Origin of the sequence: Fibrisoma montanum, assembly GCF_003583365.1 — a bacterium.
Taxonomy (GTDB): domain Bacteria; phylum Bacteroidota; class Bacteroidia; order Cytophagales; family Spirosomataceae; genus Fibrisoma; species Fibrisoma montanum.
In genome coordinates this window covers 461373-576715 of record NZ_QXED01000001.1, presented here as the reverse complement: position 1 = coordinate 576715, position 115343 = coordinate 461373, and the positions used below count along the sequence as shown (strand labels likewise).

88 protein-coding genes, 1 tRNA gene and 1 riboswitch (2 of these 90 cut by a window edge) are annotated in these 115343 nt (G+C 54.2%); of the genes, 38 read left to right on the top strand and 51 right to left on the bottom strand.

The genetic code is table 11. The features are described from left to right. From DYU11_RS02400 to DYU11_RS02360, 9 genes are all read right to left on the bottom strand, one after another. Positions 1 to 215: the 5' portion of a GH39 family glycosyl hydrolase gene (locus tag DYU11_RS02400; RefSeq protein WP_119666034.1), read on the bottom strand. 1282 nt of this gene lie to the left of the window's left edge; only the first 215 of its 1497 coding nucleotides appear in the window; its start codon is at positions 213 to 215; its stop codon lies beyond the left edge, outside the window. 29 nt (positions 216 to 244) lie between these two features. Then, positions 245 to 1759, bottom strand: a complete 1515-nt coding sequence (locus DYU11_RS02395; protein ID WP_119666685.1) for a GH39 family glycosyl hydrolase — start codon at positions 1757 to 1759, stop codon at positions 245 to 247. Between the two features lie 14 nt (positions 1760 to 1773). Next, on the bottom strand, positions 1774 to 3777 hold the full coding sequence (locus DYU11_RS02390) for a heparinase II/III domain-containing protein (RefSeq protein WP_119666033.1): 2004 nt from the start codon (positions 3775 to 3777) through the stop codon (positions 1774 to 1776). A 128-nt stretch (positions 3778 to 3905) separates the two neighbouring features. Beyond that, positions 3906 to 5399, bottom strand: a complete 1494-nt coding sequence (locus DYU11_RS02385) for a glycoside hydrolase family 88 protein (RefSeq protein WP_119666032.1) — start codon at positions 5397 to 5399, stop codon at positions 3906 to 3908. Positions 5400 to 5415: 16 nt separating this feature from the next. Continuing rightward, a complete protein-coding gene (locus DYU11_RS02380; RefSeq protein ID WP_119666031.1) occupies positions 5416 to 6807 on the bottom strand; it encodes a GH39 family glycosyl hydrolase in 1392 nt (463 codons plus the stop codon). Between the two features lie 44 nt (positions 6808 to 6851). Next, positions 6852 to 8006, bottom strand: a complete 1155-nt coding sequence (locus DYU11_RS02375; protein WP_119666030.1) for a hypothetical protein — start codon at positions 8004 to 8006, stop codon at positions 6852 to 6854. A gap of 31 nt (positions 8007 to 8037) precedes the next feature. Then, entirely contained in the window at positions 8038 to 9351 is a 1314-nt protein-coding gene (locus DYU11_RS02370) for a TolB-like translocation protein (RefSeq protein WP_119666029.1), read from the bottom strand. Positions 9352 to 9509: 158 nt separating this feature from the next. After that, positions 9510 to 10982 (bottom strand): RagB/SusD family nutrient uptake outer membrane protein, encoded by a 1473-nt coding sequence (locus DYU11_RS02365; protein ID WP_119666028.1) that lies wholly within the window; start codon positions 10980 to 10982, stop codon positions 9510 to 9512. A gap of 19 nt (positions 10983 to 11001) precedes the next feature. Beyond that, positions 11002 to 14103, bottom strand: coding sequence for a SusC/RagA family TonB-linked outer membrane protein (locus DYU11_RS02360; protein ID WP_119666027.1), 3102 nt, complete (start codon positions 14101 to 14103; stop codon positions 11002 to 11004). A gap of 281 nt (positions 14104 to 14384) precedes the next feature. Between DYU11_RS02360 and DYU11_RS02355 the strand changes: the two genes are divergently transcribed. The 13 genes from DYU11_RS02355 (at position 14385) to DYU11_RS02295 (ending at position 35309) form a co-directional block, all read left to right on the top strand. After that, positions 14385 to 15149: an SDR family oxidoreductase gene (locus DYU11_RS02355; protein ID WP_199736680.1), complete on the top strand. Its 765-nt coding sequence runs from the start codon at positions 14385 to 14387 to the stop codon at positions 15147 to 15149. Between the two features lie 127 nt (positions 15150 to 15276). Next, on the top strand, positions 15277 to 16017 hold the full coding sequence (locus DYU11_RS02350; protein ID WP_119666025.1) for an IclR family transcriptional regulator: 741 nt from the start codon (positions 15277 to 15279) through the stop codon (positions 16015 to 16017). A gap of 985 nt (positions 16018 to 17002) precedes the next feature. Beyond that, entirely contained in the window at positions 17003 to 17602 is a 600-nt protein-coding gene (locus DYU11_RS02345) for an RNA polymerase sigma-70 factor (RefSeq protein WP_229365669.1), read from the top strand. Between the two features lie 64 nt (positions 17603 to 17666). Continuing rightward, positions 17667 to 18677, top strand: a complete 1011-nt coding sequence (locus DYU11_RS02340; protein ID WP_119666023.1) for a FecR family protein — start codon at positions 17667 to 17669, stop codon at positions 18675 to 18677. Positions 18678 to 18697: 20 nt separating this feature from the next. After that, a complete protein-coding gene (locus DYU11_RS02335) occupies positions 18698 to 22204 on the top strand; it encodes a SusC/RagA family TonB-linked outer membrane protein (RefSeq protein WP_119666022.1) in 3507 nt (1168 codons plus the stop codon). Positions 22205 to 22211: 7 nt separating this feature from the next. Then, positions 22212 to 23948 (top strand): RagB/SusD family nutrient uptake outer membrane protein, encoded by a 1737-nt coding sequence (locus DYU11_RS02330; protein ID WP_119666021.1) that lies wholly within the window; start codon positions 22212 to 22214, stop codon positions 23946 to 23948. A 19-nt stretch (positions 23949 to 23967) separates the two neighbouring features. Beyond that, positions 23968 to 26784 (top strand): SusC/RagA family TonB-linked outer membrane protein, encoded by a 2817-nt coding sequence (locus DYU11_RS02325; protein ID WP_119666020.1) that lies wholly within the window; start codon positions 23968 to 23970, stop codon positions 26782 to 26784. 35 nt (positions 26785 to 26819) lie between these two features. Then, a complete protein-coding gene (locus tag DYU11_RS02320; RefSeq protein ID WP_229365668.1) occupies positions 26820 to 28559 on the top strand; it encodes a RagB/SusD family nutrient uptake outer membrane protein in 1740 nt (579 codons plus the stop codon). 25 nt (positions 28560 to 28584) lie between these two features. Then, entirely contained in the window at positions 28585 to 29379 is a 795-nt protein-coding gene (locus DYU11_RS02315; RefSeq protein WP_119666019.1) for a PKD domain-containing protein, read from the top strand. 2 nt (positions 29380 to 29381) lie between these two features. Next, complete coding sequence (locus DYU11_RS02310; protein ID WP_229365667.1) at positions 29382 to 30758, top strand: right-handed parallel beta-helix repeat-containing protein; 1377 nt, start codon at positions 29382 to 29384, stop codon at positions 30756 to 30758. 68 nt (positions 30759 to 30826) lie between these two features. Further along, positions 30827 to 32341 carry a GH39 family glycosyl hydrolase gene (locus DYU11_RS02305; RefSeq protein WP_119666018.1) on the top strand — a complete coding sequence of 505 codons (1515 nt, stop codon included), beginning with the start codon at positions 30827 to 30829 and terminating at the stop codon, positions 32339 to 32341. Positions 32342 to 32361: 20 nt separating this feature from the next. After that, positions 32362 to 33762: a right-handed parallel beta-helix repeat-containing protein gene (locus DYU11_RS02300; RefSeq protein WP_119666017.1), complete on the top strand. Its 1401-nt coding sequence runs from the start codon at positions 32362 to 32364 to the stop codon at positions 33760 to 33762. A gap of 74 nt (positions 33763 to 33836) precedes the next feature. Next, positions 33837 to 35309 (top strand): glycoside hydrolase 5 family protein, encoded by a 1473-nt coding sequence (locus tag DYU11_RS02295; RefSeq protein WP_229365666.1) that lies wholly within the window; start codon positions 33837 to 33839, stop codon positions 35307 to 35309. 128 nt (positions 35310 to 35437) lie between these two features. Here DYU11_RS02295 and DYU11_RS02290 read toward each other — a convergent pair whose 3' ends face one another. The 5 genes from DYU11_RS02290 to DYU11_RS02270 form a co-directional block, all read right to left on the bottom strand. Next, complete coding sequence (locus DYU11_RS02290) at positions 35438 to 36667, bottom strand: alpha/beta hydrolase family protein (RefSeq protein WP_119666016.1); 1230 nt, start codon at positions 36665 to 36667, stop codon at positions 35438 to 35440. Between the two features lie 205 nt (positions 36668 to 36872). After that, the gene (locus tag DYU11_RS02285; RefSeq protein WP_119666015.1) at positions 36873 to 42911 is read right to left on the bottom strand and encodes a cellulose binding domain-containing protein; all 6039 of its coding nucleotides are present in this window, start codon (positions 42909 to 42911) and stop codon (positions 36873 to 36875) included. Positions 42912 to 43187: 276 nt separating this feature from the next. Next, a complete protein-coding gene (gene fabG / locus DYU11_RS02280; RefSeq protein WP_119666014.1) occupies positions 43188 to 43928 on the bottom strand; it encodes a 3-oxoacyl-ACP reductase FabG in 741 nt (246 codons plus the stop codon). A 41-nt stretch (positions 43929 to 43969) separates the two neighbouring features. After that, the gene (locus tag DYU11_RS02275) at positions 43970 to 44944 is read right to left on the bottom strand and encodes an NADPH:quinone oxidoreductase family protein (protein WP_119666013.1); all 975 of its coding nucleotides are present in this window, start codon (positions 44942 to 44944) and stop codon (positions 43970 to 43972) included. A gap of 63 nt (positions 44945 to 45007) precedes the next feature. Next, entirely contained in the window at positions 45008 to 46732 is a 1725-nt protein-coding gene (locus DYU11_RS02270) for a GMC oxidoreductase (protein ID WP_119666012.1), read from the bottom strand. Between the two features lie 241 nt (positions 46733 to 46973). Here DYU11_RS02270 and DYU11_RS02265 point away from each other — a divergent pair, with 241 nt between their 5' ends. Next, a complete protein-coding gene (locus DYU11_RS02265; RefSeq protein WP_119666681.1) occupies positions 46974 to 47243 on the top strand; it encodes an ArsR/SmtB family transcription factor in 270 nt (89 codons plus the stop codon). Positions 47244 to 47322: 79 nt separating this feature from the next. Further along, positions 47323 to 48417, top strand: coding sequence for an alkene reductase (locus tag DYU11_RS02260; protein ID WP_119666011.1), 1095 nt, complete (start codon positions 47323 to 47325; stop codon positions 48415 to 48417). Between the two features lie 96 nt (positions 48418 to 48513). Here DYU11_RS02260 and purQ read toward each other — a convergent pair whose 3' ends face one another. From purQ to DYU11_RS02235, 5 genes are all read right to left on the bottom strand, one after another. Beyond that, the gene (gene purQ / locus DYU11_RS02255; RefSeq protein WP_119666010.1) at positions 48514 to 49200 is read right to left on the bottom strand and encodes a phosphoribosylformylglycinamidine synthase subunit PurQ; all 687 of its coding nucleotides are present in this window, start codon (positions 49198 to 49200) and stop codon (positions 48514 to 48516) included. Between the two features lie 76 nt (positions 49201 to 49276). Next, positions 49277 to 50191, bottom strand: a complete 915-nt coding sequence (locus DYU11_RS02250; protein ID WP_119666009.1) for a bifunctional metallophosphatase/5'-nucleotidase — start codon at positions 50189 to 50191, stop codon at positions 49277 to 49279. Continuing rightward, a complete protein-coding gene (locus DYU11_RS02245) occupies positions 50169 to 50918 on the bottom strand; it encodes a 5'-nucleotidase C-terminal domain-containing protein (protein WP_119666008.1) in 750 nt (249 codons plus the stop codon). Before DYU11_RS02245 ends, DYU11_RS02250 begins: the two co-directional genes overlap by 23 nt. A gap of 15 nt (positions 50919 to 50933) precedes the next feature. Beyond that, complete coding sequence (locus DYU11_RS02240; RefSeq protein ID WP_119666007.1) at positions 50934 to 52580, bottom strand: M1 family metallopeptidase; 1647 nt, start codon at positions 52578 to 52580, stop codon at positions 50934 to 50936. A gap of 328 nt (positions 52581 to 52908) precedes the next feature. Beyond that, the gene (locus DYU11_RS02235) at positions 52909 to 54060 is read right to left on the bottom strand and encodes a PspA/IM30 family protein (protein ID WP_229365665.1); all 1152 of its coding nucleotides are present in this window, start codon (positions 54058 to 54060) and stop codon (positions 52909 to 52911) included. Positions 54061 to 54322: 262 nt separating this feature from the next. Between DYU11_RS02235 and sigJ the strand changes: the two genes are divergently transcribed. Beyond that, complete coding sequence (gene sigJ / locus DYU11_RS02230) at positions 54323 to 55210, top strand: RNA polymerase sigma factor SigJ (protein ID WP_119666005.1); 888 nt, start codon at positions 54323 to 54325, stop codon at positions 55208 to 55210. Positions 55211 to 55260: 50 nt separating this feature from the next. Here sigJ and DYU11_RS02225 read toward each other — a convergent pair whose 3' ends face one another. Next, complete coding sequence (locus DYU11_RS02225; RefSeq protein WP_119666004.1) at positions 55261 to 56358, bottom strand: hypothetical protein; 1098 nt, start codon at positions 56356 to 56358, stop codon at positions 55261 to 55263. Positions 56359 to 56547: 189 nt separating this feature from the next. Here DYU11_RS02225 and DYU11_RS02220 point away from each other — a divergent pair, with 189 nt between their 5' ends. Next, positions 56548 to 56988 carry a carboxymuconolactone decarboxylase family protein gene (locus DYU11_RS02220; protein ID WP_119666003.1) on the top strand — a complete coding sequence of 147 codons (441 nt, stop codon included), beginning with the start codon at positions 56548 to 56550 and terminating at the stop codon, positions 56986 to 56988. Positions 56989 to 57288: 300 nt separating this feature from the next. On the opposite strand, the gene DYU11_RS02215 is transcribed toward DYU11_RS02220, so the two are convergent. From DYU11_RS02215 to ahcY, 3 genes are all read right to left on the bottom strand, one after another. After that, entirely contained in the window at positions 57289 to 58812 is a 1524-nt protein-coding gene (locus DYU11_RS02215) for a TlpA family protein disulfide reductase (RefSeq protein WP_119666002.1), read from the bottom strand. Between the two features lie 348 nt (positions 58813 to 59160). Continuing rightward, entirely contained in the window at positions 59161 to 59292 is a 132-nt protein-coding gene (locus DYU11_RS33930; protein WP_119666680.1) for a helix-turn-helix domain-containing protein, read from the bottom strand. A gap of 286 nt (positions 59293 to 59578) precedes the next feature. Continuing rightward, positions 59579 to 60889 (bottom strand): adenosylhomocysteinase, encoded by a 1311-nt coding sequence (gene ahcY, locus DYU11_RS02205; protein ID WP_119666001.1) that lies wholly within the window; start codon positions 60887 to 60889, stop codon positions 59579 to 59581. A 285-nt stretch (positions 60890 to 61174) separates the two neighbouring features. Between ahcY and DYU11_RS02200 the strand changes: the two genes are divergently transcribed. Together DYU11_RS02200 and DYU11_RS02195 are read left to right on the top strand one after the other, a co-directional pair. After that, positions 61175 to 61666, top strand: a complete 492-nt coding sequence (locus DYU11_RS02200) for a MarR family winged helix-turn-helix transcriptional regulator (RefSeq protein WP_119666000.1) — start codon at positions 61175 to 61177, stop codon at positions 61664 to 61666. Beyond that, positions 61659 to 62120 carry a GNAT family N-acetyltransferase gene (locus tag DYU11_RS02195; protein ID WP_119665999.1) on the top strand — a complete coding sequence of 154 codons (462 nt, stop codon included), beginning with the start codon at positions 61659 to 61661 and terminating at the stop codon, positions 62118 to 62120. Before DYU11_RS02200 ends, DYU11_RS02195 begins: the two co-directional genes overlap by 8 nt. 2 nt (positions 62121 to 62122) lie before the next feature. Here DYU11_RS02195 and DYU11_RS02190 read toward each other — a convergent pair whose 3' ends face one another. The 3 genes from DYU11_RS02190 to DYU11_RS02180 all read right to left on the bottom strand — a co-directional run bounded on the left by DYU11_RS02190 (position 62123) and on the right by DYU11_RS02180 (position 64744). Beyond that, the gene (locus DYU11_RS02190) at positions 62123 to 62770 is read right to left on the bottom strand and encodes an SGNH/GDSL hydrolase family protein (RefSeq protein WP_229365664.1); all 648 of its coding nucleotides are present in this window, start codon (positions 62768 to 62770) and stop codon (positions 62123 to 62125) included. Between the two features lie 16 nt (positions 62771 to 62786). After that, on the bottom strand, positions 62787 to 63362 hold the full coding sequence (locus DYU11_RS02185) for a hypothetical protein (protein WP_147367869.1): 576 nt from the start codon (positions 63360 to 63362) through the stop codon (positions 62787 to 62789). Positions 63363 to 63454: 92 nt separating this feature from the next. After that, the gene (locus DYU11_RS02180; protein WP_119665997.1) at positions 63455 to 64744 is read right to left on the bottom strand and encodes a UDP-N-acetylmuramoyl-tripeptide--D-alanyl-D-alanine ligase; all 1290 of its coding nucleotides are present in this window, start codon (positions 64742 to 64744) and stop codon (positions 63455 to 63457) included. A gap of 120 nt (positions 64745 to 64864) precedes the next feature. Between DYU11_RS02180 and DYU11_RS02175 the strand changes: the two genes are divergently transcribed. Beyond that, positions 64865 to 67093, top strand: coding sequence for a T9SS type A sorting domain-containing protein (locus DYU11_RS02175; protein WP_119665996.1), 2229 nt, complete (start codon positions 64865 to 64867; stop codon positions 67091 to 67093). 38 nt (positions 67094 to 67131) lie between these two features. Then, positions 67132 to 67509: a hypothetical protein gene (locus tag DYU11_RS02170; RefSeq protein ID WP_119665995.1), complete on the top strand. Its 378-nt coding sequence runs from the start codon at positions 67132 to 67134 to the stop codon at positions 67507 to 67509. Between the two features lie 69 nt (positions 67510 to 67578). Here the strand turns inward: DYU11_RS02170 and DYU11_RS02165 are convergent, their stop codons facing one another. Beyond that, entirely contained in the window at positions 67579 to 69159 is a 1581-nt protein-coding gene (locus DYU11_RS02165) for a sensor histidine kinase (RefSeq protein WP_119665994.1), read from the bottom strand. A 707-nt stretch (positions 69160 to 69866) separates the two neighbouring features. On the opposite strand from DYU11_RS02165, the gene DYU11_RS02160 reads away from it, so the two are divergent. The 5 genes from DYU11_RS02160 (at position 69867) to DYU11_RS02140 (ending at position 76174) form a co-directional block, all read left to right on the top strand. Beyond that, the gene (locus tag DYU11_RS02160; RefSeq protein ID WP_147367868.1) at positions 69867 to 72137 is read left to right on the top strand and encodes a hypothetical protein; all 2271 of its coding nucleotides are present in this window, start codon (positions 69867 to 69869) and stop codon (positions 72135 to 72137) included. A 582-nt stretch (positions 72138 to 72719) separates the two neighbouring features. After that, a complete protein-coding gene (locus tag DYU11_RS02155) occupies positions 72720 to 72947 on the top strand; it encodes a hypothetical protein (protein ID WP_119665992.1) in 228 nt (75 codons plus the stop codon). A 33-nt stretch (positions 72948 to 72980) separates the two neighbouring features. Further along, positions 72981 to 73370, top strand: a complete 390-nt coding sequence (locus DYU11_RS02150) for a LytTR family DNA-binding domain-containing protein (protein WP_119665991.1) — start codon at positions 72981 to 72983, stop codon at positions 73368 to 73370. 11 nt (positions 73371 to 73381) lie between these two features. Continuing rightward, the gene (locus tag DYU11_RS02145) at positions 73382 to 73870 is read left to right on the top strand and encodes a hypothetical protein (protein ID WP_147367867.1); all 489 of its coding nucleotides are present in this window, start codon (positions 73382 to 73384) and stop codon (positions 73868 to 73870) included. Between the two features lie 393 nt (positions 73871 to 74263). Further along, positions 74264 to 76174: a sensor histidine kinase gene (locus DYU11_RS02140; protein WP_119665989.1), complete on the top strand. Its 1911-nt coding sequence runs from the start codon at positions 74264 to 74266 to the stop codon at positions 76172 to 76174. A gap of 90 nt (positions 76175 to 76264) precedes the next feature. On the opposite strand, the gene DYU11_RS02135 is transcribed toward DYU11_RS02140, so the two are convergent. Then, complete coding sequence (locus DYU11_RS02135; RefSeq protein ID WP_119665988.1) at positions 76265 to 77110, bottom strand: DUF1206 domain-containing protein; 846 nt, start codon at positions 77108 to 77110, stop codon at positions 76265 to 76267. A gap of 254 nt (positions 77111 to 77364) precedes the next feature. Between DYU11_RS02135 and DYU11_RS02130 the strand changes: the two genes are divergently transcribed. Continuing rightward, positions 77365 to 77706: a hypothetical protein gene (locus tag DYU11_RS02130; protein ID WP_119665987.1), complete on the top strand. Its 342-nt coding sequence runs from the start codon at positions 77365 to 77367 to the stop codon at positions 77704 to 77706. A 55-nt stretch (positions 77707 to 77761) separates the two neighbouring features. Here the strand turns inward: DYU11_RS02130 and DYU11_RS02125 are convergent. After that, positions 77762 to 77834: transfer RNA gene (locus tag DYU11_RS02125), tRNA-Thr, on the bottom strand. Between the two features lie 82 nt (positions 77835 to 77916). On the opposite strand from DYU11_RS02125, the gene DYU11_RS02120 reads away from it, so the two are divergent. Further along, positions 77917 to 79881, top strand: a complete 1965-nt coding sequence (locus DYU11_RS02120) for an ABC-F family ATP-binding cassette domain-containing protein (RefSeq protein ID WP_119665986.1) — start codon at positions 77917 to 77919, stop codon at positions 79879 to 79881. 75 nt (positions 79882 to 79956) lie between these two features. On the opposite strand, the gene DYU11_RS02115 is transcribed toward DYU11_RS02120, so the two are convergent. Together DYU11_RS02115 and DYU11_RS02110 are read right to left on the bottom strand one after the other, a co-directional pair. Next, positions 79957 to 80757, bottom strand: a complete 801-nt coding sequence (locus tag DYU11_RS02115) for a DUF3667 domain-containing protein (RefSeq protein ID WP_119665985.1) — start codon at positions 80755 to 80757, stop codon at positions 79957 to 79959. A gap of 74 nt (positions 80758 to 80831) precedes the next feature. Continuing rightward, complete coding sequence (locus tag DYU11_RS02110; protein ID WP_119665984.1) at positions 80832 to 81746, bottom strand: bestrophin family protein; 915 nt, start codon at positions 81744 to 81746, stop codon at positions 80832 to 80834. Positions 81747 to 81845: 99 nt separating this feature from the next. Here DYU11_RS02110 and DYU11_RS02105 point away from each other — a divergent pair, with 99 nt between their 5' ends. Beyond that, a complete protein-coding gene (locus tag DYU11_RS02105; RefSeq protein WP_119665983.1) occupies positions 81846 to 83141 on the top strand; it encodes a type IX secretion system plug protein in 1296 nt (431 codons plus the stop codon). 13 nt (positions 83142 to 83154) lie between these two features. On the opposite strand, the gene ychF is transcribed toward DYU11_RS02105, so the two are convergent. Together ychF and DYU11_RS02095 are read right to left on the bottom strand one after the other, a co-directional pair. Beyond that, the gene (gene ychF, locus DYU11_RS02100; RefSeq protein ID WP_119665982.1) at positions 83155 to 84255 is read right to left on the bottom strand and encodes a redox-regulated ATPase YchF; all 1101 of its coding nucleotides are present in this window, start codon (positions 84253 to 84255) and stop codon (positions 83155 to 83157) included. A gap of 231 nt (positions 84256 to 84486) precedes the next feature. Continuing rightward, positions 84487 to 84813 (bottom strand): DUF3276 family protein, encoded by a 327-nt coding sequence (locus tag DYU11_RS02095; protein WP_119665981.1) that lies wholly within the window; start codon positions 84811 to 84813, stop codon positions 84487 to 84489. Positions 84814 to 85084: 271 nt separating this feature from the next. On the opposite strand from DYU11_RS02095, the gene DYU11_RS02090 reads away from it, so the two are divergent. Together DYU11_RS02090 and DYU11_RS02085 are read left to right on the top strand one after the other, a co-directional pair. Then, complete coding sequence (locus DYU11_RS02090; protein ID WP_119665980.1) at positions 85085 to 85531, top strand: septal ring lytic transglycosylase RlpA family protein; 447 nt, start codon at positions 85085 to 85087, stop codon at positions 85529 to 85531. A gap of 197 nt (positions 85532 to 85728) precedes the next feature. Beyond that, positions 85729 to 86640, top strand: a complete 912-nt coding sequence (locus tag DYU11_RS02085) for a DUF58 domain-containing protein (RefSeq protein ID WP_119665979.1) — start codon at positions 85729 to 85731, stop codon at positions 86638 to 86640. Positions 86641 to 86716: 76 nt separating this feature from the next. Here the strand turns inward: DYU11_RS02085 and DYU11_RS02080 are convergent, their stop codons facing one another. After that, on the bottom strand, positions 86717 to 88192 hold the full coding sequence (locus DYU11_RS02080; RefSeq protein WP_119665978.1) for a TlpA family protein disulfide reductase: 1476 nt from the start codon (positions 88190 to 88192) through the stop codon (positions 86717 to 86719). Positions 88193 to 88305: 113 nt separating this feature from the next. Here DYU11_RS02080 and DYU11_RS02075 point away from each other — a divergent pair, with 113 nt between their 5' ends. Beyond that, the gene (locus DYU11_RS02075; RefSeq protein WP_119665977.1) at positions 88306 to 89103 is read left to right on the top strand and encodes a YdcF family protein; all 798 of its coding nucleotides are present in this window, start codon (positions 88306 to 88308) and stop codon (positions 89101 to 89103) included. 78 nt (positions 89104 to 89181) lie between these two features. Here DYU11_RS02075 and pfkA read toward each other — a convergent pair whose 3' ends face one another. From pfkA to DYU11_RS01995, 16 genes are all read right to left on the bottom strand, one after another. After that, on the bottom strand, positions 89182 to 90156 hold the full coding sequence (gene pfkA, locus DYU11_RS02070) for a 6-phosphofructokinase (protein WP_009284432.1): 975 nt from the start codon (positions 90154 to 90156) through the stop codon (positions 89182 to 89184). 164 nt (positions 90157 to 90320) lie between these two features. After that, entirely contained in the window at positions 90321 to 91073 is a 753-nt protein-coding gene (locus DYU11_RS02065) for a glycosyltransferase family 2 protein (protein WP_119665976.1), read from the bottom strand. A 49-nt stretch (positions 91074 to 91122) separates the two neighbouring features. Further along, a complete protein-coding gene (locus DYU11_RS02060) occupies positions 91123 to 92415 on the bottom strand; it encodes a glycosyltransferase family 4 protein (protein WP_119665975.1) in 1293 nt (430 codons plus the stop codon). Continuing rightward, the gene (locus tag DYU11_RS02055) at positions 92412 to 93365 is read right to left on the bottom strand and encodes a hypothetical protein (protein ID WP_119665974.1); all 954 of its coding nucleotides are present in this window, start codon (positions 93363 to 93365) and stop codon (positions 92412 to 92414) included. The genes DYU11_RS02060 and DYU11_RS02055 overlap by 4 nt, the downstream gene beginning before the upstream one ends. 42 nt (positions 93366 to 93407) lie before the next feature. Then, positions 93408 to 94217, bottom strand: coding sequence for an FkbM family methyltransferase (locus tag DYU11_RS02050; protein ID WP_119666678.1), 810 nt, complete (start codon positions 94215 to 94217; stop codon positions 93408 to 93410). A gap of 45 nt (positions 94218 to 94262) precedes the next feature. Continuing rightward, the gene (locus tag DYU11_RS02045) at positions 94263 to 95768 is read right to left on the bottom strand and encodes a lipopolysaccharide biosynthesis protein (RefSeq protein WP_119665973.1); all 1506 of its coding nucleotides are present in this window, start codon (positions 95766 to 95768) and stop codon (positions 94263 to 94265) included. A gap of 129 nt (positions 95769 to 95897) precedes the next feature. Beyond that, entirely contained in the window at positions 95898 to 96995 is a 1098-nt protein-coding gene (pseI, locus tag DYU11_RS02040) for a pseudaminic acid synthase (protein ID WP_119665972.1), read from the bottom strand. Continuing rightward, positions 96992 to 97468, bottom strand: coding sequence for a GNAT family N-acetyltransferase (locus tag DYU11_RS02035; RefSeq protein ID WP_119665971.1), 477 nt, complete (start codon positions 97466 to 97468; stop codon positions 96992 to 96994). Before DYU11_RS02035 ends, pseI begins: the two co-directional genes overlap by 4 nt. After that, complete coding sequence (gene pseG / locus DYU11_RS02030) at positions 97450 to 98466, bottom strand: UDP-2,4-diacetamido-2,4,6-trideoxy-beta-L-altropyranose hydrolase (RefSeq protein WP_119665970.1); 1017 nt, start codon at positions 98464 to 98466, stop codon at positions 97450 to 97452. The genes DYU11_RS02035 and pseG overlap by 19 nt, the downstream gene beginning before the upstream one ends. A 217-nt stretch (positions 98467 to 98683) precedes the next feature. Next, complete coding sequence (pseF, locus tag DYU11_RS02025) at positions 98684 to 99385, bottom strand: pseudaminic acid cytidylyltransferase (protein ID WP_119665969.1); 702 nt, start codon at positions 99383 to 99385, stop codon at positions 98684 to 98686. 164 nt (positions 99386 to 99549) lie between these two features. Then, the gene (locus tag DYU11_RS02020; RefSeq protein ID WP_119665968.1) at positions 99550 to 101229 is read right to left on the bottom strand and encodes a hypothetical protein; all 1680 of its coding nucleotides are present in this window, start codon (positions 101227 to 101229) and stop codon (positions 99550 to 99552) included. 5 nt (positions 101230 to 101234) lie between these two features. Next, positions 101235 to 102401: a UDP-4-amino-4,6-dideoxy-N-acetyl-beta-L-altrosamine transaminase gene (gene pseC / locus DYU11_RS02015; protein ID WP_119665967.1), complete on the bottom strand. Its 1167-nt coding sequence runs from the start codon at positions 102399 to 102401 to the stop codon at positions 101235 to 101237. A gap of 60 nt (positions 102402 to 102461) precedes the next feature. After that, positions 102462 to 103478 (bottom strand): UDP-N-acetylglucosamine 4,6-dehydratase (inverting), encoded by a 1017-nt coding sequence (pseB, locus tag DYU11_RS02010; protein ID WP_119665966.1) that lies wholly within the window; start codon positions 103476 to 103478, stop codon positions 102462 to 102464. Between the two features lie 102 nt (positions 103479 to 103580). After that, a complete protein-coding gene (locus DYU11_RS02005) occupies positions 103581 to 104510 on the bottom strand; it encodes a motility associated factor glycosyltransferase family protein (protein WP_119665965.1) in 930 nt (309 codons plus the stop codon). Positions 104511 to 104592: 82 nt separating this feature from the next. Continuing rightward, positions 104593 to 105540: a GNAT family N-acetyltransferase gene (locus DYU11_RS02000; protein ID WP_119665964.1), complete on the bottom strand. Its 948-nt coding sequence runs from the start codon at positions 105538 to 105540 to the stop codon at positions 104593 to 104595. Between the two features lie 15 nt (positions 105541 to 105555). Beyond that, positions 105556 to 106446 (bottom strand): Ppx/GppA phosphatase family protein, encoded by an 891-nt coding sequence (locus DYU11_RS01995; RefSeq protein ID WP_119665963.1) that lies wholly within the window; start codon positions 106444 to 106446, stop codon positions 105556 to 105558. A 155-nt stretch (positions 106447 to 106601) separates the two neighbouring features. Continuing rightward, positions 106602 to 106712, top strand: a riboswitch (SAM riboswitch). Between the two features lie 109 nt (positions 106713 to 106821). Between DYU11_RS01995 and metH the strand changes: the two genes are divergently transcribed. The 5 genes from metH to DYU11_RS01970 all read left to right on the top strand — a co-directional run bounded on the left by metH (position 106822) and on the right by DYU11_RS01970 (position 113879). Beyond that, positions 106822 to 110664 (top strand): methionine synthase, encoded by a 3843-nt coding sequence (metH, locus tag DYU11_RS01990; protein WP_119666677.1) that lies wholly within the window; start codon positions 106822 to 106824, stop codon positions 110662 to 110664. A gap of 516 nt (positions 110665 to 111180) precedes the next feature. Further along, on the top strand, positions 111181 to 111621 hold the full coding sequence (locus DYU11_RS32920) for a hypothetical protein (RefSeq protein WP_147367866.1): 441 nt from the start codon (positions 111181 to 111183) through the stop codon (positions 111619 to 111621). A gap of 27 nt (positions 111622 to 111648) precedes the next feature. Beyond that, positions 111649 to 112305 (top strand): hypothetical protein, encoded by a 657-nt coding sequence (locus DYU11_RS01980; RefSeq protein WP_119665961.1) that lies wholly within the window; start codon positions 111649 to 111651, stop codon positions 112303 to 112305. 131 nt (positions 112306 to 112436) lie between these two features. Continuing rightward, complete coding sequence (locus DYU11_RS01975) at positions 112437 to 113132, top strand: sensor histidine kinase (RefSeq protein ID WP_229365663.1); 696 nt, start codon at positions 112437 to 112439, stop codon at positions 113130 to 113132. Positions 113133 to 113213: 81 nt separating this feature from the next. Beyond that, on the top strand, positions 113214 to 113879 hold the full coding sequence (locus DYU11_RS01970; protein WP_119665959.1) for a response regulator transcription factor: 666 nt from the start codon (positions 113214 to 113216) through the stop codon (positions 113877 to 113879). Between the two features lie 69 nt (positions 113880 to 113948). Here DYU11_RS01970 and DYU11_RS01965 read toward each other — a convergent pair whose 3' ends face one another. Further along, the gene (locus DYU11_RS01965) at positions 113949 to 114506 is read right to left on the bottom strand and encodes a fasciclin domain-containing protein (RefSeq protein WP_119665958.1); all 558 of its coding nucleotides are present in this window, start codon (positions 114504 to 114506) and stop codon (positions 113949 to 113951) included. Positions 114507 to 114693: 187 nt separating this feature from the next. Here DYU11_RS01965 and DYU11_RS01960 point away from each other — a divergent pair, with 187 nt between their 5' ends. Next, a protein-coding gene (locus DYU11_RS01960; RefSeq protein WP_119665957.1) for a dipeptide epimerase crosses the window boundary here: on the top strand, positions 114694 to 115343 show its 5' portion. Its footprint extends 370 nt past the window's final position; the window shows 650 of its 1020 coding nt (coding positions 1–650); the start codon lies at positions 114694 to 114696; its stop codon lies beyond the right edge, outside the window.

Here is a 115343-nt window from a genome sequence, read left to right as displayed (position 1 = left end):
TCGAGGGTCTCGCAGCCTACGGTGATGCGCGACGATTCAATGGCTGACGTTGAACGAGGTTTCAGCGTCCCGATCTGCTTCAGGCTGACCGACAACGGCGTTTTGACCCGGTCGTCGCTGGTGTCGATAAACTGGGCATGAACAGTTCCCGCTCCTGCCCAAAACCAGGCAAGGAGTACGGTCAGTTTGAATCGGTATGCTGCTTGTTTGTCCATGTATGATCTGGTCGGAATTCAACAGGTGATCAAAATTTCACCAGACTTTTGTCGGCAATCAGGATCGGTGCGTCGTAGACCGGGATGTTGGTAAAAGAATAGGTCGAACCCGTTTTTTTCCACTGACTGGCCGGAATTTCGTACACCCCTCCCGTAATGAGGTCGACGTACACCGGCTGGTCGAAGTTGCCGTTGATAAAGGTAAAATTCAGGTTCCGGGTCTTGTTCGACTCTGCCGGAATGTACTCGTCGGACCAGATGGTGTACACCTGCTTGCTGGTATTTTTATGCCGGTAGCCGTACACCGCCACACTGCGGTCGGTGCTGCGGCTGTAGATCACCTCCGATGGGTCGGCGGGTACGTAGGCGTTGTTGTACGATGGCTTCAGGTTCTTTAGCCGCTCCAGCGAGTTGTCAAAAATTGACGTGACGTGCTGAATGGCGTAGTAGGCCGTTTTGGGCCGGATGGCCCGCTTGGTCGAGTCGGACTTGATAATGCCCTTGTAGTTGAGCCGGTTGATGGGGCCGTTGGTATAGGCCATTTCAATAAGCCCGAAAATACTCGTTTCGATGTCGTGGCCCAGGTCGCCGAGCATCCGGCGGAGGTCCCACTTGGCCTGGGTCAGTTCGCTCCAGTCGTAATCCCAGAGAGCACCCCGGCCGCTGCCGCCACCCGACGGGCAGCCGTTTTCGCCCTGCCGCAGCGGAATGTTGGGGGCGTATTTGTCGAGCACCGCCCGCAGCTTCATCACCTTGCCGTAGTGCGAATCGGGGTTGTAGACGTAGTCGTGGTAGGTGAAGTTATCGAAGAGGTTTATCTTTTTGCGGTCGGCCAGCACCTTGAAAAACCGGTCGGCGTAGTCGAGGTCGATGTGGCCCATGGCCAGGCCCGACACCCGGGCTTCGGGCTGGATGCGCTTGATGATGTCGACGGTGCGGATGGTCAGGTTGGCGAACTTATCGGGCGTATTTTCCTGATTGTCGCCAAAATTGGGTTCGTTCCAGATCTCCCAGTCAACCACTTTGTTTTTGTAACGCTTCACCATCGCTTCCACCCAGCGGTCCCAGGCCGCCAGCGCTTCGGGCGAGGTCGGTACGCCCGCGCCGAGGTTAGCCCCGCCCCCGTTGGGGTAGTTGTGGTTGCCGTAGGAGGTCTGGAGCCAGGGCTGGAAGCCGCGCCGGTGGGCATCGTCAATGATGTGGTCGAGCCACGCCCAGTCGTACTGCCCTTTCACTTTTTCGGTCTTATCCCAGCCGGCCTGCATCCGCAGTCGCTTAATGCCGAGGGGGGCAATGTAGTCTTTGTACTGGTCGTAATCGGTGAAGTCGCGGTCCATTGTTTCGCAGCCGATCAACCAGTTGGAGGCCGTAATCTCGCTCGTCGAGCGGGGCTTCACCGTGCCGATGCGGGACATGGTAATAGCGAAATCGGTTTTCACCCGGTCGGGGCTGGTGTCGATAGCCTGGGCGAACGAGGCTTCGTTATTCCCAAAAAACAGGCTGGCTGTCAGGGTAAAAGCCGTAGTCAAAACGGTATGTTTCATAATCAGGGTCAAGGCTATTTCCGGTTGGCGGTAACGCGGCCCGGAAGCATGTGTACGTGTAAGGTGGTGGTTGTTTTGGCCGGAGACGTCAGTTGAATCACGATGCGGCTGACGCCCGGGTTCGGCGAATCCTGTATGTTCCGTGGGGCTGATACGTCCTCAATTGCAACGGTATACGGAGCCGAGGCCGACACGAGCAGTTCCAGTGATTTATTGTCCTGCTGCAACAGCAGCCCCCTGGGTGTTTGGGTGACGTTGGCCTTCGTCAGCCACTGCCACGAGGCCGTAACGGGCTTGTCGGCGGTGGTCCAGGCATCCTCCAGCCGTACCGACTTGTCGGGCTGCAGCTGGATAACCCGCCCGACGCTGGCTACCTGATGCCGGTACACCGGGGTTAAATCGACCCGGTTGCCCACGATCCCGTTGGCCTCCGGCAATATACTGATGTCGGCTTTTCCGTCGATCTCCTGCCGTTGCTGGTCGAAACGCAGAATGTTGTGGCCTTCCGGACCCACCCGGAACGTGGCCCAGCGGTTACTGGTCTGGGTGTAGCTCCAGAGGTCCAGTTTGGCCGCCCGCATCTTGTCGTAGCTCTCCGTGCCGAGGTCAATGGCCCAGCGCACCCCGTCGGCTTCGAGCACAAAACTACCGACGTCCATGTGGGCGTGAGAGTGGTTGGGTGTGCCGCCTTTGATGGCCACAAACGTAGCGAGCGAATCCTGCCGGGGCCAGGCCGACCGCATAACGGCCATAGGCAACCCCGGAAGGCCGGCCCCACCCTGCGAGGTCCAGTGCCGGGGCGGAAAGCTACCGGTTTTTGGGGCTAAGTCCGGGTTCCACCACAGCAGCTCAAGGGGAGTGTGCCGGTTAGTGTGTACCGGACTTTTAGTGCCCGCCCGGGCCGCGCGGCAGATGGTCAGCAGGTCGGTAATTTCCTGCGTGGCCAGCTCGGGCCGGCGGGTTTCGCGGGCAAACCAGAGCATGATGGGCTCGTTCTGCTGCTCCAGGTGGTAGTCCGAATAGTTAAAATCCAGTCCGCTCGTGCCCACCATCTGCAGGTTGTAATCGGCGGTCTTCAGAAAGCCGGGAAACTGTTCGAGGCCGTAGCTGCTGCCCAGCGCCGACCGCAGGACCTCCACCAGCAGCACGTGAAAGGTAGTGCCGTACGACCAGTAGCTTGGTCCTTCCGGGTAGGCACCGTCCGGGGCGTAGACGGCACCGGCGTTGGGCAGGTTTTTAATGGCGCGGTTGATAATCTGTTTCGCCAGTTCCGGCTCGCGTTCGGCAATGGCCAATGCACCCGTTGTTAACCCGGCGTGGCACACCTGCGTCCAGTTGAAATCGCCGGCCACCCAGCTGCCGTTTCCTTCGGTAACCTGTAGCGAGGGCAGCAGGGCGTTGTTGACGATGGCCTGCGCAATGGCATCGCGCTCGCCGGCAGGCAGGTCGTCATAGAGCCAGTCGAGACCGATACCGGCCGCCAGAGCCCCTTCGCCCACGTCCAGAAAGTGGTTCGGTGCCCAGTCGGGCAGGGCCGCCAGTTGCCGCAGTTCAGCGCGGGCCCGGTCTAGAAAGCGAGTGTCGCCGGTGAGCCGGTAGCCCATCGCCAGGGCAATAATGCGCCCCTGTACGTTGCGCATGGGTCCGAACTTAAAGCCGGTTTTGGGGTATACGATGGTATCGGCCGTCAGCAGGCGCTCGGCTTCATGCTGTATATAGGCTTTCAGTTGCAGCGAAACGGAATCGTTTTGCTGCTTCAGCGATTCAAACCGGTTGCTGCGGACCAAAAGACGAGGATGGTCTGGGAGCGTTTTCACAAACGATTCAGGCACACGACCTGTTCCGGTCTGCGCCCGGCACGCCATCTCTCCAACGCCCAGTAGAAGCAGGCAGAACAGCATAGCCAGTCCGCCCGTTAGTGGCCGGGAGAATTTCCAGACGAACCCGTTCTGAGTCGGGCCTTTCCGGGTAAAATCGAATTCTTTCTGCCCGTCTATTGGATTACAAGAGCGAATCATGCCTACTGGTGTCTTTTGGTGCGGTATATTGGTTTAGCCAATTCGTTCATAGTCAGTTGGGCTAAAATGAGGAAGCCCGATTTTTGAATTCGTTTAAAACAACTTTATCGGTACATGTCAGCAAGTGCTCAACCATACACGTGTGCTAAAAAGCCCAGGGTATAGGGGGCAATGACCCTGAAATTACCGGTCTGTAGGGCTAATCCGCCTTTGTTGGCCTGAACCGTTCCCGTCAGGAATCCATCGGGGGTAAAATAGGGCACCAGTCCTTTTCCAGCCTTTGCCGCAGCCACCCGGGCGCTCCGATCAAGCAGGCCGTGCCGATACCCGTACGACAGAGCGGCTGCTATGCCGGCCGAACCCGATGTTTCGAGGCCCGTTTGAGGCTGATCCATAAAACAGAACCACAATCCGTTCGGCTGCTGGTAGCCCAGAACCTGGTCGACGGCCCGCCGAAAGGTCTGACGCAGCGTTTCGGTTTCACTGTTGTTTGGTAAATGCACCAGCGATTTGGCCAGGCCGAGCAGATACCACGCCACCCCACGTCCCCAATTTCCAAAAGTCAGGTTGCCTCCCGACTCGCTGCCCCGCTGGTAGATCGCGTCGCTTTGGTGAAGAGTGCGGGTGCGGGCCATCAGGGTCTGAATGGCCCACGACACAAGCTCCGGCCGTTTCAACTGCTTCGCCATCACGGCCAGTGGATAGCTGACGGTGTAACACTCTTCCGTTTTTATGGTCCGGTTGGTGCCCTCGCCATCGGCAATGACGCCATTCGCATCGACGTGGTCTTTACAAAACGCCAATGCTCTGTCAATTCCCGGATGGCGGGGATTGACCTGGGCTAGCATAGCGAATGGCAGCAGCGATTCAACACCGTTGATGGTATTGACCAGTCGGGAGTTACTAAATCCGGCGTACTCCAGGCGATCGTTGCCGAAATACAGCGCCAGGTGTTGTTTCAGCAGTTCCTTCGCTTCGGGTGTGCTCTGGCTCAGTTCCTGCAGACCATCCAGCACGCAACCGTGCATCCAGCCGAACGTCTGCACAGATGCGACCGAAAGCAGCCGCTCTTTCCACGCATCTGCCGACGAACCCTGGTCACTTAGCAGGATGTGCGGCAATAAAGCGTCGGGAGCAGAAGTGGGCGAAGCTGTCCGGCTGAAGATCCAGAACGGCTTGTTGCCCGATTGCTGGGTTAGTATCACCCCCTCCTGAATAACCGTTGGCAGCAGAGCATTTGGAATTGCCAGCTCAAACGGCTGCATGTACGTGGCGTAGCGAACGTCGATGACGCCTACCTCCTGACCCGACGTAGCCGTTTTAACCAGTACGGTACATACTTCCCGCACGTCGGTGGCGCTGGAAATACGCAGCCGTGCTGGCTGGCTGATGGCTGACGAAGCCGGTTTCCAGACCAACGTCAACCCCGGGCCAGCGGATGGTACACGCGATGCACCCCACCCGAACGGTACGTAAAAATCAGCCGATGGCGTATTTTCCTCCGCTATCTTTTCTGCCAGCATATACTGGTAGGGTTTAGTACCGTTTCCCTTCACCCGCGCCGAAACCGTCAGCAGGGCTGAAGCCAAAAGCCATTGTCGGCGGGTTAGGTAGGGTGCCATAAACCTGGTTGTGTTTTTATAATGCGCTTCTGTCCGCAACTAGCACCGGATAATCCGGCACCGGAAGTTCAGTGAACGTAACCGTGTTTCCTTTTTTCGACCAGTTGGTTTTCGGAATTTCGTACATCGTCCCGCTGATCAGGTCCACAAAGACCGGCTGTTTGAACTGACCGTCCACGGTCAGGGTCGTGGGTTTGGGTGTGTATTCGTCGGCGGGCCGGGCTTCCTTGCTCCAAAGCGTAACCAGACTACCGCCGTTTTTTTTGTGGCGGTACGCAAACGCATTCACCGTTTCCTGATTGACCGTTGGCCTGACCTGCTGCAAGGTCTCAATGTTCTCATCGAACAGCGCGAACACGTGCTGAGCCGCCTGGTAGGCCAGTTTGGGCCGCTTAATGGTCTTGTCGGGGTTTGTTTGCAAGAGACCTTTGGTGTTGACGCCGACCATGTGGTCGCCGGCCGCGTAGTGAATATCGGAGATGGTAAACAGGTTGGTCGCAATGCCCCGGCCGTGGTCGCCGAGCATCCGGCGGAGGTCCCACTTGGCCTGGGTCAGCTCGCTCCAGTCATACTGCCGCAAGGCTCCGATGGTCTGGGCGCTCGGTGTGGAGGGAGCGCCATTCTCCCCCTGCATAAAGACGATTTTCGAGTTATACGACCAGACCAGCTTCCGCATCTCCTCAATCTTCGGGTACGAGTCATCCGGGTTCGGGCTGTAGCCGTGATACGTCAGGATATCGACCAGATCGAGCGCGTTCTCCTGCTTCAGCACCTCAAAAAAATCACGCAGCCAGTCCAGCTTTGTGACGCTGGCCATTCCGAGGGCGATGAGCCGGGCGTCTGGCTGGATGCTTTTCACAAGACGCGCCGTACGGATATAAAATACGCCCAGTTCCTTGCCGGTGTTGAGCGGATTGCCGTCGGGTTCGTTCCAGATTTCCCACTCCGGCACCTGCCCTTTGTAGCGCGTGACCATCGCCCGCACCCAGTTGTCCCAGGCGGTTAGCCCTTCGGCGGAGGTTGGGATACGGCCCATGAGTTTGGCTTCGCCCCCACCTTCGTAGATGGGATTGCCGTACGACAGTTCTACCCAGGGAGCCACCCCGCGCGAAGCCGCATCCGGAATGACGGCATCGAGCCAGGCAAAGTCGTACTGGCCCTTCACTTTCTCGCACTTAGCCCAACCACCCTGCAACCGGATGCGCTTGGCACCCAGCGGACCGAGGTACGTTTTGTACGACTGGTAATCGGTATAATCCCGGTCGAGGGTTTCGCCCCCGATGCTCCAGGTGCTGGACTTAATATCTTTGGCGTCGCGGGTTTTGAGCTTTCCCACCGCTTTCCAGTTGGGCGTAACCCCCGGATTCGAGATGAGTAAAACACCGATCAGAGTTAGTAAGTAGTTCATAATTCGTTAGGTCTGGGTCACTAATGAATAAGGGTTCAGGTTGTTTATTGATAGCTGGCCAGTGGCTCGTTGAATACGTTGCAAACGTGTAAGGTATCGCTGTTGAAGTGATACGGCCCTTCGTAACCGGTGTCGCCCAGTACGTGGCTCACCAGCGCAATGGAGAGCGGATAAAACCACGACCCAAGCATGATGTGCGTCCGGTCTGGATCTTCGTCACGCAGTTCAGCCGAAGCCGTTGTGTCGCCTACTTTCCAGATCCAGTGCGGCCGGGGTACCCAATCGGTCGGTTGGCTATCCCGGCGGTGCAACAACCAGCCCACTCTATCCGGGCTTTCGTGCTGAAGCGCATGGCTTAGATACCGCCGACAGGCCCGTTCGACATCCTCGCGCCGATACTCGGTCAGAGCCGTCAGGTTGGCTAACTGGTAAGCGCCGTCGAAGTCGGGGCAGTCGGAGCCGCCGGGCCAGAACGAACCGTCGGCCAGTTGGCAGGCCAGCGTTGAGTCAATGGCCCGTTCCAGATGCCGCAGTGGCCAGCCCATCGCAAAGTAGATCGGTACGACATGAATGGTCCCGAATAGTCCGTTTGGCAGGTCAGCGCCCAATTGCGTTCCCCAATACCCCGTCTGGCTGTCCTGCACCTCTTCGAGTGCCGGGAACAGGGCTTCTTCCATCAATTTATCTACTTCCGAAGCGCCAAACCAGTCGCGCAGGGCAAACAGGGCCGTAGCCGCTGCCAGCACCTGATTGCCGGCTGCCCACGCGTTGCGCCAGTTGTAGTGCTTCACCCAGCGGTACAGCGTGTCAGCGTTCAGCAGCGGCTCCAGAAAACGCATCTCCCGTTCGGGCCGACGATTAAGTACCCGTAACGCCCAGATGTTGCCGCGTGTGTAGTGCCAGACGGGCTCCAGTTCATCCAGCGTCCGGGTACGATTGGTATCAGCCGCGTTGCCGGAAAAATACCCCTGACTCGTTTGCCGACGCCGGAACTGCTCAGCCCAGATGTCGAGGTCGGCGGCTGGCTGGTGTTGCAGTTCACCAAACAGATCTAGAATATGAGCGGCATGGTACGAACCATAGAAGCTTTCGCCTTCGCCCCGTTCCTTGCGGTACACACCGGGCACGTCGCCTAATTTCATGGCGTTTACGAAGTTCAGCGACGTCGTCTTGATCCGTTGGTAGCCGGGCGTTTCCATTTCGTTTACCGGTTGAGTCGTTTACGCGGGTCTATTTTCCAGTTAGGGTATGTTTTACTGATTCGTCCAGTTGGCCTTTCAGGTCGGCCAGAAAAACGCTTCGGGTACCATCGACGAAGCCATTGAAAACCACGTAGCGCCCGGAACGGTCCCAGGCGGGATGCGCGTCAATCCGAAACTCTCCCTGCGCCTTCGACAGAAAAATCCTGGCAATAGCCTGCTCCGTGCCGGTCGACAGATTGAGCAGTCGGATGGGCACGGTGCCATCATTAGCCGTTACGCCTTCATCCGGGTAGGCATCCGTTACAATGTACGGTAGCTGGTTAGGGTGCAGGGAGGGATGGCCTGAACCGGGCGAAAAAACCGTCTTCATGTCAGCGCCGTCGTACCGGACGGTGATCAACTCCAGACCGGGTTTGCCGTCTACCTCCAGGTTCATCGACAGGTGTTCGCCGTCGGGTGTCCAGTTAACGTGGTGCCCACCCTTTGCCCACTGGTCGGGGGTGATGGCCGTGTGCAGGTCCGAACCATCGGGCCGCATCGTGATAACCGACCGACGGCGGGAGCCTCCGGTAACCGGTGTCCACTGGACCGTAGTCAACAGCCGGGTTCCCTGTGGGTTCCACTTCACCTGGAAGCAGTAATATTCGTACGCCTGCGGGTTCGGAATGGCGATGCTCGGCACCGATTTTTCGTAGATGTCACGAATGGTTATGATGCGCCTGGTTTTGCCGGTGCGGGTATCCGTAATGTTGATGCCGTCGGTAGCCACCGGGCCAATGTTCTTCGGCGTTAGCGAGTCAGGCACAACCACCCCGTAGCCGACCTGCGCCCGGCGCGAACTGATGAGGTTATACGACGCCAGTTTTTTCCCATCGGCCGACGCCATGAAAACGGTGCCGTCCATCCGGCGCGACTGACCCGTAAGCGGATTAAGCTGCACGGCAAAGGCGTTCCAGGTGGCCGGGTCTACGTCGTTGAAGTATAGTTCCTCATCCGAGCCGCCCCACTGCACATTGGCGCCCAACTGCATCTCCCAGCCCCGCGACTGAGCCACGACGCGTTCTTTCCCGGTTTGCAGATCGACCAGCACCACCTCGCCGACATCTCCCGGCTTGGGCCGTCGCGTTTCCTGCGGCAAGCGGAACAGGGCCACGTACCGCCCGGACGGACTAACCGGCGACGTATCGAAAAACCGATGGATGACCCGTCCCGAGCTGATCTTCACAACCGGCACCAGCGTTTGGGGCGTGTACGCGGGAAAAGCCGCCCTCGGAGCCTGTTGCGCCAACAAACTCGCAATACCCAGCCACCCAGCCAGCACCAAGGATACCGTGTTACTCATGACGACCAACTAATCAGGTTTTTAAGACTCTCTATTACGCTTTCTCCTGATAAAGGATTTGAAAAAGGCCGCCAGGAATCTCACCGTTCCGGCGTTCCGGCGTTCCGGCGCCCAGCGGCCTTTCTGTTACTAATACTAACCTATGAAGAAAAAACAATCTAATAGCCCTGGTTCTGCGTCAGGGTCCTGTTCAAATCAATCTCGCGTTGTGGTATGGGATAGAAGCGGTGAAATGCCTGTACTTTAAGCCCTTTTCCTGTCAGCACGGGCAGGTAACGATCCGTGCGGACGAGGTCAAACCAGCGGTGGTTTTCAAACGCCAGCTCAACCCGGCGCTCCTGCTCCAGGGCCAGTCGCATATCGGCCTGACTTAAGCCGATTTTGTCGGCCAGTCCGGCCCGCTTGCGAATCTGGTTCAGGAACGGCAGCGCTTCGGCGGTTCTTCCCTGCTCGTTGAGCGCTTCGGCGTACATCAGCAGCACATCGGCGTAACGAAGGATGGGAAAATCTACATCGGAATCGGCGTTCAACGCACCCTGCTGGCGGTATTTCACGACGTACGCATCGTTTACGTCGCGACCCTGCGCATTCTTATAGCTGGTCAGCAGCGACGCATCTTTGCGCACATCGCCTGCTTCGTAAGCCTTCACCAGGTCGGCGGTTGGCCGGTTAAAGCCACCACCGCCACCGCCACCGGTACCCAGCAGGGCCGAACCCGCGTTGAACGGCGCCCAGTTCGACCACATATCCGAACCCTGCCCTGCCTGCCCCGAGTACGTTGGCTGGCCAATCAAACCGGATACGTACTGCACGGCCAGAATCACTTCCCGGTTGGCGGCAAATGACGTCGTAGGGCTAAACACGGCCGCATAGCTCGGCATCAGATCGTATGCCCTGGAGTCAATAACTTCCTTCAGTTTAGTGGCCGCGTTGTCATACTGCTTCAGGGTCAGGTATACCTTGCCCAGCAGCGTTTTAGCCGCCCAGCGAGACGCCCGGCCAGCCTCCGCGTTGGCAATAGTCGTCGGCAATTTCTCTTCGGCCACTTTCAGGTCATTGACGATCAACTCGTACACCTGAGCAGCGGGGCTACGGGTCAGCGTATTGGCGCCGTACGGCGAACTGATTTCGGACGTAATCAGCTGCACATCACCAAAGAGCCGAACCAGATTGAAGTAGAACATGGCCCGCATGAACCGGGCTTCGCCTTCAATCCGGTCTTTGGTAGCCTGCTGAATATCCACCTGTGGCAGACGATCCAGGACGGCGTTGGCACGAGCAATGCCCTGATAATGACCAGTCCAGGCTGTATTGATAGTCGAATTAGTGATGGTTATCAGGTAATCATCAATCTCAAAGAGGGGCGATGAGATGGCTGTTCGTGTGACACCCAGATCAGTATTGTCGGAGATGATTTCCGACATGGCAAACAAGGCTCCACTGCCCGTGCCGTATAGGCCGGGATGTTTCAGGGTGGCGTAAACACCTACTACCGCATTGTTGAAATCGGCGGCCGTTTTGTAAAAATTGACTTCGCTACGTTCGGTAACGGGAACCTGCTCCAGAAACGAGTCCTCGCACGCAGTAGTGAGCAAGGCCAGCAGAATCAGAGGGATATACTTAATTTTCATGGTTTTCGGGGCCTAAGGGTTAAAAGCCTAAGTTGATACCGAACGTAATGGTGCGTGCCTGTGGGTACGTGCCGAAGTCAAGACCGGCGGCCCGCAGGTCATCGTTGGAAGCACTCACTTCCGGGTCATAGCCATTGTAGCTGGTGAACGTAAACAGGTTCGTGCCTGTAGCGTATACCCGTGCGGATCCTACTCCCAGGCGATTGATTAACGATGACGGTATGTTGTACGCCAGCGTTACGTTACGAATGCGCAGGAACGAACCGTCGAACAGGTAAGCATCGCTGAAGAGAGGGTTGTTGTTACGGCCACCGCGAATCGAGCGCCCGTACATGCCGTTGCCCGGTTGCGAAGGCGACACCCAGCGGTTGTCGAATACCTCCTGAATCTGGTTCTGAACCCCCGAGTTGTTCACCGAGAACGTAGCATTGTAAATCTTTTGTCCAACCATCCCATTGGTCAGGACGTCGAGTGTAAAGCCTTTGTAGGAGAAGTTGTTATTGAAACCGAAGAAGAATTTCGGATGCGGGCTGCCAATAACGGTACGGTCGTTGTCATCAATCCGGCCGTCGTTGTTGATGTCCTCCCATTTGAAGTCACCCGCTTTGGCAAAGGGCTGCTTGCCGTAAGTTGTGGCTTCTTCGTCGGTCTGAAACACGCCGATCACCCGCCGACCAAAGAAGCTACCGATAGGGTCACCTGCCTGGGTGACGGCGTAGGCCGTCCGTCCCAGAGCCGTACTGAAAATCCGCTCAGCATCGGCGCTCATGGACAACACCTTGTTTTGATTGAACGTAATGTTGGCGCTGGTTGTCCACTTGAACGCTTTCACGGTATTGCGGCTGCTGACGGCAAACTCGAATCCCCGGTTCTGGACCTCCCCCAGATTCACGACTGCACTGGTTAGGCCCGTTGCGGCCGGTGTCTGGATCGTGAACAGCATGTCCGTGTTGCGCTTATCGTAGTAATCGGCCGTAACGGAAACCCGGTTGTTGAGCATGCTGAAATCAACTCCGAGATCAAGTTGTTTCATCGATTCCCAGCCCAGCAGAGAATTGGTGAAGGTCGACCGTCCCAAACCGGGAGTCAGTGTGTTGCCGATGATGTAGTTGGCATCCTGCAGCAGTCCAATGGCGCGGTAGTCGCCGATGGCGTTGTTCCCGGTCAGGCCATAGCTGGCGCGGAACTTCAAATCTGACACGAACGTCACGCCTTTCATGAATTCTTCTTCCGATACGCGCCAGCCTACCGAAGCCGATGGGAACGTACCCCAGCGGTTATCGGCTCCAAAACGCGACGAGCCATCCCGGCGAACCGTAGCGGTGACGAGGTATTTGTCTTTAAATGAATAGTTGACACGGGCGAGGTACGATAGCAACGTCTGAATGGTTACGTTTTCGTAGCCCGCGTTAATGGTACCGCCGTTAACGCTCTCAATCAGGTTGTCCGGGAAGCGGGTAGCCTGCGCCTGAATTACGTTTGAGTAGGCCTTCTGAGCCGTGAAGCCGGCTACGGCGTCGACGGAGTGATCGCCAAAGCGCTTCTTGTAGCTAAAGGTATTTTCGTTCAGCCAGTTCGTGGCTTCCGTATTCGTGCCCGTTGCGTTCGTCAGAATACTGATCGGGTCAATCGTGTTAGGCTGGAACCGCCGGTTTTTGGCATAGTTCAGGTCAGTACCGATGGTTGTTCTGAATTTCAGCCCCTCGAGGATAGACACTTCTGCGTAGGCATTCCCGAAGAAGCGTAGCTGGGTCCCGTCAATCTTTAGCTCGTTGGCCAACTGAACCGGGTTCGGATAAGAAATGTCGCCTTCGGTGGGGCGGTACGTCACGAAATACGAGCCGTCCGGATTATACACCGGGAAATAGGGGGGTAACGACAGAGCCGCCTGCACCACCGCCCCTCCTGAGTGACCAATGGCCGACACATCATCCTGCTTCGTGAAGCTGGGAAGCATGGTTACCCCAACGTTGATGCGGTTGGATATTTTCCCGTCCAGATTCATCCGGAAGGAGTACCGCTCCAGACCCGAGCTAATGATAATCCCTTTCTGGCTGAAGTAGCCCCCCGAGATAGAGTACCGGATGTTCTCATTTCCGCCCGAGGCCGAAATCTGGTAATTCTGAATGGGGGCCGTCCGGAAGATGGCATCCTGCCAGTCGGTGTTCGGCAACTGGGAAATATCGCCCTGGATGAGTGCCGGAATCTGGAACGAGTTGGGCCGGAGGTTATTCGGGTCGGTGATTTTGCCGTTCGGGTTGTTATCGATGTAGCCGTTGTTCCGCCCATCTTTTATGAACTGCACGAAATCGGGCGTATTGAGCAGATCCAGTTTCCTGGCTACCTGCTGAAAACCCGTGTAGGCATCCACTTCAATCCGGGTCTTGCCGGCTTTGCCGCGCTTGGTCGTAATCATGATAACCCCGTTCGACCCCCGCGACCCGTAAATGGCCGTCGATGACGCATCTTTCAGGACGTCGATGCTCTCGATATCGTTGGGGTTGATGGTGTTGAGCGGGTTACCAATGCCGGAGTTCGTTACCGGATACCCATCGATAACGAACAGTGGCTCGTTGCCGCCAGAGATGGAGCCAATCCCGCGAATCAGAATGTTGGTATTTGCGCCCGGAGCGCCGTTGCTCTGCGAAATCTGCAAACCTGCTACCTGACCCTGCAAGGCCTGATCGACGCCAGAAACCGGCAGCTTCTGAATGTCTTTGGAACCCACTGAAGCAATGGCGCCGGTCAGGTCTTTCTTTTCCTGCGTACCGTAGCCCACAACGACCACTTCGCCAAGCTGCTTGGTATCGGGGGATAGGCTAACTGTAAGCGACGACTGATTATCAACCGCAAGCTCTCTGGACAGGTAACCAACAAATGAGAAAACTAACGTCGATTTACCTGATCTGACCCGCAACGAAAACGCTCCGTTGTTGTCCGTCGTTGTACCCGAATTGGTGCCTTTCTCGACCACCGTAACGCCGGGTAATGCCTGACCGGCATCGTCTGTAACCTTACCGGTCACCACTGAGCCCGATTGAGCAAAGAGCAATGTTGCCGCTGCCAGCCAGCATACAGCTGTCAGCCACGCTCTTTGCATCTTAGTGAGAAGTTGGTTCATATAGGGTTTATTATATCATTGTAAAATTAAATCTCAATCCATACAATACTATAGTCAAATTTGATGCAATGCAAATTGAATTGCACAATTTTTTTCGACAGTTAAATTTTTCTAATATTGTCTATCTAAAAAAAGTACCAGATTACCCTTGTAAGTTGCTCAGAAGAGAAATTTTTTATGGATAAAATACAATTGCTGGTCAAATTTTAAGATTCTGAATTAGATATTTATTATTAAAAGATTTAGTATTGCAACAACTATCACAATGTTAGACTATGTCGATTACTACGTTATTTTCACTTACTGGAAAAGTGGCTCTTGTTACGGGGTGCAAACGCGGAATTGGTAAGGCAATGGCGCTTGCACTGGCTGAAGCCGGAGCGGATATCATAGGTGTATCAGCATCGCTGGAGCGTTCAGGAAGCCAGGTTGAAGAAGAAGTACAGGCGCTCGGGAGGCAGTTCAGGGCTTATCAGTGCGATGTGAGCAACCGACAGGCGCTGATGGCCTTTATCGACCAGGTGCGTCAGGATGTGCCGGTTATTGATATTCTTGTTAATAATGCGGGTACCATTCTGCGCAAGCCGGCTGCCGAGCACCCTGATGAGTACTGGGATACGGTGCTGGAAACAAACTTATCGGCGCCGTTTATCCTTACCCGTGAGATCGGGCGTGACATGCTGACCCGGGGGTCCGGTAAGGTTATCTTTACGGCATCTCTGCTGACGTTTCAGGGCGGGATCAATGTGCCCGGCTATGCCGCCAGCAAAGGGGCTATAGGTAGTCTGGTGAAAGCATTTGCCAATGAATGGGCAGGATCAGGCGTGAACGTGAATGCCATCGCTCCGGGTTATATCGACACGGATAATACCGAAGCCCTGCGTAACGATCCGGTTCGCAGCCAGGCCATCCTGTCGCGCATACCGGCCGGCCGCTGGGGAACCCCCGACGATTTTAAAGGAGCGACCATCTATCTGGCGTCGGCCGCATCGGACTACGTTCACGGCACGATTCTGACCGTCGACGGGGGCTGGATGGGGCGATAAAATGTGTGATAGAAGTCAAATCATGTAGGACGCAGATTGTCAGGATTTTTATGATTTGTTAAGGTGGCCTATCATAATTAACCATACTAATCATGACAATCTGCGTGCTATATAAGCAGTTACCATCATGGTCCTAGTTATTGTCAAAGCGTTCAACATACTCGAATTCGTAGCCCGCGACCCGACTAAAGCCCATTCGCTGACCGAAATTGCTGAGGCTATGCAGCTCCATCAGGCTACGTGCGCCAACATCCTGAAAACGCTGGTTGAAATCAACTACCTGGAGCACCTGGGGCGTAAGAAAGGCTACCGGCTGGGGCCAATGGCCTATAACCTGACCAATAACTCGTCGAACGGCCCGACGCTGGTGCTGGCTGCGGCCGAGGTCATGGAAGAACTGACCCGCCGATTGAACGAAACCTCGATTCTCGGCGTAATTCGCAATTACAAGCGCTACATCATTCACCTGGTGAACAGTGACCAGGACTTACAGGTACGTAGCCGCAGCGAACGAAATGTGTACGAAACGGCGAGCGGGCGCATTTTGCTGGCATTTATGTCGGAAAAAGAACGGGCCGGTTTTGTGCAGGTAGTGGGGTTACCATCGGCGGGTATCTGGCCCGGTGCCGAAACGGCCGAAGGTCTGGAACAGGCGCTGGCCGAAATTCGAAAGAACGAACTGGTTGTTACCCACTCGTCTTCTCACATCGTGGGGTTTGCCGTGCCGATCCGGAAAGGCGATCAGGTGGTCGCCAGCCTGAGTATCTTTTTACCTGAAATCCGGTGTTCGACGGAGCGGAAACGGGAGCTGGTTATTGCCCTGCGGGACGCGTCGTCGGCGATTAACGACCGGTTGAAACAAGCGTAACGATGCGTATACCTGAGAAGCCGACTGGTGTTTGGGACATGGTCGGCCGGCGGACTCATCCCTGATTACAGCCTGAGGCTGGCGAAACACCTGCCCGTTTCCACGTAACGAATCGACAGAACGCATTAGGTTCTTGCCCACCTCCGGGTCAGAAAACTTGGTGCTCTCTCTTCCCGAACCTCCCGGAATGAGTGCTTGTAAATCGCGTTAATCCGCTCGTGTTCGGCTCCTGACAACTACGTACTCAACGACAGTAAGCCAGCTATTGACCCCCTCCTGATGAGCACAGCCGACAGCCGTATGATGCTTGTTCATCACACTCCCCCTTTATTCCAACGTATTGATCCGACACATACGAATAAGTGATGTAAAGACATCAGCCTGAGAGCCGCGTCGTTCATGGGTCAGGTAGCTGATTTATGTATAGTCATACTATAGTGCAATTTCTACGTAGCGATCTGGAAATAATAGTACTCTGTAAAAATATTGTTCAAAACTTTTGCATTCTATTCCCTTATAGTATAGTATTGTATCGTTGAACTAGTTATTTTATAATAATATAGTATTAAGAGCTCAACAGGTAGTATCAACTAGACTTTCAGCATGACCTAGAGGGCAGAAACCGGTTTTTTCTGACCTCGTACACCCGCTCCTGAAGCAGAAAAGGACAGCTGGATCTGATGCTTGTCCAGGGTGGAAAGTCATCCTCTTCGTATGATAAGCAGAGCGGAATTAACTAATTAATTCAACATAAAATACCTCTTATCTGCACGGAGACCCGGTTTTCTGCAAAAAGATGGTGAAAAATTGCAACCTCTGTAAGTGCTTTTGTGGATGAACTTGTCTTATCTGAAAAGGCACTGGTAATTCCTACTCATAACCATTGATGTGGCCTACTACCATGAATCCGGCGAAATCTATACCGTTCACTTCCGATGAAGATCAACTACGGATTGGGTATTCCAGCCCGTCAACTGATACGCGGATGACTATCCCGGAAGACGATGAACTGTTCATCCGAAAGACGATGGGCGAGAACCCGAAATTAGGTGTAGAGTTGCTGTTTCGCCGGTACTACCAGCCCATGTGCAGCCACGCCGTCAAGTTTGTCGGGTCGAAGAGCGTGGCCGAAGACCTGGTATCGGATATTTTCTACCAGTTCTATCAGCAGAACATTTTCGCCGACATCACCACGTCTTACCGATTCTACCTGCTCCGGACGGTCCGCAATCGCGCTTTCAACTATCTGAAACAACAACTCAACCGGCAGACGGTCGACGAAGACACTGACGAAGTTGGCAACATGACGGCGTCGAGCGGTGAGTCGCCGGACTCACTCATTCAGTTTGAAGAACTGTACCATGACGTCCAGAATGCCATCAATGACCTGCCCATCGACCGACGCCGGATTTATCTGCTGAATCGGTTTGAAGGCAAGAAGTACCAGGAGATTGCCGATGAACTACAACTGTCCATCAAGACCGTTGAAGTGCAGCTATACCGGGCTAACAAGCACATTCGCAGCCTGCTGAAACGAAAATGGTACCTGCTGTTGTGGGTACTTACCAGCCTCTTGTATCAATAACCACGGGCAGTTGTAAGTGGAACAGGGAACTCCGGTTGTCTTTCCATTAAAAGCATCGGACAGGATGACGATCACGAAAGAACTCATATTCGACTATTTGGCCGGGAAGGCGTCTGCCCTGCAAAAGCAGATGATCGAAACCTGGCTACGGGATCAGCGTAATGAAGAACTGTTTTACCAGTATCTGATTGAGTACGAAACGCTGCTGCCTACCTATACTGCCGACGTTGATCAGGCCATTGATAAGTATCATCAAATGCTGAAACACGTCGGCTCGGCCGAGGTACCCGAAATCAGCCATACTACGGTGGTGAGGACCCGGCCTATCTGGCTGCGCTGGTCGATTGCCGCGGCCGTTACCCTGCTGCTGATGACGTCGGTCTGGGTCCTGCGCAACCAGTGGCAGTACGAATCCTACCAAACCGCTTACGGACAGACACGGAACATTACGTTGCCCGACGGCAGTACGGTTGTACTGAATGCGAACTCCCGGCTTCGGGTGCCGCGCTTTGGCTTTACATCCGGCCCCCGTGAGGTGCTGCTGGAAGGAGAGGCTCTGTTTTCGGTGATGCATACCAAAACACACCAGCGATTCATAGTCCGGACGGATCAACAGTTTCAGGTTGAGGTACTCGGCACGGTGTTCAACGTCTTTGCGCGGCAGCGGGGTGGCAAGGTGGTGCTGAATCAGGGAAAAGTAAACGTACTGTTCACCGGGAAGGTGTCCAGAAATAAAGTGACGTTAAAGCCCGGTCAGCTGGTTACGATTGATCCGCAGCGCATCCGGGTCGGATCGACGCCCGAGCCGGAGAATCACGCGGCCTGGTGCGACAACCGCTACGTATTTGACAAAACCACAGTACAGGAAATCGGCTACCTCCTCCGCGAAAACTATGGCCTGACGATGACCTCAACCGATAAAGAGCTACTGGCCCTGACCATCTCCGGTTCTTATTCGGCCAATAACGCCGGCGAACTGCTGCAACTCCTTGAAGAAACGCTTGGTATTTCGACCAGCCGCCAGGGCGATACGGTCGTTATTGCCCGCCCCACCGTACCCCAACCGCTCCAATAAGCTTTGAAGCCCTTATCAATATGAATCGATACGTTTACAGGCAATTCCAGTTGATCGGCTTATCGGCGCTCCTGTGCACGAGCGACCTTGCCGTGATGGCGCAGACGAATAATCTGGCCAAGTACGAAAAGAATGCACCCGCTCCTGCCGTGAGCCTGAAGGATGCGTTGAACTCACTAAAAGAGCATTACAAAGTTGATATCGTTTTCGGCGATCAGGTCATTGAGCAGTATACCGTTTCGCCGGGGATCATCAATTATAGACAGTCCGTTGAAAAGAATCTGGAGGCCGTTCTGAGCACATCGGGGCTGAAATTCCGAAAACTCAAGAATGGTACCTATGCCATTGTCGGCCGTATGTCGGGTCGGCGGGGGGCTTCGCTTGGTGTATCGGAGGCAAAAACACCAATCGCGCTGACGAGCCTCAGCGAGCATCTGCCGATGCTGCCCCAGACCATTAGTACGGAAACGGGCCGTGAGCCGGAAAAAGTAGCCGACAATCCGGTCCGGGGGAAAGTAACCGACGAAAAAGGCGAAGGCCTGCCGGGGGTAAACGTGACCATCAAAGGAACTACCCGCGGCACAACCACCGACGCATCGGGAAACTTCAGCCTGCCCAACATCGAGAAGAACACAATACTGGTATTTAGTTTCATCGGCTATACGCCGAAAGAGATCATCGCTGATGGCAAACCCATTCTGAACGTCTCCCTCACCGAGGAGTCAAAATCCCTAAACGAAGTGGTGGTGGTTGGCTTTGGTACGCAGAAAAAAGCAACCGTAACCGGAGCCATTGCAAACGTCACGACGAAAGACCTAGTCCAGTCGCCGGTGGCTAACATCAGTAACTCGCTCGTGGGCCGAATGCCGGGTCTGTTTGCGGTGCAGGCCAGTGGTGAGCCCGGCAACGATGCTTCTACGCTCCGCATCCGGGGCGTCAGTACGTTCTCGGGGGCTGCCGACCCGCTTATTCTGGTCAACGGCATTGAGGTCAGTAACTACAACAACATCGACCCGAACGAGATTGAAAACCTGACCATTCTGAAAGATGCCAGCGCCACGGCTATCTACGGGATTCGGGGGGCCAACGGCGTAATCATCATCACCACCAAGCGGGGGAAGGTGGGTAAGCCGCAGCTCAGTTACACGGCTAACCTGGCGGTTACCAGCTTTACGAACCTCCGCAAGGGGATGGATAGCTACAATTACGCCCGGCTCTACAACGAAGCACTCCGCAACGATGCCTACGTAACAGGCGCGGTATATACCCCACGCTTTACGGAAGCGGATCTGGCCAAGTACCGCTCCGGCGAAGACCCGGTTTTTTATCCCAACACCGACTGGTATGCGCTGGTGCTGAAACCGCAGGCCCTGCAAACGCAGCATAACCTGAACCTCAACGGCGGCACCGAGAAAGTACGTTACTTTGTGTCGGCGGGCTTTTTCAGCCAGGGCGGGCAGTTCAACAATACGGACCTGATCAAGGAATTTGACGCCAACCGCAAATACAAACGCTACAACTTCCGGTCAAACTTCGACTTCGACGTTACCTCGAAACTGAAGGTGTCGCTGGATGTTGCTTCGCAGACCGAAAACCTGAGCGGTGCCAACTGGCCGACCGTCCGTGTTATCGAAGGCATTGGCAAAGCCAACCCCTTGACCTCACCGGGCTTCATTGGCGACAAACTGGTCAATCTGCCCGGTCTGGGAACGGTTGTTAACCCGCTGGCCGATATGTTCGGGCAGGGCTATAACCGGCAGTTCCGGAATTTCCTGCAAGGGTCGGTACGGGTCGACTACCTGCTGGATTTCCTGGTACCGGGTCTGAGCGCTACGGGGATTCTCAACTACCAGAACAACAACACCGAAACCCTCACCAACCTGCGGCCCCTGATTACGTACAATGCCGTTCGGCTGCCAGATGGTACGGTCAACCTGATTCCGCAGAACATTGAACAACCCTTTTCGTTCGGCCAGAACATCGGCAAAAACCGGCGGACCTACGCGCAGTTTGGCTTTGATTACAAGCGTAATTTTGGTGACCACAGCGTAACGAGCACGGTCAACTACAACCAGACCAAATACTTCGATCCGAACCTGGCGTTTCTGGTGCCCAATGGGTACCAGGGCGTTGTTGGCCGGGCTACGTATGGCTACAAAAACCGGTACCTGGCTGAGTTCACCTTTGGCTACAACGGAACCGAAAATTTTGCGCCGGGCAAACGGTTCGGATTCTTCCCGGCGTATTCGCTCGGGTGGGCCGTTTCGGAGGAGCCGTTCTTCCCGAAAAACGACGTGCTGACCTACATGAAAATCCGGGGTTCGTACGGCGAAGTGGGTAACGACCGGATTGGGGGCGACCGCTTCCTGTACCGGCCCTCGGCCTATACGCAGTCCAATAATCCGGCTGGGTACTTCTTCGGTGAGACGGGCAGCACCATAACCGCCTATACCCGCGCTATTGAAGGTCGTCTGGGCAACCCCGATGTTACGTGGGAGCGGGCCGTCAAGCAGAACCTGGGTCTGGAACTCTCGCTCTGGAAAAGTAAGATCAGCGTAACGGCCGATGTGTTCAGCGAAGACCGAAACAACATCCTGGCTAACCTCGGAACGGTGCCCGCTACGGTAGGCGCTACGTTGCCCGCCTACAACCTGGGTCGGATGCGCAACCGGGGCTTCGACGGCGACATAACCTATAACGACCGCATCGGCCAGTTCAACTTCACGGTGCGGGGTAACTTCACCTTCGCCCGCAATAAGGTGCTGTTTCAGGATGAAGTACAGCGGCCTTTTACTTACCAGTATCGGACGGGGCAGCGGTTTGGCCAGTACTTTGGTCTGATTGCCGATGGCCTTTACAATACGTGGGAAGAAGTCAACGATGCCAGCCGCCCCGTTTCGGCCTGGAATAACAACCGCCTGCAGCCCGGCGACATCCGCTACAAAGACGTCAACGGCGACGGTATCATCAACGAAGACGACGCCGTTCCCATTGGCTACTCCAACTTCCCCGAGAAAATCTTCGGCGTTTCCCTCAGCGGGGGTTACAAAGGTTTCGACTTCTCGGTGCTGTTTCAGGGTGCCAGTAACGTATCGCTGGCCTATGCCCGTCGGCAGGTGCGCGGCTGGTTTGAAAACTCCGGTGCAGTGGATTACCTCATCAATAGCTGGTCGGCCGAACGCTACGAGCAGGGACAGACCATCTGGTTTCCCCGCGTAACGACCGGCGCCGATGAGAACCACAACAACAAAATGTCAACGTACTGGGTGCGCGACGGCAGCTACGTCCGGCTTAAAAACGCCGAGATTGGCTACAACCTGCCCAAAGAAATGCTTTCGCGGCTGGGCCTTAGCTCGACGCGCATCTTTGTGAGTGCCAACAACCTGCTGACGTGGAGTTCGGTATTCCCCGGCGTCGACCCCGAACAGTCGGGAACCCCGCCCGGCAGCACCATCGGTGGTACGACCAACGAAGAACCGTATCCGCTGACCCGCACCATCAACTTTGGCCTAAACCTCCGTTTCTGAAGCAACCATGAAATCAGCACTAAAAACACTATTGGGTGGTGTGCTATGCCTGACCGTAACGGCCTGCGACAAACCCATCGACCAGTTCCTGGATAAAGCACCGGGCGTAGACGTTAACGAAAGCACTATTTTCTCGTCGCGCGTTCAGTTGGAAACCTACATTGCCGGAACTTACCGGCTTGGGATTCATTCGCCGTTTCATTACAACGATGCCAACCTGATTTCGACTTCGCGGCTGTTCACCATCGACGCGGCAATAACCGACGAAGCAGAAAGTGAGGTAACGTTCATGCATACCGAGTCGTGGAATGCCGCCGACATTACCCCCACCAGTGCGCCGGCAGGTCGGGAGGATGAGCGGTTCTTTATCCGCTGGACGGCCATCCGGAACGCCAACATCATTCTGGAACGGCTCAACGACGTACCGGGCCTTGAAGAAGCCTACAAGAACCAGGTAATCGGCGAGGTGAAATTCATCCGGGCGCTCAACTACAGCGAGATGCTGAAGCGCTACGGCGGGGTACCCATCATTGACAAGCGGTTTCAGTTGACCGACGACTTCAAGGTAGGCCGCAGTTCGGTTGAGGACGTAGTGAACTTTATCGTGGCTGACTGCGACGACGCGATTGCCAAACTGCCCGCTACGTATCCGTCGACGTTCCGGGGGCGGGCCACCAAAACGGCCGCTCATCTGCTCAAATCACGGACACTACTGTACGCGGCCAGCCCGCTGTTCAACGCGGCAACGCCCTACCTGAACATGCCTAACGCGGCCGATAATAAACTGCTGTGCTACGGCAATGAAAACAACAGCCGCTGGCAACTGGCGGCCGACGCGGCCAAAGCGGCCATCGATGCGGCTTCGGCGGGTGGCTTCTCGCTCGTTACGGATAAGGGCGTGGACAGGAACTACAAGTTTGTCTGGGAGCAGCCCGACAATGCCGAAATCGTTCTGGCTGAAAAGGTGTACAACACCCGAGCCCGTACCCAGTTTCCGTACTACGGCATGGCTCCCTCGTCGATTGCCAATGCCTGGGGGGGCGTATCGGTCATCCACAATTTTGTCCGCAAATACGAAAAGCGCGATGGAAAGCCACAGACCTGGCCGGGGGGGACTGACCTGCTGAAGAAATACGCTGAACTGGACCCCCGCTTTGCGCAGACGGTTGGCTACACGAGTTCGCGCTACAATGGCGACGTTCAACTGCTGGAAACCTTCCAGGGCGGGCGCCATGCCGCCGACTGTGAGGGTGGGGCCTGGCTGAAAAAGTTTATCCCCGACGCGGTTTCGGCCGGTACGCCCAATGCCACCTACAACGGAATTGTTTTCCGGCTGGCCGAAGCGTACCTGAACTATGCCGAAGCCCTGAACGAAGCGCAGGGGCCGATGCCGGCCGCTTTTGAGGCCGTAAATCTGGTTCGTCAACGGTCGGGGATGCCGCCACTACCGGCCAGCCTGACCAAAGAGCAGTTCCGTCAGCGGATTCGGAATGAGCGCGACATCGAGCTTGCCTTCGAGAATCACCGCCTGTGGGACATCCGGCGCTGGAAGGTTGCCGAGCAGGACGGTGTGATGCAGGGCGCCATGCAGGGACTTCGGATCACCCGCGTAACGGGCAGTACCGACTTTGCCTATCAGGTGTACACTTTCGAAAACCGGACTTTTTTGCCCCGGATGTACCTGCACCCGTTCCCGAATTCGGAAGTATTCAAAGGCTACCTCGTTCAGAACCCTGGCTACTAACTCCTTGCTGCTGAACCTTATGAACACCAAACAATACTATACCTTACCTTTACTGCTGTTGCTGGCCGGATTGAGTTCGTCCGTTCGGGCGCAGCAGAGCAGCCCGGATTCTCTGGCCGAAATCCAGGTAGAACGCACCGCCCTTCAGCCGATTGGCTACGGCCAGCAGCTTGCGTGGCGCGTGTCGAGTGCCATCTCGACCGTTGCCGGCCGGGATCTGGAGAAGAACTTCACGACCAATCTGGCCAATACGCTCTACGGTCGCCTGCCGGGCCTGACGGTCGGGCAGGTCGGCGGGGAACCCGGCAACGATTCGCCTTCGGTGCTGGCGCGGGGTGTCAATACCTTCGGGCCGGGCCGCGACATGCTGATCATGGTCGATGGGTTCGAGAGTACGTATGAGCAGCTGGTGCCCAGCGAAATCGAGAGTGTTACGTTGCTGAAGGATGCCTCCGCTACGGCTATTTACGGCCTGCGGGGAGCCAACGGCGTGTTGCTGGTCACCACCAAGCGGGGCGGTAACGGACCGCTGGTGATTAATGCGAGCACACAGCAGGGTTTTCACACGGCTACCCGACTGCCGCAGTTCCTGGGTTCCTACGACTACGCCCGGCTGTATAACGAAGGGTTGCAGAACGACGGGAGAGCGCCGTTATATACTGATGCCGCGCTGGACGCGTACCGCTCCGGTAGCGACCCGTATTTCTATCCCAACGTGAACTGGTACGACGAAGTACTGAAGAAAACGGCACCCATCTCCAACTACAACCTCAACTTCCGGGGCGGCAGCAATACAGTACGCTATTTTGTGCTGCTCAACGCCATCCGAAGCAATGGGCTGTACAAAAACGTGGGCGATATGAACGAAGAAAGCGTGAACTCACGGTACTCGCGCATCAACTTCCGGTCGAACGTCGACATCAACATTACCGACCGGCTGTCGGCATCGCTCACCCTGGGCGGAACCGTCGAAGACAAAACCAACCCGGCCGCCAATACAACCGGTGCGTTCTTTAACTCACTCGCTACGTTGCCGCCCAACTCGTTTCCGGTGTACAACGCCGACGGATCGTTTGGTGGTACCGGTGCGCTGAGCAACCCGCTCGCTAATCTGCTGCAAACCGGTTCGTACACCTCCAATGGCCGTACGCTTCAGTCGACGCTGCAGCTGACCGAGCAACTGGACGCCATTCTGCCGGGCCTGAGCATTACGGGCGCGGTATCGTTCAACAATTTCTTCCGGAGTTATTCCAATAAGTCCAAGACCTACGAACGCTTTGCCGCCACCAAAAATGCAGCCGGCGAAACGGTGTACACCCGCTTTGGGCAGAACACCTCGCTCGTGGGCAACGAAGCCAACTCCGACCAGTGGCGGAACATGATTCTGCAGGGCATGCTGAACTACGTCCGCACCTTTGGCAAACACGACATCTCGGCGATGCTGCTGTATAACACAAACAGCTATACCAACATCAATAACACGACAACGGCCATTGAGAGCCTGCCTTACAAGCACGTAGGCATGGGTGGACGCGTGACGTACACCAACGCGAACAAGTACATCGGCGAACTGTCGTTTGGCTACATGGGCTCCGAAGCGTTTCCGAAGAGTAACCGCTACGGATTTTTTCCGGCGGCCTCGGTGGGCTGGGTGGCCTCCAACGAAGCCTTCCTGAAAGACAATGCGCTGGTGAACTTCCTGAAGATACGGGCCTCCTACGGCCTGACCGGTAACGACCAGCTCGCCGGAACCCGCTTTATGTTCGATCAGCGGTATCCGTATACGGCCGCGTATTTCCTCGGAACGGCCAATACCCAGGCGCTAGGTCTGGCCGAAGGGCAGCTCGCAACACCCGATCTGCGCTGGGAAACGGAGCAGAAGCTTAACGTCGGCGTAGAACTGAGTCTGGCCCGGCGGCTGGACGTAACGCTGGATGTTTTCCGGCAGCGTCGGTACGATATTCTGGCTATGCCCAACCGCACGGTACCGCAGTACACAGGCGCGACACTGCCGATGCTCAACATCGGTAAAGTGAACAACAGCGGTTTTGAGGCTACGGTCCGGTACAGCAGCAAGTCGAATAGCCCACTCCAGTACTCGGTGGAAGCCGGTGCGTGGTACGCCCAGAACAAAATTATTGAAAACTCGGAGGCCATTCGACTCTACGACTACCAGTACACCACCGGCCGACCCGTTGGGCAGCCGTTCGGGCTGGAAGCCATCGGCCTCTTCCGCGATGCCGCCGACATTGCCGCCAGCCCCCGGCAGATTTTTGCACCCGTGCAGCCGGGAGATATCAAGTACAAAGATCAGAACGGCGACGGCCTGATTGATGGTAACGATACCCGGCCGATTGGCAGAACGTCGGTGCCGACGCTGACCGTCAGCCTGCACCCACGGCTGCAATACCGGAATTTTGATCTGGAACTGCTCTTGCAGGGCGTAACGGGCCGCACGGCTTACTTTGGCGGTTCGTACTTCCACGCCTTCCAGAACAACGGTCAGATCAGCGCCATTGCACTGGACCGCTGGACACCCGAAACGGCGGCCACCGCTACGTATCCGCGTCTGTCGGCCAGCAACAACCTTAATAACTTCCGGTACTCGTCGTTCTGGCAGCGCGACGGCAGTTTCGTGAAGCTGCGGAGCATCGAACTTGGCTATACGCTGCCGCTGAACCTGACGGAAAAGGTCCGGCTGACGAACGCCCGGGTGTTTCTCAACGGCACCAACCTGTTCTCGCTCGACCGGCTGGAGGGGTACATCGACCCCGAAGTAGCCAGCGGCTATCCGGCGCTGCGGACGCTCAGTGCCGGTCTGCGGGTGCAACTGTAAACGTCATTCCGGAGAAATAAACGACGCCAGTGGGAATGACACAACTGACAATCAAAGACTTGCCGATCGCCATGAAACGCCTTATACCTTTTTTCATACTAGCCGCCGTTATCGGGCTGAGTAGCTGCGAAGACCTGGAACGTGAACTCATCACGGATATCTCCGGGCAGCAGCTCATCCGGTCGTACGACTACACCCTGAACCGGCTCAACTCCATTTATACCGACGTGCCGGCCGGGTATCTGCAGATTGATGGGGCCATGACGGCTTCGGCAACGGACGAGGCCGAGCATACGCTCGAAACCTCCAACGTTCAGAAGTTCAACAACGGCTCCTGGAACGCCATCGACAACCCCGAAAACCTGTGGGGCAACCTGTACCGGGGTATCCGGAAGGCCAATCAGTTTCTGGTCGCTACGGACAGCATCAACCTCGACCAGTTCCGGCTCGACCCGGCTCCAACCGCGCAGACAACCTACCAGAATCGCCTGAACGACATCCGGCGCTGGAAGTATGAAGCGCGGTTCCTGCGGGCCTATTTCTATTTTGAACTGGTGAAACGGTACGGTGGGGTGCCGCTGTTTACAAAAACACTAACGCTCGATGAAAACTTCGCGGCCGTAAAGCGCAACACCCTGGCGGAGTGCATCAGCTTCATTACGACCGAATGCGACTCGGCCGCCCGTAACCTGCCCGTAACCTACCCGGCCACTGATTTGGGCCGGGCCACGCGCGGAGCCGCTCTCTCGCTGAAAAGCCGGGTGCTGCTCTATGCCGCCAGCGACCTGTTCAATACGTCGTCCTGGGCGGGTGGCTACAACAACCCCGAACTGATTACACTCCCCGCGGGCGACCGCGCAGCGCGCTGGAAGGCGGCTGCTGATGCGGCCAAAGCCGTGATTGATCTGGCGGGTACCGGCTATACGCTGCATAACAACTACCGGAATCTGTTCATCACCAACAGCTACACGCTTCCCGAAGTCATTTACGCCCGGCGTAACGGCGCTTCCAATGAATTCGAGCGGGCCAACTACCCAATCGGCTACGACCTCGGCAACAGCGGCACGACGCCTTCGCAGAATCTGGTCGATGCATACGAGATGAGCAACGGTACCCGGTTCGACTGGAACAACCCGGTTCATGCCGCCAACCCGTATGCCAACCGCGACCCGCGCCTGGGCCTGAACATCATTCTGAACAACAGCAGCTACAAAGGTCGGCCCGTTGAAGCCTGGATCGGTGGCCGCGACGGCCGGGGGGTGGTCAATGCAACGCGGACGGGGTATTACCTCAAGAAGTACGTCAACGAAAACCTGAACCTGCTGCTCAATAACACCAGCGTGTACTCGTGGAATATCTTCCGGCTCCCCGAGATTTTCCTGAACTACGCCGAAGCCCTGAACGAATACGCGCCGGGCAACGCCGACATCAAAACCTTCGTCGACCGCGTGCGGACACGCGCTGGAGTAGCCCTGCCTGCGCTGCCGGCGGGTCTTTCGCAGGCGGAGATGCGCGAACGCATCCGCAACGAACGCCGGGTTGAACTGGCGTTTGAAGATCACCGCGGCTGGGACGTTCGGCGGTGGATGATCGGTCCGCAAACGCTGGGCGCTCCGCTGATGGGCGTGGAGATTACCCGCCGGACTGATGGTACCTTCCAGTACAAGCCCGTGGAAGTGGAGAAGCGCGTGTTTGAACCCAAAATGTACCTGTATCCTATTCCGCAGGGGGAGTTGAACGCGTCGAAAGGACTGGTTCAGAACCCCGGCTGGTAAACTATACCCCTAACCGAATTACCCAATGGCATCTTATTCAAACCTGATTCGGCTGGCATGTGTGAGCCTGGGATGCGGCCTGCTGCTGAGTGCCTGCGCCTATGAGGAACTGCCCGAAGCCGATTACCCGCAGCAACTGCTGTATCAGCCCACCGCCCGCAACGGTGTATACACCATAAACAGCCTGCCCCCGGCCACCGGTACGTATCGGTTCTCGGTGAATCTGGCCGACAAAAAACTGATTATCCCCCTGAGCGTCTTTCGGGGTGGTGTATCGACCGCGGGTGAGGTGGCCGTTACCGTTACTGCCAACGCCGATACGGTCGCCAGACTGATTACCGCCAATGCCCTGCCGGGAACCGCCCCGCTGCCGACGGATAAGTTCGTGTTGCCCAACACGCTCAACCTCGGGGATGGTGACCAGTCCGTACCGTTTGACCTGCGCATCGACCTCGACTACCTGCGGGCAAACACAGGTCAGAAACTGGCGGTTGGCGTTACCATCGCGAGCGCGCAGACGCCCGTCAACCCGGCGCTGAAAACGACCATCATTTCGCTGGACCCGTCGATTCTCAAGCCGACGCCCAACTTCACCAACAAGGCCGACGCGACGACTCCGCGGAAAATTACGTTCACCAACACCTCGGCCAACGCGTTGAGTTACTCCTGGGATTTTGGTGATAAATCGGCACCTGTGACGGAGGCTTCCCCAACCTACACCTACGCCAATGCCGGTACGTACACGGTTACGCTGACCGCTACGGGCATCACAGGCAGTCAGGATGCCACTAAGAAAACACTTACTGTAACGGTACCGTGAGTATGATGCGCTGGCTTTTTCAGGTGTTTATTCTGGGGCTGATTAGTCAATTGGCAGTGGCTGAGGTCTGGTACGTTTCGGGTACCGGCAGCGACACCAACGATGGTAAAACAACCAGAACGGCTTTTCGGAGCTTACAGAAAGCGGCTGAACAGGTACAGCCGGGCGACGTGGTGCTGATTGGTAACGGCATCTACGCCGGTACCGAAGGCGAAACCGGCCCCGTTTTGACGATCAGTCGCTCGGGGCGGTCCGATGCCTGGATAACCTGGAAAGCGCAGCCGGGTCACCGTCCCGAGATACGTCCGTCTGGCTGGGCGGGTATTCAGATTACCGGCTCGTACCACATTCTGGACGGACTGACTGTGACCGGAGCCAATGATTCTCTGGTGCTGCTGCGGGCGCTGGAAGACGCCAAAAAGCCCAAACCCGACCCGCGTTTCAACACCAACGGAATCATCATAGAGGGTCGTCGTCAGCCCGTCGACCAGAAGCCGCATCACGTGGTGATTCGCAACTGCCAGGTGAGCAAGTGCCCCGGTGGCGGCATCACGGGCCTGGAAACCGATTACCTGACGATTGAAGATTGTCTGGTTTTCGATAATGCCTGGTACATGCGGTACGCCGGGTCGGGCATTACGACGCTGAACAACTGGGCCTTCGACGACAAGCCGGGCTACCACATCATCATCCAGCGCAACTACGTCTGGAATAATAAAACGCTGGTGCCCTGGGAACGTACCGGCAAACTCAGCGACGGCAACGGTATTCTGCTCGACGTGACCGATCTTACGCAGCAGGGGGCCACCAATCCCAATGCCGATGCGGTTGTAGCGGCCCAGACCGCCCGTAAAGACAGCGCCCAGGCTGTTCCGGCGTCTCCACCCAAGTCCCAGCGGCCCGAATGGAAAGGCCGGGCGCTGATTGCCAACAACGTCAGCGCGTATAACGGCGGGTCGGGCATTCACACATTCCGGACGCGCCATGTCGATATCGTCAACAATACCACCTACTGGAACGGGCAGGTAGTCGGCTACGAGGAACTGTTCCCAAACCGCTCCGACGACATCGTGATTATGAACAACATCATCGTGCCGCACCCCGGTGGCAAGGTGACCTCCAATAACCGTAATACCAACATCCGCTGGGACTATAACCTGTATCCTGCGGCTCAGCAGGTGTTTGTTGGCCCGAATGACCGCATCGCTGACCCCTTGTTTGTCAATGTACAGCCCGACCTTCGGAAGGCCGACTTCCGCTTGCAGAAGACCAGTCCGGGCTACAACTCGGGCGGGGTGGAACTGCCGCTGACAACCGATATTACGGGTAAGGCACGCCCCAAAGCCAGCGGCCGCGACCGGGGTGCCTACGAGCAGTGATTGGATGGATACACCAGAAACGAGCGGGTAGGTGTCTGCTGGGCGCATCAATCTTAACTCCTCAGCTAATGAAGACGTATTGGTTTATACTTTTCGTTTTTGCCAGCATCAGCGTGTCGGCACAGCCGGGCGCGACCACCAATAATCAGCCATCGGCTGAAGGGGGCAAATCGACGTTTACAATCGGACTCAAACAGGTTGGCAGCGTTAAGCCGCGGAACGTGCGTGATATTGAAGCTTCGAACTGGCTGCTCGGCTGCGAAACGCTCGACCGCGACATGGCCGATTATGAGCAGTATAAAGAGTACCTGGGGCCGCTGGGCATCAAGCGTATCCGGCTGCAGGCGGGATGGGCCAAAACCGAGAAGGTACGCGGACAGTACGACTGGGCGTGGCTCGACCGCATCATCAACGACGCGGTGCAGCGCGGTCTGGAACCCTGGCTGGAAACATCGTACGGCAACCCAATCTACCCAAAGGCCGGGGGGATTAATCTGGGCGCTGGTGCGCCTACCTCGCCCGAAGCGCTGGCGGCCTGGGATCGGTGGGTAGAGGCTCTGGTGAAACGCTATAAGGACAAGGTAAACGAATGGGAAGTCTGGAACGAACCGAACTTCGGCGACAACACCATCAACTCCCCCGAAATGATCGCCGACCTGAACATCCGGACGGCCGAAATCATCAAGCGCCTTCAGCCCAGTGCCAAAATTTCGGGCCTTTCGATGGGGCACATTGATCTCGACTATGCCGACGCCTTCTTCAAGATTATCCACGAAAAGGGCAAGATGAAGCTGTTCGACAACATGGCGTACCACGACTACGTCTATAACCCCGACGCCAACCACTGGCACGTAGCGGAGCTTCGGCGGGTGCTGGACAAATACGCGCCCACAGTAAAACTACGGCAGGGCGAGAACGGGGCCCCGTCGTTCGGTGGGTTTGGCCGTGGTGCCCTCGGCGACTGGGAGTGGTCGGAGCTGAGCCAGGCTAAATGGAATACCCGGCGTATGCTGGGCAATCTGGGCCACGATATCGAATGCAGCATTCTGGGCATCATCGATATGAATTATGCATCGGCCGGGAGTCCGATCAAGAAGCTGAACGTAAAAGGACTTATCGAGTCCGATTCGACCAGGCGGGCCATCCGGCCAAAGCTGGCGTACCACGCCATGCAGCACGTAGCGGCCATTTTCGACAACTCGCTCAGGCGGCTGCCGGTCCGGCCGACGTACAACGTCAACGCCCCGCTGGCCCCCGGCGAAGTGAAATACAATAAAAACACGGACCGGAGTCTGGCTGTGTACGGCTACGAGCACAACAATTCGAAGAAGCAGGTCTACACCATCTGGATGGACGAATGCATCCCCAATAATTCGTACCAGACCCGCGATATGAACCTGACCTTTCTGAACGCGAACATCGACCAGCCGGTCTACGTGGACATCATCAGCGGTGGTGTGTATGAAATCCCGGCCAGTCAGTGGAAGAAAGACGGCAACAAGTTAATCATTCAGAATATACCCGTGTACGACGGCCCAATCCTGATCGCAGACAAGTCGCTGATTGGAACCAGGAATCAGTAGCTCTTTAACAATCAACCGTTATGAAAAACGTCCTTTTGCTCATTGTCATCCAGGGGGTGTTTGCCTGCCAAACGACAAAAGAAAACGTAGCTCCCGATGCCAACACCCGAATAGCGGCTACGCAGGCGATTACGACCTATTACGTATCGACCACGGGCAGTGACGGCAACTCCGGATCATCGGCCAGTCCGTTTGCTACCATTCACAAAGCCGCGCAGGTGGCCACCAGCGGCAACACCGTTATCATCAAGGGCGGCACCTACGAGATTACCAGCCCCATCATGCCGGCTAATTCCGGTACCGAAATGGCACCCATTACCTACAAGGCCGAAGCCGGAGCAGAGGTGATCGTGGATGGAAAGCTCCAGGTTCCGGCCGATAAGGTTGGCGGGTTGTTCTACATTCTGAACAAGAGCTGGATCGTGGTGGATGGTATACTGTTTCGTAACTCCCGGCGCGATGGCATTCAGGTACGTAACTCAACCGGCATCACGGTCCAGAACTGTCGGGCTTTCAATACGTACGCGTCGGGGATTATCGCGGCCGGCAGCTCAAAGATAAAGGTGCTGAACTGCCGGATACGTAAAGCCTGCCAGGACCCCGAAAACATTGGTACGAACGAATGCCTGACCATTGCGTCGACGACGGATTTTGAGGTGGCCAACAATACGGTGTTTGATCGGCAGTTTGCGCCCGGTGCCGAACCCAACAACGGGGGCGAAGGCATCGACTGCAAAAATTCCTGCACCAACGGCAAGGTACATCACAACACCGTCTACGATCTGTACCGAGTGGGTATTTACGTGGACGCCTACCAGAAAAATCTCTCCAATGTGGACGTCTATGCCAACACCGTCTACAACTGCCAGGCCGGTATTACCGTAGCCAGCGAGGAAGGGGGCACAGCCCTGGGAGTAAAAGTTCACGACAATCTGGTTTACGACTGCAAACGGGTGGGCATACGGCTGGCGGGGTACGTGAACAATGGCCCCCTGCAGGACATTGATGTGTATCAGAATACCGTGACGCGCTGCGGCTTTGGCACAACGGGTACCTGGGAGAACGTCGGACTGCTGGTCGAAGCCAACAATCCGGCCAATCGGAACTTCAACATCCGGAACAACATTTTTGCGGGCAATGCGCAGCAAATGCGGACCCGCGACCAGACCTATGCGACGATTGCCAACAACCTGGTGTTTGGGCCGACGTACGCTCCGGGAACCGGCTCCATCAACGGTGACCCGCTGTTTGTCAACGCGTCGACCAACGACTTTCGCATCAAGTCCGGCTCACCCGCCATTGACCGGGCCGCCGGCACCCCGCTTTCGACCGTCGACATCAGAAACCAGGCCAGACCGCTCGACGGAAATGCGAACGGAACGGCGGTAGGCGATCTGGGCGCTTACGAACACATACCCTGATACAACCCCCGTTTGGCAATTGCTGACCGGGCTGGCCATTGATCCGTTAATGGCCAGACATAACTGTACGCTGCATGAAAGGACTGGGTATTTTCTGCGCTGGTGTTTTCCTGATTAGTCAGGGGCTTTATCTGCTACCATCTCCGCAACCCGATGGGTGGTTGGACAACATACCGGGACAGAACCAACCGGCCGATAGTTGGTTGCGGGCGAAGGCTGACCCGTTCACGACGTCGTTTGTGCGGGTCAGCCCGAAAAACCCTCTTTATTTTGAACTAAGCAACGGGCAGGCCTACATCCCGATTGGCCCGAATATCTGCTGGGCCAGGGACATGGGCCTGATGAAAACCTATTTCCGTAAACTATCGGAGAACGGCGGGAACTACGCCCGGGTGTGGCTGAGCCATCCGTTGTTTGAGATCGAGCGGCAATTCGGTCGGGTCGATTCCTCCAGCTTCCAGAAAATCGATACGGTGCTTGAACTGGCCAGCCGCTACCGTATCAAGGTCAAGTTTTGTTTTGAGCACTTCCGGCAGATCGACACCACCCGGAATTTTTTCAACAAAGCGTTGTATCACCAGGCAAACGGTGGGCCTTTTGCCGATATGGCGGGGTATATTCAGTCCGACAACGGGCGCGCTACGTACCTGAACAAGGTTGATTTGTTCCGGCAGCGCTACGGCGACCATCCGGCCGTATTTGGCTGGGAACTCTGGAACGAGATGAACGCGATCCGGAGTGCGGGCCTGTACGACTGGAACGCGTATATGCTACCGGAAGTCCACCGGAAATTCCCGAAGAATCTGGTCATGCAGAGTCTGGGCAGCTTCGACTCTGAAAAAGCCAGGCCTGACTACCGGTTTATCAATTCGCTGAAAGCCAACGACGTAGCGCAGATTCATCGCTACCTGGACAAAGGAGGGCAGCTCGCCGTCGTTACCGCTCCGATGGACGTACTGGCCAGCAACGCCGTTGCCGAACTCCGTTCGTATGGCCTTCAAAAACCCATGCTGCTGGCGGAAGTGGGGGCCGTGAAACCGAAGCATACCGGTCCGTCGGAACTGTATCCGCTGGATAAAGCCGGTATGTTGCTGCATGATATGCTGTTTGCGCCGTTTTTCAGCGGAGCCGCCGGAACGGGCATGGCCTGGCACTGGGACAGCTACATCGACAAGAATAATCTGTGGTACCATTACCAGCGCTTTACCGAAGCCATTAAGGGGGTTGATCCGGTTGACGAGCAATTTGTTCCCGTAACGATTCCGCACCCAACGCTGCGCATCTACGGCTTGTCTGGTCGAAAGACCCTGTTGCTATGGTGCCGCGATGCCGAGAACGACTGGCAGCAGGAACTGGAAAAAGGAAGGGCGCCGGCACTGCGGCAGAACCTGACAGTGAACGTGGACACCCTGCTTTCGGCAAAACAGATCCGGCAGGTGACCACCTACGATCCCTGGCAGCACAAAACACAGCGAGCCCGCCGGTCGGCCGCCGTTCAATTACCTGATTTTACCCGCTCGATTGTCGTGCGTATCAACAGAATGTAGTGCCAGTTCATACGCCACCGTATCCAGGCTCATCAACGTAAGATAATAAGTAAGTAGGGAAAATAGGGTTCATCATAGGTTAGTCTGCAAAGCTCCTGGTATTGCCGGGAGTTTTTGTTTTCAGGGAATCAGTGGATGGGGCCAGGTAGTAATCTGTCGGCAAAGTCAAGGTATTGCGCCCAATCGTAAGTTGTGATGTCGTGAGGGCCGGATCGGATGTGGTAGCCGACGGTATGACCGACTGGCTGGTTAACCCTGGGCATTACCGATACCCCAAGTCCCTGCCTACCAAACAGGTTCCAGACTCGATCAGCTTCTTTCGCGCTCAGAAATTCACCTGTCGGGTCGGCCCAGGCATCTTCTTCCGCACTGGCTACATAAAGAGGACGAGGGGCAATCAGCGCCAGAAGCTGGTGTTGGTCGACGGGCAGGGCGTTTTCATTGTCATTATACGTCTTGAACCTGTCCACGAACCAGTGCGGAAAGTTGGTGTTGATGTGCGCAACGGTTTCGCCGAAGCACCGCCGGGCCAGCGCGGCCCCGCCTTCTCCCGAGTTATTGGAGATAACCATCGCAAAGCGTTCATCGGTCGCGCCCGCCCACAAGGCCGCTTTGCCGAGTCGGGAGTGGCCGTGCAGGATCACCCGTGACGCATCTATGGCCGGGTCTGTTTCCAGGTAGTCCATCAGCCGGCTCAGCCCCCAGGCCCATGCACCGATGGCTGCCCAGGCGGTTTCGGCCTGGTTGAGTTCAGTTTTCAACGTAGTCCTGATGCCCGTTTGCCAGCCTTCCGGATGATCGGGTTCAAGATCACCGTAGTAAACCGTTGCTACCCCGTAGCCCCGCCTGACTATCTCGTCAATCGGCCAGCGACTGGCTTCCATACCGCGGGCATCTTCAGTTGCCCGGTTGTTCGTGACTTCGCCACCCTCCGTGTTCGGTAGCCAGCGGGTCGAGAGGGTAATGCCCGGATCGTTGCTGACACAGTGGTTGCCGGAAAAGTTTAGCCCCGCAAAAATGGGAACGGACTGGTCGGTTTTGGGTAGATAGAGCAGTACGTCCATACCAGGCGCTTCATCCGGGGTACCGAACAAAACGGTCACTTGTTTGCAAATGGCGACTCCATTCAGGGCGTTTTCGTTTACTGATCGAACTACTGATCGCATGCTGGTTGGTCTACTCGGCATCTGCCCGTATACGTGCTCTTTGAAGAGGGCAAGCGTGGCGGGCCGTTGCTGGGTCAGCCATTGCCCGACCGTTGTAACTGGCTGGCCATCTGGCGTTGTTAGTACGTCGGGAAGTGTATAGGCCGGAACCTTATGTTCGTCATAGTTCACGGGCAAGGTCGACAGGGTCATTGTAAAAGCTAAGGGACGATTGCGGTTATGCAAAGAATGGAATTTTCTCCAAAGAGCAGTCAGGTCCGAAAACCAAAATTCCCTGCGTCAATAGAAAGCGCAGCGGCTACGCATCCGGCTCTCCGTCGTGACTCGGAGGAACCGGCGCGTACCGCTGCGCCATGTACTTAGCCACAGGACCAGTTCAGCACATCGCCTGATGGGGTTACGGTTTCAGAAGCTTGATCGTTTGTTTTTCCCGGTTTGTGCTCACCTGCAGCAACAACATGCCCGACCGTTGCCGGCCTATCGGTAAGTGATGCTGTTCAACCGGGGCCGCTTTCCCGGTCTGATACGTAGCCACAACCTGACCCTGCACATCGGTTAACAGAAGCTGCAACGGTTGCCCTTCGATGCCACTCACCGCCACCTCAACCTGGTCACCCTGGATTGGGTTGCCCAAAACGACCACCCGCATGGCTGAAGCTGATTCGTTCACACCAACCCGGGTGCCTGAGGTTGGTTCCTGGCCGTAGACCAACGTACCGTTGAGGTAAGCGGTAATTCTGACGTTTTCGGTTAGTGGTCCGGCGACCCGGTACGAGTAGTCATTCGTTTCGTTGAAGGCCGACCAGTCTGATTTGTTGATCCGCTGCTGAATGATTCCTGTTGAACTGGCCGGATGAAGCTGACCCAGCGAAGGCGCGAAACTTAACTCCAGGTACGTGTCGGTGCCCTGTCGGCTTTCCTTCACAAACTGGCTCCGAACACTGGCGTTGCCCAGTTCGGCGAAGTCAATGGTGTGCACCAGGGGTTTATCACCCTCGGCCGAGAACCAGTACCGAATGGTCAGCCCGCTGTAATCGACCGCTACGTTCCCTTCATTGGCGACCTTCAGGTGCGTGCTGATCTGGTTGGTAGCAGGATTACCATTTTTGTTTTCAGAATACACCTTCAGGGCGGTTACCGGCGTGATAGCGGCTGGTTCGGTGCCCCAAATCAACGTATTGTTGCGGTAGACAGTGATGCGGTCTGTTTTGGTGTAGGTGGCGTTGGCCGCAAACGAATGATCGTCGGATTCGCTGAAGTTGGTCCAGTTTTGTTTGCCCACGCCGGTCTGAATCTCGCCGGAATTGCTGGTAGGGGCCAGTGTTCCGGCAGAGCTGTCGAAACGGTATTCAACGTAGCCAAAGGCTCCCTGGCGGGGTGTTTCCAAAGGCACATAGTTCATCTTTACCTTGCTGGTACCCAGTGCTGCCCAGTACACCGACAGATTGGTTAGGGGCGCAAAGTTTTCAGCTGTCAGCCAGTAGCGGATCGTAATCTCACCGTAGGGGACCGACGTAGTACCCTCATTGTAGAGCTTCAGATAGGGACGAATGGTGTTATTGGTTGTTTGGTTATTGTCGCCGTCCCGGTGATAAACGCTCAGCCGATCCGTAGGAACAGGAGCCGTTACGGTTACCGTCACATTCGTGACAGGGCTGATGCAGGGGCCTGCTTTACAAACAACCGAGTAGCTGAACGTACCGGTAGCTGATGCCGATACGGGTAACGATGTTTCCCCATCAACACCGTTCCAGTTGACGGTTCCGGCGCAGTTCGTTACGGTCAGCGCAGCGTTGGGTGTACCCTGCGTTAGCGTCAGGCTGCTCACGTCGGGAGCCGAGGGCGGGGTGTTCACGGTCAAGCCAAAAGCGGTCGACGTCAGGCTGTTGAAGCCGGAAACGACGACGCTGTATGAACCGGCGTGGCTGGGCTGAACATCGGTCAGCGAGAGCGTGGCGGAGGTTTGTCCAGTCAGCGCCACGCCGTCTTTGAACCACTGGTAGCTATCGACGGGACCAGATACGTCCACACTGGTGCTGACGGCTGCGCCCGCGCAAACGGCCGAAGCACTGGCAGGCTGCTGCGTGATGGTCAGGGGCGTACCCTGCAATTCCAATGCGCCCATGTCGACCCCCGCGCCCTGCGGTCGGTCGATGCCCAGGATATCCTGCTGTGCGAACTGCCCCGCAATGCCACTGCCCGCATTGAGAGCCGGGCTGATAGGCGCAAGCCGGAAATCGCCGTTGGCAGCATCGACAAACTGAGGGTCTTTACCAACGATGTTTTGCTCACCGGTGAAGTAGCCATTGTTGAAATTGCTGAACGTCAGATTATTGTTGTGCTGAACGTCCTGACTGCCCGTTACGGAAGAAGGCAGTTCGCCTGGCTTGCCATAGAATATATTATTGTAAATGCGCGCGCCACGGGAGCCCTGCATAATGAACTCATTATCGATGCCAATCCCAAACGGCCCATCGCTCTGCCCGTTCTGGTAGGTGGTGTTGTTAATGACCAGGGCATTATCGCTGTAATTGACATTGATACCACGGCCTCCGTTCAGGTAACACAGGTTGTTTTCGATCAGAATTTTACCAGTATAATCGCCAAGTGGATTTTTGATCTGCGCGGGGTTATTGGGGTTGGTGCCCCGGTTGTTGTCGAGAATAATGCCGTTGCCGTCGAAGAACCGGCAGTTGGTACCCGTACCGCCGATGTTCCAGGCAATTAAAAGCTTATTCCCATAACTGCGATTTTTGCGAATGATAATGCGCGGGGCCGTCGAATTATTGTCGTAATTCCAGGCGTTGATGATATTGATGCCGCTGGTGCCGTACACGCTGTACCACGAGTTGTTGTACACCACGTTGTTCTCGATAGTGACGTAGTCGCACTCGCTCCCGCCAATACCCTGACCCGCGCAATCGTGCACCGTGTTATTGGCGATTACGATGTGGTGAGGACGCAGAAGATCTCCCTGACTGCCGACGATGGACATGCCGTTGCCGTTGAAGCGGGCGATGGGTGTAGCCGTGGGGCTGGGACCTTCGCAGGCACCGGGCTGGGCCTGCGCCTGCGCCAGAGTTATGTTGGCGTTGTTACCTTCTACCTCGAACCCCTGAATGCGAACGTACGCGGCCGCCGGCAAAATCCGAAACCCGTCGAAGTTACTGTTGCCCAGCGCTACCACGGGCTTGTCAGATTTATAGGGCATAAATACGATAGGCCTGGTTGGCGTACCGGTGCGCTGAATACCCACGACAAACTGGCTGGTGCTCGTGTAGCGCCCCGCCATCACGAAAACGGTATCGCCCGGAGCTACCCGGTCGGCCGCCTTCTGGATGGTATTGAACGGCTGAGCCTCCGTACCGGCGGTGTTGGCAGCCGACGCGGCCGCACTGACGTACCAGTTTCGGGTGCTGGTATACGTCGGCGGATAGACCGTAACACTGGTGTTGTTGTTGCCCTGTATGGCTGTGAAGCCGGCCGAGTTCGTGATCACGGCCCGGAACTGACGGCTCTGACCGTTTGCGGGTACGTCGGGGAGGGTGTACGTCAGGGAGTAGGGGGCCGAGGTTACCTCGCCTATTTTGCTGAACGCACCGAATGATGTCGACGAATAATACTCAACCTTAGTAATCGTGGTACCCGCCGGTGTGCTGGCGTTGACTTTAATGTTTAATGCGGTTCCAGCAAAGTACGACGAGTTGTACTGGGGAAAGGTCATCGACACCGTTGGCGGTGCTCCAAATACTACCGTTGCCTGGACGGTTGCCGTGCAGCCGTTGGAGGCCGTGCCCGTTACCGAATACGTTGAAGCCGTATTTACCGTAATGGCGGTGGTGCTGGCCCCGTTGCTCCACTGATAGGTAGTAGCGCCCGATGCCGTTAACGTAACGCTGCTGCCTGTGGTTGCTGTCAGGCTGGGCGTGGCCGCCAGGGTAATCGAGGGTGCTGTGTTATCCAGCTCGACAGTGGCCGTAGCCACGGCCGTATTTCCGCTTGTTCCCGTAACGATCACCGAGTACGTACCGCCCTGGCTAACGACGGCCTGATTGGACGTGCCAATCTGAGTAGCCCCGGCCGAGAAAGCATAGGAACTGCCCCCTCCGGCTGTCAACGTGACGCTGGGCGTAGCGCAGGTAAGCGTAGCCGAGCTCGGTGTAAGTGTTGCCACGGGTGCGATTTGGTCATAGCCCACGGTAGCGCTGGCCGATGCCGTACAGCCCTGGGGCGAAGTAGCCGTAACAGAATACAAACCGGCTGCACCCACCACCAGTGTGGTATTGGTCGAGTTATCGGACCAGCGCAGGTCGGCAACCGATGTGGCAGCGGTCAAGGTCAGGCTGGGGTTGGCCGCTGTTAGCAATCCGTTCTGGGGGCTGATGCTGACGGTAGGCAGTGAATTTACGGTCAGGCTGAAGGCAGAGGAGGTCAGGCTGTTAAAACCGGTGACAACCACCTTGTAGGCTCCGGCGTCGCCGGCCTGTGCATTAGTCAGTGAGAGGGTAGCCGTCGTTTGACCGGTGACCGGAGCCTCGTCTTTAAACCACTGGTAGCTGGTGGCGGGACCAGATACGTCCACGGTGGTCCTGACGGCCGCGCCCGCGCAAACGGCCGAAGCACTCTCCGGTTGTCGCGTAAAGGCAATGGGTTGTCCCTGCAATTCATATACCCCGACGTCTACGTTGCTTCCCTGCGGGCGGGCTACTCCCAGAAAATCAGTCGGTATAGCCGCTGCGTAGTCATTCGTGCCGGCGTTAACGGCTGCGCTGCCCGGCTTCAACTGAAAGTTAGCCGTAGCCGGGTCGGTCGTGGCATTGACAAACACCGCCGTTTCCGACGCAGGCGACGCTATGATGTTGTCGGATACCACAGTGCCCGTGGCCGACGTAGGCACCTGACTGACCGCATCGACCAGATACAGGTTGTTCCGGTACGTAGTTGTGGTATTAAGCCGGTTCGTCGTAAACGTGTTTTCGCCGGTAATGGGCCGGATAATGTTGTTTACGATGTTAATATCACCGGATTCCTGGGCGTAAATTTCTCCGACCGGATATTCACCCGAAGGGCCCTGGCTTTGCGAGTTCTGATAGGCCGTGTTGTTGACAATATCAGTACGCAGTCCTTTGTAAGCGTGGATGCCCGATCCACCATTGTTGTACACAATATTGTTGGCAACGAGCGTTCGGCCCGTGTATTCCTGATACCGGATCGATGAGCTGGCCTGTGAGTTTTTAAAGTCGTCGATGATGATACCGTTTCCGTCGGTGAAGTTGCAGCCAAAAGCCGGCACACGCACGAATAATTTGTTTCCGTAGCACCTGTTATTCACGACATAATTGTGATAGCCCGGTTTGGTATCGAAGTTCCAGGGGTGGAACACCGAGATGCCGCTGGTGCCGTAGACGGTATACCACGAGTTGTTATACGACGTATTCCCTTCGATGGTGATGTAGTCGGCTTCGATGGCGTTAATACCTCCGCCCCCGCAATCGTGCACGATGTTATTGACGACCTTGATGTGGTGAGGGTGGAGCGTTCCTCCGTTAACGCCCGTAATGGTGATGCCATTCCCATTGAATCTGGGCTGCACCGAGCCGGTCGGATTGGCGCAGCTGCCGGGCTGGTCGATGGCATCATTCAGGGACACATTCGCATTGTTCCCCTCAATATCCAGTCCATGAATCTCGACGTAGCTAACACCAGTCGGGATGCTAATGCCATTCCAGCCGTCAAGCTTCAGTTTGGGTCGTTCGCCCGGCAGATTGGCAATCACGACCGGGCATCCCTCCAGACCGGAACGGTACATCGTGGCCAGGTTCTGAGACGCATCTTTCAGCGTGTAGGAGGTAGGGGCCGACACGAAAAAGATCGTGTCGCCAGGCAGTGGCCGCGCGCCGTTAACACCGCTGAAAATAAGCTTTTGAAAGCTTCCCGTCGGATTCGTAACCGATTCTCCGAGGTTCGTGGTGGTCGCTGTAGACGCGCCTGCTTTGACGTAGAACTTCTTTCGTGCCGAAGCCGCGGGGCAGGTTGTTGGAAACCCATTGACCGTCCGCGACGTGGTTACGGCCGTGACGCTGTTCGAAAACGTGACCCGGGCGTACAGATCATTAAAACCCGTGTTGGGCACTGTCCAGTTGATGGTGTAAGGAGCGCTGGTCGAGGTTCCGACCACGGTTGTACTGCTGCCCGGCGAGTAGAGCAGGTCAACCTGTACCACACTGGTTCCTGAAGGTGGCGTTACGCGGATCTGAACCGGTACCTGGGTACCGTATGCGAACGATTGCCGAAAAAACGGATAATCGATACTTACGGACTGCGCTTGTGCAAACCCGGAAAATACCAGGAAAAAGGCCAGTAGGCAGAGCCGGTTGAGGATTGGCTGGACATTGAAGACCGGCCGGTCGAAAAATTGGGTACAGGTTAGAGACATACGTAGGCTGGTTAGGAATTAACGGAAGAGCAACACGCTGTACGACTGCGTCATTAGCTCTTCTGTATACCAGACAGCATGATTCTGAAAACCACTTACAGTACCGTAAAATTTATACTTGGTGCAACCTTAAGCGGGAAGGTAACGCAAAGGAACCAATCGGGCCGAAACCGTAACGTCAGGGCCGGATAGCTCCGACAGCAATTGAAACAAGCTGGGGAAACGTGATGTGCTGGAACCGAGTCGGCTCCCGGACCGGTCCGGGAGCCGACTCGGTTAAAGGGCCTGCCCGCCGTTGACGGATAAGACATGCCCGTTGACGAAGCCGGATTCTTCCGACGCCAGAAACCGGTAGGCATTGGCAATATCCATGGGTTCACCAATACGTCGGACAGGAATGGCGGCAACGGCCTGATTGCGGACTTCCTCGGGCATGGCATCAGTCATGTCGGTTTTAATAAAGCCGGGCGCTACGGCGTTGGCCGTAATGCCTTTGGATCCGAGCTCTTTTGCCCAACTGCGGACCATGCCGATAATCCCGGCTTTGGCAGCCGCGTAGTTGGTTTGCCCAAACGCACCGTGAACGCCGTTGATTGATGAAGTGCAGATAATCCGGCCGTATTTCTGCTCGACCATGTAAGGCACCACGGCCTTCGTGCAGTTGAACACCCCCGTCAGGTTCACGTCAATGACCTGCTGCCACTCCAGGTGCGACATTTTCAGGAGTGTCCGGTCGCGCGTGATGCCGGCGTTGTTGATCAAAATGTCGATGCGGCCGTAGCGGTCGTAGATTTCCCGGGCGGCCGCTTCAATAGCGGGTACGTCGGTGGTGCTGACGGGCATAAACTCGCACCGGAATCCCTGGTCGCGCAGGGTTTGGGCGGTTTCTTCACCAATGTCCAGCACGTCCCAGATGATGACGGTAGCGCCTTCCTGGCAAAACAGTTCGGCGGCTGCGCGGCCGATGCCGCGGGCCGCTCCGGTAATGATGGCAATTCGATTCTGTAATCCTGGCATTTGGTTAATTGACTTGATTGAATAACTACTACGTGTGGCCGCTATAGAACGACAACGGCTTTGCCCGTAACGCGTCGGTCCATCAGTGCCCGGAGGGCGTCGGGGGCTTCGGCAAGGGAGTACCGGCCATGGAGATGCTGTTTGAGCTGACCGCTGGCAATCCATTGCAGAATCTCCTGGAAGTTCTGCCGGCTCTGCTTCGTTTCCCGCTGGGCAAAGGCCCCCCAGAACACCCCGACAAGAGAAGCGCCTTTCAGCAGCGGCAGGTTAAGCGGAATGCTGGGAATGACACCACCCGCAAAGCCTACAACCAGATAGCGCCCTCGCCACGCCAGCGACCGGACGGCGGGCTCGGCATACTGGTCACCAACGGGATCGTAAACGACATCGACACCATTGCCGCCCGTAAGTTCCTTCACCCGTTCCCGCAGGTCATCGGTGGTGTAGTTGATGGTTTCGGCAGCGCCCAGAGTCCGGCAAACGGCCAGTTTTTCGTCGCTCGACGCGGCCGCTATGACGCGGGCGCCCATCAGCACACCCAGTTGCACGGCGGCCAGCCCTACGCCACCGGCCGCTCCCAGAACCAGCAGCGTTTCGCCGGGCTGGAGGTTGGCCCGGTCCTTCAGCGCGTGATACGACGTACCGTAGGTATACATGGTCGACGCGGCCGTTACGAAATCCATACCGTCGGGCATGGGTAACGTAGTGGCCGCGTTGGCCAGCACGTCTTCCGCAAAGCCCCCGTAGCCGGTCAGGGAAAAAACGCGGTCGCCGACGTTAAGATGCGTAACGCCCTCGCCAACTTCCTTGACAATACCCGACACCTCGCCCCCCGGCGAAAAGGGTAAGGTGGGCTTAATCTGGTACTTGTTCTGAATAATGAGCGTATCAGGGAAGTTGACCCCGCAGGCCCTGACGCTGATCACAAGCTGACCTGTCCCGGCTTTGGGCGACGGAACCTCGGTCAGCACAAGAGTTTCGGGCGGGCCATACTGCTCGCAGAGAATCGCTTTCAAGAGATACTGGTTTAGTGAGGTAGATCGGGCAATTGACCGGCTGAATGCAGCAGGGAAGTACGGTCAGAGATGCCCCTTCTTCATTTCCTTCGTGGCATAATCAACAGCACGGGCCGTCAGGGCCATGTACGTCAGCGAAGGGTTCTGGCAGGCCGATGAGGTCATGCTGGCGCCATCCGTCACAAACACGTTTTTGACCGAATGCACCTGGTTCCACTTATTCAGGACCGACGTTTTTGGATCCTTACCCATCCGGGCCGTTCCCATTTCATGAATCGCCAGGCCCGGTGGCTGGTGGTTGTCGAAGGCAGCGGTTACCCGTACGCCCGCGGCTTCCAGCATGGCTTTGCCCTGCTCAATAGCGTCGGCGGTCATTCGGTCCTCGTTCTCGCCCCAGCTACAGTCAATATCGAGGGTTGGCATACCCCACTGGTCTTTTTTGTCGGGGTTGAGCCGGACGTGATTTTCGAACCGGGGTAGCATCTCGCCCATCGCCGTCAGACTGAAAGTCCACGCGCCCGGTTGAGTCAGCGACTCCTTGAACTCCGCCCCGAAACCTTCCATGCCGTTTCCACGGCCCCAGCCTTCCCGGCTGGCCCCGGCGGCATAGGCGTAGCCGCGTACGAAGTCGCTTTGTTTGTCGTTCAGGACGTTGCGAAAGCGCGGTACGTAGGTTCCCGTCGGACGGCGACCGTAGTAATACATGTTGTCGAACTCCGGGCCTTCGTAGACGCCGGCGATACGGCCCCGGTAGTTATGGTCCATGAGGTAGTGCCCCAGAACCCCGCTGTCGTTGCCCAGGCCGTTGGGGAAGCGGTTCGACGTAGAATTGAGCAGAATCAGGGTGGAATTCAACGTAGCGGCATTGACGAAGATGACGCGGGCGTAGTACTCGCTGATTTCTTTGGTGTTGGTATCGATCACCCGCACACCCATTGCCTTGCCTTTCGCATCGTCATAGATAATGGAGTGTACCACCGAAAACGGGCGGATGGTCAGCTTGCCGGTTTTGGCAGCCGCGGGCAACGTAGCCGAGTTGCTGCTGAAGTACGCACCAAACAGACAGCCCCGGGCGCACCAGTTGCGGGCCTGGCAGTCGGCCCGGCCGAGGTCGGTATGGATTTTCTGCGCTTTCGACAGGTTGGCCGTCCGGCTGATGATCAGGTGCCGATCCGGAAACTGCTTTTTCCAGGTGTCGCGGACGTGTTTTTCGAGGCAGAACATCTCGAAGGGCGGCAGAAACTCACCATCGGGCAGGGTCGACAAGCCGTCTTTATTGCCACTGATACCGGCAAACCGCTCCACGTAGCTGTACCAGGGGGCGAGTTCCTCGTAGCGAATCGGCCAGTCGACACCGTGCCCATCCCTGGCGTTATCCTCAAAATTGAACGACGCCCACCGCTGCGTCCAGCGGGCCCACAGCAGTGATTTTCCGCCGACCTGATACCCGCGTATCCAGTCAAAAGGCTTGACCTGCTGGTACGGATGGTCGGCGTCGTTGATGAAAAAGTGGCCAGAATATTCGTTGAAGGCGTAACCTACCTGGCTCTGAACCGGGCTTTGCGCCAGCTTGTCGACCGGATAGCGACCCCGGTGCGTCAGTTCCCAGGGGCTCGACATCGTAGTAGGGTAATCCTTTACGTGTTCGACAGGGCGACCGCGTTCCAGCACAAGCGTTCGCAGGCCTTTCTGGGTGAGTTCTTTGGCGGCCCAGCCACCGCTGATACCGGAACCAATCACAATGGCATCGTACGTGCGCTGAGCTGTGGCGTCGATGTTGATGTTCATAAGGCAGGAGTAGGAGTCAGGCCAAAGTTAACCGATGCGGCTTAAATTCGAGCATGAACCCTGGCGACCTGACCTTTTCAAAGATTTTTTTGCAGTTTGTAAATTATATATAAAAAGTAAGTATACTTGCGCGCAGTATAACAATACCGCTAATTTGTTGCACAAACCCTTGTGGCACGTTCTCTTAACCTTATTTGTTATTTTTGTAAAAATGATACGGGGCGAAAGCCCCTTTTTTCAAATGGAGACTCGTTTCGTTGAAAAAGCAACCAATGCTATCGCCGACAAGTACCGCCTGTCTATCCTGATGGAACTGTCGCGGAAAGGTAGTTTGACCAATACCGACATCCAGGAAATGACGGGGCTCTCGCAGCCGTGCGTTTCTCACCATGTCAAGTTACTGACCGATAGCGGACTAGTTAATGCGCAGAAGGAAGGCAGAAATTTACATCTGACCCTCAATAAAGAATCACTGCAGCAGTTGTCGGGCTTCCTGAACGACCTGGCGTAAAAAATTTTTACGAATACATCCAAACTTTTAAATATTTGGTTGTGTTTTTCACCCAGAACCATTCAAAATAATCATCTCTATGGCTTCAATACTGTTCTCAGAGACTCAACTGGGTAATCTAACGCTACAGAACCACGTGGCTATGGCCCCGATGACCCGTAACCGGGCAACGGCCAATCACATTCCGACCGACATCATGGTGACGTACTACGCGCAGCGGGCGTCGATCGGCCTGATCATCACCGAAGGCACAGCGCCCTCGCCCAACGGCGAAGGATACGCACGGATTCCGGGCATTCATAGTGCGGCACAGGTCGCGGCCTGGAAAAAAGTGACCGACGCGGTTCATGAAAAAGGGGGTAAGATTTTCGTACAGCTGATGCACACGGGACGTATCAGCCACCACACGCATCTGGCTGGAAACGCCGAGGTTGTGGCGCCATCAGCCATTGCTGCCGCCGGCGAAATCTACACCGATGAGCAGGGTATGCAGCCGCACCCGACCCCCCGCGAACTGACGACCGAGGAGGTGAAAGCAACCATTCAGGAGTTTGTCAGCGCGTCGCAGAACGCCATTGACGCTGGTTTCGACGGCGTAGAACTGCACGGGGCCAACGGCTATTTGATCGAACAGTTTATCAGCCCTGACTCGAATCAGCGCACCGATGAATACGGTGGCTCAATCGAAAACCGCAGCCGCTTCCTGCTCGACATCGCCGAAGCGGCCGGTAACGCGATCGGCTTCGACAAAGTAGGCGTTCGCCTGTCACCATACGGGGTATTTAACGACATCAAACCCTACGCCGACGTCGATCAGACGTATTACTACATCACCGAAAAACTGAATGCGCTGGGCGTGGTGTACATCCACCTGGTCGATCACTCGTCGATGGGTGCACCGATTGTTCCGGATGCGGTTGTTGAGGGGATTCGGGAACGCTTCAACGGCGCCCTGATTCTGAGTGGAGGCTACGATGCCGAGCGGGCCGAAGCCGTACTGCAGAGCGGTAAAGCGGATCTGGTAGCGTTCGGACGGCCGGCACTGGCCAACCCTGATTTTGTGGAGCGCCTGAAAACGGGTGCCGATCTGAACCAGCCGGATTTCACTACGTTCTACACCCCCGGCGAAAAAGGATACATCGATTATCCCGTGCTGGAAGAGGTGAATGGATAAGTAGGGGAGGAAAGGGAAGAAGGGGACGAGGGGAAATAAAGGGAACAGCAACAGACCCTTTTCTCCCTTTCGTCCCCTTCTTCCCTTTCCTCCTTTTTATACCAACACCGCCTTTAGAGCCTGCTCCAGGATGAGTCGGCCGTCGGTATTGCCGAGGGCGGGGTCGGCGGCCCGTTCGGGGTGCGGCATCATGCCGAATACGTTTTTGGTTTCGTTGGTTACACCGGCGATGTTCTCGACGCTGCCGTTGCAGTTGGCCGCATCGGTAATTTCACCGGCTTCATTGCAGTACCGGAAGAGTACCTGCCCGTTGTCGTTCAGGCGCTTTAACGTATCGGCATCGGCAAAGTAGCGACCTTCACCGTGGGCAATCGGGATTTTATACGCCGGTTTGTCCAGCCCGGCCGTCAGCAACGCGTCCCTCGACTGCGGAGCCAGGTGAACGTTTTTACAGATGTACTGCTGGTTGGTATTCCGGAGCAGCACACCCGGCACGAGCCGCGCTTCGGCCAGAATCTGGAATCCGTTGCAGATACCCAGCAGGTAACCGCCCCGGTTGGCGTGGGCGATCACTTCGTTCATAATAGGTGAGAAGCGAGCCACCGCACCCGTGCGCAGGTAGTCGCCGTAGGAGAATCCACCCGGCAAGATGATAAAATCACTCCCCTGCAGATCGTGGTCTTTGTGCCAGAGCTTGACAACATGCTGACCCATCAGTTCCAACGTGTCCACGGCATCCTGATCGCAGTTTGAACCGGGAAAAACAACAACGCCAAATTTCATTGGTGAACGAGCGAAAAAGTGAATGCATGAACGGCTGAGGTTCGCCGTTTACGCATGGTTTACAAAGATACAAACTTTATTTCACCTCCATGACCTGCCCCGCTGAGGTGGCTTTACCGCGCTCGAACGTCAGGTCGATCCGGCCCAGATAAATGCCCCCGAAACCAACCTGATTGATCAGCGTGGGTTTGCCGTCGGGGTTGTTGACCGTAACGGGCGCTTCCAGGAACGTGTGGGTATGACCGCCGATGATGAGGTCGATGTTCCGGGTTTTGGCCGCCAGTACGTTGTCCGATACGGTGTCATCGTTGTATTTGAAGCCCAGGTGCGACAGGCAGATGACGTAATCGCACTTTTCGCTGGTCCGGAGCCGGGCCGCTACGTCGTTACCCATTTCAACGGGATCGAGGTACTTCGTTTCCTTATACATCGCTTTGGGAATCAGGCCCGCCGGCTGGATACCCAGCCCGAATACGCCAATCCGCACCCCGTCTTTTGTGAAGATGGCAGAAGGCTGCGTGCGGCCATCCATGACCGTGTTCTTGAAGTCGTAGTTGGCAATCAGGAACGGGAAACCGGCTTTGGCGAACTGATCGCGCATGTTGTCGATACCCCCGTCGAAATCATGGTTACCGATGGTGCCCGCGTCGTAGCCCAGTCGCTTCATGGCCAGGATCTCCGGCTCGCCTTTGTACAGGTTGAAATACGGCGTTCCCTGGAAAATGTCGCCCGCGTCGAACAGCAGGACGTTTTTCTGCTCCTGCCGGATGCGTTCGACCAGCGACATCCGCCGGGCCACGCCCCCTTTGCCCGCGTTCCGGCCGGCATCCAGCGGAAACGGGTCCAGCCGGCTGTGTACGTCGTTGGTGTGCAGAATGGTCAGTTGGGTGGTTTTCCCTTTAGCGAGTGCCTCGGGTGCGGTGGCCCCGATCACGGCGGCCGTGCCGAGCAGTTTCAGAAACTGGCGTCTATTTGATTGTAATGCGTCCATCCGTCGTGGGAGTTATGGGTTGACCGGATTTGCCTTGCTGCCGGAAATAATCGATCAGGGCATCGCGGATGAGGTAATTTATATCGTCGCGCCTGACCGGATTTTTCAGAAATCCGGAATTGTCGCCCCCTTCGGCTACATAATCACTCATCGCTACCGTATAGGTCTCATTGGGCTGAATCGTCCGGCCGTTGGTCAGCGTAGCGGATTGTACTTTGCCGTCGTGGATGGTCGCCCGCACACCCCCGACAACCAGCTTGTTGCCGTCGGCAAAGTGGTTGAGCAGTTGCATCAGCATATCGCCCGTCAGAGTCAATACAACGAGCTTATTGTCAAACGGCATCACTTCGTAGACGCCACCGATGGTGATGTTTCCGGCGGGCAGGTTGTTGCGGATACCGCCAAAGTTCAGATGCGATACGTCGATCGGTTTGCCGTACTTCTGCGTGGCCTGCTGGAGGAGGGCATCCGTCAGCAGGTCGTTGAGCGGCCCGTTGGGCTGGCCTTTCTCAATCGGACCGGTCGAGCGGGCCAGTACCTCGTTCATGGTCTGGTCGAGTTTCTGCCGGTATGGTTGCAGAAAGCCGGTCAGGTCCGGGTCAGCTCTGGCCGTAACGGAATCGACCTCGATGCGGTTGGCGGATTGCTGCGCCAGGTGGTAACTGGACTGGCAGGCCGTCAGGACTGTCAGCAGGAGCAGAACCGGAGCAAATTGTCTGGATATCATTGCAGGAGTTTACGGTTACTCGGTAGGTAGGCGTCGAACGCCAAATAAGCCAATATTGGTGTTTATGGTCAGAGCGCCGGGTGCCGACCCGAGGCTGGAAGTGGTCCATTCGCGGCCGGGGCGGATGGTCTGCCAGTTGCCGGCGCCGGTGCGTATCTGCACGGGCAGTGCAAAGTCCTGGACGTTCGCCACCCAGCGGTGCCGGATTGACCAATCGTTGGCCTCGGTCCGAACGACCTGGTACTCCAGCACCGGCAGTTCGGCGTGGCGCAGGTACTGATTGAACAACGGTTTCAGGTCAGCGCCGGTTCGTTTGGTCAGGAAATCAATCACCTCATCGGTGTAGACGATCGACAGTTTTTTCTCGGTAGCCAGGGCTTTGATGGCCGCGAACCAGGTCGCGTCGTTGTTGACGGCATGACGCAGCGTGTGCAGCATCCAGGAGCCTTTGTAGTAAATGTCGGTATCGGGCTGATCGGCATTCACGCCCAGAGGACCCAGCATCGGGTATTCGTTTCTGATCTTTGGCCGCTGGGTGTTCAGGTACGTCTGCGCCCGGGCCGCTCCCTGCGTACACTCCATATAGAGTGCTTCGGCGTAGGTCGTAAACGCTTCGTGAATCCACATTTCGGCGTGGTCGGCGCAACTCAGGCTATTGCCAAAGTACTCGTGCCCGCTTTCGTGGATGATGATAAAGTCGAAGTTGAAGGGGGTATTCTGGTACTTGTTTCCGTAAGCGATTGCGCTCTGGTGTTCCATGCCCCAGTACGGCGTCTCGACGAGTGCATAACCGTCCCGCCAGAACGGGTACTTGCCGAAGTACTGTTCGTAGCAGGCCAGCATGCCTTTCACCTGCTCGAAATGGGTTTTGGCCTTGCCGAGGTTGACGGGCAGGACGTAGTAGTCGAGTTGCAGCCGCTGGCCGTCGGGACTGCGGTACTCGTCGGCGAAATGGGCGTAGTCGGTGATGTTGAGCGTAACGTTGTAGCTGTTGATGGGATAGTGGACAAACCAGCTCCACTCGGTCTGGTCCGGACCGACCGGCCGCTGGCCCTGCAGCAGGCCATTCGAGACGCAGGTCAGGCCGTTGGGTACGCGAACGCGGATACGCATCGAATCCGGCTCGTCGGAAAGGTGGTCTTTGCAGGGCCACCACAGGCTGGCGCCCGTGCCTTCGCAGGCGACCGTGACCCAGGGTTTATTGGTTACTGAATCGCGCTGCCAGACGAAGCCGCCATCCCAGGGCGCGTTTTTGGCCACCGTCGGACTACCCTCGTAGCTGATCGTAATCTCACGCGTCTGGCCGACCGGCTGGGCCTCGTTCATCGTGATAAAGATCGCATTGCCGTCGCGCCGGTAGGTGAGGGGTTTGCCGTTCTGCGTAATACGTCGCACCGTCATGTTCGCAAACAGATCGACCTGCATCTGCTGGAACGCGCTGACCACGCTATAGCGAATGACGTTGCTGCCTTCAATGGTCCGGCTGGTCGGATCGACGCGCAGACTCAGGTCATAGAACAGAACGTCGTAGCTGGTTCGTTCGGGCCGCAGACCACCCCGGAGCGAGTCGGCGCGGGTGTAGCGATTGGTGTCAGCCGCTGGTTGCGCACACGCGGATAAATAACAGAAGATGGCCAGAATGGCCAGGTTGACCCGTTTCATGGAATGAAAAATCGCTAACAAAGGTATGAACTCCGGCCGACTATGCCGTGAAGATAGCCGCCGGTCCGTGGCGTTTTGCCGATAGTTGCATTCCTATATTGCTGCTGTTTTAAGAACGTAACGACTTTGTTAAATCTTTCTTCATCTGCGCATAAAACTGTTGTAATGTATTCGGCCTACTTTTGCCGCTGACCGCACTGGAGCAGGCAAAACGCTAAACATAAGCAGGCGTTTTCTGCCAGATGGTCCCTGATTACGCTTTACTACCAAATTGGTGTCGCATAGTGATGCACAACGCCCGGCCGCCTGGCTGGGCGTTGTCATTGTATCAGAGCATCCGGCCCGGGAAGGTCAGCGTGGTGCGTTCGGGTTCGTAGCTGATCCGGCGGGGCCGGCTGAACCCACCGAGGCCCAGTTGCAGATTGAGCAGCCCGCCCGAGAAAGATTTGGCCGTCAGTACGGGGGTGTAGGAAAGTTTGGCCCGGATAAACCAGAAGGCGTCGGACGCCCGGTTGGGATTCCGGTCGTTACTGCCCAGCTTGAAATCCCAGACCACGCCGGCTACCGGCGCGTGGTTAACCAGCGAATAGCCTTTGTATCGTTCATCACGCCGGTCGCGGGGCAGCATGTTCAGCAGACTGTAGCCCACGTAGGGAATTACCCGGTGCCGGGGCGATTCATGAACAATGGTACCCAGACCCGCTTCAAACAGAATGGCGCTTACCTTCATGCCCCCGTTCCAGGTCTGATCGTTCTGGCTGAAGGCATCCCGAATCGTAGCGCTGTAGAGCGAGGGCTGCAGCAAGAGCACGTACTGCCGGAAAACCACATCGAAGCTATACACCAGGCCGGTCGGCGGGTTGAGCGTCCGGCTGATCCCGCCAGTTGGCTGCATGGCGCTGCCGCCCAGAAAGACCCCCAGTCCTACATCCGACTGGTGATACGTGGTCACCATGTCGGGGGTGTCGTACAGCATCTGCGCTACCTTCTGCTGCCACCGTTCCAGGGCCTGAAAACTGTTGCCGCCGTTGGTTTCCGCCCGAAACTGATTGACCTGAGCAGTTAACTCCGCGTTTGTCCGGTATTCGATCTGTTTGGCGAGGTCTTTAAAATGGCGGTCGGCTTTCAGTTCGATAAGCTTGGTTTTCATCCGACGGGCGTGTACCTCCACCAGATCGAACAGAATTTGATTGTACTGCAGGGTTTGTTCGGTACGTGCCGATTCCACCACCCACGACAGATTCCGGAACATCAGGCAGTAGGCGTCGATGATCGGACGGTTCCGGATCAGAGTGGGCTGTACGTCGTAGCCAAGCTGGTAGTAAAATTCGGAAATGCCCTGACCCGGCTGCGGGTCGCCGTGGAAGTCGCTTAGTTTCAGTCGTCGGGTTGCGCTCCAGTGCAACGTATCAATACGCTCCTGAGCCTGCACGAACAGGGGGCATATGAGTAGCACGGTCAGCAGAAACCTCATGGCCATCGTTGGGGAGAAGGTAACAGAAACGTGTAAATGTACATACAGTTTGCTCACAATGTGCTATTTATCAATTTACAGAACCGGCTGCCAGTGGCATAGCCCCAATCGTGGTTATAACGCGGTTCGGCCCCGTTGTAACTACTGAACCAATACGGAGCCAAAAAGTAAGTTGTTGGAACCAAATATGGCTATTTTGCCCGTTATTGGCGAAACAAACCGGATGGCCGCCACGTAATGAAAGACGGTCGGTCAATACCTTTCCAACATGGAGCTTCAGGACGTTGTAGCTAGCTATCAGCCTCAACTGTTTGCCCTGGCGTACCGCATGACCGGCGAAGTTGCTGTCAGCGAGGACATCGTGCAGGAGTCGTTGGTCAACTGGGTCACGGTACCCCACGAGGACGTTCAGCATCCGCAGGCGTATCTGGCAAAAATGGTGATCAACCGAAGCCTGAATCACCTGGCGGCCGTGAAACGACAGCGTGAGGCTTACCGGGGTACTTGGCTGCCGGAGCCGGTTGTCAACCAGGAGTTCCGGCAGATTGAAGCACGAATCGACGTTTCGTATGGATTCATGCTGCTGCTCGAAAAGCTGACGCCTACCGAACGGGCCGTCTTTCTGCTCAAAGAAAGCTTCGATGTGGAATACGCCGAGCTGGCCGGGCTGCTGGAACTGACCGAAGCCAACAGCCGCCAGCTGTACCACCGGGCTAAAGAGAAGCTGGCCGGCGCCAAAAAGCGCTTTCCACTCGATCCGAAGCAACAACAGGCGTTACAGCATGCGTTCCTGATGGCTAGTCATACCGGCGACATCAACCCGTTTGTGCAACTGCTTAAAGAGGATATTGTTGTTTACTCAGACGGTGGCGGTAAAGTAACGGCTGCGCTGAATCCGGTGATGGGCATCAGTCACGTTACGGCGTTCCTGAGTGGATTGGCCCGGAAAAGCTGGCCAATCCGCGATTGGCAGTTCGTTACGGTCAACGGTGGGGTAGGGGCGCTGCTCTTCAATAAAGAAACCGGTGCGCTGGACTCCGTCATGGCCGTTGATCTGGATGGCGATCAGATCAGTGCTGTCTACATCGTCCGGAATCCTGATAAGCTGCCGACGATTCCCGGAGCTGAACCCACTCGAAACCAGCAGCAAGCCTAAGAAAAAACCCGGAACGATTGCTCCGGGCTTTTCGACACGATGACAGGGGATCAGAATTGCACACCGATGTTCAGTCCCGGCCACATCCGTACCCGCGTCCCGTTGTTGGTCAACCGGTCGTATACTGACCAGCTAACCCATTTGGTGCCGATGCCTTCCGCTACGTCGAGCTGCGACACCTGTACGTTGAAGGTAGGCGTAACGGTCAGGGCAAAGCGGTTACGAAGCGGGAAGATAAAGCTGACCCGGGCCTGGTTCAGCATGTTGAGCTGGTCCCAGGTTGTATTTTCTTCGTGGATGTGATAGGCAATGGCTTCGATGCTAACCTCGTTGCGCCTGCCCATCGGCTGATTCGTACCGATACCGTAGCCGTAGCCCCAGCGGGTCTGGTTGTCGGTGGGGAGGGTGGCACCCAGCGCAAAGATGTTGTAGAACTTCCGGTTACCGCCCATCTTAAACCCAAGGTTGGCGTAGAGGGCGTCGCTGGCCCACACTTCAAACCGGCGGTACCCGTTCGGAGAGATGCTGAGCAGGCCGATCTGCGGGCCGTCGATGTCCTGCGCAATATTAATCAGGCCAATCTGTGCACCGTTTACCCGCTTGGCGATGTTAACGATACCGGCAATCTGCGGCCCATGAACCGACCGCGCTACGTTGGCGATCCCGGCAATTTGCAGACCCCGTACGCGCCCGCCGGACAGGTTAGCGATCCCGGCAAACTGAGCCCCCTGCACACTACCGGCCACTACGTTTGTAATGCCCGCGAACTGCACGCCGTGGAGCGGGCCGCCTACCAGGTTGGCAATACCGGCAAACTGCGCTCCTCTGGCTTCGTGCCGGACGGCGTTGACAATGCCCGCGAACTGCACGCCATCGACATAGTCTTTTTCGACGTTGAACAGACCACTGGCTTCGAAGCCATCGAGGGCTGCGGCATAGCTGCCGAGCGCGTTCAGCGACAAGCGGTTGCTCACTCGCCCGCTTTCGAGCCCGTTGGTACTAAGGGGCGGCACGAAGCCAATCTGAACGGCTCTGATCGGATACTGGCCTTTCATAAGTGGCTGATCGTCAATCTGCGTTGTGTCCTGAGCGATGAGCTGACCGACGGTTAAAAAAAGAGAGCTGAGGTAGAGAAATACCTTTTTCATACGTGTATTCAGGTTGTATTCGAGTGTCCATTCCGTACGCTGCTTTCAGCGTGTTTACGAACCTAAGACCACCCAACACCAGCCTACCCCCACGCCACCCCTAAAAATTTCCTGAAAATAATTGCCGCGGTTTGTCACAGACCCAGGGCGTTGCTGGTCAATGGGGTGATTACAAACAAATCAGTTGTTATGAAACCAAGAATTGAGAATCCCCAGCAAGTAGAGCCCAAAGCGTATCAGGCCATGTATGGCCTGGAAAGCTACGTCCGTCAGAGCGACATTGATCCGGTTCATCGTGAGCTGATAAAAATCCGGGCGTCGCAGCTCAATAAATGCGCCTTTTGCATTCAAATGCATACAAAGGAAGCCCGCCAGAATGGTGAAAGCGAAGAACGGATTTACGCGCTCAACGCCTGGCAGGAGTCGCCTTATTTCTCGCCCGAAGAGCGGGCTATTCTGGCGCTCACAGAACAGGTAACGTTCATCAGTGAGCAGCAGGTAACCGACGAGGTATACGATGAAGCCGTTCGGTTGCTAGGTGAGAAAAAGGTGATACAGGTAATCATGGCGATTGCGACCATTAACTCCTGGAACCGAATTGCCATCTCGGCCCGGGCTGTGCCGCAATAAAGGGTTGATTACGTAGTAACATGTCGGCAGTGGATTACATGTCTACTGCCGATCTGATTTCAGGGTATTGTCACGGTCAGACGCGCTTTTCTGGCAGGACCTACTAAAACCAGTACGGGTAAAATACTGCTAGTCAGAGTGTCACTACGTTGCCAATCTGCTCTGATTAACGAGGGCCTCAGTTGTAGTCTCAACTTTTGTAAGAGCAAGAAAGTTAAGATTATAGTTAAATAAAGAATTTCTAATTATCTTATTTAAAACCAATTTTCTCAACCTGAAAAAAAGAGACCTAAACTGAGGTTATTCACTTTTAGTAATATTCTTGTCAATAATTTCAGTCAATTCTACTGCACCTGGACCAGGCGCATCATGGTGAACAATTTTACCTGATTGATCAAATATAATATATCGAGGTATTTCTTTTAGCTTAATTCTTTTAAGAAATTTTGCATTATTATGATTAAGCACTAGAAAATTGTGCTCGTAATTATCTATCTTCTCAATACGAGAGGCCTTACTCCACTTATCTACATCTTTATCTATTGATAGATATACAAGAACAAAATTTTTGCCTTGTAGATCTTCTATTAACTTATGTGAAGCAGGCATTGAAGCTCTGCAAGGCCCGCACCAACTAGCCCAAAAATCAATGTATATTAATTTGCCTCTGTACTTTTCAATAATTTCATCTAGAGAATAAACTTGCTTATTAATGTTTACAACTTTTATATGATCTTTTATATTTTTATAATAGTTTACATCTAATAAATATTTATTAATCAACGATTTGTTCAGATTATTATCATGGTATTGTTTTTTAAAATCTATAAATTTTTTCTCAATGTCGTTCATTGATTCCCCAAAATCAATCATACGCTCCAGACTTAGAAAGCGTGCATATTTGGCCAAAGTATCATTTAAATAAAGTGGTACATTATTATATACCTCTTTAAAATCTAATGATTGTTTTGATCTTGAATAATCAGCAGGCTTTTTTAAGACATTCTTCATCAAAAATACTCCTAGTATATTTTTCGCATAAGGACTATTTATTAAACTATCATTAATAAATAAATTAGAATTCATCATGTTCATTGTTACACTGTCGTGCAAGATGTTATTAATCGAAACTAGCTTGTTGAAAAAATCTATTTGAATCTTATAAGCTTGGCTTTGAAGTAACTTCTTAGGGAATTTGCTCTCTAACTTATTGAGAAAGGCTTTATCCTGCATATAATCTATTGTCATAAGGTTAACAAGAGAATCTAATTTTTTCCTGTTAGTTTCAAGTGCATTATTTATTTTCAAAGGATATGATATGAATTTTTGATAATCATTGTTGCTTACCATCGGCACACCTTTATAATCAATAGTGAAAAAATAAGATGTTAATGAGTTTATGTGTTTTCCAAGTGATATTTTTTCTGCTTTTTTATTACAAATGTTATAAAGTTTAGTAAATGTTTTTATTGACTCATCTTGTGAAACAGATACTACTTTAACGTGATTACCAGATGAGTATAAAATTAGAGTATCTTTGTTTGATACAAAAAAGGTGTCTTCAATAGAATTTTTATGGCTGAAGAAAACAAAATCATATTCCTTTATTTTTAAAGCAAGAGTATCTTCTTTTTTATAAGAAATTTTTTGATAAATACGGTCATTAAAGAAAGTTTCTTTAATAGAAACAGATACTGGAAGAGTAGTTGCGTTTTTTACAATCACCACTAACTCATTATTTAGCGAAGGATCTCTCCTTACTTCTTCTTTAGAGCTACAGCCAATAGCTACAAATAACCCATATAAGATAATCAATCTTCTCATGTTATTTATATGAAAATGTTAGGAAATTAAGCTAGGTGATTAAATTTATTTCGCTGAATCATTACTTGAATATTGGCGAAACATAGCTAAGCCATCGAAGATGATATGGTATACTCGTAACCTTTTACAATTCGGCGAAAAAATAGCCTAAGCTATGCTTGGTCCAACCAACCAGCCAGTCCGCCGGTAGTTGTCGAGTCAGTAATTGTCTTCGCATTGAGGATGGAACAAAGTTGATTCAACAAAATAACCTGTATGGCCGTAAGATCTTCGAAGAATGACCATTTGTTCAGCTCGGTTGTATAAAGAGCTGACCTGTTTCGAGAATGAATGATTACGGTCAGAACGTCAAAGATCAACGCCAAAAGCGGTAGCTAATTTGACGTAATACTTTGCGTTAGGCGAGGAGCGGCCATTTTTCCAGGCGAAGTAGGTGCTCTGACAAACGCCAACTTGCTCGGCTACTTCAGATTGGGACAGTTTCTTTTAGTCACGTAGTTTGCGAAGAAGGTTTCCAAGCTTCATAACGGGTAAAGGTTGATCACTAAGCGATGTGAATTGTACTATAGTAACGAAATATAATACAGAAAGTGGTATAGATTAAGTAACCGTCGTTTTTTATATAGTGAGTTACTTAACGGAGCTATGTATTTGTGTTTCTGGTAGGTTATGCATGATAACAAAAAGCGCGGCTCCGTTTCCGAAGCCGCGCCATTGAGGATGTAGAAAGAAGCTTTTCCTCCTTTCTCCCTCCTCCTTTTCTCCTCTAATACCGGTACATCTCTGACTTGAACGGTCCTTCCACCTGAACGCCGATATAGTCGGCCTGCTCCTGCTCCAGCGGTTCGAGTTTCGCCCCAACGTGCGCCAAGTGCAGAGCCGCTACTTTCTCGTCCAGCTTCTTCGGCAGTACGTATACTTTGTTCTCGTACTTGTCGGCGTTCTGCCACAGCTCGAGCTGCGCCAGCGTCTGGTTCGAGAACGAGCACGACATCACAAACGACGGGTGACCCATCGCGCAGCCCAAGTTCACCAGACGACCTTCGGCCAGGACGATGATTTCTTTACCGTCGATCTCATACATGTCCACCTGCGGTTTGATCTGGCTCTTGCTATGGCCGTAGTTCTGGTTCAGCCAGGCCATGTCAATCTCGTTGTCGAAGTGACCGATGTTACACACAACGGCTTTATCCTTCATGGCCCGGAAGTGCCGATCCTTGATGATGCGGACGTTACCGGTGGCCGTTACAAAAATCTGAGCGCGGGTCACGGCTTCGTCCATCGGCACCACTTCGTAACCGTCCATAGCGGCCTGCAGAGCGCAGATCGGGTCGATTTCGGTTACCAGTACGCGGCAGCCGGCACCCCGGAGTGATTCGGCTGAGCCTTTGCCTACGTCGCCGTAGCCCGCTACAACCGCTACTTTACCCGCCAACATCAGGTCAGTAGCCCGGCGGATGGCATCCACCAGCGACTCACGGCAGCCGTATTTGTTGTCAAATTTCGACTTCGTTACCGAGTCATTTACGTTGATGGCGGGCAGGTGCAATGTACCATTCTTCATCCGCTCATACAGGCGGTGCACACCCGTCGTGGTTTCTTCCGACAAGCCCCGGATGCCTGAGATCAGTTCCGGGTACACATCGAATACCATGTTGGTCAGGTCGCCACCGTCGTCGAGGATCATGTTGAGCGGCTGGCGATCTTCGCCGAAGAACAGCGTCTGCTCGATACACCAGTTGAATTCTTCTTCGGTCATCCCTTTCCACGCATACACCGGAATACCGGCGGCTGCGATGGCGGCTGCGGCATGGTCCTGCGTCGAAAAGATATTGCACGACGACCAGGTAACGTCAGCGCCCAGTTCAACCAGCGTCTCGATCAGCACGGCCGTTTGAATCGTCATGTGGAGGCAACCGGCGATGCGGGCACCCGCCAGCGGCTTTGACGGACCGAACTCGGCGCGGAGGGCCATCAGACCGGGCATTTCGGCTTCGGCGAGCCGGATTTCCTTGCGGCCCCAGTCGGCCAGGGCGATGTCCTTAACCTTGTAAGGAACGTACGTGGAGGTTTGCATAAAAGCAGTGGTCAGTTTACAGTTCTCAGTCAGCCGTAAAGCCAGGCCGGAACCGGGTTTGTTTCCAAGTAAAATACAAAATTAAGGACTATCCGTTAGAAAGGCTAACCGTTTGATATGACACAAATTAATTAGTCGTTGTGGCGGACTTAGTCCAGTGTTCCTGAACGAAATTAGTTTACTCACAATAGCTTACACAACTCCGCAGACCGGTAGTTAAAAAATAGTTGACTTTTTCGAATTGATTATCTAATTATGTAAGCAGTTACGTAATTACTTACTAATATGGATTTCATGGCAGAACTGGCCGAACTGGCTATGGCCAGTCGGCTTCGGCGGTTGAGTGATACGTACTGGCAGGCGGTCACGACGATCTACCGCGAATCAGGGCTTGATTTTGAGGTGAAATGGGCAACGGTGTTCATCCTGATCGTACGGCAGGGGCCAATCAGCGTCATGGATATTGCCGACCGGCTGGGTATTACGCATCCGGGTGTCATTCAGGTCGTGAACGAACTGGTGCAGCGGGGGCTGATTACGTCCGAGAAGTCGGGAAAGGACAGCCGCAAGCGACTGCTGTCGCTCAGTCCGGCTGGCGAAGCGATGGTACCGAAGTTACAACCGCTCTGGGACGCGTTCGTGGCCGTAAACCGGGAGATGCTCACCAATCAGACCCATAATTTACTTCAGTCGCTTCAGGAAATGGAAGATCAGTTGGCCCAAAAACCATTTGTCAACCGGGTCCGCGACCAGCTAAATACACCAAACCATGACTAATTTTTCCATCATTCCGTACGAGCCGCGCTACCAGCCGGACTTCAAACGGCTGAACGTCGAGTGGATCAGCCGTGACTTCACGCTCGAACCCCACGACCTGGAGCAGCTGGACCACCCCGAAACGTACATTCTGCCTAATCAGGGCGCCATTTTCCTGGCCAGGCTCGACGACGAGATTGTCGGCACGGTGGCGCTCGTCAATACCGGCGAAACGGGTTTCGAACTGGCCAAAATGTCGGTGACACCCAGCGCGCAGGGCCACGGCATCGGCAAGCAGTTGTGTCTGGCTGCGCTGGAGTACGCCCGCCAGATCGGCCTGCGTACCGTGTGGCTTGAATCGAACCGACGGGCCAAAACGGCCCTGGCGCTCTACGAACGGGTCGGCTTTCGGGAGGTGCCTATGGCGCCGTCGCCCTACGCCCGCGCCGACATCCGGATGGAGATCGATTTATAGCGCTATTTCAGTACGGGTCGAACGGCTTTGGCCCAGATCTGGTAGCCGGCGGCCTGCATATGCAGGCTGTCGCCTTTGAACAGATGCCCCATTGGCTGCTGGTTGGCGCCGAGCATCGGGGTATACACATCCACAAACCGGGTGTTTCGCTTGGTGGACAGGTATTGTTTAATGAGCTGGTTCGCTTCAATGACGACTGGCTGAAACTGCCGACGCGACGGGCTGGGTTTGATGGAAATAAACACAAACGGGACACCCGGCAGGCGTTTGCGGACGTACTCGAACAAATCAACGAATCGATCGCAAGTTTGCTGAGCTGTCAGTTTGCCCGAGGCAATGTCATTTTCGCCCGCGTACAAGACAATCTGCCGGGGTTTGTAGGGCAGGATGATCCGGTCGGCGTAGTACCGGACATCGCTCAGTTCGGAGCCACCGAAACCCCGCTGCAGGACGGGTTTGCCAGGGAAATACCGGCCCAGGCTATCCCAAAGCCGGATTGACGAGCTACCCGTAAACAGAATAGGCCGCTTCGGCGGGGGCGTTTGCTGGTCCCGGGCTTCAAACGCTTTGATCTCATTCTCAAAGCGATGGGGCGTCTGAAAGACAGAAAAGAAAACAACTATGGATGAAAAGATGAGCCGAATGATCACGAACTAGTACGTTAATTTATGAGATTCCAAATGTAAATACGTCAACGACAACCCATTGCTGGTCAACCTTCTCAAGGAGAACCAGTTCTCTACGGCCACAGTTGGGGCCGCAATTAAAGGCGTAAAGAAAAGCAGCTTTTTTGGCCTCGGCGTCGTAAATGGGTGTCGAAAACCTAAAGATGAACGGAGCTCTTTCTTTACCCTCTTCATACTGATAAAGTTGGCTAATCTGTGTGTCAGATAGGAGTCTGATCGGAAAATCAACCCGAAACATATCGCTTAACTTACCAATATCAGCATACGACGGCTGTTTGACGGCCTCGAAAAGCGTAGCCCAGGCTGGGTCGTTAAGCTTCTGGCAAGCAACCGGATCTTTTTCATAGAAACATTTGTGACCTCGGTTGGCAACCAGTGACCAGGGGGTTTGAGGGTGTAAATCCTTCGCTAAAGCAACGGTGGTATTAGTAACGACAATTGATTGCTCAGGAGCAGGGTCGATACTGTTCAAAAAGGCTGAATAAACGTCATATGTTTCGTCGATGGCCTCGACTGACTGGGTAACGGGTTGGCAGGCTAATACGATTGCCAGCATTGATAGCGGCCAAAAGGAATGTATCCGCATCACTCTCATACAGAAGTTTACGGATAGATTCCTTTGGCTAAGGTATTCCACAACGTCAACCGCTACAAAAAAGGCAGTACCGTTTCCAGGCTCATGCCCCGCGACCCTTTGACGAGAATATGGGTGTCGGTCATGGGGTGGTCGATCAGCCAGTTGTGCAGCGAAAACTTATCGGGGAAATAATACGCTTTCGGCAACGCCCCGAGTGCATACTTCATATCCTGACCCGCCAGAATAACCGTATCGAACCGACCCTGCGCAATCAGTTCGCCGAGGGCTGCGTGCTCGGCGGGGCTTTCGTCGCCGAGTTCGTACATATCGCCGAGAATGACCATTTTCCGCTGGGCGGGCATGGTCATAAACTGCCGGATAGCAGCCGCCATCGAACTGGGGTTGGCATTATACGCATCCAGCAGAACCGTATTGGATCCTTTGGCAATTACCTGCGACCGGTTATTGGTCGGGTTATAATCGGCTACGGCCCGGTTGGCTTCTTCGGGCGTTACACCGAATGCCCGGCCGATTGCCAGGGCTGCGGCCATGTTCTCGAAATTGTAGCGGCCCGGCAGATGCGTCGTAATCTCGTGGTTGTCGGCGTCGCGGTAGATCACCACCGGCGTTTCCTCAATCAGCGTAGGAAGGTTATCCTGCCGGTACAGCACTACGTTGGCAAACGTCCGCTCGTGGAACATATCCATTAAAACGGGATCCTGCGCGTTGATGAATACCGTACCGCCGGATGCCGCCAGGTAATCGAACAGTTCGCCTTTGCCTTTTCGAACTCCTTCGACACCCCCAAAGCCCTCGAGATGTGCTTTGCCGACGTTCGTGATGAGCCCGTGCGTTGGCTGGGCGATGGAACAGAGCTGTTCAATTTCCTTCTGGTGGTTGGCCCCCATTTCCACCACGGCCAGTTCGTACTGTTCGGTAATGGCCAGCACCGTCAGCGGTACGCCGATGTGGTTGTTCAGGTTGCCCCGGGTGGCATAGGTCTTGTACTTCTTTGATAAGACGGCCGCAATGAGTTCTTTAGTCGTGGTTTTTCCATTGGAACCCGTCAGGCCGACGATCGGAATGGTGAGGGTCTGGCGGTGGTGCCGCGCCAGGTCCTGCAGCGCGGTCAGGCTGTTATCGACCAGCAGAAAGCGGGTTGGGTGGCGGGCCGCTACGTCGGGATCATCGACCAGCGCGTACCGTGCCCCTGATGCCAGTGCCTGTTCGGCAAACTGGTTGCCGTCGAACGTATCGCCCCGCAGGGCTACAAACAGGCAATTGGCCGTGATGGCCCGCGTATCGGTCGAAACGCCCGAACATTCTAAAAATTTATGATATACGTCGTTGATGGAAAGCATACTGGGCAAACATAAAAAGGACGATCATTCGTTTTCTCTTTGCGGGTTGGTCAGGGGCACAAAAGTCTGTCAGCGACGAGCCTCCAATCCTACCGGTTTTTGAGAAACGCCCAAAAATAGATGAAAAAGCGGTTTACTCTTCTGTTGTGTTTGCTTCCGTTCTGTATTCAGGCTCAGTCGGGTGCTCCGTCCGGGTTTGGGTTTCGCTACGATCTGACCCCCAGTGTCAGCATCGACGGCCGGATTTTGCCGAATCCATGGGTTGGCGGTCTGAACGCTACGCAGTATTCGACCGTACGCATGAACGGCGATACCCGCGAGGATCTGGTTGTTTTTGACCGTACCACCAATAAAATCAGTACGTTCATTGCGGTCGAGAATCCAGCCGGGGGCATTACCTGGCAGTATGCTCCTGAGTACGAAGCGGTGTTTCCCCTTACGGATAACTGGCTGCAACTCGTTGATTATGACATGGATGGTCGAAAAGACCTGTTTGTCAGTGGACGGGGGCAGATCTTTGTGTTCCGGAATGAATTCCAGAATGGTCGGCTGGCGTTTGCCGCTAAAGCGGATACGGTCCTGGCCGAAGGGTTCAGCAGTGTGCTGCCTCTGTACGTATCGAATTCGGATATCCCGGCCCTGACCGACTACGATGATGATGGCGATATCGACGTTCTCGCCTACGATGTTCCGGGGAGTTTTATTTCCTACTTCAGGAATATGAGTATGGAGCGCCGGCAGAAACCGGGGCTGGAATTCAAGCGAATAGGGCTGTGCTGGGGGCGTTTCAGCAGTAATCAGTTTTGCAACGACTTTACGTTTGGCCTTCAATGCGAAGGCGAGACCGGCCAGGATGTGCCCGTGAATGGAGCCCGGGTTATGCACACCGGCAATACCCTGACCATCCTGGATACCGACGGCGATGGTAAGAAAGATTTACTCCTGGGCCACGTCTCATGCCAGAACATTACCCGCTTACGGAGCGGTGGCCCTAATAATGAAAGCGCAGCCTATGTTGGATTCGACAGCCTGTTTCCGGCCCAGAATCCTGTCATCTTTCCTGCCTTTCCGGCCACCTTCTGGGAGGATGTCGACGGCGATGGTATCAAAGACCTGCTGGCGTCGCCCAACGTATCGTTCAACGAGGGCCAGTTGATGGACTTCCGGGCGTCGGGCTGGTTCTATAAAAACCAGGGAACGAATCAGCTGCCGGATTTTCGGCTGGTGCAGAAAGACTTTTTGCAGCACGACATGCTGGACTTGGGCGAAAATGCGGCCCCGGCCCTGGCCGATCTCGACGGCGACGGTGATGCTGATCTGCTCGTCGGGTACAGTGGTGAGCGCGTCGGGACTACCTACCGGGCGGGTCTGTGGTATTTCGAGAACAAGGGAACACCTGCTAAGCCCGCGTTTGAGCGTACCAGCACGGATTACCTCGGCCTTCGGCAGTCGCTGGTCCTGTCGGACGTAGTACCGGCGTTTACCGACGTGGATGGCAACGGCAGCCTGGACCTGGTGCTGACGGGCACTGGTATCAGAACTCTTGAGATTCGGGTCCTTTTCAACCAGGCCGGCCCCGGTGCAGCCGCCCGGTATGACCTGGGCTCGGCTGTTACGTGGCCAACGCCCGAAGGGGTGGGGCCCGGAGATCTGCCGACGGTCACCGACGTTGACCGCGACGGTCGGCCGGACCTGCTGATTGGAAAATCGGAAGGAACCATACAGTATTACCGGAACACCGGTACGCCCACCAGCCCGGCGCTGCAGCTACAGAACCAGCAGTTCGGTGGTTTTAGAATCGACACCGAAATACGGGCCCGGTCGCTGGTTCTGGCCGACCTGAACGGCGACCGGATCAACGAACTCGTAGCGGCCACCCACAACGGTCAGGTACGAATCTACCGGATGCCCGAACGTGCCGATCAGCCGCTGACTCTGCTCGATTCGCTGCCGGGTATCGGCCTGCCCGGCACGGGCCTGCGGGCGGCTCTGGCGGATCTGGATGGTGACCAACTGCCCGATCTGATGCTGGGTAGCCTGGCGGGCGGGGTGCGGTACCTGAAAAACACCTCGCAGAAGCAGGTCGTTACGGCGCTGCCCGGCGAGGAAATTACCCAGCCCTGGGCGTATCCAAACCCCACCAATCGCTACCTGACCGTACGGGTGCCGTACGATGGACGGATTGAGCTTGTATCGATGTCGGGGCAGCTGGTGCGGCCGTCGCAGGCGGTCCGGTCGAGCACAGAAACAATCGTCGATCTGGGAACCCTGCCCGATGGTATGTACTTCCTGCGCTTACAGACCGAAAACCGATCGGCGCGGGTGCAGAAAATAGTTGTCTGGAAGTAAGTCAAAACCTAGGCCGGGGCTTACTGGTTACTACGGGTATGGAACGAAATAACGTAACCCCCGACGGTCCAAGCCAGCAGCGCGTGGACGAGCAGACAGGCGGTCCGCAGGAAGGCATGTCGCCCCAGCATACCAACGTACCTGACAATAACTACGAAGAAGATGCCGCCGTTTATGCCGGATTGGGCGTCAACAACGAGCCTGATATCTACGATCGCCCTGACGACGAAGCGGCTGATACCATACTGTATACCGATTCGGCTACGGCGCGGCATGCGACGGACGGTGTCTCAAACGACGAAGACCTCGAGGATTTGCCCGAGGATTTGCTGGATGATGACGTATCGGACGATGAGTTGGATCGGGAGATCAGCGAACTGGCTGAAGACGAAGAAGCCGGCGGAGAACCTTATTGATCAGTATTCGGGGTTTGGTGGTCGCAGGTCTAGTCACAACGCAACCTTGGGTCATCAAACCTCGAATGATCAATTGGCCACTACAAACGGGGCGGGTTCGGCGGGCAGATAAACCGTAAAGCTGGCGCCCTGGTCCGGTTGGCTGCTGACACTCAGGTAGCCCTTGTGGTTTTCCACAACTTTCAGCACAATAGCCAGTCCAATGCCCGTGCCCTGATACTGACTCCGGCTGTGCAGCCGCTGGAAAACGGTAAAGATCTGGCTGGTGTATTTTTCCTCGAAGCCAATACCATTGTCCTCAATACTGATGGCGTAGAAAGGCTTGTCGAGGTCTGCCGGTGCCACGGTCTGTCCGGGAAGCGGACGGATGGTTTGACCTTTGATCTGCTCACAGTCGATTACTACGCGCGGAATCACACCCGGTTTCGAAAACTTGAGGGCATTGCTGAGCAGGTTCTGCAACACCTGCCGAAGCTGCATGGCATCGCCCGTCACGATGGGCAGCGTGGTACTGTTCACCTCCGCCCGTTTTTCCTGAATGACCGTTTCGAGGTCGCCCAGTACGTCGTTCAGTATATTCTGCAGGTTGACGCGTTGGAACGGTGCCTTCTTCGAAGCCAGCCGCGAGTACGCCAGCAAATCCTGAATGAGTACGTTCATGCGCTGGGCCGCCGACTGCATCCGGTTCAGCAACGCCGTATTTTCGGTACCGATCTCCGTATGACTCTGAAGAATGTTGCCGAAGGTCGTAATCTTCCGCAACGGCTCCTGCAGGTCATGCGACGCTACGTAGGCGAATTGTTCGAGATTTTTATTCGACTGCTGTAGTTCATCAATGGTATGCCGGAGCTGATGTTCGTAACGCTTGGCCGGTGTAATATCCAGAAAGTTGACCAGCACACCATCGCCCAGCTTACTAACCGATACGTTGAACCAGGTATCAGTCGAGTCCATATAAACCTCCTGATGCCAGGGCGTTCCGGTGGTGGCCGTTTTTACATACGTCCGAAACAGATCATGGCCGGCGTTGCCGGGTTTTGCCCGTTCCGGATACCGTTCGAGTAGGGTGTAGTTGGTCAGATCGGCTTCGGTCTGCTGCGTCATGGCCAGAGCGGCCGGGTTCCAGCGTGTCGCCCGGAAGTCGCAGGGCTGGCCGGACTCATCCCGGATGATCTGGTAGCAGACAACGCCGTTCAGCGATCCGTTCAGAATATTGTCCAGCAGTTCAGATTGTTCCAGAGCTGCCAGAGCCGCTTTTTTCAATGCCGTGATGTCGGCAAACGAAATAGCCGTCCCGTCGCCGTATTTCTGGAACGTCAGTTCGAACCAGCGTTCCTGCGTACCATATACTGGGAAATTGACCTGCGTACGGGCGATTTCGCCGGTATCGACAACGCGTCGGGCATAAACCCATAATTCGTTTCGGAAGGTCGGCGAGAAGAGGTCAGAAGCGGTCCGGTTCAGCATGCTCGCTTCGGTCATACCGATCAGTTCTTCAGCCTGTTGGTTAGCCAATGTCAGCCGAAAGTCCTGAATATCACCTTTTGCGTTACGCAGGCACTCGAACAGCATGATCCCGTTGCCATAAAAATTCAGGGCAGCTCTCAATACAGCCGGATCAGCGGTGGGAATAGTGGAGGAGCCTTTCATAACTTCATTCGTTGAGCTAGATACTTACCGTTCGGCAAAGTAACTACTAATCATAACGCCCGTTATTTTATATTGTTTAATCAACTGAAAGCCAGTTAGTAAACGTATATACATCTTTTTTTGACGCGTAAAATTATTCAAAACGGTCTATTCAAAGTGCTTTAGCAGCCAGTCTATCAATCTTATTGAGTAAAGGTGCTACTATAACGAATACATTGTCAGTGTATTTTCTACAAAAGCAGTGCCATTTTTTTAAATCCCAAGTTGGTCTGAGGGCTGGACGAGGTCAAGTGGATGTGGGTACAATTTGGCGAGCTTCGGGACCAGAAATTTTTTTGTAGCGTTCCCCAACGCCCGGGTTCGCTTGCGCGGTTTTCCCAGGACCCGACCCTTTTTAGTAGATTGCGCCTTCAATCAGATACCATTGGCCTGAATTGGCTGAAATCGCTACTCATTGCCACCCATCATTTGTGAAGTTTACCATTTCCAGATCCACTATTATTTTTCTGACATTAGCTCTGCTGGGATGCTGGGCAATGGATGTTTTGCTGATTACTCTAAAGGGCGAAAATGCCGCGCCTGTTGCAGTCTGGCTGCAAGGGGCAGATAGGCAGTCGTTGACTCATGTAGAGATATACCGTGTTTCGATTAGCCGGAAAGTTGAGCCGTTTACGAAACGTACGGCGGTTGGGGCAAACCTGCTGCGTGTGGAACCCACCAGTAGTCAAAACTATTACCGGAGCATTCGATTAGCGTTACCGACTCAACAGAAACCGACGTTCGATGCCGTAATCGTTTCAGTTGGGGCAAAATCATTTCGTTACGCAAGCGAGAAGATACGTACGGACTGGCGCCTGGTTGACTCGACGGCCAGTACCGTGGTGTTCGAAACGCCCGGCGACCTATACTTTTCTCCCTCACGACTGCCTGTTTTCAATGCCGTGCTCAACTGGAAGGGCGATGGCGCGCTGATCCGGACGCTGCTGATGAATAGCGGTCATTTAACGTTCCTGCTTATCCTGCTGATCGTTGCCCAGCGGCTTCCGCTGACCCGCTGGGCAACCTGGTTTCAGACCTGGCTGGAGGCTGATTCCCGGCGACCCCGGCGGTTGACGGTAGGATTGATAGCCGGACTGACTATCCTGCGTTATCCGTTCGAGTTGAACCCGGTCACTACCGGACTTGATCCCTCCTGGATACTTGGTCTGAATTGGGCCTATGCGAACGGACTTACCTGGGGGCAGGATGTCGTATTTACTTATGGGCCTTTGTTCTGGCTGCTGTATCCATCGCTGATTCTCCCTTCATCAGTCCTGATCCTGGCGGCTGGTCTGACGCTCGTGCTGACAGTATACGCCCTGGGCGTGCTTGTCGACCAGCTGGTTGACGCGGTCCGCAGCCAGACCATGTCGGTATTCGTAGGGTTCATTATACTGTGGTTGCTGGCCTTCGTCGAATACAATCTCCTCGATATCATAACGGTAGCTTGTCTGGTGGTGCTTACCCGACCTATCAGGGGGCGGTTCAACGGCCAGGTTTTGCCGGTCCTGCTCATTCTGGCCATCATTTCGTTAATCAAACTGAGCTACCTGGCCATATCATTCGCCTTGCTGATCTTCTATACAGGCCTGGCTATCCGTAACCGTCGGATGCAACTGGTGCCTATCGCGTGGCTTGGATTTGGGTTTTCTTTACTCACGCTCTGGATGCTCTCCGGGCAGCCGCTCGCCAATCTCGGGCCGTTCCTGACCCGGGCGTACCAGATTGCTCAGGGGTATTCAGAAGCCATGTCTACACCTATCTGGAACGAGGAGATATCCGTGTTGGGCAATCTGGTCGAGCTAAGGATATTGGTCGTTGCTGCGGTGTCAATGCTGGTACTGGGTATCGTATTCCTCACTACGCCCGTTCGAAGCCGATTGTGGGTGTGTTTATTGCTTAGTTCGCCCATTGTCTTTCTGGCTTTCAAAGAAGGATTTGTCCGCTACGACCGGGTGCATTTCGTTTTGTTCTTCTCTCAATGGCTGCTGATTTTATTAGCCTACCGATTGGTGCTGACGCCGGACAAACGCCCCCGTTTCCCTGGTTTAAATTGGGTCTGGTTGGGCTCCCTGCTGGTCTGTCTGATTATCCTGCCCGTTAAATGGCCTGCCTATGGCGCAGATCTTCTGAACGTATTGGATGCCGGGGTACGCGCTCAGACGCTCCAGCGGGCAACTCAGGCCATACGGTCACAACTTAAAATCGACGCCGGTACGCAGGACGTGTTTCAGCGGAAACTACCCGTTGACGTAATGCCGTACAACATTGCGCTGCTGTACGCATACGGTGCCAACTGGAAGCCCCGCCCGATCATGCAGTCGTATGCGGCTTACGCCGGGCCGCTGGATTCACTGAATGCCAGCTACAATAAAAGTAAAAAAGCCCCTCCGTATCTGCTATACTCGTTTACATCAATTGACGATCAATATCCGTTTTTCGATGAGCCGTTGACGCTCCCGACGCTTTTGAGCGACTACGAGATTGCAAGCGCCGATACAGCGTCGGCTGACACAGCGTCTTATCTCTTGCTGCGTCGAAAACTGACCCCGACCGCCGAAACGTATTCCAGGCTGGGTCGGCAGCAGGTGAGCCTGGGGCAACCGGCTCTGGTTCCAAAAAAAACAAACCAATTCACCTACGTCAAAGCCCGGGTCAATTTATCGCTGTGGGGAAAGCTGCTCAATTTCGTTTACAAAATTCCCCCTCTGCACATCAGCATTGAGCCGTTGGGCGATACGCAACCGGTGCGCTACGACCTGAACCGGCAAACCGCCCCGGATGGCCTATTGGTGTCCCACCATGTGCAGAACCTGAAGGAAGCCGCTAAACTTTGGTCGGCGCAGACCCCGGCAAACGTACGGACGATACGTTTCGTGGGGAATGGGCTGATCTACGAAAGCCCGATTCAGATTGAATTTGTCGGGGTCAGCCGCTAGAAGTGCCGGAAACATGGATATTAGAACCGTCCATAAGAAGCATAATCTGTTAAGGCAATAGAGGGGGAGAGTAGCAGATAAGAAAATCTACATCGATGATTTGTTGAGGCTGTACCCCGGCTAATAGTTCAGTGTTTCAGGTTGACTATTGGCTTAACTTGGTATAGATAGAACTACGTGGGTGGTTCCCTAACCTTTTTATTTACTGTCTTAAGATTGTGTGCATACAGTATCCAGAAACGAATTAATAATCCATAATCTTTAAATACTACAAATTATATATCTTTAGTAGAATAAAAAAACGTGTGTCATTTGTGTACGATGTGTACCAATTCTGTAGAAAAAGATCCTCAACTACAATAGCTCTCCTATGGAATAATGCAGATCCTTTTGACTAAGTAAGATTATTGGTGATTATGCGAATTAGCTGGTAGATAGCTATAAATGAACATTCCTGAGCAGTATACGTAAGCAAGGGTAGCTATGTGTATTTGTACTTAAAGGATTGGCCACTCATTTGCAGGTAGTGGGCTATTACCTGCCCATCAAGGCAACAAGAGCAACAACTTAAAAAGATACAATATGCGCCAGTCACTTATTCTCCTGTGTGTTGTATTTGGCGTTCTGGCCTGTTTCATTGGCTACTGTGCTGCACTCATTGATTGGGTGCAGGATATTCGCTCGGGTTTGTATCAAACCAACTACCGGGAAGCCTTCTGGGAAACAGTTGCCTTGCTCGCATACAACGTACTGGCCGTTAAATTCCTGGCCAGTAAAGTCCTGTTGGACTTTACCAACCCAACTAAATAATTCGTCCATTCACTTCGTTTGTACACTCATCCTATGTTTACTCAACAAGCTCCGATCCCTTCATCACTGCACATCCCTGGGTACCGACATCTCCGAAACGCTCAACCCATTGAGCGGTTGGAGGCAACCGGCAACTACACGTTCATCTTTTTTCGGGGCAATCCCAAACCCATCCTGACGAGTCAAACCCTGAAGTACTTTGAAGATCAGCTAACCGATTACATACGCGTCAGTAAGTCAGCTCTTATCAATCCTGACTTCATCGAAAAGGTAATTCGCTACGATGCCAAAACGGTGTGTGTACAACTCATCGGTGGCCATCAGGTAGCCTTGTCACGCCGACGTATCATAGAGGTCATGGAGCGGATTCAATGCCTACCTCACATTAAACCCTCCGTCTTTGTTCATTCCAAAGCTCACTAGACCCTGCCCGCATGATGCACCGTTTACGACACCTCTTACTCCTGGCAATCCCTCTGTGGCTGATACTGGTCAGTACCGGGCGCAGTTCAGCTCAGTATGGGCCTTTCTACGGAGCCAACATGATTTTGGTCGGTACGAGTTATGCCGACAAGGAGGCTCATCAACTTATTAGCCAGGTCTTGACCCAGGAGACGATCAACCATGCCATTGATAACGGTTTGGTTACCTTTCAGGTGGTTGCAACCTCACCGGCAACGGGTAAAGAACTGCTCTATGACTGTTCGATGCGGGTGCAGGCCGGATTGGTTAAACTAACCGGTCGACTACGTAATGAGCAGGCCGGTACCAGCCAGGCAAGGCTGCCCGAAGCTGGGTTTATCCCTATTGCCTATACCAAAGAGAAAACCTCTCATCAGCGATTAGGCTTCACTTACCTGGATGAGGTGGCTAAAAAGGTGCAATCGGCACTGCAAGGCGTAATCATTTATAAAAGTGAGTAAGTAGAGAGTTAAGTAACCATAAAGGCCGGGGAACCACCCGGCCTTTTTTCGTATTCGATAAGTTTTACTCACGTAACCGTATTACCCTATCCGCTTCCAAAGTCATCCGATACCGGTCTGACCACCGGAGATAATCCGTTCAGGTCGATGCGTCTTCATTGATGAAATAGATTCCAGAATCGACCTGAAACAGTATGGTGGAGATTTGTCAGAGTTAGCCAGCTCTGCATTAAGCCGAACGCTTAAGCAACTGCCAACTGCGGCCACCGAGCTTGACTACGTTCGACGCAGCGTTGGCGCAAGGCGTCATAGTCACTTTATTTGTAGCTTGCTGCAGCAAATAAGTCACGACTAGCGTAGACTTTTTCACTGATCAATAACTACTTGTCGGCTATGTTCATTTCGCTCAATGAAACGCTACTGACGTCCGTACTCGATAACCATCCCGAACCGATCGTATTGCATGCGCCCGTTTTTGAATCAGAAGCAGGTAATACGATTGTTGATTTCATCCTGGTTTATTTCAACGGCGCTGCCATGCAGCAGGCAAATCTGCCTTATGGCCTGATGAAAGGTCAAAAAGTTAGTGAGTTGACAGGCTATAGTGAAGAAGGTAGAAAACAGCTTACTCAGCAATTGATCGAGGTGTATACCTCGGGCAACGATTTACAAACTACCTATTACAACGAACTCCTTGACATCTATTTTGACGTATTCCGACGCAAAATAGACGGTGCTGTCCTCTCCATCACCAAAAATGTTAATGCGCAAATGAAGGAACGCCTGGAGAAACAAAAGCAACAGGAGTTCGTAGACCTGATACTCAATAATTCCCTTGATGGCTGGTATGTCTTGGATGCGGTATTGAACGAGCAGGGAGACGTAACCGACTTTATGTTCACCCGGGTTAATAAACAATTTTTACAGCTCAGCGGCCTTTCCGAAGAGCAGGTGATAGGAAAGCGTTTTTTAGCGCTGTTTCCAGCCACCAAGGATATCGGTTCATTTGAGCGGTACAAGGCGGTATATCTGACCGGCATCTCTGAACGAAGACAATCGCATTACACCGCAGGGAGTTTTGATGCATGGTACGACAGCGTGGTGGCCAGGTTGGGAGAGCATTCACTGCTGGTAACGTTTGCTGACGTTACCGAGCTTAACGCAAAAGCAAAGGAGCTTGAAAGCAAGAATTACATTCTCGATAACATCTTTACGCATTCCTCGAATGGCATTTCATTTGGCCAGGTTATTCGCAATGAAGACGGAAAGATAATTGATGGTAAGCCGATCATGGCTAATGACGCAGCGATCCAGCTCGTAGGCATTCCCAAGGAGCTTTATTTTTCTAAAACATCCGTCGAACTGGAGCCCAATATTTTAAACACTCCCTATTTTCAGAAAATTATCCACACCATGGATACTGGTGAGCCTTCCATTGTCGAATACCAACTGGAGTCGACCGGACGCTGGATCGAGATTTCACTGTCACGCATGGATAGGGATCACCTCATTATCATTTTCACCGATGTTACCGACATAAAAGAGATTGAACTACAGAAAGAACGGCTGATTGACGAATTAAAACGAACGAATGCGGCACTCAAAGATTTTACAAGAGCGGCCTCCCACGACCTGAAAGAGCCTCTCCGCAAGGTGCACTTTTTTACCGAGCGGCTGCACCAGCGGCTGGCCACGAAGATGAATGAAGAAGAAAACGGGTTGATGGAAAAAGTAAAAGTCGCCAACAGGCGAATGATGCTGCTTGTCGAAGACCTGCTATCGTATGCCGATATTAGTTACGGAACTCACCAGCTGGAGGAGATCAACTTAAACGAAATACTTGACTATGTACTTTCGGACCTGGAGCTGGTGATCCAGGAAAAAGGTTCTACCATTGAAGTCGATACGTTGCCTGTGCTAAAAGGGTACGGAAGGCAATTAGGGCAGCTCTTTCAAAACTTGATCAGTAATGCACTAAACTACAGCAAACCTGACGACCAATCGGCGATAGCAATAACCGCAAAAGAAGTCAGCAAAGACGATGTACCGGCACCCTTTATTCCTGATTCAGAACACTATCATCTGATACAAGTAAAGGACAACGGGATCGGCTTTAACCAGGCGTATGCTGAAAAGATCTTCGATGTGTTTACCCGCCTTCACAGCAAGGAAAAATATTCGGGTACGGGGATCGGGCTGGCCATTGTAAAAAAAGTGGCCGAAAACCACCTGGGTTTTGTCTATGCGGAAAGCGAAGAGGGAAAGGGCGCAACGTTCAGTGTGCTCCTGCCGCAGAATGCTTAATGTATAACCGTATTCATACCGGTTAGCGCCTACTAATTCCAGTGCATACGGTCTCACTCCTCCGGCCGTTCACCAGCTTGTCTAGATGACTTAGCTACTCGTGTTAATAACTTCGTAGCGGGCGCGTACAAACATAAAAATACCGTAGCAGAACAATCCCAGCGCTACGGCACCAAGCAGAAACGAGCCGTAACTGGCTTTTTCCAGAAAGGCAAAAGCAGTGCTGCTGCCTCCGGCTTCGCTGGCATTAGCCTCCAGAGCCGCTTTTATAAATAAGTATCCAATCAGCCCCCAAACGATTCCCCGGGCGATATAACCAACTTTCCCGGATCGGATGATCATCTCCTTTAGTTCCGTTTTGATGGAAGACGTCTGGACATTTTTCAGGTATTTACCCGATAAGGCCCGGTAGATCTGGTACAACCCGATGCCAATGATACACAGGCCAGCCAAGCCGATAAGCCACTGGCCAAACGGTTTCTGCAGAATTTCCCGAACCAGGGTCTGGCGCGTACTATCCCCGCCCTGATTACCCTGGCTACCCAGTACCGTCCTCAACGAACCGTAGGCCAGGAACCCATAGACCAACCCGCTGAAGGCATACCCTGCCCGACGACCGATGCCTTTGGCGTCGTTCCCTTTACGCTCGTTATCGAGAAAAGCCTGGGTTAGCCGCCAGAGGGCGTAGCAGACCAGACCTACGGCCACCAGTGCCAGCAAAAACTGCCCAAACGGCTGATCCATAATAAATTGAAAGACTCCCTGTTTGTTGAGATTACGTTCCGAACGGCCGCCGATTTCAAAAGCAGCCATAAACGCTAGTATACCAACCAGGCAGTAAACTACTCCTTTGGCTGCCAGGCCAAGTTTGGCAAAACGCTTCACCCATTGAGGCTGGGTCGAGGGTATCTGCGAGGAGATGCTGGATAAGTTCATGGTCTAAATCGTTTGTGAAGGTTGCTTTCGGCCTAATCGGTCTGTCGTAAATACCAGAATTGATTTAGGGTAATAAATGTTTTGTATTTCGCGGCTGACCCGGTTGAGCCGACAGCGTAATATAGAGCCCCAATAGCCTCAGCTCGCTTGCGCACACGTTCTGGTCCAGTACAAGCTACCCAATCTTCACAACGTACACCAACCCTGGCCGGTTAACGATCTCCAGCTTATAGGCCCGCTCATTCACCTGTAAGATGAAGGCGTATACGTATGCTACTTTGGTTAACGCAATTGATCAACGGGAAACGATTCGTAACTTCTCAATCCAGGTCGATAAACTGGAAGACGCTTGTGCCTACGTTGTCGAACAGGACCATGTGTTACAGCAGTCGTCGATCCAGGATGGGACAAGCCTGATGCAGTTATCTGTTGAGGCCTTCGATGGTCGGCCGATGACACTTGTTCTGGAGCAGTTAGAGGCTAGCTGGCGGAGCCTTCTCAACCAACTAACTAATTCAATACGGGGAATGGATGAGGGGACGAACCAACTACATGAAACCGTATTCTTTGTTGTAGGAGAAAGCAAAAAGGGTTAACCAATTAGTTGAGACTGTAAATGCTCAAAAATTGATTAACCCTAATTCAAAAAAGAGCCTCCTACGGGATTCGAACCTGCGACCTACGCATTACGAATGCGTCGCTCTACCAGCTGAGCTAAGGAGGCAATTGTGCTTAAGCGGGTGCAAATATACGCCTGTGGAATTAAATAACGCAAGGTTCCGTTCTATTTTTGGTAAATTTGCGCTATGATTTCCATTACCAACCTGTCGTATTACCTCGGCAGCCGGGCGTTGTATGAGAACGCGTCGCTGCACATAAAACCAAACCAGAAAATCGGTCTGATTGGCCTTAATGGTACCGGTAAATCTACCTTGCTGCGGATCATTAACGGTGAGTACCAGCCCGACGGTGGTACTATCTCCAAAGCCGGCGACGTTACCATTGGCTTTCTGAATCAGGACCTGTTGTCGTACCAGACCGACGAGTCCATTCTGGCCGTTGCCATGCAGGCGTTTGCCCGTCAGAATAAGCTTCAGAAGCAAATTGACGAGCTGCTCCACCAGATGGAAACGAATTATACCGACGATCTGGTCGATAAGCTGGGTAAAGCACAGGAGGAATTCGACGCCCTCGACGGGTACACCATCCAGTCGCGGGCGGAGGAAATTCTGGAAGGTCTTGGCTTCTCGACCGACGATCTCCAAAAACCGCTGAAACAGTTCTCCGGCGGCTGGCGGATGCGGGTGATGCTGGCCAAACTGCTGTTGCAGAAGCCGTCGCTGCTGATGCTTGACGAGCCGACCAACCACCTTGACCTGCCGTCGATCCAATGGGTGGAAAAATACATTCAGACCTACGAAGGGGCCGTGCTGGTGGTCTCGCACGACCGTGAGTTTCTCGACAACGTTATCGACGTAACGGTAGAAGTGTCGGGCGCTAAACTCAACTATTACCCCGGTAACTACTCGTTCTACCTGGAGGAGAAAGCCCTGCGTAACGAAATTCAGAAAGGCGCTTACGAGAACCAGCAGGCCAAGATCCGTCAGACGGAGCGCTTTATCGAACGATTCAAAGCCAAAGCGACCAAAGCCAAGCAGGCCCAGAGCCGGGTGAAGCAACTTGCCCGCATGGAACTGGTCGATGCGGTAATTGACGAGTCGGCGCGGGTGAACTTTAAGTTTCAGTTCTCGACCCAGCCGGGCCGCCATATTCTGCACCTCGACGATATTACAAAACACTATGGCCCCAAACGTATCTTGACCGGAGCTGACATCCGGCTCGAACGGGGCGATAAGGTGGCGCTAATCGGTGCAAACGGGCGGGGTAAATCCACGCTGCTGCGCATCATAGCCGGTTCCGAACCGCTCAACGAAGGCCGCCGGCAACTGGGCCACAACGTATCGTTCAGCTTTTACGCCCAGCACCAGCTCGAATCGCTGAACATCGAGGATTCGATGCTGGAAGAACTGAAACACGCTAACCCTACTAAGTCCGAAGGCGAATTGCGCGGGGTCCTGGGCTGTTTCCTGTTCTCGGGTGATGAAGTATTCAAGAAAATCAAAGTGCTGTCCGGGGGTGAGAAATCACGGGTGGCGCTGGCAAAAGTGCTGCTGTCGCAGGCGAACTTCCTGCTGCTTGACGAGCCGACGAACCACCTCGATATGCAGTCGGTCAACATCCTGATTCAGGCGCTGGAACAGTATGAAGGTACCTACATCGTCGTTTCCCACGACCGGTATTTCGTTTCGCAGATTGCCAACAAGATCTGGTACATTGAAGACGAGCAGATCAAAGAATATCCCGGTACGTACGACGAATACGAGTGGTGGCTGGAAGAGCGCAAGGCAGAGGGCGTTTCGAGCACGGGGCAGGGTAAGCAGGGATTGCAGGGCGACAAAGCAGCCCCTGCCACTCCGGCGCGAAGCACACCGGCTACCCACGCGACGGACGATGAACGGAAGGAATGGCAGCGGACGCTGAAGAAGCTGACGCAGCAGGCCGAAGAAGCCGAATCGCAGATCAGTGAACTGGAAAGACGTAAGAAAAAACTGGAGGCTGAACTGGCTGATCCATCGACTTACGGCAACAATGGGGATTTGCAGAAAAAGAACGAAGAATATCAGCGGCTGACCCGACAACTGGATCAGCTTCAGGAGCAGTGGGAAACCGCTATGCTGGAAGCCGAAGAGTGGGAGAAAAAGCTGGCCTGACTACCTTGATTACGGTTATATAAAAAAGCCGAAGGCCAGATGCCTTCGGCTTTTTTGCGTCGGTACACAGAAGATTCATCCGCCAAATTTGATGTACAGCATCACGGCTCCGGCTGAGAAAACAAACCAGGTTATCAGAGCCAGGAGGGAAACAGCCCCCGTTCTGACGTATTGCACCGGGCGATGGTAATTCATGAACTGGTAATAGCCAATGGTCAGATAAACGAGTTGAAACACGAGCAAGATACGGTTCAAAAAAGGCAGATAAGCGTGTAGTAAAAAGCCCAGCACGAGCGTCACGACAACAGAGACCAGCGAGAAGAAGCTGGAAAAGAATACGTTGGCTACCAGATGCTCCGCATAGTTAATTCCAGACCGCAGAAAGCACAGCCAGAAGATGAGGGTAAATATGGGAATGGCTACCAGACCGACAATGTTGATGTGTTTTTCGATGAACGTAGTAGCCTGCTTCCGACGCTCGTAGAAGGGGCGGGCGGCTTCAGGTATGGTTGATGTGGCTCGCTGCGTTGAAACGGATGCCTGGTCTGGCTGGCCGGTATAGGGCTTTACAAAACTGTTGACGGTGATGTTCAGACCGAGCACCAGCAGCAGGAATGTAAACGGATTGAAATAGGTCTTGCGTTTTCCTTCGAGTACATACTCCCGGGCCGTTACGCCGGGGCGTGTGGCCAGGCTTCTGGTCAGATACAGAACGCCCTTGTCGGCATGCGTAAACGCGTGAAACACCTCATGGAAAATATGAGGCAGGTTGAAGCGGTGAATGTGGGCGTTCTGGCCGCATTGCGGACAAAACTGATACGTAGTCTCCAGGTCTGCCGAACAGTTCGGACAGGCCTTCAGGGTAGTCATAATCATGGAGAAAAGGCGATGGCGTATAGCCTACAAAGTAGGTAATCATTCGCCAGATTCCCAATGCTCTCGGCTGATTATCAATCCTTCGGTAAACGAACGGTTTCGGGAGCCGGGGCCGACAGGGCTTGCTGAACGGTTTTGCGGATGCCCTGGCAGATGTCCTCGGTAGGGAGGTCGTTGGCGTCCGTCCCGAACGGGTTTTCGATTTCCTCGGCGATGATTTCCAGACTCGCTAATACGTAAAAAACAAACACCACAAAGGGAATCACGAGGTAGTGCAGGTTAGATACGTAGCCCAGGGGGAGCGTGAAGCAGTAAATCACGATGAACTTCTTGATAAACGAGCTGTAGGAGTACGGAATGGGCGTATTGCGGATACGCTCGCAGGCCCCGCAGATGTCCATCAGCGACTGTGCTTCGGCGTTGAGTACGAGTAGGTGTTCGAGCTGCAGAACCCCCTGTCGCTGGAGTTCGTTGATCTTTCCGAAAATCGCCAGCGAAATCTGCTGTGGAATGTGCTCCTGCCGGTGCAGGTCCGTGAATCGTAACGTATCGCTGTCCGTAAACTCAGTTTCGACGACTACCTGCCGCAGGTGATTCTTCAGGGCGAAAGCAAAGTTGGGAATCATAACCTGAAAGAACCGGCGGGCCTGGGGTTGATCCGGACCAATCAGCTGGTCGATTTTTATGGCCAGATTGCGGCTGTTGTTGACCAGCGACCCCCAGAGTTTGCGGCCTTCCCACCAGCGGTCGTAGGCGGTGTTGGTTCGGAATACCAGCAGCATCGAGATCACGAAGCTGAGCAGGGTGTGTACCAGCGATACGTTCCTGAGGTGAGCGTTTTCGGTCAGGTCCAGCTTATCAATGAGCACAACGACAATCAGCGCATAAATGCCCATACCCATCAGCGCCGGCGATAACTTCCGGACGGTGTCGGCCCGGTTGTATGCCAGAATAAACCGGATCCAGTCTTTAGGATTATATTCAACCATAATGGCAGGCGAACTGGTAAAAACGCAAACTAACTAGTTTTGTGCAACTATAGGCATGGTCGTTCGTTAACTTACCATGCGTTTTGCTTTTGGCTTCGAATGATTATTTACCGACTACTCGTTTTTTTGCTGATCAGCCTGCCGGTCATTCCGGCAACCGGACAGCCGGTGCGGACTGTTGATCAGATTTACGATCCGCAGATTCGCACGGTGCTGTTGTACCCGCAGGTGGGCAGTACGGCCGGTACGCCCTCCGAAACGCTGAATCCGCCCGTCGTTTCGCTCGATGATGGTACACCCCTTCAACTGGAATTCGACGATTTAACGGCCAACTACCGCTCGTTTCGCGCCCGGCTACTTCATTGCAACGCCGACTGGCAGCAGTCGGTTCTGAACGATATTGAATTTACCTACGAATACAATGATAATGCCATCACGGATTATCAGGTGTCGATCAACACCAAGATACCGTACTACCACTATCGATTGACCCTGCCGCGGGTGAAACTGCCGGGCAATTACGTACTGGTGGTGTACGACGAACGCAACCGGAACAACACGATTTTTACCCGGCGGTTCATCACGTACCAGAACCGGCTGTCGGTGGCGGCTGGGGTCCGCTTTTCGACCGATCCCGCGCGGCAGTTTACGGATCAGCAGATTGATATGACTGTGAGCTATAGAGGTTACCAGGTCGTTTCGCCCCAGGATGATTTCCGGGTGGTGATCCGGCAGAACTACCGCGACGATAAAGTGATTCGGGGGCTGCGGCCGACGAATGTGCGGGCGTTTGATCAGGTACTGGAATACCGGCTCGTTGACCTGAGTAATACCATGCCCGGCGGCAATGAGTATCGATTCTTTGATACCCGAACGGTGCTGTCGCGCTCTAACTACATCGACCGCATCGACCGCCGACCCGACCGGAACATCGCCTATGTGCAGCCCGACCAGCCCCGGAGCCGGGGAGCTTATATCCAGAGCGATGACTTTAACGGCCAGTACGTCATTGATAACCGGGAAACGGGCAACGGCGCGATCAACGGCGATTACATTGAAACCGTTTTTACGCTCCGGATCACCGAGCAGCCCGGCGTTGACGTGTTCGTCAACGGCGCGTTTAACTTATGGCTCCTCAACGACCGCAACCGGATGACCTACGATCCGGCGCTGAACGCCTACCGGGCGGCTATTCTGCTGAAACAGGGTGTATACAATTACAACTACGCCATGCAAACGACGGGCAACCCACCCAAAACCGACGAGTCGCTGATCGAGGGCGATTATTCAGGTACGGAGAACGATTACGAGGTGTTTGTGTATCACCGCCCACCCGCAGCCCGTGCCGATCAGCTGGTTGGGTACGTGCGGGTAGGGGTGAATAAGCGCCGGTAGATCCTGACTGGGTCTACGCTCCGTGCAGGAATTCCATGATGTCGCCGTCCTGTACAACGTATTCCTTGCCTTCGACAGACAGTTTGCCGGCCTCCCGAACGCCCGCTTCGTTTTTGTACTGCACGTAGTCGGGCAGTTTAATAACCTGCGCCCGGATAAACTTCCGCTCAAAATCGGAGTGAATCACCCCGGCTGCCTGCGGAGCCTTCCAGCCGCGGTGGATAGTCCAGGCCCGAACTTCTTTCTCGCCGGCGGTAAAGTACGTAATCAGCCCGAGCAGCCGGTACGACGCTTTGATCAGTTTGCTCAAACCCGACTCGTCAAGACCGTATTCCGACAGAAACAGCTCCCGTTCTTCCGGTTCCTCCATCTCAGCGATCTGCGACTCGATACCGGCGCTGATTACAATCACTTCGGCGCCTTCATCTTTAACAGCCTCCTTAAGTTTTTCGGAATATTGGTTACCGTTCGGCAGCGACCCTTCGTCAACGTTGGCTACGTAGATCACGGGCTTCACCGTCAGCAGCGACAGGTCACCGATGGCCGCAAACTGCTCTTCGGGCGATACCTGCACCGTCCGGGCACTTTTGCCCTGCTCAAGGGCGGCTTTGTAGAGTTTCAGAATTTCGAGTTCAACTTTGGCTTTGGCGTCGCCGACCCGGGCCGCTTTATCGATCCGCTGAATCTTTTTATCAACCGACTCCAGGTCTTTAAGCTGAAGTTCGGCGTCAATGATCTCCTTGTCGAACACCGGATCAACGCGCCCCTCAACGTGGACAATGTTCTCGTCCTCGAAGCAGCGGATTACGTGAACGATGGCATCTACCTCGCGGATGTTGGCCAGAAACTTGTTGCCGAGACCGGCCCCCTGGCTGGCGCCTTTCACCAGACCGGCAATGTCGACGAACTCGATGATCGTCGGAACAACCCGCTGGGGTTTTACCAGGCCTTCCAGCGTATCGAGCCGCTCATCGGGAACCGTCACAACGCCGACGTTCGGTTCTATGGTGCAGAACGGGTAGTTGGCGGCTTCGGCTTTCCCGCTTGATATAGCATTAAACAAAGTAGACTTGCCGACGTTCGGTAAGCCCACGATTCCACATTGTAGTCCCATAATTGAATTGTGAATGAGTGAATGCGGGAATGAGCCAATCGATTGTTGTGAAGAATCGGCTCACAGACGCATTGTCAATTCACGACATGATTTTTGTGCGAATTTACAACAAAAAAAGCCTCCGGCTGGTGCCGAGGCTAATGAACCGGCTGCGCAATACCGGCCGCTGTTCTGAAGTAAGATTAATTGAACGATGAAAAGAGTAGACGTGTGTGCGGCATCGATCCCGGATTAGTCCCACTTTAACTCGCTGGCAAAATCATCGAGTTCGTCGCGTTCCCGCTGTGCAAACTGGGCGAAATCAACCTCCGGCATCAGTTCCGTTTTGATATGATCAACGGTTTCCTGAAGGGCTTCCACAAATTTGTCGAAGTCTTCCTTGTAGAGAAACATTTTGTGCTTTTCGTACACAAAACCATCGCCTTGTGGATGTCTGCGGCTTTCCGTAATGGTCAGGTAATAGTCATTGGCACGGGTCGATTTGACGTCGAAAAAATACGTCCGCTTCCCCGCCCTAACTCGTTTCGAGTAGATTTTTTCCCGTTCTCTTTCTTCCACAATCAGTGATTTTAAGTGGCAATGCAAACGCTAAAATACGGGCATTAGTATCAGAACCAAAGGAATCCTATTAAATAAATTTTGAGGTGAAAAATCCCCGAAAATCAGTAGAGTTGTGGAGCTGATTACACAGTTTTTTCGGCAATTGCTTGGTTCTAAGGGGCCTAACCTATATCTTTGTTAAATAGGAATTGCACTTTTTGGGGAAAGTTGGTATGAATGAAATTAATGGCATACCCTCTTTTATTTGTTTCACGTAACCAAAAACTGTATGAGTTTTATCATGTCCCTACTGTTGTTTTTCAGCAACATGAAACCGACAGAGGCCCTACCGGGTCTCATACAGAAGGGTAAGGCGTCGTTTTACTCCAAAAAGTTCACTGGCCGACGGACGGCCGGTGGAGAGCGTGTCCGGCACGATGTTCTTTCCGGCGCGCACCGTTCACTACCGTTCAACACGCTGGTTGAAGTCACGAATCTGGACAACAACCGCTCCGTAATTGTACGAATCAATGATCGGGGTCCATTTTCAAAAGGTCGCATTATTGATCTTTCACACGCGGCCGCTCAAGCACTTGGCATGATCTCAAAGGGCGTTGCCAATGTTTCTCTCCGGGTTGTCAACAAACATAATCTGATTGCGCTGGCACCCGAAACCGCGGTTTTCACTACGCCCACTGCTTTTCAGCCAATGCTGGAGCCGGTTAACCGCTTTTAACGTAAGGCCTACTGGGCTATTCTAACCGAACCGTTTGGTACCTCTGCCCGCCTGGTGCAATTCCTGGCAGAGTCCACCGAACGGTTCGGTTTTTTGTTTATGTGCGCTGCCCTGCGTAGTTTGTTCCGTAAAGGTACGTTTACGTCGACTCCTTCGTTAGCAACAGTATAGATCAGACCGGCGATCCGGTACAGAGTATGAAACAATCCCTCAACCTGAGTCAGGTACGTTCGTTCGGAAACGTCGAGTTCCTGGCCCGCCAATTGGTCGAAGGCTTCATCACGGGCCTACATAAATCGCCGTTTCACGGCTTCTCAGTCGAATTCGCCGAACACCGGCTGTACAACACCGGCGAAACAACCCGGCATATCGACTGGAAGGTGTACGGCAAAACCGAAAAGTTGTTTGTTAAACGCTACGAGGAGGAAACGAACCTGCGGTGCCACCTGCTGATCGATACGTCGTCGTCGATGTATTATCCGGAGTCGAACTACGGTAAAATGACCTTCAGTGTGATGGCCGCGGCCTGCCTGTCGTATCTGCTGCAACGCCAGAAAGATGCCGTGAGCCTGACTACGTTCGCCGATACGATCGATCTGCAAACGCCCGTCAAGTCGACACCCTCGCATGTTCATAAACTGTTCACGCATCTGGACCAGTTGATGGTGCAGCCCAAGCCGCTCCGTAAAACGTCGGCGGCCGACGTGATCCATCAGGTCGCCGAAAAAATCAACAAACGGTCGCTGGTGGTATTGTTCAGCGACATGTTCGATAATACGGAGAAGGCAGATTCGCTGTTTTCGGCACTTCAGCACCTGCGGCACAATCTGCACGAAGTGCTGCTGTTTCACGTAACCGACAAAAAGACGGAAGAGGAGTTTGCGTTCGACGAGCGGCCGTATGAATTCATTGACCTCGAAACCGGGGAGAAGGTGAAGCTGCAGCCGGGCCAGATTCGCGAAACGTATCAGCAGGCCGTAAAGCAGTATTTCCAGGAATTGAAGCTCCGCTGCGGCCAGTATAAAATCGATTTTATTGAAGCCGACATCGCTCAGGGCTTCGACCAGATCCTGACGGCGTACCTGGTTAAACGAACGAAGATGAAATAAAAAAGGGAGAAAAGGAGGAAAGGAGACAGTTCGTATCCTGTTCTTTTCTCCTTTCTTCCTTTCCTCCCTTTCTCCCTTACTTCTTCACACTTGCCTTGGCGTTGGCGGGGGCGGCTTCGGGTTTTTTGGCGGTCTGTGCCTGTTGCTTGCGGTTGAATTGAATGAAATCTTCAATCTGCTCAACCGGCAGCTTGCGGGCAATGATCTTTTTGTTCTTATCCAGTACGTATACCGTCGGGGTTGTCCAGACGTCGTACTGCTGCCGGTAGTTGGTGCGCATCGAGTAATCGTAGCCGTGCGTTACGCTGGTCAGTTTGAACTCCCGGATAAATTTCTTCCACTCTTCGGGGCTCTGTTCGATGGCAACGGCAACTACTGCAACGCCCTTTCCTTTGTAGTCGTCCGAGAGCTTTTTCAGTTTAGGAGCACTTTCCCGGCAGTGGCCGCAGTGCGGATCGTAGAAATACACCACGGTGTAGTCAGACTTGATGGTCTGAATGTTGATCGGCTTCCGGAGGGTGTCACTGATGGTAACGGCTGGCATCGTTTTGCCGACCAGCGTAGGCTTGAGCGTAGCAACACGCTCGCCGATGCGCCGGATTGTCGACGTATCCGTTACGGGCATGATTCCGGTAGCGTAATACTTCTCGAACATGTGTACGAACAGGCCGTCAGTCCCCATAATCTTGGGTTGTTCATATTGGCTCGTGATGTACCAGATCGTGTACGAAATGGTTTCCTTATTCTTACCAGCCCGGGCTTTGCTGACTACGTAATCGGCTTCCTTAATAAGCGAATCGGTGGTCTGAACGGTGAGTTCCTTTATGTACCGGTCGAGCTTGCGCTGCAACACCGGCGACCGTACGAACCGCTCGTCGCTGAAATCATAATCGTCCCAGAAATGGGACTTATAATAGTTGAACACCCAAACGGAATCCGGACGGCCGTTGCTGGCTTTGGGGGCGGGTGGTACCTCTGGGTCGGCGGTGGCTTTCAGCAGCTTTACGGCAAAGCTGCTGACGTTTTCCTTCAGAAACTGTTCGCGGTACGTCTGGGCTTTCTTCTGGAGAACTGCCATCTTTTCGGTCGCCATAGCCGCAGACGTAGCGTCGTTGTGCAGCTTTCTTTCCGCACTGATTACCTGGGCTTCGTCGTACAGTTTGCCAAGTTCCTGCTGGTACGTATAGAACAGCTCGTTTTCCTTCGAGCCGGTCACCTTCATGTTTTTGATCACATTCGCCGTATCGGTTTCGAACGAGAATTCCTGGTCGTCTGCAATGAGCAGTTCGATGTAGCGATTTTTAGGCGTAACAACGATGAATAGCCCTTCCGGCAGCCGTTTTTTGCCTTCAAAGACCAGATTGCCCTCGGCATCGGCGCGGGCGGTATCCTTGGGAATGTATTGACCGGCTCCGAAATAATGAGCCAGTACGCAGGTGGTGTCTCTAACGCCTTTGATGCGGCTGGCGATCCGGAAGCCTTCGGTTGTTTGGGCCAGCAGGGCGGGCGTGAACAACAAACCGAACAGCGCGGTCAGGAGGAGTTTTTTCATACGGTCGGTGCGTATCTTCGCGGCTGAAATACCTACAAAATTAGCAGATTTGACGGACTTGCATCATTGATACCTACAATCCAACGAACGAGCCGCCCATCTTCGCATACGTAATGTTTTACTTCCTCTCAAAAACCCTCAATTACTTGCTGACACCCGCCGGCTGGTTGTTCATGGCGCTGGTCGTCGCATTGCTGACTCGTAACCCCGTGCGTCGTCGACGGGCGATCTGGGTTGGCTTGTCAACGTTCTGGCTATTCGGTAATTCGTTCCTGATCAACGAACTGGCGTTGCTTTGGGAGTATGAACCCGTTTCGGTGGCTGCCGTTCGTGAAGCGAACCAGACCGGAGGGCTACCGATTGCGGTCGTGCTGACTGGCGGCATGATGAACGTAACTGAACAGCCCGAAGTTGGCCGACCCTTGCTGGGTCGTGAGGCCGACCGCGCACAACAGGCGTTCTACCTGTACAAAACGGGAGTGGTTCAGAAAATCGTTATCAGTGGCGGACAGGGCCGATTGCCGTTTCAGCAAGTTGACGTCAACGACGAAGGCGAGATGACGGCCGAATTTCTGCGCATGGTGGGCGTCAGGCCGGAGGATATTCTGCTGGAAGGCAAATCGCGTAATACTCGTGAAAATGCACTGTTTTCGGCGCAGTTGCTGAAAGAGCGGTTTAATACCAACCGCTGCATCCTGGTCACATCCGCGTCGCACATGCGTCGGTCGGTGGCCTGTTTTCAGAAAGCTGGCGTTCAGGTAATTCCGTTTCCAGCCAATTTCCTGAGCGGTTACCGGTCATTTGTGCCGGGCGAACTACTTTTGCCGCACGAGCAGGCCTTCGCGGATAGTTTTTACCTGCTGCGCGAAATTGTTGGTCTGGTGGTGTATGCGGTGGTAGGGTATGTGTGAAAGGGAGAAAAGGAGGAAGGGAGGAAGGAAATAAGGGCAGCCTCTTTCCTCCTTTCTTACCTTCCTCCTCTTTATACCTTAAACCGAAAGGATCTTCACCATCCGGAGCAGGTCCTCGTTGATCGGCTTGGGTAGGCGAATCGTATCGCGGAACGGTGTGTAAACGAGTTCGTTGTTAACAATTCCCGCCATTACGTTCTTTTGCCCGTTCATCAGACCTTCCAGCGCACCCAATCCCAGACGGCTGGCCAGAATCCGGTCGTAGGCGGTTGGAATACCCCCCCGCTGGATATGGCCCAGTGTGGTAACGCGCATGTCGATGTCGGATTGAACCTGCCGACGAATCTTCTCGGACACTTCAATGGCGTTGCCTTCTTCTTCACCTTCGGCCACGACGATGATCGACGAGGCTTTCTGCCGGCTCCAGCCCGCCTTCAGCGTTTCGACCACTTCGGAAATGGGCGTGAGTACTTCCGGCACCATGACTAGTTCAGCACCACCGGCAATACCCGACTGAATGGCGATGTAGCCTGAGTCGCGTCCCATCACTTCAATAAAAAAGATCCGGTCGTGGGAGTCGGCCGTATCGCGGATTTTATCGATCGCTTCGAGGGCCGTGTTAACAGCCGTATCAAACCCAATCGTATAGTCGGTGCCGTAGAGATCATTGTCGATCGTTCCGGGTGCGCCAACAGTCGGGATGCCGTACTCATCGTAGAAGATGGTGGCCCCGGTAAACGTACCGTTTCCGCCAATGGCAACTAACCCCTCGATACCGAATTTCTGTAGTTGTTCGAATGCTTTTCGGCGACCTTCGGGAGTCATGAACTCTTTACTGCGGGCCGACTTCAGAATGGTACCTCCGCGCTGAACAATGTTGCTCACCGAGTGCGAATTCATTTGAAAAATGTCGCCATTTATCATTCCGCTGTACCCCCGGCGAATTCCGAACACTTCCAGGCCGTAATAGACCGCCCCCCGAACAACAGCCCGGATGCAGGCGTTCATACCCGGCGCGTCGCCACCAGAGGTAAAAACAGCAATTCTTTTCATTGGTTAAGTCTATTTTTTGTGGGAATTGAACAAAATAAACAAGGGTTCATCGGAATAAGGCCCGCAAATTTATCCGCATTATCGGTCAAAAGGCAAAGAACTTGCAATTATCCTTTCAGCTTAATACAATTTTTACAATTGTTTATAAAATCAAACGCGAGCGATTAAACACCCGATTGTGCCCTAAAACGAATGGATCGCCACACAATCCGGCCATGATTGAATACCGTTGGAATCAGCCCAAAATGATGAACCAAAACCCTGAATCGATCCGTGAGCGATCGGCGATGCTGCTGAACGGACAGTCCTCCGATCAGGTACCGGCATAGGACAAACGGCAGAAACTCAACGCGCCCGGCTGCTTTCAGGCAGCGAATCTCCCAGTCCAGATCGGCGCTTAGGTTATCCGTCGGGTAGTTCGGGGCAATGGCTCGCCGGGCGATGAACGCCTGGTGGCAAACCTTCATACCAAGCGCCATATCACGCCAGGTCAGGGTATGGGGCAACGTATGGGGCGTTACCTGGCTGCGTAGCCCTACCGCCGTACCGTTGTCCTGCACAAACAACGCGTCGCTGTAGTACACGTCGGCAGCTGTTGCTCTGATACGGTCGAGCAGCCCTGGCAGTGTCTGCGGATCGTGAATTTCGTCGCCGGCGTTCATAAACCAGACGTAGTCGCCGGTGGCCATGCGTAGCCCTTTGTTCATCGCGTCGTACAGGCCTTTGTCGGGCTCAGAAATCCAGCGGGTAACGTGCGGCTCATAGCGCCGGATGATGTCCAGCGTCCCGTCTTTCGATGCACCATCAATGATCAGGTACTCATAATCTGTCGCCTGCTGCGCCACGATGCTCCGTATGGTGCGTTCCAGAAACCGTTCGGCGTTGTAGGTGATGGTGATGATGGAGACGGTCGGCATTAACAATGAGTGAATGAGTGAATGAGTGAGTTAGTGAATGTCTGGAATTCTATTCGCTCATTCGCTCATTCACTAATTGATTGTAGAGGTCAACATACTGGCCGGCTACCACATCCGCTGCGTAGCGGGTTTCGGCGGCTTGTCTGGCGTGCTGGCGGAGTTCGGATCGGTTGGGGTGGTTCACGATAAAGGTAAGCCCATCGGCCAGTTCGTCGGCCGATCGAACGGCCGCGAGGTAACCGGTTTGCCCGTGGTCGATCATCTCGGGTATACCGCCCGTCCGGAACCCGATAACGGGCGTACCGCAGGCCAGCGATTCCACAATGGTGTTCGGCAGGTTGTCTTCCAGCGATGGCACCACCAGGGCGTCGGCGGCATTGTAGGCGGCTACAATATCGGCTTCGCTGGTGAGCAGACCAAGGTGCCGAACGGGATACGGTTGTTCGTTGAACAGGTAGCTACGTCCCTTACCAAACACCAGCACTTCGATCTGGGCCGTTGGTTGCTGTTCGTGCAGGTGGGTCAGGGCTTCGGCAAAGTAGCGAAAGCCTTTGCGGGGATCGGTGACGCTGGCGCTGCCGAACAGGAGCCGAATGCGGCCATCATCGGGCAGCTCAAACCGGGCGTTTGCCGCCGTTCGGTTAACAGGCCGGAACGTATCGAGGTCGATGGGGTTGGGAATCACCGTATGCGGAAAATCGCCTAATAGGGCGCTCTGCTGCGTTTGGTCCCGTAGCCAGTGGCTCGGCGACACCAGATGGATGCCTCCTTTGGCAAATACCTTTCGCTTCTGCTCAAACACCCGGTACGACAGATCGCGCTCGCCGGGATGCTTCAGATACGGGCATTGGTGGCAGTGCGTCTGGAAATTGGTGCAGCCCCGGCTGTAGTGACAACCACCCGTAAATGCCCACATATCGTGCAGCGTCCAGACGATGGGCTTACCCAGGGCAACTAACCGGCTTAAGCCCCGGGTGGACAGAAACCCGAAGTTGATCCAGTGCAGATGCAATACGTCGGCCTGCTGCACGGCCGGGTGAAAACTGACATCGGCCCCGATTGCCGCCGGTGAAAACTGAAACCGTACGGACGGGTCGCGCTCGAAGGGCAGGAAATACAGCCGCTCGGCTACGAACCGAACGTAGGCTGTTTGTTCAGCCAGCAGGTTGTTGGCCAGGTACGAGACACCCGAGTCCGGCCGGTGTCTCTCCATCCGGTTCGAGGTGCCGACCAGCAGCGTACTTTCCGCCCGGGTGTAGCGATCCAGCGCGTGGTGCAGGCGGGTAGCCGCCACGCCCGCTCCTCCGCTGAGGTGGTACGTACTCAGCAGCGTGATTCTCACCGGCCCAGGAGTTTATCGAATTTCTTGACTATTTCCGGCCAGAAGCCAATCTGCCACACGCGCCCCCAGATACGTCGGCGGGAGTAGCGCTCCATCTCGTCGAAAATGGGGTCGTTAAAACGCGTTTTTGCTTTCTGTGTCAGGATCAGGGCAAACCCGTGCTGCGCGAGCGTTGTGGCGAACACCCAGCCCAGCAGCAGATTCCGCTGCGTGAGCATGGCTTCGTCGGCGAAGCGGTTGATGTACGTCATCTCGCCCCATAGCGCACTGTTCTTCTGCGAAAACAGGACGAACTTCTTCAGGAGCGGATTGGTCGTGAAGCTATCCAGCAGGGCAGGCGTAATGCGTGGAGACCCTTTGGGAATCAGTTCGGCCAGCCAGTGACTGTTGGTTTCATCCATGAACTGCAAAATCCGGAACAGCTTGTCTTCGCCGTCGTAAACGGACGCGATGCCGGGTTCAAACTCGGCCGTCAGCACGCGGGGGGCGCGGTCGCCGAGGTCGCGGAACAGCCGCAGATCGATGCCCTGCGAATCGGTTTTGAACCAGTCGACCTGCCCAATGTTTAATTCCTGAAGTGTGGAATGCAGGCTCCGGGTTTTGAGTTGAACGACTTTCGTCAACTCGAATTTCGGCGCGAAAGCATACTCCTGGATCAGATCGGGCCGGGGTTTCAGCAAACTGGAACAGTGGGGCGACGCCGTCAGGTAAAAGTCGGCAGTGTCCGTGTCTGTCTCTGTTACTATATGATTGAACGTGTACAGTTTTCGAAAATGGCCCGACTCGCTTTCGACGTAACCGAAATCGCGGTCGTCGGCGTCGAACGCAATGCAAACCGAGTGTTTCGCGAAGGCTTTCCAGCGGGCATGTAACTGCCCCGACGCACCAATGTCGACCAGAACGGGCGGCTGATCGCGGAACTCAGGGCGGCTTAGAATCTTGTCAATCATGAAAGCGGTGTAAGGTGTAAAAGGGTGTCCTACACCCCGTACCTATGTTCTATACGCAAAAATAGTCAATTGCAGGTCCATGACCGTATTGCCCCGGTACTGTCGGTTGACGAGCGGTTTTAGGCGGTGCTGGGCCGTGTCGATGTAATACCGGAATCCGCTGTCTTTCAGAATGTCGAGAAGTTCCGGGAGCGTCTGAGGCTGGCCAATGTACGCGTGGTACTCAATGAACAGGTTTTGCACGTGCCCGAGTGCGTACCGGCAATCGGCCAATACGGGGCTCTCGGCCCCTTCAATATCCATCTTGAGCATATCAATCCGCGGATATTGCTTCAGCACATCGCGGAAACGGACTGATGGTACACGGTTCACGTTGGTAGCTACAAACACCGACGACATATCGTCGCCCGCGCTGCCAAAATCGACGCCCTCGTTGTCGGTCCAGACGGCTTTCTCAACTACCTCGATATTGGTTACTGCATTGGCCGTCAGGTTATACCGTAACGTTCGGGCGGTTGCTGCGTCGGCTTCGTAAGCAATGATCCGGGCTTTGGGATAGTGGCGGCTGAAATACACGACGCTGGTGCCAATATTGGCCCCGCAATCGATAATAACCGGCTCCGACGAGGTGGTTGGAAAGGCGTAGCTTTCGTCCACAAAAATCTCTTTCACCTGCCAAAAGAACATCAGGCTATCGGGCGTCTGAAAGCGCAGTCCGTCATAGGTCAGCGTGGTGGTCTGATTGCGTCGGGCACCGGCCGAGGTCAGGAGCAACCACAAGAATTTTCGCCCATTGGGATTACTGAGGAGCCGGTAGGCGTCGGTAAACAGAAAGGAAACTAGTGTTTTCACAAGCAGAAATACAGCAGGCAATGGCCAAAGTTAAGCAAAGTTGCCTCATGAACTGACCGATTTCCCCCGGCGCTTCAGCCAGGCACCCGTCAGGAGTTGATTCATGTCGGGTGAAATCTTCAGGACATAGACCAGCCCGACGAAGGTCGCGGCAACGAACGCTGACCGCAACGCTACATCGGTGGCAACAAGCCAGAAGTTTCCGGACAGATACGGGGCCTGAACAGCCACTACCCACACAAGCAGCCCAACACCAATGACGGCTAGGTTACGCCAGGTAAAGGGCTGCAACCCGAATTTAAGCCAGACAAATCCCGTTCGGGCGGCATTGAACAGGGCCGTAGCAATGGCTGCGCCGATGGCCGCACCCTCCAGCCCGAAAACAGGAATCAGCGCCCGCGTCGTGGCGATGGTGACGGCCACCATCAGGATAAAAAACAGCGAATCATACGCGTAGTAGCGCGATGTGGCCAGAATGGTACCGTTGACGCCGGTTGCCATATCGATCAGCTTGCCTAGTCCAATCCACAGGATAACGTAATAGCCGGCTTCGTAGCCTTTCGGCAGAATCTCGAATACGCTGGGCAGGTTGGCCGCGATCCCGACGAAGACGAGCGTTCCGATCACCAGTTGACTCAGGCAGCTTTTTCGGTAGATGTTGGCGATGTTATTCAGGTCGTTGGCCTTCCACGAATCAGCAATCACCACGCTCGATACTTTATAAAGCATCGTGGCCGGGGCCGCAATGACCGTCCCGAAGTTAGCGCTGATGCTGTAAATGCCGGTTTGGGCGAGGCCCAGCGCATCGTTGACGAGGTACTTGTCGATGTGCAGAATCACCTGCGACGACAGCCCGGTCAGCAGGGTCAGGGATGCGTAGCGAAACAGTTCCCGGCGCAGGTCAGGGGGTAGTTGCAGATGCTTCGGGTCAAGCGTAAAGTGGCCGTCGCGCACGACCTTAACGACCATCAGGGCCATCTGCGCGAAATAGGATCCCATCCATAAAATCAGCAGGGTAGGGAAGGTAATCCATCCGGCCCAGTAGATCAGTACTGCCAGCAGCAGCAGGAACCGTTGCAGAAACTGTTGTAAAAACGTACCCGTAACGCTGTCGTACAGCAGTTTGGCGTAGTTGTCGAACAGGTTAAAGAACAGCGTGAAAAATGTCAGCGGGATCAGCAGGTAGTAATACTGTACAAACAGCGCCGACTTTTCCGCGTTTTCAGCCACGATATACGGCCGAAACGACCACAGGATGAACACACTTAGCCCGAAGCCGAGCAGCGATACGCCCGCTGCCAGAAGCAGAAAACCGCCGTGGCCCTGATCGTAATTGCGAAAATACGGAAAGTAACGGCCACCGGCCCCATTGATGCCCAGGTTCGAAAACTGCGTCAGGATAATCGACAGGGCAATCAGCAGCCCGATCAGACCGTTCTGGTCGGGCGTCAGTACCTTCGGCAACAACAGGCCCATCGTCACAAACCCGACGACGATACCCGCGTACGTAAAGATGGTACCCTGAATAGTTTGGCGTTTAATGATGCCCATGGGGTAAAGAGTGAAAGGGCGAAGCGGAGTGAATGAGCGAAAGAGTAAATCGGTTCGTCGAAGTGGAATGAAAAAGCGAGAGATTCAAATCTTGGCCTTTCGCTTTGCTTTGGGGCCACTTTTGCTCTTTCACTCTTTCACTCCGCTTCGGCGGTCCGATTCACTCTTTTCAATTAGTCCCCAATTGAGCGCCGTTCCGGCTGCAATGTCCTGCGAAGCAACCTGGCCCAATATGTCGTCGTAGTAGCGGGTGTGCAGGCCGTTGGCGGGGCGGATGCTGCGCACGTTCTCGGCCGTGAAGGGCTCCCCGGCTTTTACATCCTTCACTACGTAGAGCGACCGCTTGAACTGCAGGCTCTTGCATTCTTTCGGCGTCATAGTATAGCTGACCTGACCCATCGCCAGGAACGCCCGTTCGGTTTCGATAACCAAATTTTTCAGCTCGTCCGGTTCCAGCGAAAAGGCGGAGTCAACGCCACCATCGGCCCGGCGGAGCGTTACGTGTTTTTCGATCACGACGGCCCCCAGCGCTACGGCTGCCACGGCCGCACCAATGCCCATGGTATGATCAGACAAGCCCACCGGTACGTCGAACAACTGGCGCATGTGCGGAATGGTCAGCAGGTTCGTGGTTTCGGGCGTAGCGGGATACGTACTGGTGCACTTCAGCAAAACCAGGTCTTTACAGCCGTTGGCTCGCAACACCTTCACTGACTCGTCGAGGTCCGCGACGGTCGATACACCGGTGCTCATGATAACGGGCTTGCCGGTCTGCGCGATGCGCTTGAGCAGGATATGATCGGTATTTTCGAAGGACGCAATCTTGTATAGCGGTACATCGAGCGATTCCAGGAAGTCAACGGCGGTGGTATCGAACGGCGAACTGAACGCAATCATGCCGCGCTTTTTGGCGTGGTCGAAAATCGGCTTGTGCCACTCCCAGGGTGTATAGGCCTCCTGATACAGCTTGTACAGGTTTTTATCAGCCCACAGTGACTTCGCGTCGCGGATGTAAAACTCCTCTGACTGGCCGTTGAACGTGATCGTATCCGGCGTGTAGGTCTGTAGTTTCAGGGCGTGGGCACCGGCATCAGCCACAGCGTCCACAATCTCCAGCGCTCGCTCCAGCGACTGGTTATGATTACCCGACATCTCGGCAATGATGAAGGGCCGATGCGACGGGCTGATACTATAATTGGCAACCTGAATCGGTTGGTTATGGCTCATGCAGGTAATACGTAAACTAAGCTTGGAACGCCAAATTTACCGCTTTCGTGCGAGAATGTGAATCCGGCCTTCCCGAACGATCGGATAGATGCCTGGTTGTCAGGCTTGATGTAAGCGTGAATCGCCACAGCACCCCACTGCTCGCGGCATGCGTCGCAGCCCAGTTTGATTAACTCGCTGGCCAAACCTTTGCCCCGGAACCGCGCGTCGACCGAAACGCCAATGATAATTTCGTCGGGTATATCAGCCACGGGTTTTCGCTCAAACCGGACCTGTCCGACGGGTTCATTCGCTTCGTTGCTGCATACAAACATCAGTGTGTTGGCATCGATCAGCCTGCGCGAAAACCAGGCCGCATGGGTTTCGGGCGAGATAGGAGCCGAATTAAATGATTGCTGGCGAGTATCTGGGTCGTTGGCCCAGTCAAAATAAAGCTGGGAGTCCTCGGCAGTGGCTACGCGGTAGGTGAGCATAAGCGGTCAAATAAAGCCCGAAAACGTTCGGGCGTCTTCCGGTCAAAATAATAACGTTGTTTTTGCAACGTATGCACAATCGAATCGGGATACAATAGGCTTACCTCAATTCTGTACGCCAGTTGGTCAACGTCGGTTTGAGCAGGCGCCACATGAGCCAGTTGCTCCGATTCCAGAAAATGAGCCAGCCGACTCTGGTTATCGGCCGTCTGGATGGCTATCAACGGGCGGTTGCCAGCGCATACCTCGTAGGCAATGGTACTACAGGCCGTGATGGCCAACCGGCATTTCCGAACTTCTGCCACCATTTGCCCGGCGGTTAAGTTTGACAGAATGGTTAGGTGCTTCAGCTTATCGTGGTATGTTTCGATGCTGGCCCGATTCGGATGAAACGGGCCAATAACCAGGTGAACGCGCCACGACTGACCAATCTGGCGAAAGGCAATCCGTAGAGCGTCCAGCACGTTTACCGAAACATTTTGTGAGTCGGCCCCACCTAAGCTGACAAAAATGGGTCCTTCGTTGGGCGGTGGCGTATTGTCGGCGAAAAACTCCGACCGAAGTAGGGCGTAGTGGGGGCCCAGCAAGAACTGAGTGTATGCTTCGGCGTCGTAATCGTATTCCGTAATAGCACCGGTATGATTAATCAGAACATCTGCTACCTGATGACCCGTTACCAGATCGTCGATGTAAACCAGCTTGCTGACCTTCGTGCGAACGGCTCGTTGGTACGTTTCATCAAACGCATAGCCATCAAGTACGGCTACGTCGTTGGGAGCTGAAATCGTCAGAAAATTGCCTACGTCATTGCCGGGCAGGGATATGACCGTCACGCCTTTCTCTTCAATTCGTCTGACCACCTCAGGGTCTGGTTGAACGATGGCAAAACGACGCTCATATGCATCCCCCAGCATCTCGGCCAAAGCCAGACATCGCATAACGTGCCCCAGGCCGATCTGAGCGTTACCATCGGCGCGAAAGAGGATTTTTTTTGGCATTTTTTCTTGAACTGCTTTCTAGTGTTGGCGTGACCGGGTCACGCTAGACCCAGTTGATCTAACTAATTCACGCTAGACGGGTCAGACGTACCGTCTGACCGCCTTACCTTCTCTAACCAAGCGAATCGTGTCTCGGACGGCACGACCCGGTCAGGCGCGACCCGGTCAGACGTACCGTCAGACCTAGTGCGTTTCGCTCCGGTCTAGCGTGACCGGATCACGATCGCTTCTTATCAGGAAACAACAGTCGGTATTTGAACTCTGCTACCTGCCAATCCTCTTCGTTATCAATGTCCTGGGCCTGCATCTCGGAGATGACGAGGCCGCTGGTATTATCAGTCAGCAGTCGACCTTTTTGTCGAAAAACGGCTACGTTGAAAAAGTAAAACTGGCCGGCATCGTGGTAGGCGGGTTGCAAATCCTGCGACCGCGTCAGGGCGTGTTCGGGCTGGAGCCACGTCAGACGATCGTTGACAAAGGTCACAGCGCGTTGCACCGGAAAGCCAAAGCGTTGCACCGGAAAAACGCAGTCAAAGCTACGCGTTTGTAATGTATCAAAAGCTTGTTGGAGTAAAACGGGCGTCACAAATGGTGCCGTGGGGTAAAGACAACAGGCATTCGTAAACGTCTGTCCGCGCTCCTCATAGTTGGTTAGTACTTCGCTCAGCACCTCAGCTGTAGTGGCAAAATCATCTGCCGTTTTTGCGCTCCGGCGAAAGGGTACGGACGCGCCATGCTGTACGGCCAGATCAGCAATTTCGTCGTCCTCGGTGGATACCATCACCTCGTCGAACAGGCCCGATTGCAAAGCCGTTTCGATGGAATACAGCATGATGGGTTTGCCCAGAAACGGCCGGATCACCTTGCGGGGAATTCGCTTGCTGCCTCCACGGGCCGTGATGATGGCGATGTTGGTCATGTGGTTAGATCGTTGGTTGGCGCGACCGGGTCTCTTTAAACAGGCGGTCAGACGTGCCGTCAGACCGCGTCGGCCCAGGTCTGACGGCACGTCTGACCGCCTTAGTATATGTAACGGCGTTTTACCTGACCGGGTCTCGCTTGACCCAGTCCTATCTGACCGGGTTAATTTATTACTTGAAATGCCGTTTTGCCTCCCGACCGCACAAATAAACCCAGCTTCGGCGATGAACCGGCCACCGACGCGGGCACAACAGCCGTAAAGCCGGTGTCTTTGTCGTTCAGCGAATCTTCCTTGTCCAGCCGCTGATGGAACAAGGTGGTGAAAAAACGCCATCCACCTGGCGTTTGTACCGCCAGGTACGTATCGTTAAAATTAGCTTTCTGCCCCGTGATCTTAGCAAAGCCGCTCACTACCAGATACGAACCATCTTGCCGGTTGAGGTCGATCTGATGACTCAGCCGGCTGGCCGTTGGCGTTGGCTGTGGTAGCGACACTTCCTGTGAAACCAGTTCGTCGAGCGTCAGGGGCGCTGGGCGGAAAGCACCTGAAGCGGCTAGCTGGCTCAAGCGTTGGGCTGGCTGGTAGAGTGGGCTACACCCTCGGACAATACCGTACCGTTGCCAGAGCAGTTGATCCGTCTGCTTTAACTCCCGAAACCGGACGATCTTCGAGAAATACGTTACGTTCGATACAACGTTAATGCCGACTGCCGCTGCCAGGGTCAGCGGAAAAATCCAGGTCCAGGCCACCACTCGTTTGCTGATCAGTACGTCGGCGAAGGTCAGGTACGTAACAGCCAGCATCAAGGCCGGAACCTGCCGATAGCGCGAGGCAAATACGACATCAACCGAGTTTTCGATGCGGTTGAGGGCCAGCATCAAGCCGGTCAGGTGAAGAAAAATCACCATCCAGAATAGCGTCGGGTTTTGACGGTCGTAGCGGGTGATGACCAGATACAGCGACCAACCGATAGTCAGCCAGCCGACCACCTGACTGAGCCACGCTACCGACGGGTGGTAAAACGTAGCGCCCAGAAAAGCCGTGTCGAGCTGGACAAAATGAATGATACGCTCCACCGACAGCAGCGAGGAAAGCCCCGCACTGGATGGATTCTGGTAGTTTGAAAAGTAGACGGCGTACAGAACTGCACTGACAACCACGGCTACCGTGGCCTGTCGCCATTGCCGGTTAAGCAGTAATCCGGCGATCAATAATGGTAATACCACAATGCCATTGCCAACGGTAAAAAGCGAAAGGGCTCCGGCTGCCAGCGCCCAGCCGATTCGTTGCCGGGCGGCCAGGTAAAAACTTAGCAGGGCCCAGGCATGTACCCAAAGGTTGCAGATAGCCGCCATGCTCCAGAACGCGTTATTCCAGAACTGAAACTGAAACAGGAAATAAACGGCAGGCAGGAACGTAAGGATTCGTTTCACCGGGGAGCGACGGTCTGACGGATCGGTTGATTCGTCTGGTACCGGAGCAAGCGACCGCCACAGCAACCAGCCGATCATCAGCCAGGCCACATTGCCCACCCATTGCAGAAAGGTAAAATTGACGGCCCCGGTCAGCGCGTAGTTAGCCAGCGAAATCAGCTTGAGAAAAACGACGCGGTGGAAGTTGTTCTGTTCCAGCAAAAGCCGTCCTCGTTCCGACCAGTCGGCATCCTGCCACCTCAGCAACAGATCGACAATGGACGGATAGTCGTCCATGTACGGCATGTTGTAGGCGTGCAGGGCCACCATCACGATGTAGTACAAAACGGGCAATGCGGTCAGTCCGTACCAAACCCACGGAGCGAGCGACCGGGTTTTTGCAGCAGATGACAGAGCAACGGCTTGCATACGAATCAGTTTGCCGCGTTAATAAACTCCAGTACCGACGCGATGACGTAATCCTGCTCCTCGTTGGTCAGCGTTGGGAACATAGGTAGGCTCACGCACTGGTTGTAGTACCGTTCAGCATTCGGGAAGTCGCCGGACTTCCAGCCAAACTGCCGGTAATATGGCATGGTATGCACCGGAATGTAGTGAACCTGGGCATAAATGTTCCTCGCCCGCAGGAAGTCATACAGACCCTTGCGGTCACTAACCTGAACGACGTACAGGTGATACGCGTGCCCAACGCCAGCCGGTGGAACGATCGTCTGCACTGACGTTCCGACAAAAGCGGCATCGTAGCGGGCGGCCAGTTCGCGACGGCGTTCCATCATCGCATCAACCCGGTTTAGCTGGCTAAGACCTAAGGCCGCCTGCATATCCGTCAGGCGGTAGTTGTAGCCGAGCACCTGCAACTCCATGTACCAACCACCGGGCGAGGGTTCCAGCAGTTGTTCCGGTTTGCTAGTGATGCCGTGCGTGCGAAGCCGAAGCAGGTGTTTGTACAACTCCTCGTCGTTCGTCGTAATCATGCCACCCTCACCGGCCGCGATGTGCTTAACCGGGTGAAAGCTGAAAATAGCCAGGTCGGCCAGTGAACTGTCTCCGCAGCGATGGACAACACCATGCTGGTCCGTAAACGAACCGCCCGGCGCGTGGCAACTATCCTCCAGGAGCCACAAACCATACTCGTCGGCCAGTTCACGAAACGCGGCCATATCGACCGGGTAACCGGCGAAGTCGACCGGAATGATACCGGAGAATGTTCCTTTGGGATGCTGCTCAAGTAATGCCCGTACGGCCTTTACGTCCAATAGTATCGTTTCGGGGTCGATGTCGGCAAAATAAACCTCACCCCCGCAGTAGCGGACGCAGTTTGCCGAAGCAGAGAATGTAATCGGGGTTGTGATAACTTTTGTGCCCTCGGTGACGCCCAGCGCCAGACAGCACAGGTGCAGAGCCGCCGTACCGTTGGCTACCGCCACGGCGTAACGGGCACCGATGTAGTCAGCAAAGGCCTGCTCAAACTGCCCAATGGCGGGTCCCTGCGTCAGATAAGGCGACCGCAGCACATCAACGACGGCAGCAATGTCCTCGTCCGTAATGTGCTGGCGTCCGTATGGAATGGGATTGTTCATCAGTAAGGCGGGTGGAAACCCGCTTTTAGTGTCACTTGATCTGGTGGAGTTTCGCCCACCTTACACCGTAAAGGCTGGATCAACGTGCAGCCGAATTTGCTCGCGGATCTGTTCAACATCGAGCCAGTCGGTGTTTGTGCCCGAGTTGTATTTGAAGCCCATCTCCACACGCTTGCCGTTGAACGCTTTCAGATAGTCATCGACATCCCACGTTGGGGTCGAGGGGGTAATGACGTAGTATTTATCCGTTTCGACCGTGTTCAGCGAGTCGGTTTCCGTAATCATCTCTTCGTGCAGCTTCTCGCCCGGCCGAACCCCAATAATCTCCTGTCTGGCGTCGGGCGCGATGGCCGTGGCTACTTCGGTGATGCGGTACGACGGAATCTTGGGAACGAAAATTTCCCCGCCCCAGGCATGTTCCAGGGCATACAGCACCATCTCGACACCATCTTCCAGAGAAATGTTGAAGCGGGTCATGTCGGGGTGTGTGATGGGCAGAACGCCATCCTTCCGCTTATCGAGGAAGAAAGGCACCACCGACCCCCGCGAGCCGATCACATTACCGTAGCGTACCACCGAAAACCGCAGGTCGCGGCTCCCTTTCATGTTGTTGGCGGCCACAAATAGCTTGTCCGAACAGAGCTTGGTGGCGCCGTACAGGTTAATGGGGGCGGCTGCCTTATCGGTAGAGAGCGCCACTACCCGCTGCACGCCATTGTCCAGAGCGGCATTGATTACGTTCTCGGCCCCAAACACATTGGTTTTGATGCACTCCATCGGGTTATACTCGGCGGCCGGAACCTGCTTCAGGGCCGCTGCGTGGATGATGATATCGACGCCCTCGCAGGCCCGTTTCAGGCGTTCGCCGTCGCGGACGTCGCCGATGAAGAACCGGATGGATTTGTAGTTCGACTGCGGATAATACTGCGACATCTCAAACTGCTTCAACTCGTCGCGGGAGTACACCACCAGTCGGCGGATATTGGGATAACGCTGGTACACCATCTCAACGAACTTCTTGCCGAAGGAGCCGGTACCACCGGTAATGAGAATCGATTTTCCTGTTAAATCAAGCATGTTGTAGTGGTTGCAATCGGTTAAGCGGCCGGGTAGCTCAGGGCGGTCAGACGTTCCGGACAGACCGCCCTAAGCTACCCGGTTGCTTGCTGTATGCTATTGTTATTTTTCTCGGATGACTGCCTGACCGGGCGAAACCTGAATCGGATCGGGTATGACGCGATCAAAGGCATCAATGTAACTTTTGGCACTCGCGTTCAAAATGGTAACGCCCCGGTAGTCGGCATAGTCCCGCAGATGTTCGTAGCCCCGAAACGCTTTGTGTAATGATAAAAACTGTGACGCCATCGAAAAAGTGCGCTTGCGCTGAGCATCGGCGTAGACCGGTTCGTGACGCACATCGCTCGGCTTATCGTAAAAATGAATCTGCTTGATCAGCAACTGATTCTGGTCGTTTAGCCGGATCTGTTCATGCCACGACGTATCGGCCCCGAACAGGTAAATGGTCTTAAACGTCCGGTTGATCATCAGAGCCAGTGCGGCAATGATTACCGTCTGCGATTGCGGCATGCCTAATCCGTTGGCGTACAGCCAGTACTTCAGCCGCCGGAAGCCGTCTACAACGGTATAGTTAAAATAAACCACCCGAATCGGACTGTTGGGGCGCTCAATCTGCCGGATCACGTATGAACCTTTGGCAAAGTGGGGTACGTAGAGCGTCATGGGCCAGTCAACGCGTTCCCGAAAGATGGTAATGGTCTGCCGGATGTCCTCGCGGTCGGTGGTCTGCTCAGTAAAGACGAAATAATTCGGGTCAGAAATGACGTAGTGCTGAGGTTGCAGCCGGGTAAAAACCTCCGCATGAGCGAAGTTGTTGACACAAACGACCTCGGTGGTTTTGATAAAATCAAAATGCTTCTCCAGCGATTCGTTCAGCGATGGACCGTTGCCCAATACCGAGCAGATGGGCCGTTCGCTGGGGGATAAACGGGTGGCGTGTCGGGCGCGGATGGCCGCTTTGACCAGCGATAGCAGCGACGCAAAAAACTCGCTGACGAATCGACTTACCGAATTATAAAGAGACTCAATCATTCAGTCGGCACGTAGTAAGTACCTCTTTTTTATACAAAATAACGAAAAAAAAGGCAGACTCGACACGAGCGTCCGGAGGGGATCACAGCGTTTTCTCAAACACCAGTTTCACCGACGATTGTGCGCCGAGGTTACGCTTGAACCGCATCAGGCTAAGCTTCGGCCGCCGGTCGTTATCCACCGAAATGCCCAGATCAAGCAACCGAATCTGGTGGCACTGGCAGTAGGCAAACAAGCCGTCGGTGAGCATCACCATCGGGCTGAACGTGCGGTAGTCGGGGTGCGAAGCGGGCAGGAAGTTGTACAGAATGTCGGCCCGTACGCGGACAGCCACCGTTAACGCGGCTATGGTATCGCCATCCCAAACGACAAAGACCGGAAACTGGTCGGGAAATGTGGCCAGCAGCCTGGTGAGCCGTTCGGGCTGGATGGTAAGCCGGTAGCCCTGGTGTTGGCGGGTTGTTTGCAGAAACGCCACGACGTCGGCAATGGCCGGGCGCTCCCATTGGCTGAATCGCAAACCGGCCCGGCGGCATTTCATCAGTCGCCGACGCTCAGACGAGTCGATGGTTCGCTCGAACGCGTCAGTGCCTACCGGTAAAAACTGATTCTGGTCCGCGCCGATCAAGCGAAAGCCCTGCGCCAGTAACGTATCGGCCAACCGATTGGCCTGTTCGGGGGCGTAACAATGAGGGTAGTTAACAAGCCGGAGCGTACGAAGTCCGGATTCCTGAGCCGTTGTCTGGATCGTCTGCACGAGTCCGTCCAGTACGGCTTCGGGCAGGGCGTTGGTGAATTCGACGGACCCGAACGGAGCCGCGCCGGGGCTGATGGCCTGCTCCGCCCGCGTGAAGAATGCGCACCGGGCTTCTGCTTGCCGGGTAACCTGATTGAGCGCCGTAATCAGATGAAAACCGCCTTCCTGCTGACGAAGGTGTACGCCCTCGTTGAAGAGAAACCCCGGCTGGGCATACACCGGGATGTCGTCAGGCTGCGGGTTATACTGCTTTACAATTACGTACGGTGTCACGGGCGTCTCGACGGGCTACTGCGGCAGGCGTTTCTTTTTGGCCAGTTGGGAATAGACTAACTGAATGATCCCATCTTTCAATCCCAGATCAGGAACCACGATCTCGTGCGCTCCGGCCCATTTCATTACCGATATATAAATGTCGGCGGCCGGAACGATCACGTCGGCCCGGTCGGCATTCAGGCGAAGTTTGTTGATCCGGTCGTCCAGGTTAAAGCCGGCGATGTAGTTGCGGATGCGCTCAATTTCGGCCAGCGACGTACTCAGTTCGCTGGTTTTGGCGGCCAGATTAAACAGCTTGCTGATGTTGCCGCCGGTTCCTATAGCGATGAGTTCTCGGGAGGAGTCGACGTGTTCTTCAACCCATTCTTCAATCTTACGCCATGCTCCTTTGGTTTCTTTGCCCTCCAGCAGGCGTACTGAACCAATTTTGAAGGACCGTGAGGCCGATTTTTGCCGATTCAGGTACACGTTCAGTTCGGTGCTGCCACCGCCTACGTCGATGTGCAGGTACTGCCGGTCGTCCAGCGCCTGAACCACTACGTTATTAATCAGTTCGGCTTCTTTCTGACCGTCGATGATATGAATTTTAATGCCCGTAGCGGCTTCAATACGGTGGGCAACGTCGTGGCCATTTTTCGATTCGCGCATGGCCGACGTAGCGCAGGCCATATAGCCTTCTACTTCGTGCAGCTCCATCAGCAGCTTGTAGATCTGCATCAGTTTGGTCGTGCGGGCTTCGCTTTCGGGGGTCAGTTCGCCAAATGAAAAGACGTCGTGACCTAGTCGTAGGGGAAAACGAACGTATTCAACCCGCTTGAAGCTGATGACGTCGTCGTTGAGTAGAACCGTTGAGATCTGTAGCCGGGCTGCGTTGGAGCCAATGTCGATGGCGGCAAGTTTCATCTAGTCAATTAGTGAAAGAGTGAATGAGCGAATGAGCGAATAGTACAGCCGCAAAGCATTCGCTATTTCACTAATTCGCTATTTCACTCATTAAGGATTGACCCAAAAGTAACGGTTTTTTGGTATAAAGGCTGAATGCAGTACCTTTGTATGATTGCTTATCCAGAAAGACGGAGGGAATGGACCCAACGATGTCTTGGCAACCGACCGACGATACGGAAACGGTGCCACGTTCCACCCCAGTTCGCTGCGGGGACAGATAAGTTAGCTGATCTGCTGCCTTCTCCTGTTTCCTGATAAGCCCCTTTTTTGAAAAATGAAACGAATGCAGGCATCATGCCTGTTATGACGGTTACCGGCAAACATACTACACGCTTGAAGTCGATTATTAACCTCCTGCAACAACGCATTCTCGTTCTCGACGGCGCCATGGGAACGATGATTCAACGCTATCAACTGACCGAAGCTGATTATCGGGGTGAGCGATTCAAGGATTTTCCCCACGACGTGAAGGGTAATAACGACCTGCTGTCGATTACCCAGCCTCACATCATCCGGGAAATTCACCGGCAGTATCTCGACGCCGGTGCCGACATTATCGAAACCAACACCTTCAGTGGTACGTGGGTCGCTCAGGCCGACTACTACATGGAGGATCTGGTGTATGAACTGAATTATCAGTCTGCGAAAATTGCCCGGGAAGCCGCCGACGACGTAACCCGGTTAACGCCGGACAAACCCCGCTTTGTGGCCGGGGCTATGGGGCCAACCACGCGACTGGCTTCGATGTCGCCCGATGTAAATAATCCGGGCTACCGCGCCATAACGTTCGACCAGTTGGTCGAGGCTTTTTATACCCAGGTTTCGGGGCTGGTCGAGGGCGGGGCGGATCTGCTGCTGGTTGAAACCATTACCGATACCCTCAACGCCAAAGCGGCTCTGTTTGCCATCGATAAATACTTCGCCGATACAGGTCAGCCACCGCTGCCGATCATGATTTCGGGAACCATCACCGATGCGTCCGGCCGGACGTTGTCGGGGCAGACAACCGAGGCTTTTTTGTATTCCGTCTCGCATTTGCCCCTGCTCAGCATCGGTCTGAACTGTGCCATGGGGGCTGAGTTGTTACGTCCCTACGTGCAGACCCTGGCCAAAGAGTCCCCGTTTTTTACGTCGGCGTACCCCAATGCCGGCTTGCCAAACGAAATGGGTGAATATGACCAGTCGCCTGACGAAATGGCCGCTCAGATTGAAAGTTTTGTGCAGGACGGCTTCGTCAATATTGTCGGGGGCTGCTGCGGATCAACGCCCGATCACATCCGGGCGATTGCGCAGGCGGTTGCCAAATACCCACCCCGCCAGAAACCGGAGCAGACGCCGTATCAGAAACTGAGCGGTCTGGAACCACTGAAGATTACGGAGCAGACCAATTTCGTTAACATCGGTGAGCGGACGAACGTAACGGGCTCGAAAGCGTTTGCCCGGATGATCAAGGCCGGCGACTACGATGCGGCCCTGTCGGTAGCTCGTCAGCAGGTGGAAAACGGCGCGCAGGTGATCGACATCAACATGGACGAAGGCATGCTCGATTCCGTCGAGGCCATGACGACCTTCCTGAACCTGATTGCCGCAGAACCGGATATTGCCCGCGTGCCGATTATGATCGACTCCTCAAAGTGGGAGGTGATAGAAGCCGGGTTGAAGTGCGTGCAGGGCAAGGCGATTGTCAACTCCATTTCGCTGAAAGAAGGGGAGGAGGCCTTTATCGAGCGGGCGCAACTGGTGAAACGCTACGGGGCTGCGGCCGTGATCATGGCCTTCGACGAAACCGGTCAGGCTGATTCGTACGAGCGACGGATCGAAATCTGCGAACGGGCGTACCGGATTCTGGTTGATAAGGTTGGCTTTGCCCCGCAGGATATCATCTTCGATCCGAATATCCTGACCGTGGCGACGGGTATTGAAGAACACAATAATTACGCCGTCGATTTTATCAACGCCACCCGCTGGATTAAAGAAAATCTGCCCTTGGCGAAAGTGAGCGGTGGGGTATCCAATATTTCGTTCAGCTTCCGGGGCAATGACCCCGTTCGGGAAGCGATGCACTCGGCGTTCCTGTATCATGCCATCAAAGCCGGGTTGGATATGGGAATCGTCAACGCCGGACAATTGGCCGTGTACGACGAAATCCCGAAAGATCTGCTGGAGCGCTGCGAAGATGTGTTGCTCAACCGGCGGCCTGATGCAACCGAACGGCTGGTTGAGTTTGCCGAGACCGTAAAAGCGAAGGGGAAAGAGATCGTACAGGACAATGCCTGGCGGAATGCCTCAGCAGCTGAGCGGCTGAAACACGCCCTGATCAAAGGCATCACTGATTATATCGATGAGGACGTAGAAGAGGCCCGTTTGCAGTACGAGCGCCCGCTGCAGGTAATCGAAGGTCCGCTCATGGACGGCATGAACGTAGTGGGCGACCTGTTCGGTGAGGGCAAGATGTTCCTGCCGCAGGTGGTAAAATCGGCCCGGGTGATGAAAAAAGCGGTGGCTTACCTGACGCCGTTTATTGAAGCGGAAAAAAGTGGGGCAGGCCAATCGGCGGGTAAAATCCTGCTGGCTACCGTAAAAGGCGACGTTCACGACATTGGTAAAAATATTGTCGGCGTGGTGCTGGGCTGCAACAACTACGAAATCATAGACCTTGGCGTGATGGTGCCGACGCAGAAAATTCTGGACGAAGCCCGTAAACAGAACGCCGACATCATTGGTCTGAGTGGTCTGATTACGCCCTCGCTGGACGAGATGGTGGGCGTAGCGAAGGAAATGGAGCGGCAGGGCTTTACTATCCCGCTGTTGATCGGTGGCGCTACTACGTCGCGGATTCATACGGCCGTGAAGATCGATCCGCACTATTCCGGACCGGTTATTCACGTACTGGATGCCAGTCGGAGCGTACCGGTTGCCGGTCGGCTGGTGAGCGAAACGGAGGGTACCAAAGAGCAGATCTTCCAGGAGATCAAAGCTGAGTACGTCAAACTACGCGAAGACCACGCCAAGCGGCAGAAAGAAAAGAACTTACTGACCATCGATAAGGCCCGCGACAACCGCACGGTCATCGACTGGTCTGATTTCGAACCCGTGAAGCCGACTTTCCTCGGTAACCAGTATTTCCATGATTATCCGCTGGCCGAGATTGCCAGGTACATCGACTGGACACCCTTCTTCCAGACATGGCAATTGCACGGCCGGTACCCGAAAATCTTCGACGACGCTACGGTAGGTGCGGAGGCTAAGAAATTATTTGACGACGCGAACGGGTTGCTACAGGAGATCATCGACCAGAAACTGCTGACGGCTAAAGCTGTGGTTGGCTTCTATCCGGCCAACTCAGCCGACGACGACGTACTGCTCCACGATTTTGAGGAGATCGTCCGGGATATTCCCTGCGAACGCCACGGGAGCCACCGGCATATCGAGTACAAGATGAGCCGCTCGTCGGGCTTTGCAATCCCGACGCTGACAGACCGCGATGTAAAATCCGTTACCGCACCCGTCGGGGTTGCAAAGCCCGACGAGCGGATACCAACGGCGGGGGAACTCATCTACGACACCAAAGCGGTGCTGCACTTCCTGCGTCAGCAAAACCAGAAAGCGCCGGGCTTACCCAATTTCTGTTTGTCGGACTTTGTTGCCCCGTTAGAAAGTGGCCGACAGGACTACATCGGTGCGTTTGCCGTAACGGCCGGCGTTGGCATCGAAACCCTGCTTGAAAAATACGAGCGCGACCACGACGACTACAACAGCATTATGGTCAAGGCCCTCGCCGATCGGCTGGCCGAAGCCTTCGCCGAGTTGATGCACGAGCGTGTTCGTAAAGAGTTCTGGCCCTACGCCACCGACGAAACCCTGACCAACGAGGAGTTGATCCGGGAGTCGTACCGCGGCATCCGTCCGGCGCCGGGCTACCCAGCCTGCCCGGATCATACCGAAAAAGCGACCTTGTTTGACCTGCTGGATGCCGGTCAGGTCGGTATTGAGTTGACCGAAAGTTTTGCCATGTACCCGGCATCGTCGGTAAGTGGTTTCTATTTCAGCCACCCCGAATCAAAGTATTTTGCGGTTGGTAAAATCACTAAAGATCAGGTGATGGACTACGCCCACCGCAAGAACATGAGCGTCGACGACGTAGAGCGGTGGCTGGCCCCGGTGCTGGGGTATTGAGAAAGAGAAAGGGTATTAAAGCAAACGAGCTCAACCAGTGTGGTTGAGCTCGTTTGCTTTAATACCCTTTCTCGGGATTATGAAAAAATAGTTGGATTTAGATGGTTTCGGCCGGTCAGGCCCCACACTGCTGTCTATCGCTGATGATACGTCTAAATTTTACCAACAGCTTGTGCCGAGCTTGCTCGGCACAGAGGCCGCTGGTTTAGGGAATAGTTGATAGTGCTTGTGTGGAAGAAGGTATCAGTTTTATGGACTGACGCTACAAAATTGAATCGGAGAGCACTCTGAACATAAGGTCAATTTACCCTAAGTTGATTGTTGAAAATCCCGTATTTAAATAGGTGAGAATAGTGGTTTCAATACGGGAAATTTCCCGTATTTACATCATGATAATATTATAAAGTACTGAAAAACAGTTCCTTGTTTAAGGTTAGTTTTTTTGTAAATCAGCGACTATTGCAGGAACGGTACTAACATTTTACGTTTAGCTAATCACTTTACGTTCATTTCAATATGCCGAAGTTCGTTATTTCCCCGAATGAAAAGATAGCACCTGAACCACTGATATTAAAAAATCATTGTGTGTTGACAGGTGAGGATCAAAATTGCCTTGATCAAGTTGATTTAAATGGTATCGAACAGTATCCAACTACTCCTGACAAGCTCCGGGAGGCTTGTGACCGATTCAAAGCTGTTCTGCAATCTGCTAGAATGCCCAAATTTATCCGTGCCGGATTCTTTGATATCGAGACGCTCAAAGAAGTAATTGATCAGACACAGTCAAAGCACATTAAAGTATACTGTGCTATTGATGAAGCTGGTGAACACTTTCTGTTTTTAGCACCGACCCAGCTCGACGGTCGGGCCCGGGAGGATACTAACCTAAGTCTGGCCGTTTGCTGCTGTACACGTCCACCTTGCCCGGATAATTTAGCCGATCGGTATGCCGGCTGATTCGAGTAAATCCAATGATGTTATGCCATGTGGGACACCCTTTTATACCTGACAATGTTAGGAGTATGTACTGTATTGTATGTACTTAATTACCGGATTCTTACTCCACCATTACAAGCATTGACGTTGGCAATAACAGCCACATTTGTTATAACAGGCTATGGGGTGTACGTATGGCGGGTAGAAAACAGGGATAATTTGTACGTATTCCACTTTTTGCCCGTTGCCCAATATGTAGCATATGGATTAATGTTTCGAGGTATGCTTGCGCAGACAGTAATTCAGCGCTTAATTTCAGTTACAATCGTTTTATTCAGTGTAGTTTCATTTGGCATATCGCTCACGATTCAACCCTGGAACCAATACAACTCTTACGCCCTTACCCTATTCAATACTCTGATTGCTTACTGGGCAGGGCACTACCTTTGGCGCATATTTATCGACAGTAAGATTTCCTCCCTCGAAAAAGAACCTCTCTTCTGGATCAGTGCCGGATTATTCTTCACATCGCTCGGCAATTTTTTTGTGCAGGGGTTAATGAACTATATGATTAGTGTATCAAACCAATACGCTTTGCTGGTTTACTGGATTCAGGAACTGATGAACTTCATTGTAATTAGTATTTTTTTACTTGCGTTACGCGTGTATCTGAAACAGAAATTACCTATTTACACCAGTAATTGAAGTGTCTGAGTCACATGGCTACCGAACAACCTTCCGATGTTATTTTGATCGTTGTTGTTGGTACTGTACTTCTGATATTATTGGCGGCCTTTATCACTCTGTTGCTGGTATTATATAAACATCGTTATAAGATGCATCAGCAACAATTAATAAGTCTTCGCGAAGCATACGAACGCGAATTGCTTAAAACTCAAATCGAAATACAAAACCAGACCCTTGAGCAAGTTGGGCGGGAATTACACGACCACATCGGGCAGCTCCTATCCGTAGCGATGCTTCATCTAAACGGCCTCGATGAAGAGCTTGAACAAAGTGAGCATCGCCACGCCATTCAGCAAACCATCAATGTTGTTCGTACCACCATTCAGGATGTTCGGGCGCTGTCGAAAACGCTCGACAGCGATACGGTCCGGCGGTTTGGGCTCCGGCAAAGTTTAGAACTCGAACTGGAACGCATTGAACGTACCGGCCGCTTCCGGACGTATCTGCACGTTACGGGTACGCCCTATTCCCTCGGCGAAGAAGCCGAAACCATTCTCTTTCGAATAGCCCAGGAATCACTCAACAATGCTATCAAACATTCGGGTGGGCACGCGATTATGGTCACAACCAGTTATCAATCTGACCAGTTTAAGCTAAGTATTACCGACGATGGCAAAGGCTTCGATGTAGATGAAGTAAGCACCCGAAAGGCAGATATAGCGGGCTCAGGATTGCGTAATCTTCAGCAACGGGCTCATTTACTTGGCGGTACGTGTACCATCAGCAGCGAGCCGGGGCAGGAAACACGAGTTGACATAGTGTTACCGAAACAGGCTGCCGTCTAAAAAATACCTAAATCTGGGTATTGCGTCTTGCCGGACAACCGAATACTTTTCAGGTAAAAACACTCATAGCCTGTCCAATCCATGCCTACAACCGTTGCCATAGCCGACGACCATCTGATGATGGCCCAGGCCCTGTCCGATCTAATCGAAAAAATAGACGGCTACGAGATGCTGTTCGTAGCTGAGAACGGTCGCGACTTGATCAATCACCTGAAACGCAAGCAAATTCCGGACATTCTGCTGCTGGATATCAGTATGCCAGTAATGGATGGGTTTGAAACGGCGCAGCACCTGCGGGAGCATTATCCGGAGGTAAAAATACTGGTTTTGTCAATGTCCGATCGCGACGAAGATATTATACGCATGATGCGCTACGGTGTTTGTGGCTATCTGCTGAAAGGGAGCCGGCCGTCGGAGCTTCGGCGGGCCCTGGAGGAGGTCAGATCCAAAGGGTCTCACTACTCGGAGTTTCTGACCGAGCGGGTGATCCGGAATCTGCATAAATCCGGCACCGAACTGGTCAACACGATTACGCTGAATGATCGCGAAACCAAATTTCTACAGCTTTCATGCAGCGATCTGACCTACGTCGAGATTGCCGACAAAATGTGCGTAGCGCCCCGAACGGTGGACGGTTACCGTGAGTCGCTATTCCAGAAGATGAACGTAAAAAGCCGAGTGGGCATGGTGCTGGAGGCCCTCCGCCATGGTCTGGTTGATCTCAAGGTAAATACAGGCCAATTGTAACTGACGCATAAAATGCCAAACGCCCGGCAGTATGTCGGGCGTTTGGCGTTCAGGCGACTGCTTCTGCTTTTATGACTTCGGCAGCAACACCGTATCTACTACGTGAATGACGCCGTTTGACTGGAATACGTCGGCAATCGTTACGGTCGACATACCGCCGTTTTCGTCAACGATTTCTACTTTCTTTCCTTTCATCGTTGCGGTCAGCGTACCGCCGGCGGCTGTTTTTAACATAGCCTTGCCGTTGCCGTCCTTGATCATCTTTACCAGTTCTTCGGCACTGATGCGGCCCGGTACAACGTGGTAGGTCAGTACGCCCTGCAGCTGGCCTTTGTTCTCAGGCTTCAGCAGGGTTTCAACTGTACCCTTAGGCAGTTTGTCGAACGCCTTGTTGGTCGGTGCAAATACCGTGAACGGACCCGCCCCCTGCAGCGTGCTTACCAGATCAGCCGCTTTTACGGCTGCAACAAGTGTCGTGTGGTCTTTTGAATTAACGGCATTATCAACAATATTCTTTGACGGATACATCGGTGCGCCACCTACCGTGACGGTCTTCTCCTGGGCCACGGCTGTACCCAGCGACAGGGCGGCTACAAACAAAGCACCAATTACTTTACCTAATCTCATTGTTATTGTTATTAAGATGGTGAAACATGTAATGAAGTGTGATCGATCAACAGCAAAACCTACGCATGAACGAAGCCTTTGGATGTTGCCTGATTAAAAAAATGTTAGAAGTACTTAGTTGCAACGCGTTCATGCGGTAATTTTCGGACCGTGCAGACGGAGCAAACCCCTGGCTGTATCACGCGCTATGCAATTACTTTTTCATCGCTTCGATCTCCGTCTGCGACATACCTTCACCATTGCCCACGATAGCCGGGATGTGCAGCCGACGCTGATTGTTGAACTTCGCGACGGTATGGTTCGGGGGTTTGGCGAGGCAACGGCGACCCGTTACTATGGGGTTACCATCGACGGGATGATCGATGCCCTCACGGCTATTCAGGAGCAAATCGAAACGTATGCACTCACCGACCCGGCGCAGTTCTGGGCTGATATGCAGCCGCATCTGGCAAACAACCCGTTTGCGCTCTGTGCGCTCGATCAGGCGGCCTGGGATTTGTGGGCAAAACGGCAGCAAAAACCGTTGTATCAGCTCTGGAACCTCGATCCGCTGCGCAGCCCGCTGACCAACTATACCATTGGCCTCGATACGCCTGAACGGATGGTGCAGAAGCTGGAGGAATGGCCGTGGCCGCTGTACAAGATCAAACTGGGCCGACCGCAGACCGACGTACTGACCGTTGCAGAACTGCGCAGGCACTCGAACGCCCGCTTTCGGGTGGACGCCAACTGCGGCTGGACGGCCGATGATACGATTCAGAAAGCGCAGGCGCTGAACGAACTGGACGTTGAGTTTATCGAACAACCGCTGCCGGCCGCCGACTGGGACGGAGCCCG

What these genes read in the sequence shown, in the direction of transcription:
- DYU11_RS02395 (WP_119666685.1), bottom strand. Translation starts at nt 1,759, where the DNA reads ATGAAACATACCGTTTTGACTACGGCTTTTACCCTGACAGCCAGCCTG.
- DYU11_RS02390 (WP_119666033.1), bottom strand. Translation starts at nt 3,777, where the DNA reads ATGATTCGCTCTTGTAATCCAATAGACGGGCAGAAAGAATTCGATTTT.
- DYU11_RS02385 (WP_119666032.1), bottom strand. Translation starts at nt 5,399, where the DNA reads ATGGCACCCTACCTAACCCGCCGACAATGGCTTTTGGCTTCAGCCCTG.
- DYU11_RS02380 (WP_119666031.1), bottom strand. Translation starts at nt 6,807, where the DNA reads ATGAACTACTTACTAACTCTGATCGGTGTTTTACTCATCTCGAATCCG.
- DYU11_RS02375 (WP_119666030.1), bottom strand. Translation starts at nt 8,006, where the DNA reads ATGGAAACGCCCGGCTACCAACGGATCAAGACGACGTCGCTGAACTTC.
- DYU11_RS02370 (WP_119666029.1), bottom strand. Translation starts at nt 9,351, where the DNA reads ATGAGTAACACGGTATCCTTGGTGCTGGCTGGGTGGCTGGGTATTGCG.
- DYU11_RS02365 (WP_119666028.1), bottom strand. Translation starts at nt 10,982, where the DNA reads ATGAAAATTAAGTATATCCCTCTGATTCTGCTGGCCTTGCTCACTACT.
- DYU11_RS02360 (WP_119666027.1), bottom strand. Translation starts at nt 14,103, where the DNA reads ATGAACCAACTTCTCACTAAGATGCAAAGAGCGTGGCTGACAGCTGTA.
- DYU11_RS02350 (WP_119666025.1), top strand. Translation starts at nt 15,277, where the DNA reads ATGGTCCTAGTTATTGTCAAAGCGTTCAACATACTCGAATTCGTAGCC.
- DYU11_RS02345 (WP_229365669.1), top strand. Translation starts at nt 17,003, where the DNA reads ATGACTATCCCGGAAGACGATGAACTGTTCATCCGAAAGACGATGGGC.
- DYU11_RS02340 (WP_119666023.1), top strand. Translation starts at nt 17,667, where the DNA reads ATGACGATCACGAAAGAACTCATATTCGACTATTTGGCCGGGAAGGCG.
- DYU11_RS02335 (WP_119666022.1), top strand. Translation starts at nt 18,698, where the DNA reads ATGAATCGATACGTTTACAGGCAATTCCAGTTGATCGGCTTATCGGCG.
- DYU11_RS02330 (WP_119666021.1), top strand. Translation starts at nt 22,212, where the DNA reads ATGAAATCAGCACTAAAAACACTATTGGGTGGTGTGCTATGCCTGACC.
- DYU11_RS02325 (WP_119666020.1), top strand. Translation starts at nt 23,968, where the DNA reads ATGAACACCAAACAATACTATACCTTACCTTTACTGCTGTTGCTGGCC.
- DYU11_RS02320 (WP_229365668.1), top strand. Translation starts at nt 26,820, where the DNA reads ATGACACAACTGACAATCAAAGACTTGCCGATCGCCATGAAACGCCTT.
- DYU11_RS02315 (WP_119666019.1), top strand. Translation starts at nt 28,585, where the DNA reads ATGGCATCTTATTCAAACCTGATTCGGCTGGCATGTGTGAGCCTGGGA.
- DYU11_RS02310 (WP_229365667.1), top strand. Translation starts at nt 29,382, where the DNA reads ATGATGCGCTGGCTTTTTCAGGTGTTTATTCTGGGGCTGATTAGTCAA.
- DYU11_RS02305 (WP_119666018.1), top strand. Translation starts at nt 30,827, where the DNA reads ATGAAGACGTATTGGTTTATACTTTTCGTTTTTGCCAGCATCAGCGTG.
- DYU11_RS02300 (WP_119666017.1), top strand. Translation starts at nt 32,362, where the DNA reads ATGAAAAACGTCCTTTTGCTCATTGTCATCCAGGGGGTGTTTGCCTGC.
- DYU11_RS02295 (WP_229365666.1), top strand. Translation starts at nt 33,837, where the DNA reads ATGAAAGGACTGGGTATTTTCTGCGCTGGTGTTTTCCTGATTAGTCAG.
- DYU11_RS02290 (WP_119666016.1), bottom strand. Translation starts at nt 36,667, where the DNA reads ATGACCCTGTCGACCTTGCCCGTGAACTATGACGAACATAAGGTTCCG.
- DYU11_RS02285 (WP_119666015.1), bottom strand. Translation starts at nt 42,911, where the DNA reads ATGTCTCTAACCTGTACCCAATTTTTCGACCGGCCGGTCTTCAATGTC.
- fabG (WP_119666014.1), bottom strand. Translation starts at nt 43,928, where the DNA reads ATGCCAGGATTACAGAATCGAATTGCCATCATTACCGGAGCGGCCCGC.
- DYU11_RS02270 (WP_119666012.1), bottom strand. Translation starts at nt 46,732, where the DNA reads ATGAACATCAACATCGACGCCACAGCTCAGCGCACGTACGATGCCATT.
- DYU11_RS02265 (WP_119666681.1), top strand. Translation starts at nt 46,974, where the DNA reads ATGGAGACTCGTTTCGTTGAAAAAGCAACCAATGCTATCGCCGACAAG.
- DYU11_RS02260 (WP_119666011.1), top strand. Translation starts at nt 47,323, where the DNA reads ATGGCTTCAATACTGTTCTCAGAGACTCAACTGGGTAATCTAACGCTA.
- purQ (WP_119666010.1), bottom strand. Translation starts at nt 49,200, where the DNA reads ATGAAATTTGGCGTTGTTGTTTTTCCCGGTTCAAACTGCGATCAGGAT.
- DYU11_RS02250 (WP_119666009.1), bottom strand. Translation starts at nt 50,191, where the DNA reads ATGGACGCATTACAATCAAATAGACGCCAGTTTCTGAAACTGCTCGGC.
- DYU11_RS02245 (WP_119666008.1), bottom strand. Translation starts at nt 50,918, where the DNA reads ATGATATCCAGACAATTTGCTCCGGTTCTGCTCCTGCTGACAGTCCTG.
- DYU11_RS02240 (WP_119666007.1), bottom strand. Translation starts at nt 52,580, where the DNA reads ATGAAACGGGTCAACCTGGCCATTCTGGCCATCTTCTGTTATTTATCC.
- DYU11_RS02235 (WP_229365665.1), bottom strand. Translation starts at nt 54,060, where the DNA reads ATGGCCATGAGGTTTCTGCTGACCGTGCTACTCATATGCCCCCTGTTC.
- sigJ (WP_119666005.1), top strand. Translation starts at nt 54,323, where the DNA reads ATGGAGCTTCAGGACGTTGTAGCTAGCTATCAGCCTCAACTGTTTGCC.
- DYU11_RS02225 (WP_119666004.1), bottom strand. Translation starts at nt 56,358, where the DNA reads ATGAAAAAGGTATTTCTCTACCTCAGCTCTCTTTTTTTAACCGTCGGT.
- DYU11_RS02220 (WP_119666003.1), top strand. Translation starts at nt 56,548, where the DNA reads ATGAAACCAAGAATTGAGAATCCCCAGCAAGTAGAGCCCAAAGCGTAT.
- DYU11_RS02215 (WP_119666002.1), bottom strand. Translation starts at nt 58,812, where the DNA reads ATGAGAAGATTGATTATCTTATATGGGTTATTTGTAGCTATTGGCTGT.
- ahcY (WP_119666001.1), bottom strand. Translation starts at nt 60,889, where the DNA reads ATGCAAACCTCCACGTACGTTCCTTACAAGGTTAAGGACATCGCCCTG.
- DYU11_RS02200 (WP_119666000.1), top strand. Translation starts at nt 61,175, where the DNA reads ATGGATTTCATGGCAGAACTGGCCGAACTGGCTATGGCCAGTCGGCTT.
- DYU11_RS02195 (WP_119665999.1), top strand. Translation starts at nt 61,659, where the DNA reads ATGACTAATTTTTCCATCATTCCGTACGAGCCGCGCTACCAGCCGGAC.
- DYU11_RS02185 (WP_147367869.1), bottom strand. Translation starts at nt 63,362, where the DNA reads ATGCTGGCAATCGTATTAGCCTGCCAACCCGTTACCCAGTCAGTCGAG.
- DYU11_RS02180 (WP_119665997.1), bottom strand. Translation starts at nt 64,744, where the DNA reads ATGCTTTCCATCAACGACGTATATCATAAATTTTTAGAATGTTCGGGC.
- DYU11_RS02175 (WP_119665996.1), top strand. Translation starts at nt 64,865, where the DNA reads ATGAAAAAGCGGTTTACTCTTCTGTTGTGTTTGCTTCCGTTCTGTATT.
- DYU11_RS02170 (WP_119665995.1), top strand. Translation starts at nt 67,132, where the DNA reads ATGGAACGAAATAACGTAACCCCCGACGGTCCAAGCCAGCAGCGCGTG.
- DYU11_RS02165 (WP_119665994.1), bottom strand. Translation starts at nt 69,159, where the DNA reads ATGAAAGGCTCCTCCACTATTCCCACCGCTGATCCGGCTGTATTGAGA.
- DYU11_RS02155 (WP_119665992.1), top strand. Translation starts at nt 72,720, where the DNA reads ATGCGCCAGTCACTTATTCTCCTGTGTGTTGTATTTGGCGTTCTGGCC.
- DYU11_RS02150 (WP_119665991.1), top strand. Translation starts at nt 72,981, where the DNA reads ATGTTTACTCAACAAGCTCCGATCCCTTCATCACTGCACATCCCTGGG.
- DYU11_RS02145 (WP_147367867.1), top strand. Translation starts at nt 73,382, where the DNA reads ATGATGCACCGTTTACGACACCTCTTACTCCTGGCAATCCCTCTGTGG.
- DYU11_RS02140 (WP_119665989.1), top strand. Translation starts at nt 74,264, where the DNA reads ATGTTCATTTCGCTCAATGAAACGCTACTGACGTCCGTACTCGATAAC.
- DYU11_RS02135 (WP_119665988.1), bottom strand. Translation starts at nt 77,110, where the DNA reads ATGAACTTATCCAGCATCTCCTCGCAGATACCCTCGACCCAGCCTCAA.
- DYU11_RS02130 (WP_119665987.1), top strand. Translation starts at nt 77,365, where the DNA reads ATGAAGGCGTATACGTATGCTACTTTGGTTAACGCAATTGATCAACGG.
- DYU11_RS02120 (WP_119665986.1), top strand. Translation starts at nt 77,917, where the DNA reads ATGATTTCCATTACCAACCTGTCGTATTACCTCGGCAGCCGGGCGTTG.
- DYU11_RS02115 (WP_119665985.1), bottom strand. Translation starts at nt 80,757, where the DNA reads ATGATTATGACTACCCTGAAGGCCTGTCCGAACTGTTCGGCAGACCTG.
- DYU11_RS02110 (WP_119665984.1), bottom strand. Translation starts at nt 81,746, where the DNA reads ATGGTTGAATATAATCCTAAAGACTGGATCCGGTTTATTCTGGCATAC.
- DYU11_RS02105 (WP_119665983.1), top strand. Translation starts at nt 81,846, where the DNA reads ATGATTATTTACCGACTACTCGTTTTTTTGCTGATCAGCCTGCCGGTC.
- ychF (WP_119665982.1), bottom strand. Translation starts at nt 84,255, where the DNA reads ATGGGACTACAATGTGGAATCGTGGGCTTACCGAACGTCGGCAAGTCT.
- DYU11_RS02090 (WP_119665980.1), top strand. Translation starts at nt 85,085, where the DNA reads ATGAGTTTTATCATGTCCCTACTGTTGTTTTTCAGCAACATGAAACCG.
- DYU11_RS02085 (WP_119665979.1), top strand. Translation starts at nt 85,729, where the DNA reads ATGAAACAATCCCTCAACCTGAGTCAGGTACGTTCGTTCGGAAACGTC.
- DYU11_RS02080 (WP_119665978.1), bottom strand. Translation starts at nt 88,192, where the DNA reads ATGAAAAAACTCCTCCTGACCGCGCTGTTCGGTTTGTTGTTCACGCCC.
- DYU11_RS02075 (WP_119665977.1), top strand. Translation starts at nt 88,306, where the DNA reads ATGTTTTACTTCCTCTCAAAAACCCTCAATTACTTGCTGACACCCGCC.
- pfkA (WP_009284432.1), bottom strand. Translation starts at nt 90,156, where the DNA reads ATGAAAAGAATTGCTGTTTTTACCTCTGGTGGCGACGCGCCGGGTATG.
- DYU11_RS02065 (WP_119665976.1), bottom strand. Translation starts at nt 91,073, where the DNA reads ATGCCGACCGTCTCCATCATCACCATCACCTACAACGCCGAACGGTTT.
- DYU11_RS02055 (WP_119665974.1), bottom strand. Translation starts at nt 93,365, where the DNA reads ATGATTGACAAGATTCTAAGCCGCCCTGAGTTCCGCGATCAGCCGCCC.
- DYU11_RS02045 (WP_119665973.1), bottom strand. Translation starts at nt 95,768, where the DNA reads ATGGGCATCATTAAACGCCAAACTATTCAGGGTACCATCTTTACGTAC.
- pseI (WP_119665972.1), bottom strand. Translation starts at nt 96,995, where the DNA reads ATGAGCCATAACCAACCGATTCAGGTTGCCAATTATAGTATCAGCCCG.
- DYU11_RS02035 (WP_119665971.1), bottom strand. Translation starts at nt 97,468, where the DNA reads ATGCTCACCTACCGCGTAGCCACTGCCGAGGACTCCCAGCTTTATTTT.
- pseG (WP_119665970.1), bottom strand. Translation starts at nt 98,466, where the DNA reads ATGCCAAAAAAAATCCTCTTTCGCGCCGATGGTAACGCTCAGATCGGC.
- pseF (WP_119665969.1), bottom strand. Translation starts at nt 99,385, where the DNA reads ATGACCAACATCGCCATCATCACGGCCCGTGGAGGCAGCAAGCGAATT.
- DYU11_RS02020 (WP_119665968.1), bottom strand. Translation starts at nt 101,229, where the DNA reads ATGCAAGCCGTTGCTCTGTCATCTGCTGCAAAAACCCGGTCGCTCGCT.
- pseC (WP_119665967.1), bottom strand. Translation starts at nt 102,401, where the DNA reads ATGAACAATCCCATTCCATACGGACGCCAGCACATTACGGACGAGGAC.
- pseB (WP_119665966.1), bottom strand. Translation starts at nt 103,478, where the DNA reads ATGCTTGATTTAACAGGAAAATCGATTCTCATTACCGGTGGTACCGGC.
- DYU11_RS02005 (WP_119665965.1), bottom strand. Translation starts at nt 104,510, where the DNA reads ATGATTGAGTCTCTTTATAATTCGGTAAGTCGATTCGTCAGCGAGTTT.
- DYU11_RS01995 (WP_119665963.1), bottom strand. Translation starts at nt 106,446, where the DNA reads ATGAAACTTGCCGCCATCGACATTGGCTCCAACGCAGCCCGGCTACAG.
- DYU11_RS32920 (WP_147367866.1), top strand. Translation starts at nt 111,181, where the DNA reads ATGCCGAAGTTCGTTATTTCCCCGAATGAAAAGATAGCACCTGAACCA.
- DYU11_RS01980 (WP_119665961.1), top strand. Translation starts at nt 111,649, where the DNA reads ATGTGGGACACCCTTTTATACCTGACAATGTTAGGAGTATGTACTGTA.
- DYU11_RS01975 (WP_229365663.1), top strand. Translation starts at nt 112,437, where the DNA reads ATGCATCAGCAACAATTAATAAGTCTTCGCGAAGCATACGAACGCGAA.
- DYU11_RS01970 (WP_119665959.1), top strand. Translation starts at nt 113,214, where the DNA reads ATGCCTACAACCGTTGCCATAGCCGACGACCATCTGATGATGGCCCAG.
- DYU11_RS01965 (WP_119665958.1), bottom strand. Translation starts at nt 114,506, where the DNA reads ATGAGATTAGGTAAAGTAATTGGTGCTTTGTTTGTAGCCGCCCTGTCG.